The organism is Pseudophaeobacter sp. 1A16562, assembly GCF_041008785.1.
Taxonomy (GTDB): Bacteria; Pseudomonadota; Alphaproteobacteria; order Rhodobacterales; family Rhodobacteraceae; genus Phycobacter; species Phycobacter gallaeciensis_A.
Window position 1 is genome coordinate 1 of record NZ_JAXGFT010000010.1, and the last position, 113,226, is coordinate 113,226.

The 113,226-nt window shown below is 61.5% G+C and carries 110 protein-coding genes (1 of these 110 only partly in view); 57 read left to right on the plus strand and 53 right to left on the minus strand.

Translation table 11 applies throughout. The features are described from left to right. On the minus strand, positions 1-166 hold a 166-nt coding region (locus tag SM764_RS14435; RefSeq protein WP_369002184.1), incomplete at its 3' end, for a transposase. Positions 167-216: 50 nt separating this feature from the next. On the opposite strand from SM764_RS14435, the gene SM764_RS14440 reads away from it, so the two are divergent. From SM764_RS14440 to SM764_RS14465, 6 genes are all read left to right on the plus strand, one after another. Next, positions 217-402, plus strand: a complete 186-nt coding sequence (locus SM764_RS14440) for a hypothetical protein (RefSeq protein WP_369002092.1) — start codon at positions 217-219, stop codon at positions 400-402. Further along, the gene (locus SM764_RS14445; RefSeq protein WP_369002093.1) at positions 402-716 is read left to right on the plus strand and encodes a phage holin family protein; all 315 of its coding nucleotides are present in this window, start codon (positions 402-404) and stop codon (positions 714-716) included. Before SM764_RS14440 ends, SM764_RS14445 begins: the two co-directional genes overlap by 1 nt. A 71-nt stretch (positions 717-787) precedes the next feature. After that, a complete protein-coding gene (locus tag SM764_RS14450) occupies positions 788-1,564 on the plus strand; it encodes a glycoside hydrolase family 19 protein (RefSeq protein ID WP_369002094.1) in 777 nt (258 codons plus the stop codon). 44 nt (positions 1,565-1,608) lie between these two features. Then, a complete protein-coding gene (locus tag SM764_RS14455) occupies positions 1,609-1,947 on the plus strand; it encodes a hypothetical protein (protein WP_369002095.1) in 339 nt (112 codons plus the stop codon). A 1,006-nt stretch (positions 1,948-2,953) separates the two neighbouring features. Then, positions 2,954-5,494: a hypothetical protein gene (locus SM764_RS14460; RefSeq protein WP_369002096.1), complete on the plus strand. Its 2,541-nt coding sequence runs from the start codon at positions 2,954-2,956 to the stop codon at positions 5,492-5,494. Between the two features lie 527 nt (positions 5,495-6,021). Beyond that, the gene (locus tag SM764_RS14465) at positions 6,022-6,654 is read left to right on the plus strand and encodes a hypothetical protein (RefSeq protein WP_369002097.1); all 633 of its coding nucleotides are present in this window, start codon (positions 6,022-6,024) and stop codon (positions 6,652-6,654) included. A gap of 201 nt (positions 6,655-6,855) precedes the next feature. Here the strand turns inward: SM764_RS14465 and SM764_RS14470 are convergent, their stop codons facing one another. Both SM764_RS14470 and SM764_RS14475 read right to left on the minus strand, forming a co-directional pair. Further along, positions 6,856-7,458 carry a hypothetical protein gene (locus tag SM764_RS14470; protein ID WP_369002098.1) on the minus strand — a complete coding sequence of 201 codons (603 nt, stop codon included), beginning with the start codon at positions 7,456-7,458 and terminating at the stop codon, positions 6,856-6,858. 262 nt (positions 7,459-7,720) lie between these two features. Continuing rightward, entirely contained in the window at positions 7,721-8,341 is a 621-nt protein-coding gene (locus SM764_RS14475; protein ID WP_065270444.1) for a glutathione S-transferase family protein, read from the minus strand. 144 nt (positions 8,342-8,485) lie between these two features. Here SM764_RS14475 and SM764_RS14480 point away from each other — a divergent pair, with 144 nt between their 5' ends. Further along, positions 8,486-9,370, plus strand: a complete 885-nt coding sequence (locus SM764_RS14480) for a LysR family transcriptional regulator (RefSeq protein ID WP_368948134.1) — start codon at positions 8,486-8,488, stop codon at positions 9,368-9,370. A gap of 30 nt (positions 9,371-9,400) precedes the next feature. On the opposite strand, the gene gph is transcribed toward SM764_RS14480, so the two are convergent. The 10 genes from gph to SM764_RS14530 form a co-directional block, all read right to left on the minus strand. Continuing rightward, positions 9,401-10,072, minus strand: coding sequence for a phosphoglycolate phosphatase (gene gph, locus SM764_RS14485; protein ID WP_368948135.1), 672 nt, complete (start codon positions 10,070-10,072; stop codon positions 9,401-9,403). Continuing rightward, complete coding sequence (locus tag SM764_RS14490; protein ID WP_369002099.1) at positions 10,069-10,626, minus strand: thioredoxin family protein; 558 nt, start codon at positions 10,624-10,626, stop codon at positions 10,069-10,071. Before SM764_RS14490 ends, gph begins: the two co-directional genes overlap by 4 nt. Before the next feature lie 15 nt (positions 10,627-10,641). Beyond that, the gene (locus SM764_RS14495) at positions 10,642-11,346 is read right to left on the minus strand and encodes an HAD family hydrolase (RefSeq protein ID WP_369002100.1); all 705 of its coding nucleotides are present in this window, start codon (positions 11,344-11,346) and stop codon (positions 10,642-10,644) included. Then, on the minus strand, positions 11,336-12,019 hold the full coding sequence (gene rpe / locus SM764_RS14500; protein WP_369002101.1) for a ribulose-phosphate 3-epimerase: 684 nt from the start codon (positions 12,017-12,019) through the stop codon (positions 11,336-11,338). The genes SM764_RS14495 and rpe overlap by 11 nt, the downstream gene beginning before the upstream one ends. 71 nt (positions 12,020-12,090) lie before the next feature. Further along, on the minus strand, positions 12,091-13,146 hold the full coding sequence (gene fba, locus SM764_RS14505) for a class II fructose-bisphosphate aldolase (protein ID WP_274829167.1): 1,056 nt from the start codon (positions 13,144-13,146) through the stop codon (positions 12,091-12,093). Between the two features lie 9 nt (positions 13,147-13,155). After that, entirely contained in the window at positions 13,156-14,367 is a 1,212-nt protein-coding gene (locus SM764_RS14510) for a phosphoglycerate kinase (protein WP_369002102.1), read from the minus strand. Further along, positions 14,367-15,368, minus strand: coding sequence for a type I glyceraldehyde-3-phosphate dehydrogenase (gene gap / locus SM764_RS14515; protein WP_065270436.1), 1,002 nt, complete (start codon positions 15,366-15,368; stop codon positions 14,367-14,369). Before gap (SM764_RS14515) ends, SM764_RS14510 begins: the two co-directional genes overlap by 1 nt. After that, positions 15,365-17,365, minus strand: coding sequence for a transketolase (gene tkt, locus SM764_RS14520; protein ID WP_369002103.1), 2,001 nt, complete (start codon positions 17,363-17,365; stop codon positions 15,365-15,367). Before tkt ends, gap (SM764_RS14515) begins: the two co-directional genes overlap by 4 nt. 11 nt (positions 17,366-17,376) lie before the next feature. Further along, positions 17,377-18,249, minus strand: a complete 873-nt coding sequence (locus tag SM764_RS14525) for a phosphoribulokinase (RefSeq protein WP_368948142.1) — start codon at positions 18,247-18,249, stop codon at positions 17,377-17,379. 24 nt (positions 18,250-18,273) lie between these two features. Continuing rightward, positions 18,274-19,275, minus strand: coding sequence for a class 1 fructose-bisphosphatase (locus SM764_RS14530; RefSeq protein ID WP_369002104.1), 1,002 nt, complete (start codon positions 19,273-19,275; stop codon positions 18,274-18,276). Between the two features lie 90 nt (positions 19,276-19,365). Between SM764_RS14530 and SM764_RS14535 the strand changes: the two genes are divergently transcribed. Continuing rightward, positions 19,366-20,301, plus strand: a complete 936-nt coding sequence (locus SM764_RS14535) for a LysR family transcriptional regulator (RefSeq protein ID WP_369002105.1) — start codon at positions 19,366-19,368, stop codon at positions 20,299-20,301. A 17-nt stretch (positions 20,302-20,318) separates the two neighbouring features. On the opposite strand, the gene SM764_RS14540 is transcribed toward SM764_RS14535, so the two are convergent. The 4 genes from SM764_RS14540 to SM764_RS14555 form a co-directional block, all read right to left on the minus strand. Continuing rightward, positions 20,319-22,634, minus strand: a complete 2,316-nt coding sequence (locus SM764_RS14540) for a nitric oxide reductase activation protein NorD (protein ID WP_369002106.1) — start codon at positions 22,632-22,634, stop codon at positions 20,319-20,321. Further along, positions 22,600-23,403: a CbbQ/NirQ/NorQ/GpvN family protein gene (locus SM764_RS14545; protein ID WP_369002107.1), complete on the minus strand. Its 804-nt coding sequence runs from the start codon at positions 23,401-23,403 to the stop codon at positions 22,600-22,602. Before SM764_RS14545 ends, SM764_RS14540 begins: the two co-directional genes overlap by 35 nt. Positions 23,404-23,472: 69 nt before the next feature. Further along, on the minus strand, positions 23,473-23,829 hold the full coding sequence (locus SM764_RS14550; protein WP_369002108.1) for a ribulose bisphosphate carboxylase small subunit: 357 nt from the start codon (positions 23,827-23,829) through the stop codon (positions 23,473-23,475). 39 nt (positions 23,830-23,868) lie between these two features. Beyond that, the gene (locus SM764_RS14555) at positions 23,869-25,302 is read right to left on the minus strand and encodes a form I ribulose bisphosphate carboxylase large subunit (protein WP_274829180.1); all 1,434 of its coding nucleotides are present in this window, start codon (positions 25,300-25,302) and stop codon (positions 23,869-23,871) included. Between the two features lie 123 nt (positions 25,303-25,425). Here SM764_RS14555 and SM764_RS14560 point away from each other — a divergent pair, with 123 nt between their 5' ends. From SM764_RS14560 to tig, 4 genes are all read left to right on the plus strand, one after another. Then, a complete protein-coding gene (locus tag SM764_RS14560; protein ID WP_369002109.1) occupies positions 25,426-26,346 on the plus strand; it encodes a LysR family transcriptional regulator in 921 nt (306 codons plus the stop codon). 64 nt (positions 26,347-26,410) lie between these two features. Further along, a complete protein-coding gene (locus SM764_RS14565) occupies positions 26,411-26,998 on the plus strand; it encodes a hypothetical protein (protein ID WP_369002110.1) in 588 nt (195 codons plus the stop codon). Positions 26,999-27,511: 513 nt separating this feature from the next. Then, on the plus strand, positions 27,512-28,630 hold the full coding sequence (locus SM764_RS14570; RefSeq protein ID WP_274834305.1) for a porin: 1,119 nt from the start codon (positions 27,512-27,514) through the stop codon (positions 28,628-28,630). A gap of 219 nt (positions 28,631-28,849) precedes the next feature. Next, a complete protein-coding gene (tig, locus tag SM764_RS14575) occupies positions 28,850-30,181 on the plus strand; it encodes a trigger factor (protein ID WP_065270427.1) in 1,332 nt (443 codons plus the stop codon). A gap of 100 nt (positions 30,182-30,281) precedes the next feature. Here the strand turns inward: tig and SM764_RS14580 are convergent, their stop codons facing one another. From SM764_RS14580 to rpsF, 5 genes are all read right to left on the minus strand, one after another. Then, entirely contained in the window at positions 30,282-30,746 is a 465-nt protein-coding gene (locus SM764_RS14580) for a transglycosylase SLT domain-containing protein (protein WP_369002111.1), read from the minus strand. A gap of 679 nt (positions 30,747-31,425) precedes the next feature. Next, complete coding sequence (locus SM764_RS14585) at positions 31,426-31,788, minus strand: hypothetical protein (protein ID WP_274829187.1); 363 nt, start codon at positions 31,786-31,788, stop codon at positions 31,426-31,428. Between the two features lie 146 nt (positions 31,789-31,934). Beyond that, complete coding sequence (gene rplI / locus SM764_RS14590) at positions 31,935-32,558, minus strand: 50S ribosomal protein L9 (protein ID WP_065270424.1); 624 nt, start codon at positions 32,556-32,558, stop codon at positions 31,935-31,937. An 11-nt stretch (positions 32,559-32,569) separates the two neighbouring features. Beyond that, entirely contained in the window at positions 32,570-32,797 is a 228-nt protein-coding gene (rpsR, locus tag SM764_RS14595; protein ID WP_005982441.1) for a 30S ribosomal protein S18, read from the minus strand. Between the two features lie 28 nt (positions 32,798-32,825). Next, positions 32,826-33,179: a 30S ribosomal protein S6 gene (gene rpsF, locus SM764_RS14600; protein ID WP_065270423.1), complete on the minus strand. Its 354-nt coding sequence runs from the start codon at positions 33,177-33,179 to the stop codon at positions 32,826-32,828. A 321-nt stretch (positions 33,180-33,500) separates the two neighbouring features. Between rpsF and SM764_RS14605 the strand changes: the two genes are divergently transcribed. Continuing rightward, complete coding sequence (locus SM764_RS14605) at positions 33,501-34,028, plus strand: hypothetical protein (protein WP_274834300.1); 528 nt, start codon at positions 33,501-33,503, stop codon at positions 34,026-34,028. A 193-nt stretch (positions 34,029-34,221) separates the two neighbouring features. After that, positions 34,222-34,797: a YceI family protein gene (locus SM764_RS14610; RefSeq protein WP_274839125.1), complete on the plus strand. Its 576-nt coding sequence runs from the start codon at positions 34,222-34,224 to the stop codon at positions 34,795-34,797. A gap of 382 nt (positions 34,798-35,179) precedes the next feature. Here the strand turns inward: SM764_RS14610 and SM764_RS14615 are convergent, their stop codons facing one another. After that, positions 35,180-36,436, minus strand: a complete 1,257-nt coding sequence (locus tag SM764_RS14615) for a cytochrome b/b6 domain-containing protein (RefSeq protein WP_369002112.1) — start codon at positions 36,434-36,436, stop codon at positions 35,180-35,182. Between the two features lie 188 nt (positions 36,437-36,624). Here SM764_RS14615 and fabD point away from each other — a divergent pair, with 188 nt between their 5' ends. From fabD to SM764_RS14745, 26 genes are all read left to right on the plus strand, one after another. Then, on the plus strand, positions 36,625-37,557 hold the full coding sequence (gene fabD / locus SM764_RS14620) for an ACP S-malonyltransferase (protein ID WP_274829199.1): 933 nt from the start codon (positions 36,625-36,627) through the stop codon (positions 37,555-37,557). A 171-nt stretch (positions 37,558-37,728) separates the two neighbouring features. Further along, entirely contained in the window at positions 37,729-38,466 is a 738-nt protein-coding gene (fabG, locus tag SM764_RS14625; protein WP_065270419.1) for a 3-oxoacyl-ACP reductase FabG, read from the plus strand. 421 nt (positions 38,467-38,887) lie between these two features. Continuing rightward, positions 38,888-39,121, plus strand: a complete 234-nt coding sequence (locus SM764_RS14630; protein ID WP_065273474.1) for an acyl carrier protein — start codon at positions 38,888-38,890, stop codon at positions 39,119-39,121. Between the two features lie 170 nt (positions 39,122-39,291). Further along, complete coding sequence (locus SM764_RS14635) at positions 39,292-40,035, plus strand: 1-(5-phosphoribosyl)-5-[(5-phosphoribosylamino)methylideneamino]imidazole-4-carboxamide isomerase (protein WP_369002185.1); 744 nt, start codon at positions 39,292-39,294, stop codon at positions 40,033-40,035. Between the two features lie 274 nt (positions 40,036-40,309). Further along, positions 40,310-41,575 carry a beta-ketoacyl-ACP synthase II gene (gene fabF, locus SM764_RS14640; protein ID WP_274837151.1) on the plus strand — a complete coding sequence of 422 codons (1,266 nt, stop codon included), beginning with the start codon at positions 40,310-40,312 and terminating at the stop codon, positions 41,573-41,575. After that, positions 41,576-42,730: an endolytic transglycosylase MltG gene (gene mltG / locus SM764_RS14645; protein WP_065270417.1), complete on the plus strand. Its 1,155-nt coding sequence runs from the start codon at positions 41,576-41,578 to the stop codon at positions 42,728-42,730. 315 nt (positions 42,731-43,045) lie between these two features. Continuing rightward, positions 43,046-43,393 carry a recombinase gene (locus tag SM764_RS14650; RefSeq protein ID WP_369002113.1) on the plus strand — a complete coding sequence of 116 codons (348 nt, stop codon included), beginning with the start codon at positions 43,046-43,048 and terminating at the stop codon, positions 43,391-43,393. Continuing rightward, positions 43,290-44,663: a DNA-packaging protein gene (locus SM764_RS14655; RefSeq protein ID WP_369002186.1), complete on the plus strand. Its 1,374-nt coding sequence runs from the start codon at positions 43,290-43,292 to the stop codon at positions 44,661-44,663. Before SM764_RS14650 ends, SM764_RS14655 begins: the two co-directional genes overlap by 104 nt. A 121-nt stretch (positions 44,664-44,784) precedes the next feature. Continuing rightward, positions 44,785-45,978 (plus strand): phage portal protein, encoded by a 1,194-nt coding sequence (locus SM764_RS14660; RefSeq protein ID WP_369002114.1) that lies wholly within the window; start codon positions 44,785-44,787, stop codon positions 45,976-45,978. Beyond that, positions 45,971-46,189: a GTA head formation protein, RCAP_rcc01685 family gene (locus SM764_RS14665; RefSeq protein ID WP_065270415.1), complete on the plus strand. Its 219-nt coding sequence runs from the start codon at positions 45,971-45,973 to the stop codon at positions 46,187-46,189. Before SM764_RS14660 ends, SM764_RS14665 begins: the two co-directional genes overlap by 8 nt. A 32-nt stretch (positions 46,190-46,221) precedes the next feature. After that, positions 46,222-46,836 (plus strand): HK97 family phage prohead protease, encoded by a 615-nt coding sequence (locus SM764_RS14670; RefSeq protein WP_369002115.1) that lies wholly within the window; start codon positions 46,222-46,224, stop codon positions 46,834-46,836. Next, a complete protein-coding gene (locus SM764_RS14675; protein WP_369002116.1) occupies positions 46,811-47,992 on the plus strand; it encodes a phage major capsid protein in 1,182 nt (393 codons plus the stop codon). The genes SM764_RS14670 and SM764_RS14675 overlap by 26 nt, the downstream gene beginning before the upstream one ends. A gap of 170 nt (positions 47,993-48,162) precedes the next feature. Then, entirely contained in the window at positions 48,163-48,762 is a 600-nt protein-coding gene (locus tag SM764_RS14680; RefSeq protein WP_369002117.1) for a head-tail connector protein, read from the plus strand. Further along, entirely contained in the window at positions 48,759-49,109 is a 351-nt protein-coding gene (locus SM764_RS14685; RefSeq protein ID WP_369002118.1) for a head-tail adaptor protein, read from the plus strand. The genes SM764_RS14680 and SM764_RS14685 overlap by 4 nt, the downstream gene beginning before the upstream one ends. After that, on the plus strand, positions 49,106-49,513 hold the full coding sequence (locus SM764_RS14690; RefSeq protein ID WP_369002119.1) for a DUF3168 domain-containing protein: 408 nt from the start codon (positions 49,106-49,108) through the stop codon (positions 49,511-49,513). Before SM764_RS14685 ends, SM764_RS14690 begins: the two co-directional genes overlap by 4 nt. Before the next feature lie 47 nt (positions 49,514-49,560). Further along, entirely contained in the window at positions 49,561-49,974 is a 414-nt protein-coding gene (locus tag SM764_RS14695) for a phage major tail protein, TP901-1 family (RefSeq protein ID WP_065270409.1), read from the plus strand. Positions 49,975-49,977: 3 nt separating this feature from the next. Beyond that, positions 49,978-50,301: a gene transfer agent family protein gene (locus SM764_RS14700; RefSeq protein ID WP_369002120.1), complete on the plus strand. Its 324-nt coding sequence runs from the start codon at positions 49,978-49,980 to the stop codon at positions 50,299-50,301. Continuing rightward, positions 50,298-50,513, plus strand: a complete 216-nt coding sequence (locus SM764_RS14705) for a rcc01693 family protein (protein ID WP_369002121.1) — start codon at positions 50,298-50,300, stop codon at positions 50,511-50,513. Before SM764_RS14700 ends, SM764_RS14705 begins: the two co-directional genes overlap by 4 nt. After that, a complete protein-coding gene (locus SM764_RS14710) occupies positions 50,500-51,156 on the plus strand; it encodes a phage tail tape measure protein (protein WP_369002122.1) in 657 nt (218 codons plus the stop codon). The genes SM764_RS14705 and SM764_RS14710 overlap by 14 nt, the downstream gene beginning before the upstream one ends. 51 nt (positions 51,157-51,207) lie before the next feature. Further along, positions 51,208-51,840, plus strand: coding sequence for a phage distal tail protein, Rcc01695 family (locus SM764_RS14715; protein ID WP_369002123.1), 633 nt, complete (start codon positions 51,208-51,210; stop codon positions 51,838-51,840). Further along, a complete protein-coding gene (locus tag SM764_RS14720; protein ID WP_369002124.1) occupies positions 51,840-52,727 on the plus strand; it encodes a DUF2163 domain-containing protein in 888 nt (295 codons plus the stop codon). The genes SM764_RS14715 and SM764_RS14720 overlap by 1 nt, the downstream gene beginning before the upstream one ends. Then, positions 52,724-53,197 carry an NlpC/P60 family protein gene (locus SM764_RS14725; protein ID WP_369002125.1) on the plus strand — a complete coding sequence of 158 codons (474 nt, stop codon included), beginning with the start codon at positions 52,724-52,726 and terminating at the stop codon, positions 53,195-53,197. The genes SM764_RS14720 and SM764_RS14725 overlap by 4 nt, the downstream gene beginning before the upstream one ends. After that, positions 53,197-57,165 (plus strand): baseplate multidomain protein megatron, encoded by a 3,969-nt coding sequence (locus tag SM764_RS14730; RefSeq protein ID WP_369002126.1) that lies wholly within the window; start codon positions 53,197-53,199, stop codon positions 57,163-57,165. The genes SM764_RS14725 and SM764_RS14730 overlap by 1 nt, the downstream gene beginning before the upstream one ends. After that, positions 57,162-57,446: a DUF7742 family protein gene (locus SM764_RS14735; protein ID WP_369002127.1), complete on the plus strand. Its 285-nt coding sequence runs from the start codon at positions 57,162-57,164 to the stop codon at positions 57,444-57,446. The genes SM764_RS14730 and SM764_RS14735 overlap by 4 nt, the downstream gene beginning before the upstream one ends. A gap of 129 nt (positions 57,447-57,575) precedes the next feature. Then, complete coding sequence (gene cysE, locus SM764_RS14740; protein WP_065270400.1) at positions 57,576-58,385, plus strand: serine O-acetyltransferase; 810 nt, start codon at positions 57,576-57,578, stop codon at positions 58,383-58,385. Between the two features lie 40 nt (positions 58,386-58,425). Continuing rightward, entirely contained in the window at positions 58,426-58,869 is a 444-nt protein-coding gene (locus SM764_RS14745; protein ID WP_369002128.1) for a DUF1330 domain-containing protein, read from the plus strand. A gap of 94 nt (positions 58,870-58,963) precedes the next feature. Here SM764_RS14745 and SM764_RS14750 read toward each other — a convergent pair whose 3' ends face one another. The 6 genes from SM764_RS14750 to SM764_RS14775 all read right to left on the minus strand — a co-directional run bounded on the left by SM764_RS14750 (position 58,964) and on the right by SM764_RS14775 (position 66,872). Next, a complete protein-coding gene (locus tag SM764_RS14750) occupies positions 58,964-60,295 on the minus strand; it encodes a pyruvate dehydrogenase complex dihydrolipoamide acetyltransferase (RefSeq protein ID WP_369002129.1) in 1,332 nt (443 codons plus the stop codon). Between the two features lie 12 nt (positions 60,296-60,307). Next, the gene (locus SM764_RS14755) at positions 60,308-61,687 is read right to left on the minus strand and encodes a pyruvate dehydrogenase complex E1 component subunit beta (protein WP_369002130.1); all 1,380 of its coding nucleotides are present in this window, start codon (positions 61,685-61,687) and stop codon (positions 60,308-60,310) included. Positions 61,688-61,703: 16 nt separating this feature from the next. After that, complete coding sequence (gene pdhA, locus SM764_RS14760; RefSeq protein WP_065270396.1) at positions 61,704-62,717, minus strand: pyruvate dehydrogenase (acetyl-transferring) E1 component subunit alpha; 1,014 nt, start codon at positions 62,715-62,717, stop codon at positions 61,704-61,706. 232 nt (positions 62,718-62,949) lie between these two features. Next, positions 62,950-63,249 (minus strand): FtsB family cell division protein, encoded by a 300-nt coding sequence (locus SM764_RS14765; RefSeq protein ID WP_369002187.1) that lies wholly within the window; start codon positions 63,247-63,249, stop codon positions 62,950-62,952. 367 nt (positions 63,250-63,616) lie between these two features. Further along, on the minus strand, positions 63,617-65,455 hold the full coding sequence (locus tag SM764_RS14770) for a methyl-accepting chemotaxis protein (protein WP_369002131.1): 1,839 nt from the start codon (positions 65,453-65,455) through the stop codon (positions 63,617-63,619). 223 nt (positions 65,456-65,678) lie between these two features. Continuing rightward, entirely contained in the window at positions 65,679-66,872 is a 1,194-nt protein-coding gene (locus SM764_RS14775; RefSeq protein WP_369002132.1) for a phosphoglycerate kinase, read from the minus strand. 136 nt (positions 66,873-67,008) lie between these two features. On the opposite strand from SM764_RS14775, the gene SM764_RS14780 reads away from it, so the two are divergent. Both SM764_RS14780 and SM764_RS14785 read left to right on the plus strand, forming a co-directional pair. Beyond that, the gene (locus tag SM764_RS14780) at positions 67,009-67,515 is read left to right on the plus strand and encodes a peptidylprolyl isomerase (RefSeq protein ID WP_065270393.1); all 507 of its coding nucleotides are present in this window, start codon (positions 67,009-67,011) and stop codon (positions 67,513-67,515) included. Beyond that, complete coding sequence (locus SM764_RS14785) at positions 67,508-68,056, plus strand: peptidylprolyl isomerase (protein ID WP_065270392.1); 549 nt, start codon at positions 67,508-67,510, stop codon at positions 68,054-68,056. Before SM764_RS14780 ends, SM764_RS14785 begins: the two co-directional genes overlap by 8 nt. A 104-nt stretch (positions 68,057-68,160) precedes the next feature. Here SM764_RS14785 and SM764_RS14790 read toward each other — a convergent pair whose 3' ends face one another. The 5 genes from SM764_RS14790 to SM764_RS14810 all read right to left on the minus strand — a co-directional run bounded on the left by SM764_RS14790 (position 68,161) and on the right by SM764_RS14810 (position 73,253). After that, a complete protein-coding gene (locus SM764_RS14790; RefSeq protein WP_369002133.1) occupies positions 68,161-69,423 on the minus strand; it encodes a calcium-binding protein in 1,263 nt (420 codons plus the stop codon). Positions 69,424-69,682: 259 nt separating this feature from the next. Then, positions 69,683-70,219, minus strand: a complete 537-nt coding sequence (locus SM764_RS14795; RefSeq protein WP_274866474.1) for a bactofilin family protein — start codon at positions 70,217-70,219, stop codon at positions 69,683-69,685. Then, positions 70,209-71,543 carry a M23 family metallopeptidase gene (locus tag SM764_RS14800; RefSeq protein ID WP_065273469.1) on the minus strand — a complete coding sequence of 445 codons (1,335 nt, stop codon included), beginning with the start codon at positions 71,541-71,543 and terminating at the stop codon, positions 70,209-70,211. The genes SM764_RS14795 and SM764_RS14800 overlap by 11 nt, the downstream gene beginning before the upstream one ends. 215 nt (positions 71,544-71,758) lie before the next feature. Beyond that, complete coding sequence (locus SM764_RS14805; RefSeq protein ID WP_065270388.1) at positions 71,759-72,613, minus strand: ferritin-like domain-containing protein; 855 nt, start codon at positions 72,611-72,613, stop codon at positions 71,759-71,761. 178 nt (positions 72,614-72,791) lie between these two features. Further along, complete coding sequence (locus SM764_RS14810) at positions 72,792-73,253, minus strand: peroxiredoxin (protein ID WP_274829238.1); 462 nt, start codon at positions 73,251-73,253, stop codon at positions 72,792-72,794. Positions 73,254-73,300: 47 nt separating this feature from the next. Here SM764_RS14810 and SM764_RS14815 point away from each other — a divergent pair, with 47 nt between their 5' ends. The 7 genes from SM764_RS14815 to uvrA all read left to right on the plus strand — a co-directional run bounded on the left by SM764_RS14815 (position 73,301) and on the right by uvrA (position 86,193). Then, the gene (locus SM764_RS14815) at positions 73,301-76,816 is read left to right on the plus strand and encodes a YhdP family protein (protein WP_369002134.1); all 3,516 of its coding nucleotides are present in this window, start codon (positions 73,301-73,303) and stop codon (positions 76,814-76,816) included. A gap of 65 nt (positions 76,817-76,881) precedes the next feature. Continuing rightward, positions 76,882-77,952, plus strand: coding sequence for a tRNA preQ1(34) S-adenosylmethionine ribosyltransferase-isomerase QueA (gene queA / locus SM764_RS14820; RefSeq protein WP_368946523.1), 1,071 nt, complete (start codon positions 76,882-76,884; stop codon positions 77,950-77,952). 205 nt (positions 77,953-78,157) lie between these two features. Beyond that, positions 78,158-79,432, plus strand: coding sequence for an MFS transporter (locus SM764_RS14825; protein ID WP_065270385.1), 1,275 nt, complete (start codon positions 78,158-78,160; stop codon positions 79,430-79,432). Between the two features lie 139 nt (positions 79,433-79,571). Next, the gene (locus SM764_RS14830; RefSeq protein WP_369002135.1) at positions 79,572-80,150 is read left to right on the plus strand and encodes a DUF924 family protein; all 579 of its coding nucleotides are present in this window, start codon (positions 79,572-79,574) and stop codon (positions 80,148-80,150) included. 375 nt (positions 80,151-80,525) lie between these two features. Beyond that, the gene (lpdA, locus tag SM764_RS14835) at positions 80,526-81,920 is read left to right on the plus strand and encodes a dihydrolipoyl dehydrogenase (protein WP_274837128.1); all 1,395 of its coding nucleotides are present in this window, start codon (positions 80,526-80,528) and stop codon (positions 81,918-81,920) included. 142 nt (positions 81,921-82,062) lie between these two features. Beyond that, on the plus strand, positions 82,063-83,238 hold the full coding sequence (locus tag SM764_RS14840) for an MFS transporter (RefSeq protein ID WP_369002136.1): 1,176 nt from the start codon (positions 82,063-82,065) through the stop codon (positions 83,236-83,238). Between the two features lie 93 nt (positions 83,239-83,331). Then, entirely contained in the window at positions 83,332-86,193 is a 2,862-nt protein-coding gene (gene uvrA / locus SM764_RS14845) for an excinuclease ABC subunit UvrA (RefSeq protein WP_274829247.1), read from the plus strand. Positions 86,194-86,223: 30 nt separating this feature from the next. Here uvrA and SM764_RS14850 read toward each other — a convergent pair whose 3' ends face one another. The 5 genes from SM764_RS14850 to SM764_RS14870 all read right to left on the minus strand — a co-directional run bounded on the left by SM764_RS14850 (position 86,224) and on the right by SM764_RS14870 (position 90,126). Then, the gene (locus tag SM764_RS14850) at positions 86,224-86,538 is read right to left on the minus strand and encodes an excinuclease ABC subunit A (RefSeq protein WP_369002137.1); all 315 of its coding nucleotides are present in this window, start codon (positions 86,536-86,538) and stop codon (positions 86,224-86,226) included. A gap of 191 nt (positions 86,539-86,729) precedes the next feature. Continuing rightward, the gene (locus SM764_RS14855; protein WP_369002138.1) at positions 86,730-86,921 is read right to left on the minus strand and encodes a YgaP family membrane protein; all 192 of its coding nucleotides are present in this window, start codon (positions 86,919-86,921) and stop codon (positions 86,730-86,732) included. 134 nt (positions 86,922-87,055) lie between these two features. Then, a complete protein-coding gene (gene mmsB, locus SM764_RS14860) occupies positions 87,056-87,928 on the minus strand; it encodes a 3-hydroxyisobutyrate dehydrogenase (RefSeq protein WP_274833716.1) in 873 nt (290 codons plus the stop codon). 3 nt (positions 87,929-87,931) lie between these two features. Beyond that, positions 87,932-88,972 (minus strand): enoyl-CoA hydratase/isomerase family protein, encoded by a 1,041-nt coding sequence (locus SM764_RS14865; RefSeq protein ID WP_369002139.1) that lies wholly within the window; start codon positions 88,970-88,972, stop codon positions 87,932-87,934. Between the two features lie 8 nt (positions 88,973-88,980). Next, on the minus strand, positions 88,981-90,126 hold the full coding sequence (locus SM764_RS14870) for an acyl-CoA dehydrogenase family protein (RefSeq protein ID WP_274834238.1): 1,146 nt from the start codon (positions 90,124-90,126) through the stop codon (positions 88,981-88,983). Positions 90,127-90,362: 236 nt separating this feature from the next. Here SM764_RS14870 and SM764_RS14875 point away from each other — a divergent pair, with 236 nt between their 5' ends. Then, positions 90,363-92,156, plus strand: coding sequence for an O-linked N-acetylglucosamine transferase, SPINDLY family protein (locus SM764_RS14875; protein ID WP_369002140.1), 1,794 nt, complete (start codon positions 90,363-90,365; stop codon positions 92,154-92,156). A 20-nt stretch (positions 92,157-92,176) separates the two neighbouring features. On the opposite strand, the gene SM764_RS14880 is transcribed toward SM764_RS14875, so the two are convergent. Both SM764_RS14880 and SM764_RS14885 read right to left on the minus strand, forming a co-directional pair. Next, the gene (locus SM764_RS14880) at positions 92,177-92,773 is read right to left on the minus strand and encodes a L,D-transpeptidase (protein ID WP_369002141.1); all 597 of its coding nucleotides are present in this window, start codon (positions 92,771-92,773) and stop codon (positions 92,177-92,179) included. A gap of 255 nt (positions 92,774-93,028) precedes the next feature. After that, entirely contained in the window at positions 93,029-94,528 is a 1,500-nt protein-coding gene (locus SM764_RS14885) for a CoA-acylating methylmalonate-semialdehyde dehydrogenase (RefSeq protein ID WP_274833708.1), read from the minus strand. Between the two features lie 148 nt (positions 94,529-94,676). On the opposite strand from SM764_RS14885, the gene SM764_RS14890 reads away from it, so the two are divergent. The 3 genes from SM764_RS14890 to coaD all read left to right on the plus strand — a co-directional run bounded on the left by SM764_RS14890 (position 94,677) and on the right by coaD (position 96,764). Then, positions 94,677-95,573, plus strand: a complete 897-nt coding sequence (locus SM764_RS14890) for a LysR family transcriptional regulator (RefSeq protein ID WP_065270372.1) — start codon at positions 94,677-94,679, stop codon at positions 95,571-95,573. Positions 95,574-95,707: 134 nt separating this feature from the next. Beyond that, positions 95,708-96,142 (plus strand): CBS domain-containing protein, encoded by a 435-nt coding sequence (locus SM764_RS14895; RefSeq protein ID WP_065270371.1) that lies wholly within the window; start codon positions 95,708-95,710, stop codon positions 96,140-96,142. Between the two features lie 127 nt (positions 96,143-96,269). After that, complete coding sequence (gene coaD / locus SM764_RS14900) at positions 96,270-96,764, plus strand: pantetheine-phosphate adenylyltransferase (RefSeq protein ID WP_065270370.1); 495 nt, start codon at positions 96,270-96,272, stop codon at positions 96,762-96,764. 127 nt (positions 96,765-96,891) lie between these two features. On the opposite strand, the gene SM764_RS14905 is transcribed toward coaD, so the two are convergent. Beyond that, entirely contained in the window at positions 96,892-97,035 is a 144-nt protein-coding gene (locus SM764_RS14905; protein ID WP_165832660.1) for a hypothetical protein, read from the minus strand. A gap of 73 nt (positions 97,036-97,108) precedes the next feature. Next, positions 97,109-98,110, minus strand: coding sequence for a type I glyceraldehyde-3-phosphate dehydrogenase (gene gap, locus SM764_RS14910; protein WP_274833704.1), 1,002 nt, complete (start codon positions 98,108-98,110; stop codon positions 97,109-97,111). A gap of 262 nt (positions 98,111-98,372) precedes the next feature. Here gap (SM764_RS14910) and SM764_RS14915 point away from each other — a divergent pair, with 262 nt between their 5' ends. From SM764_RS14915 to SM764_RS14925, 3 genes are read left to right on the plus strand one after another with little or no spacing between them, the layout of a single operon-like run. Then, positions 98,373-99,347 (plus strand): DUF808 domain-containing protein, encoded by a 975-nt coding sequence (locus SM764_RS14915; RefSeq protein WP_369002142.1) that lies wholly within the window; start codon positions 98,373-98,375, stop codon positions 99,345-99,347. A 13-nt stretch (positions 99,348-99,360) separates the two neighbouring features. Beyond that, positions 99,361-100,134 (plus strand): HAD-IIB family hydrolase, encoded by a 774-nt coding sequence (locus tag SM764_RS14920; RefSeq protein WP_369002143.1) that lies wholly within the window; start codon positions 99,361-99,363, stop codon positions 100,132-100,134. A gap of 14 nt (positions 100,135-100,148) precedes the next feature. After that, positions 100,149-101,369: a glycosyltransferase family protein gene (locus SM764_RS14925; protein WP_369002144.1), complete on the plus strand. Its 1,221-nt coding sequence runs from the start codon at positions 100,149-100,151 to the stop codon at positions 101,367-101,369. A 21-nt stretch (positions 101,370-101,390) separates the two neighbouring features. Here SM764_RS14925 and SM764_RS14930 read toward each other — a convergent pair whose 3' ends face one another. The 10 genes from SM764_RS14930 to mtnA form a co-directional block, all read right to left on the minus strand. Beyond that, complete coding sequence (locus tag SM764_RS14930) at positions 101,391-103,139, minus strand: sugar phosphorylase (RefSeq protein WP_065270365.1); 1,749 nt, start codon at positions 103,137-103,139, stop codon at positions 101,391-101,393. 139 nt (positions 103,140-103,278) lie between these two features. Beyond that, positions 103,279-104,064, minus strand: coding sequence for an N-acyl homoserine lactonase family protein (locus tag SM764_RS14935; protein WP_369002145.1), 786 nt, complete (start codon positions 104,062-104,064; stop codon positions 103,279-103,281). A 5-nt stretch (positions 104,065-104,069) separates the two neighbouring features. Next, positions 104,070-104,840 carry an ABC transporter ATP-binding protein gene (locus tag SM764_RS14940; RefSeq protein ID WP_369002146.1) on the minus strand — a complete coding sequence of 257 codons (771 nt, stop codon included), beginning with the start codon at positions 104,838-104,840 and terminating at the stop codon, positions 104,070-104,072. Beyond that, the gene (locus tag SM764_RS14945) at positions 104,837-105,694 is read right to left on the minus strand and encodes an ABC transporter ATP-binding protein (protein WP_274829265.1); all 858 of its coding nucleotides are present in this window, start codon (positions 105,692-105,694) and stop codon (positions 104,837-104,839) included. Before SM764_RS14945 ends, SM764_RS14940 begins: the two co-directional genes overlap by 4 nt. Further along, on the minus strand, positions 105,691-106,608 hold the full coding sequence (locus SM764_RS14950; protein WP_369002147.1) for an ABC transporter permease: 918 nt from the start codon (positions 106,606-106,608) through the stop codon (positions 105,691-105,693). Before SM764_RS14950 ends, SM764_RS14945 begins: the two co-directional genes overlap by 4 nt. Continuing rightward, complete coding sequence (locus SM764_RS14955) at positions 106,605-107,663, minus strand: ABC transporter permease (RefSeq protein ID WP_065270360.1); 1,059 nt, start codon at positions 107,661-107,663, stop codon at positions 106,605-106,607. Before SM764_RS14955 ends, SM764_RS14950 begins: the two co-directional genes overlap by 4 nt. Then, positions 107,664-109,259, minus strand: coding sequence for an ABC transporter substrate-binding protein (locus SM764_RS14960; RefSeq protein ID WP_368946535.1), 1,596 nt, complete (start codon positions 109,257-109,259; stop codon positions 107,664-107,666). A gap of 53 nt (positions 109,260-109,312) precedes the next feature. Next, complete coding sequence (locus SM764_RS14965; protein ID WP_369002148.1) at positions 109,313-110,374, minus strand: dipeptidase; 1,062 nt, start codon at positions 110,372-110,374, stop codon at positions 109,313-109,315. A gap of 109 nt (positions 110,375-110,483) precedes the next feature. After that, on the minus strand, positions 110,484-111,149 hold the full coding sequence (locus SM764_RS14970; protein ID WP_368946537.1) for a class II aldolase/adducin family protein: 666 nt from the start codon (positions 111,147-111,149) through the stop codon (positions 110,484-110,486). Next, positions 111,146-112,255, minus strand: a complete 1,110-nt coding sequence (gene mtnA / locus SM764_RS14975) for an S-methyl-5-thioribose-1-phosphate isomerase (protein ID WP_368946538.1) — start codon at positions 112,253-112,255, stop codon at positions 111,146-111,148. The genes SM764_RS14970 and mtnA overlap by 4 nt, the downstream gene beginning before the upstream one ends. 450 nt (positions 112,256-112,705) lie before the next feature. On the opposite strand from mtnA, the gene SM764_RS14980 reads away from it, so the two are divergent. Then, positions 112,706-113,226 carry the 5' portion of a TAXI family TRAP transporter solute-binding subunit gene (locus SM764_RS14980; protein WP_065270355.1) on the plus strand. It continues 445 nt past the right edge of the window, so 521 of the gene's 966 nt are visible here — the first part of the coding sequence; its start codon is at positions 112,706-112,708; the stop codon falls past the right edge of the window.

Consider the following 113,226-nt stretch of genomic DNA (forward strand, 5'->3'; position numbering starts at 1 on the left):
GCCGTGCGGCCTCCGACACCTCCATGCCGCCATACTTGGACTTCAGCTTGTAAAAGGTCGCCGGGCTCAGGCCGTGCCGACGGCACACCTCCGCCGTCGGCATCCCGGCTTCCTGCTCTTTGATCATCCCGATGATTTGCGCCTCGGTGAAACGGCTCTTACGCATTTGTCTGCTCCTACATAGGTTGGGCAGACTCTACTTCATGGTGAGGGATTTTGCGGGGGGCAGGTCAGGATCAGCTTACCCCTGAACAGCGCACCGCCTATGTGGAGGGGCTTGATTGGATCATGCAGATGCGCGCCGCATGGCCTGCGCTGGCCGCCTCCGGTGCCGATGTCACCGATGATGCAAACTGGCCCGCCGTTCCTGCGGGCGCTGCCGAGCTTGCGGGGAACTTCTGATGGATGAAACCGGCCTGGTGGACTGGCTGTCCAATCTGATCGGAGGCGCGGCAACAACGCTGGTGGGCGCTTCTTTGGGGCGCTTGATGTGGCACTCCGGCGAGGTGCGCAAAGGGCAGCGCCGCTTCTTCGGCCCGGAGCTTCTCTGGGAAGTCCCGGTGGCCTTCGGCATGGCCATCATCGGTGAAGCGATTGCCAGCTACCTTGGCGCCAGTTCCACGGTCAGCACCGGCATTGTGGCACTGGCCGCCTACATCGGCCCGCGCGGCGCCGAGGTGCTGCTGGCCAAATGGCTGACCCGCGCCAAACCCTGACCTGTTCCCCCGACCCCTGAATATGAAACCAGCCCTGCCATTCGGCGGGGCTTTTGCATTGGAGGCTTTCCATGCCTGACATTCTCACCTTTGAAACTCTACAGAAGATCACCGGCCTGATCGCGGCGGGCAGCAACCAGGCGCGCAATGCGCAGTCCTTCCTGCTGGCGCTGAACCGCCACGGATACGATCTGGGCCTGAACCAACCGCACCGGCTGGGCTACCTGCTGGGGCAGGTTGTTCTGGAGTGCGGAGCCTTCCGCTATGACCGGGAAATCTGGGGTCCAACCCCGGCGCAGGATCGCTATGACACCCGCACCGACCTTGGCAACACGCCGGAACAAGATGGCGACGGCTACAGGTTCCGGGGCCGCACGGGCATGCAGATCACCGGGCGGGGGAATTACCGCGCCTTCACTGCCTGGGTGCGCCGCCTCGATCCCACCGCCCCGGATTTTGAGAAGGATCCGGATGCCGCCAACCTCGATCCCTGGGAGGGGCTGGGGCCGCTTTGGTACTGGTCAACTCGCAGGCTGAACCTGCTGGCCGATGAGGGCAATGTCCGCCTGATCACGAAACGGATTAACGGCGGCTATAACCATCTGTCTGAGCGTAAGCGCTGGACCCTGCGCGCGCAGCTGGTGCTGCTGGGATACGGCGCCACGGATCTGCGCGCCTTCCAGCGCGCTGCCGGTCTGGCGGTGGACGGTCTACCCGGCCCGAAATCCCATGCGGCGCTGCATGCGGCCCTGCTGGACCTGCCGCCGATCGCGCCGCCGAAACCCAAACCTGAAACCACCGGGATCCGCGCCTTCCTCGCGCGGTTCTTGCCCTGGCTGGCGGGCTGATCCGCCGACCGCTTCCTTCCCACTCCAAAACAGAGGACTAACCCATGAACTGGAATGACATTCTGCAACAGCTTCAGCCTGCGCTGATCAGTGGCCTGAGCTTGCTTCTTACCGTGCTGATTGGCGGCGCGGCGCAGGTGGCCAAACAACGCTTCGGCCTTGAGATCGAGGCCCGCCACCGCGAGGCCCTGCACAGCGCCCTGATGAGCGGTATCCGCGCCGCGATCGAGGACGGACCCGGCGCCGGAAAGGATGTGCTGGTCGAGCAGGCCGTCACCTATGCCCGCGAGTCGGTGCCCGATGCCATCGCGCGGCTTCGGCCCAGCGAGGCGGTGCTGCGCCGCCTGGTGATGGGCAAGCTGAAGGAGATCGGGGCAAAGTAGACCATTCACAAAGGAGGATCGTAAAACCTGGCGTTCCTCCTTAGTGTTAACGAGGTCTACCGCCCATCGAATTGATTTTGCTCGCGTTTCCCGTTTCAGGACACACGGGAGGTGTATGATGAGGCGTTAACTTGATATGGGAAATCTGCTCATGTATCCACGCGGGCAGATTTCGCGGGTATTTGGGAAACTGAAATATCTTCATTGCCCTCTGAGGCTGAGGCTGAGGCTGAGGGAGAGACCGGAGGGGGGCAACAGTAGCCCGTATTGTGGAGGGCTCAATAGCCTTATTTAGGCCTTTGTTAGGGCACATATCGCATCAGTGGGGAGTGAATCGGTCCTTTGAGCGCGAGCTGGTCTAGGAACAGCTGGAACACTCAAACACTCTTTCGACGAGTTTCGCGTGAGGATGCTCAAAGTTCGTTACGCAGCTAGGTAGTTTCGGCAGTCTGTAAGCCGCCGGATGAGTATATTTTGATAAGTTAGGTAATCAAAGATGTCTGATTTTATTGTTTTCGCCACTTTTTACAGCACTTGGGGTGATTTTTCCGGAAACCCTCAAACATACACTGGCGCGCGAGATGCCATAATTGGGGATGAGAACGGGACGGTCGACGTCAACGCGACCACCGAGTTCACCTACACAGGCATTCCCTCCGGTGCGACAGCGTATAATGGTCCATACTCGATGTATTTAATTACAATGAGTAATGGTGGCCAAGCGGTTTGGATGGCTGGCGTTGGCAACTCAGGTGGCATTGTCGTTCCGCTTGATAGCACTGCCTATAATACATTCCTCAACGGGGTAACATATTCAGTTACGTCGGGCTCGCCGATCACTCAGTACGCTTATTCCAGCTTCTACACACCACCAGTAAACAGTTCACCAACTGGTTCCGTTGTAATTTCAGGTACTGCCAGTGAAGACCAAACCCTGACTGCATCCAATACCATTTCTGACGCCGATGGCCTGGGGTCGATCTCCTATCAATGGCAGCGTGGCGGCGTGGATATCTCCGGTGCGACAGGGTCCACCTACACCCTGACACAGGCCGATGTGGGGAGCGTTATCACCGTTGTGGCCAGCTACACCGACGGAGGTGGCACTTCAGAGAGCGTCACCAGTTCCGGAACCTCTGCCGTGACCAACGTCAACGACACGCCCACCGGGAGCGTCACGATCTCCGGCACCGCTCAGGAAGATGAAACCCTGACCGCGAGCAATACGCTTGCGGATGAGGATGGGCTCGGCGCAATCTCCTACCAATGGCAGCGTGACGGCGTGGACATCTCCGGCGCGACAGGGTCTACCTACACCCTGACACAGGCCGATGTGGATTCCGCTATCACCGTTGTGGCCAGCTACACCGATGGTGAGGGCACCGGGGAGAGCGTTACCAGTGCGGGAACCGCTGCCGTGGCCAACGTCAACGATGCTCCCAGCGGCAGCGTCACGATCTCTGGCACCGCGGCCGAGGATGAGACCCTGACCGCGAGCAATACGCTTGCGGATGAGGACGGCCTGGGCGCCATTTCCTACCAATGGCAGCGTGACGGCGTGGACATCTCCGGCGCGACAGGGGCGACTTACACCCTGACACAGGCCGATGTGGGGAGCGTTATCACCGTTGTGGCCAGCTACACCGATGGTGAGGGCACCGGGGAGAGCGTTACCAGTTCCGGAACCTCAGCCGTGACCAACGTCAACGATGCTCCCAGCGGTAGCGTCACGATCTCTGGCACCGCGGCCGAGGATGAGACCCTGACCGCCAGCAATACGCTTTCGGATGAGGACGGCCTGGGCGCAATCTCCTATCAATGGCAGCGTGGGGGCGTGGATATCTCCGGCGCGACAGGGTCTACCTACACCCTGACACAGGCCGATGTGGGGGCCGTTATCACCGTTGTGGCGAGCTACACCGACGGTGAGGGCACCGGGGAGAGCGTTACCAGTTCCGGAACCTCTGCCGTGACCAACGTGAACGATGCTCCCAGCGGCAGCGTCTCGATCTCCGGCACCGCGGCTGAGGATGAGACCCTGACCGCGAGCAATACGCTTGCGGATGGGGATGGCCTGGGCGCCATTTCCTACCAATGGCAGCGTGGCGGCGTGGATATCTCCGGCGCGACAGGGGCGACTTACACCCTGACACAGGACGATGTGGGCGCCGTTATCACCGTTGTCGCGAGCTATACCGATGGTGAGGGCACCGGGGAGAGCGTCTCGAGCGCCGCAACCTCTGCCGTGACCAACGTCAACGATGCTCCCAGCGGCAGCGTCACGATCTCCGGCACCGCGGCCGAGGATGAGACCCTGACCGCGAGCAATACGCTTGCGGATGGGGATGGCCTGGGCGCCATTTCCTACCAATGGCAGCGTGGCGGCGTGGACATCTCCGGGGCGACAGGGGCGACCTATACCCTGACACAGGACGATGTGGGGACCGTTATCACCGTTGTGGCGAGCTACACCGATGGTGAGGGCTCGTCCGAAAGCGTCTCCAGCGCAGCAACCTCTGCCGTGACCAACGTCAACGATGCTCCCAGCGGCAGCGTCACGGTCTCCGGGATCGCGACCATGGATGAGACCCTGACCGCCAGCAATACGCTTGCGGATGAGGATGGCCTGGGCGCCATTTCCTACCAGTGGCAGCGTGGCGGCGTGGACATCTCCGGGGCGACAGGGGCGACCTATACTCTGACACAGGACGATGTGGGAACCGTTATCACTGTTGTCGCGAGCTACACCGATGGTGAGGGAACGTTGGAAACGCGTTCCAGTTTTGCCACCGAGGCGATTCGCTATGGGGACTTTGACATAGGGGGATCAGAAAATGACGATGTAATCCGCGGTCGCTATGGGGATGATCTCCTGAAAGGCGGTGCCGGCGAAGACAGCGTAATAGGTGGCTGGGGACAAGATTCCATCAAGGGGAATGCTGGCTCTGATATTCTGCGCGGTTGGCGTGGCTCTGACCTGCTGAACGGGGGACGTGATGGGGATACCCTATACGGCGGGAAAGGGTCGGATACTCTTGTCGGTGGCCATGGTGACGATGAGCTTTTCGGCCGCCGCGGAGATGATGTACTGCGGGGCGGTGATGGAAGTGATATTCTCAAAGGCGGTCGCGGCCATGACGAGATTTTTGGAAGACGCGATGACGATGTTCTACGTGGTGGGGCTGGCAACGATACAGTTGTAGGAGGCCACGGTCGTGACATGCTTTTCGGTCGGCGCGGAGATGATGATCTGCACGGTGGCCGCGGGAACGATACGCTTATAGGTGGCTCTGGAGATGATCTGCTCTCGGGCGGGCTTCATGCTGATACGTTCATATTCGGTCGGAATGCTGGCAATGACACGATATCGGATTTCGGCCGCGGGTCCGATGTTGTTGAAATTTCCAGCGGCGCGCGCTCATTGAGCCAGATTGAGTTCACTCAGTCAGGGGGAGATGTTTTGATGGCGTTTGCTGACGTAACCGTGCTGGTCGAAAACATCACGGTCAGTGAACTGAGCATGGCGGATCATTTCATATTCACCTGACGAGTAGGCTGGCGATCAACCAGTGAGGCAGGAAAAGTCTCCTATCCTTAGCGAACTAGAGAGCGGGGGCTTTTCATTGAAGTACGTCTATGCCTTTGGGGTGCTTGCGAAGAGAGGTAGCTTCCAGCGTCTCTCTTCGTTCTCGGTACTTATAAGCGAGTAGAAGCTCGTATGGCTCTGTTTTTATACTGTATCGACATGGTTCAACATCCGTTGCCTATCTGCGCATCTCTCGGGGGATGGGGTTTCCCGAATTCACATTTTGTTCTACTTTTGTCTGGGGAAACTTAGCGCATAAAGTGATGATATATTTAAACCTGCGCTAGATTTAGGTTCTGGCGCCGCAAGGCGTGGGGGTTCAAGTCCCTTCACCCGCACCATTTTGATTTCAAGTAAAAAATCCAAGTCGCTTTTGTCAGGATTCCGCTGGGGGAATTGAGGGCTGCCCCTTTTTGTGCGGCAGTAGCGGTGGCTGGTTGACGTCCTGTTGTTTCGTCCAGGTCCCGACTAACGAACCTGACCCACGTATGCCCACGCGGCCGAAACAGTTCCTGAAAACGTTGCAGGTTCCAAGTTTAAGGAGATTCGGGCAGAAAGTTTGGAAACTCTCGCTGAACCCCATGCATGAAAATGTCGATTTCAAGCGCCAGGCCGACCTCGAAATCGTGGAGGTCGGGGCCGCTCCAGTGGTCATCCTCAAGGCGGTCAAGGAAGCTGCAACGGATCTGCTCGTCCTGTGGCTTCAGGGGGAGGGTCCCGGCGGCACGCAGCAGGTCGATACGCTTATGAACCTCGCACATACCATGAAAAGCCTCCATCATCACACGCATCAGGCGCGGCTCGGTTCGCCAAGTCTGCCCCCCGAATACGTCTTGGATCACGCGGTTACCGGCACCCAGACAATCATAGGCAACGCACCCCTTCAGGCCTTCCTGCGTCAGCTTTTCGTGGATGTTGCAGCGATGCCCCGAGAGATTCCTGCAAGGTTCGCCAGGGTTCTTGTCGAAAGCAAAGTCTTCGCCCTTGTCGAAAGCCAGCACAACACAGCAAAGGGCTGCACATTTCGAGCAATCGGTTTGGAGACGGTCTGTGTGCGGCATTGTTGTTATCGACTTCCGATGGTCGCTCAGTTGGAGGTTCCGGGCTGCCATACCTTTTGAAATTCCTCAAGTCTGGATATGTCGGCGTTTCAGTTGTGCGCCGCGACGCGACACTCCGGCGGTGCATCGACCTTTCACCCTAACCGCGGCATATGGCGGTCGTGTGGGGCGGTATTACTCGTTGGGATTATGGCGCCGCAGAGCAGAGAAACGCTGGGCGGCGCCTGAGCCGAGAGCGGGCGGTTCGCCTCGGGGGCTTCTCTAGGTGGAACCGGGCACACATTCAGCGGCGAGCGTCAAAATAAGGCTGATGACCGCCTCACGCGCTTGATCCTGTGATTTCTTTCCGCGCAGCTTGCGGGCGAGCGCAGAGCCGCGGGTGGCGGCGTCCTGCGCAAGGATCAGCAGCGCAATCTCCAGCAACTGGTGCATAGCCAGATCAGCTAGGTCTAGCCCCAACAGCCTTTCGAACTCTGCTGGCGGTCTGCACTCCGCCAGCATGCCCTTCAGGGTAGGTCCATTCTTTGACGTCTCGGCGCGGGCAAGGCAAATGTCGGTCATACCCGCCATTTCGGAGAGAAAGACGTCAACCGGCATGCGGGCGGTCTTTTGGGAGTAGCCAGCTTGCCGCTCAAGAATGAGCTCCTGCTGCGCCGGGACAAAGGAGACCTGCAACCCATCGATTGCTACATCCGATGCAGCCGAGGGGCCGAGGCGATTGCGCAGGTTGAGCGCTTCGGCGAACAGCACAATTTGCAGAAGGTCGGTCTGTGTCAGATCACAGGAAATACGCTGAATGCCGCTGCGACCGATGTGTTTGTAGTTGAGCACAAACCGGGCGCCGCCGCCTTCTCGCGGCTCCATTGAAAAGATCTTTGCTGACATGCCGCGCGTTATAGGGAAGGTTGCCGGACCTTCAAGCGACCTTCGACCGGTTCGGAAATGCGCGGTAACTGAGTTGTTGAGCGGTACCCTTGCGTCTGGATATCGGCCAATGGACCACTTCGGAGCAGGCAATTTGGGTGACGTAGATGCCGGTTTGCCTGCAGGATATGCCCCGATAGTGAGGCAGGCATATGGAGGGGGCCGTGGCGCCACGCCGAAATAGACGCCACGGCCACACCAATCAGGCTGCGAGGCCGACCTTGGTCACGGGCATGGCTTTGAAGCCTTTCAGACCTTCGATATTGGCCAGCAGGCGACGCAGGTTCGGGTAGGCTTCCAGCGAGATGCCACCTTCGGGTGCATGCGCGCTATAGGAATAGATGGCGATGTCGGCGATGGTCGGCTCGGTGCCCACCAGGAATTCACGGCCTTCCATATGCGCCTCGATCTTGCCAAAGACGGTGGCGGCGGTTGCCGCGCAGAATTCTGCGTCAAAGGGTGCGTTGAAGACGTTGATCAGACGGGCTGCTGCCGGGCCAAAGGCGATTTCGCCAGCTGCCAGGCTGAGGAATTTCTGCACCTCGGCTTCCAGCACCGGATCGGTGGGCAGGAAGGACGGTGCGTATTTGCGCGCCAAGTAGACCAGGATGGCGTTGGAGTCAGCGATCACGGTGTCACCGTCTTCGATTACCGGCACCTGACCGGCGGGGTTCAGCGACAGGAACGGCTCTTCCTTGTGGGCGCCTGCAGCGAGGTCAACGGTGATGACCTCATGTGCGATGCCGGCGAGGTTCGCAAGCAGTTCTACCCGGTGGGAGTGGCCGGAGAGCGGGAAGCCGTGAATACGGATTGAATTGGACATTTGGGGTTTCCTTCCTTTGTCTGATGCCTGTGCGGCTTATGGACAAGGCAAAGGTAAACTCGCCATATTGTGAGGATAACCGGTGAAATTGACGAAGTATAATGTACGGATTGACGACAAAAAATATGCAAGGAACTCCATAGAATGGACACGCTGGATTGTATGCGCACCTTTGCTGCCGTGGCGGCGCAACGCTCTTTTACCGCGGGTGCCCGGCAGGTGGGAATCAGCACCAAACTGGCCAGCAAATATGTGGCCCGGCTTGAGGAAAGACTGGACGCGCAATTGCTGCACCGGACCACGCGCAGCGTCACTCTGACCGACACCGGACAGGCCTATCTGGAACGCTGCATCGCCCTGCTTGATCAGTTCGAAGAGCTGGAGGACGTGGTGCAGCAGCGCCAGCAGCAGCTTGTCGGTCCGATCCGCATCACGGCCCCGACCGGGCTTGGTAGCCGCGAATTGGTGCAGGCGCTACAGCCGTTCCAAACCGAGCATCCGGATGTGCGGATCGAACTTGTGCTCTCTGACCAGCATATTTCGATCCTTGAGGAAGGCGTCGATCTTGCGGTGCGGTTCGGCACGCTGAAGGATTCCTCGCTGGTGGCGCGCAAGCTGACCGACATGCCGGTGGTCGTGGCCGCATCCCCCACCTATCTGGCGGCCCATGGCGAGCCAAAGGAACCCCACGCGCTGTCGACACATAATTGCCTGCTGATGACGGCCTCGTCGCAGCCAGAGGTCTGGACCTTCAGCCAGGGGCGTCGTCAGATCGCGGTCACGGTCACTGGGGATTTCAGGGCGAATTCCCCCCGCGCGGTGGTCAATATGGCAGCGCTGGGGCGGGGCATTGGCCGGGTGCCGGAATACGCGGCACGCCCATTTCTGGAGAGCGGCGAGCTGAAGCAGCTTTTTGCGGATCGGGGCACGGTGAATATTCCGCTTTATGCGGTCTACCCGCCCAACAGGCATCTGACCACGCGCATCAGGGCGCTGATCGATCATCTGGCCGGGGCATTTGGCGGGTGAAGCACCTGCCGGGCGCGGCTGCGGGGCTGGTCAGACCGACCCGGCTTTGACCGTCATGACGCGGTCTGCGATAGCGGGCAGATTCCGGAAGGCGTCGAAGGTGCAGGCCGTGACCAGCTGATCCACCGGGGTTTTCCGGTATCCCTGCGTGAAAAGGGCAAAGTCGATGCCCGCTCGCTGCGCCGTCTCTGCATCGACCTCGCTGTCGCCCACATACATCCGCGAGGTCCCGCCCAGGGTTTCAAAGGCGTGGTGCAAGGGGGCCGGGTCGGGTTTTCGGACGGGCAGAGTATCACCGCCTACGACGATGTCGAAATATTGCATCAGATCCAGCGCTTCGAGGATCTGCAGCGCCGGGGCCCGGAATTTGTTGGTACAGACGCCAAGGCGAATGCCAGCCTCCTGCAGGCGCGTAAGGCAGTCGGTCACGCCTGGGTAGGGCTGCGACAGGTCGGCGGGATGCGCTGCGTAATACGCCATCATCCGGGTGATGGCGAGGTTCTCATCGGCTTCGGGGATGCCGCTGTCGCGCATGACCAGCCGGACAAGGTTCGGTATGCCATTGCCGATAAAGCTGGTCACCCGCGCCAGCGTCAGCGGCGGCTTGCCAAACTCTGCCAGCATTTGGGTCACGGCGGCGTGGATGTCGGCGGCACTGTCCACCAGCGTTCCGTCAAGGTCGAAAACGATTGCGCGGCTCATGCGGGATCCTTCCATTTGATCGAACAGCCCATCGACGGCACTTGATCCGCCGGGCCCTGGCCGGTGTCTGCGACCTGTCGCATGGCCTCAAACAATTCGCGCCGGGCGCCTTCCGGCGCCGGATTGCGCCCCGATGCATCGAGGCGGCCCCGGTACTGCAGCGCGCCTGCGGCGTTGAAGCCAAAGAAATCCGGTGTGCAGGCGGCATTCCAGCTGCGAGCGACGCTTTGATCTGCGTCATGCAGATAGGGAAAGGGAAAGGCTCGGTCACGTGCCAGCGCGGCCATGTTTGCGAAACTGTCCTGTGGATAGGTGACGGGATCGTTGGCGCAGATTGCCGCGACACCGATGCCCCGTGCCTGAAGGTCGCGCGCATCGCGCTCGATCCGGTCCAGAACCGCGATCACATAGGGGCAGTGATTGCAGATGAACATCACCAGCGTGCCCTTGGGGCCTGCGATATCCGTAAGGCTGTAGGTCTTGCCATCGGTGGCGGGCAGGCGGAAATCCGGCGCGCGCCAGCCGAAATCGCAAACGGGAGGGGAGACGGCCATATCTTGATCCTTTTGTCAGACGGTTTGCGGCGTGGGCAGAAGGGGTGCGAGCGCCTCAATGCCGCCGATGTGAGTGACATCAGGGACCACGCATTCGGCGCCGGTGAAATCATCGCCGCTTGTGTAGATCGAGGGGGTGACGATACAGGCCAGCCCGGCGGCGTCGGCGCTGCGCAAACCGTTGCTGCTGTCCTCAAACGCCAGGGCGTTGTCCGGGGCGATGTCCAGACGTTTCAAGGCCAGCTCATAGACATCCGGCGCGGGTTTCTTGGCAGCGACCTCGTCGCCGCAGGCAATGACCGGGAAAATACTGTCGGCAGGCGCGCCGAAACAGGCATGGCAAAGGGCATCGACATTGGGGTGGCTGGTGGTGGTGGCAATGGCCGTGGTCAGCCCTGCATCCTTTGCCTCTGTGATCAGCGCGGCAATGCCGGGGCGCAGGTCTAACCCGCCGTCGCCCATCAGGCGCACATAGCGCTCCGTCTTGGCCCTGTGCAATGCGGCAATGTCGATAGCGTCGGGCGCAAGGCTCAGGTTACGCATGTGGTGGGCTATGCGTTCCTTGCCGCCGGTGGTCTGGAGCAGGCGGCGGTAGTCGTCTTGACACCAGTGCCAGTCGAGGCCTTCTTCGGCGAATGTCTCGTTGAAGGCGCGCCGGTGGAGGTCCTCGGTTTCGGCCAAGGTGCCATCCACGTCGAAGATCAACGCCTCAAGCGGCATTGGCCGCTTCGCGGATGGCGCGGATGTTTTCGCCATAAACGCTGGGGTTGTCGACCGAGCCGCCCTTGAAGACCGCCGATCCGGCGACCAGCACATCTGCACCTGCCGCGCGCACCTTGGGGGCGGTGGTGGGATCAACACCGCCGTCGATCTCGATATGCACGGGGCGGTCTCCGATCATCTGGCGCAGGGCGGTGATCTTGCCGGTCATGTCGATGAATTTCTGCCCGCCAAAGCCGGGGTTCACCGTCATCACGCAGATCAGATCGGTGAGGTCCAGAAGATGCGCCACCGCCTCGGCCGGGGTGCCGGGATTGAGCGCAACGCCTGCCTTCATGCCCGATGCGCGAATGGCTTGCAGGGTGCGGTGGATATGCGGTCCAGCCTCGATATGGGCGGTCAGCACATCGGCGCCCGCATCGGCATAGGCCTCGATATAGGGATCGACCGGCGCGATCATCAGGTGCACGTCCATCACGGTTTTCACATGCGGGCGGAAGGCTTTCACCGCCATCGGTCCGAAGGTGAGGTTCGGGACGAAGTGACCATCCATTACATCCACATGCACCCAGTCTGCGCCTTCGGCCTCGATTGCCTGAATCTCCTGGCCGAAGTTGGCGAAATCGGCAGAGAGGATGGAGGGCGCGATCTTCACGCTGCGGTCAAAGGACATCGGGGGCCTCGTCATATCGGGGAGGGGCAGGGGGCGCGAACGCCCCCCGGATTCGCTTTGCGCGGGAGAGATCAGACCGCCAGCGCACCGCTGCTGTAGCGTTTTGCCATCTCATCGAGATCAATCGGCGTGATCTTCGCGGCATTGCCTGCGGTGCCGAAGCGTTCAAAACGGTCAAGGCAGAGTTTTTCCATCTCTTCCATCGCGGGGATGGTGAACTTGCGCGGGTCGAACTCGGTCGGTTTTTCCTGCGCGACCTTACGGAACTGGCCGGTGATGGCCATGCGGTTATCCGTGTCGATATTGACCTTGCGCACGCCCGACTTGATGCCGCGCTCGATCTCTTCGACCGGCACGCCATAGGTCTGGGGCATCTCGCCGCCGTATTCGTTGATCAGGTCTTGCAGGTACTGCGGCACCGAAGACGATCCGTGCATCACCAGGTGGACATTGGGGATCTTGGCGTGGATCGCCTCGATCTGGCTGATCGCCAGGATATCGCCGGTGGGCTTGCGGCTGAACTTATAGGCGCCGTGGCTGGTGCCGCAGGCGATGGCAAGCGCATCCACTTGGGTTTTCGCCACGAAATCCTTGGCCTGATCGGGATCGGTCAGAAGCTGTTCCTGAGAGAGCTTGCCCACCGCGCCCGATCCGTCCTCTTCGCCTGCCTCGCCGGTTTCCAGCGAGCCAAGCACGCCCAGCTCGCCTTCGACCGAGGCGCCAACCCAATGGGCCATGCGCGAGACGCGCTCGGTGATCTCGACGTTGTAGTCATAGGAGGCGGGCGTCTTCATGTCCGCCTCAAGCGAGCCATCCATCATCACGCTGGTAAAGCCGTGGCGGATCGCCGACAGGCAGGTCTGTTCGTTGTTGCCGTGGTCCTGATGCATGCAGATCGGGATATGGGGATACATTTCCACCAGCGCCTGGATCATGTGCCGCAGCATGATGTCGCCCGCATAAGAGCGCGCGCCGCGGCTGGCCTGCAGGATCACCGGGCTGTCGCATTTCGCGGCGGCCTTCAGGATCGCCAGACCCTGCTCCATGTTGTTGATGTTGAAGGCGGGCACGCCATAGCCGTGTTCGGCGGCATGGTCGAGCAGTTGACGAAGAGTGATAAGTGCCATGAAAACCTCTTAGGCCGCTTCTGCCGCGCCTTGCAGCGCCGCAATGCCGGGGAGCGTCTTACCCTCCAGCCATTCCAGAAAAGCCCCCCCGGCGGAGGAGACATATGTGAAATCGCCAGATACACCGGCCATGTTCAGGGCCGCAACCGTATCCCCGCCACCTGCGACAGAAACAGCCAGCCCTTGCCGGGTCAGATCGGCGGCTGTCTGTGCCAGATGCCGGGTCGCAAGGTCAAAGGGAGAGAGTTCAAACGCCCCCAAGGGCCCGTTCCACAGGATCGTCTTACAGGAGGTCAGCACCAACTGGAACCGTTTCAGCGCGCGCGGTCCCGCATCGAGGATCATCGCGTTCTCGGGGCATGCATCTGCCGGGGTGATGTCATGGGCTGCACCGGCGGCAAAATCATAGGCGGCCACCACATCCTCGGGCAGATGCAGGGTGCAGCCTGCCTTTTGGGCCAGCGCGTGGATTTCCCGCACCGTGTCGATCTGGTCGGCCTCGTGCAGCGAGCGGCCCATGGGCGCGCCATCGGCGAAAAGAAACGTGTTCGCCATGCCGCCGCCGATGATGATGTGATCGACCTTCTGGACCAGGTTCTTCAGCACCGCGATTTTGCTGGAGATCTTGGCACCGCCCACCACCGCCACAGCCGGGCGCTTGGGGCATTCCAGCGCCGCCGACAGGGCCTCGATCTCTTCGATCATCAGCGGGCCTGCCACGGCGGGCAGCAGATGCGCCAAGGCTTCGGTCGAAGCATGGGCACGATGTGCACAGGAGAAGGCATCGTTCATGTAGATATCGCCAAGCTTGGCCAGTTGCGCGGCAAAGGCGAGATCATTGGCGGTTTCCCCGGCATGCAGGCGCAGGTTCTCGCAGAGCATGACCGTGCCATCCGTCAGACCCCGGCTGCGGGCGACTGGCTCTTCTCCGATTAGGTGCGGGCTGAAGCGGACCGGGCGGCCCAGCGCCTGTGCCAGTGCTGGGATCAGGGGTTCGACGGAATGCGGCCCGGCCTCGGCGCCCGGCTCGGGGCGGCCAAAGTGGGTCAGGATTACCAGCCGTGCCCCAGCGGCGAGAAGCGGTTTCATGCCCCCGGCAAAGCGGCGAATGCGGGTGTCATCGCTGACGGCTCCCTCCTCATTCATCGGCACGTTGAGGTCGGCGCGCACCAGAATGCGGCGGCCCTTGACCGAGGTAAGATCGATCTGCGGCAGGTCCATCACTGAAGTCTCCCCATGGCATTGGCCGTATCCGCCATGCGGCAGGAAAAGCCCCATTCGTTGTCATACCAGGCCATCACCCGCACCAGACGCGCGCCCAGAACCTTGGTCTGGTCGGCAGCAAAATTGCAGGAATGGCTGTCGTGGTTGTAATCGATCGAGACCTTGGGCTCGGTCTCGTAGCTGATGATCTGCTGCATGTTTCCTGCCGCGGCCTCGGCCATGATGGCGTTCACCTCGTCCTCGGTCACATCGCGACCCGCCATGAAAGTGAGATCGACGGCTGATACATTCGGGGTGGGCACCCGAATGGCGGATCCATCCAGACGGCCCGAGAGTTCCGGCAGAACCTCCCCAATGGCCTTGGCCGCACCTGTGGAGGTGGGGATCATCGACATCGAGGCCGCACGGGCGCGATAGAGATCCTTGTGGCGCCGATCCAGGGTGGGTTGATCGCCTGTGTAGGAATGCACCGTGGTGACGATGCCGCTGTCGATGCCGATGGCGTCATTCAGCACCTTGGCCAGCGGTGCAAGGCAGTTGGTGGTGCAAGAGCCGTTGGAAACCACCAACTCATCGCTGCGCAGATCGCGGTGATTGACGCCATAGACCACGGTGCGGTCGGCGTTTTTGGCGGGGGCCGAGATCAGCACCTTGCGCGCGCCCTGTTTCAGGTGGACCGAGGATTGTTCCTTGGAATTGAAGACACCGGAACATTCCAGCACCACATCGACACCATCCCAGTCGAGTTCCTCGGGATTGTAGGTGGAGAAGACCTTGATCGGGCCACGGCCCAGATCCAGCGTGTCGTCATTGACCGCAACCGGATGCGGAAATCGCCCGTGTACGCTGTCATAGCGCAGAAGATGCGCGTTGGTTTCAATCGGGCCGGTGGCGTTGATCTTCACCACCTCGATATCGTTGCGACCGCTTTCGATGATATGGGCCAGGGTGCAGCGTCCGATGCGGCCAAAGCCGTTGATGGCGACTTTCGTGGTCATGCCTTCGTCCTTTTCTCGATCTGTCGGCGGGCCGAGGCGGCGATGGCTTCGGCCGTGATGTTGAAGTGGCGGTAAAGCTCCTCGGCGGGGGCGGAGGCGCCAAAGCCACTCATCCCGACAAAGCCGTCGCCACGTTCCAGGAACAGCTCCCAGCCCTGTCGAATGGCGGCCTCGACGCCGACCCGGGGCGCGCTGCCACGCACGGCGGCGCGGTAGTCCGGCGATTGGGCCGCGAAAGCCTCGAAACAGGGGGCAGAGACCACGGCGGCCTTGATCCCGTCTGCTTCCAACAGATCGGCGGCCTCCATGGCAATCTCTACTTCCGATCCGGTGGCAATCAGGGTCACGTCCCGCGCGCCGCCGCCGCGCAGCACATAGGCGCCGCGCGCCGTCAGGTTCTCGGCGCTGTGGTTGCGGCGCAGGGTGGGCAGGCCTTGGCGCGACAGGCATAGGACCGTGGGGGTGGTGTCCGAAGTCGCCGCCATTTCCCAGGCTTCGGCGGTTTCCACCGCATCGGCGGGGCGGATCACGTTCATGTTCGGCATCGCGCGCAGCGAGGCGATGGTTTCCACCGGCTGATGCGTGGGGCCATCTTCGCCAAGGCCGATGGAATCATGGGTCATCACGTATGTGACGGGCACCCCCATCAGGGCCGAGAGCCGCATGGCGGGGCGGCAGTAATCGGCAAAGGCGAGGAAAGTACCGCCATAGGTTCTGAACCCGCCGTGCAGGGCGATGCCATTCATCGCGGCGGCCATGGTGTGTTCGCGGATGCCGTAATGGATGTAATCGCCGCTGAAATCTTGTGCCGTCACCGGGCGCATGGCGCTGCTGCGGGTGTTGTTCGATCCCGTCAGATCCGCCGAGCCGCCCACGCTGTTGGGCAGGGTGGCATTGACCACCTCCAGTGCCATTTCGGAGGCCTTGCGGGTCGCGACCTTTGGCGCATCGGCGCTGAGGCGGGCCTTATAGGCGGTGATCGCGGCGTGTAGCGCCTCTGCGTTCGGCGGGGCCATGGCCGCGTCGAACTCCGCTGCCTTTGGTGAGTGCTCCTTGCGTGCCTGCCAGTCTTTCCGGGTCTTGGCGCCGCGTTTTGCCACGTCTTCCCAGGCGTTGCGCACACCATCGGGGATAACAAACGGCGCATGGGGCCAGTCGAGTGCGGCGCGGGTGGCGGCGATTTCCTCGGCACCCAGGGGGGCGCCATGCACCTTGTGGCTGCCCCCCATGTTGGGGGCGCCCTTGCCGATCACCGTGCGGCAGGCAATCATCGAGGGGCGATCATCGGCGCGTGCGGCGGCGATGGCGGCGGCGATTGCCTCGGGCGCGTGACCATCCACCGCCTGAACATGCCAGCCAGCGGCCTCGAACCGCTGTTTCTGGTTCATCGAGGTCGATAAATCCGTGGGCCCGTCGATGGTGATCCGGTTGTCGTCCCAGAAGACGATCAGCCGCGACAGGCCAAGGTGCCCGGCCAGATCGATGGCCTCGTGGCTGATCCCCTCCATCAGGCAGCCGTCCCCGGCCAGCACATAGGTGTAGTGATCGACCAGATCGTCGCCAAATCGCGCCTGCATCATGCGTTCTGCCAAGGCCATACCGACGGCGGTCGAGATCCCCTGGCCCAGGGGGCCGGTCGTGGTCTCGATCCCTGCGGCATGGCCGTATTCGGGATGCCCCGCCGTGCGCGCCCCCATCTGGCGGAAGTTGCGCAGTTGGTCGGCGTTCATATCCGTATAGCCGAGCAGGTGGTGGATCGCATAGACCAGCATGGAGCCATGTCCCGCGCTCATCACGAAACGGTCGCGGTCGGGCCAGTTGGGGCAGGACGGGTCGATCCTGATGAAGCGGTTGAACAGCACCGTTGCCACATCCGCCAGACCCATCGGCGCACCGGGGTGACCGGAGTTCGCAGCCTGCACCGCATCCATGGTCAGCGCGCGGATGGCATTGGCCATCAGGGTTTCATCGGCTTTCACCGGGGTTTGAACATTCATGAGAAGTCTCCTCAGGCACGTTTGGCTTCGCGGACCAGGCGGATCACCATCGGCGTAAAGATCAGCTGCATCGCCAGATCCATTTTGCCGCCGGGGATCACCAGGCTGTTGGCGCGGGTCATCCAGCTGCCCTCGATCATCGACATCAGATAGGGGAAATCGATACCGCGCGGGTTCTTGAAGCGGATCACCACCAGGCTTTCGTCCGGAGTGGGGATCCAGCGCGCCACAAAGGGGTTGGAGGTATCCACCACGGGCACGCGCTGGAAATTGATATCGGTCTCGGAAAACTGCGGGCAGATGCAATGCACATAGGCCTGCATCCGGCGCAGGATGGTCTCGGTCACGGCCTCGGTGGAATAGCCGCGCGATTCCCGGTCGCGGTGGATCTTCTGGATCCATTCGAGGTTGATCACCGGGACCACGCCGATCTTGAGATCAGCCAGCGCAGCGAGGTTCACATTGTCGTTCACCACCGATCCGTGCAGCCCTTCGTAGAACAGAAGATCGGAATCATCGGGGAAGGGCGCCCAGGCCGTGAATTCCCCCGGGGGGACGCCGGTCCGCTTGGCTTCCTCGGCGTCGTGCACATAGGTGCGGGTGCGCCCTTTGCCAGTCTGGCTGTAGTCGCGAAAGACCCGCTCCAGCTCTCCGAGCTCATTGGCGTCATAGGAGAAATGCGAGAACGTGTGATCGCCGTCGGCCTGTCTGCGTTCCAGCTCGGCCCGCATATCGGCGCGGTTGTAGCGATGAAAGGCGTCGCCTTCGATCGAAACGGAGGTAATGCCTTCGCGGCGGAAGATCTGGTCGAAGGTCTTTTTCACGGTCGAGGTGCCCGCGCCGGAAGACCCCGTGACACTGATGATCGGGTGTTTGGTGCTCATGTCGATGTCCTGAAGGTATGGGGATCAGGCGCGGAACAGTCCGCGCAAGCCAAAGAGAGCGGAAGTCTCCTCGTCCGGCAGATCGTGATAGGTGGCGACCCGTGCCACCTTGTTGGACGAGCCGAAGACAAAGGGGGTGCGCATATGCAGTGTATTGGGGACCGCATCCAGGATCGGGTCCTGCCCGTCGGTGGCCCGGCCGCCCGCCTGTTCGATCAAAAAGGCGATGGGCGCGCATTCGTAGACATAGCGCAGCCGCCCCCGGCCATAGCCCTGCCGACCATCAGCGGGGTACAGAAAGATACCGCCACGGGTCAGGATACGGTGGGTCTCGGCCACCAGGGAGGCGATCCAGCGCATGTTGGAATCGGCGCCGGTCGGCCCTTCGGTCCCTGCAACGCGATCATCGATGTAGGCGCGGATCGGTTTGCTCCAGTGCCGGTAGTTCGAGGTATTGATGGCGTATTCGTTAGAATCCGGCGCGATCTCGGCGACTTGGCCCAGAAGACGGAAAGTGCCGCTCTGCGGATCCAGCACGTATTTCAGCACCCCGTCGCCCAGGGTAACGATCAGCGCGCACTGCGGCCCGAAGATCGCATAGCCTGAGGCCAGAAGAGCCCGGCCGGGCCGCAGAAACGATGCCTCGGGCGTCTCTGCCGCCGGATAGATGCCAAAGATGGTTCCGATGGACACATTGGTGTCGATGTTTGAGGAGCCATCCAGCGGATCGATGGCCACGGCAAACCGGCCCTTGGGGTTCATGGTGACGACAGTGTCCTGCTCTTCCGAGGCATAGTGACGGACATCGCCTTCGCGCAGGGCGGCCATGAAGGCCTCATCGGCGATCACATCCAGCGCTTTTTGCGCATCGCCATCGGTGTTGGTGCCCGCCGCTCCGGCAAGGTTTTCGTCGATGCCGCCGCGCGCAATGCGCTGGGCAAGCTCGGCAGCGACACCGGCCAGCCGGTCCAGTTCTGCAACAAGCGCAGGCTCGGCCCCCTGGGGCACCTGATCAAGAGTTTTCATGTGGTTGTCCTCCCTGACGCGACAAAGCTTGCAAAAAATGAATTTTTAAGGAATTTAAAAAATAGAAAGAACGATTAGGAGTTTTCGAATTTGCGGTTCGACGCCATCACTCTCAAACAATTGCGCGCGCTTCTGGCGGTGGCGGACACAGGCTCCCTGACCATGGCGGCGGATCTTTTGCATCAAACGCCACCGACAATTCACAGCCAAATCAAGAACCTGGAAGGCGCAGTTGGAGAGGCATTGCTACAGAAGGCCAGCGATGGCTCCGGGTTTCAGCCCACCCTTGCCGGGCAGGAGATGCTGGCCGCCGCGCAGCGGATCGAAGCGAATTTGTCGCATGCAGAGCGGCAGATCACTGCTCTGACCCAGGGGCGGCGCGGCCATGTGGTGCTGGGAACGGTATCTACGGCGAAGTATTTCGTGCCGCGTCTGGTGCGGCTGTTGCAGGACCGAATCCCGGATGTGGAAATCTCGCTGCGGGTGGCCAACCGGTCTGAGGTGATGCAGGCGCTGAACCGGGGAGATTACGACCTGGCGATCATGGGGCGGCCACCGCGCGGGGTGATCCACCGGGCGATCCCGCTGGGGCCGCACCCGCATGGCATCGTGCTGCCGCCGGATCATCCGCTGGCGCAGGAAGACGGATATGACCCGCATCGGCTGCTGCAGGAAACCTTCCTTAGCCGCGAGGAAGGGTCAGGCACCCGGATCCTGATGGAGCGGTTCATTGAACGGCTGGCGGAGGGGCATAGTCCCAACAAGGTGGTGATGCCCTCGAACGAGACGATCAAACAGGCGGTTCTGGCGGGGCTGGGGATTGCGTTCCTGTCGCTGCACACCGTGCATGACGAGGTCACATCGGGGCGACTGGCGCTCTTGCGTGGGCGGGATCTGCCGGTGATGCGGCATTGGTATCTGATCACCGGCGCCGCAGAGGCAGATCATGTGTCTCCGGCGACGGAAATGTGCGCGCAGGAAATCGACGCTTTGTCAGGCGTTTACCTGCCAAAGTTCGACTTGTAGCGTTCGGTGCCGTGATCTCAGCGGGTCAGTGCTGCATAAAGCTGCGGCAACCGTTCGGGCAGGCGCTCGACCCGGTCCAGAATCATCGCGCCACGCGGGCCAAAGATGCGCTGCACATAGGCATCGGCGCCGGGATCCAGCGTCAGGCAGAAGGGGGTGATGCCGCTTTGGCTGGCTTCCTCCACCGCGCGGCGGGTGTCGGCGCGCAGGTATTGCGGGTCACGCACGTCGATATCGGCGGGTGCGCCATCGGTCAGCACCAGCATCAGTTTGCGCGTGGCCTTCACCCGCTTCATCTGCGCCGTGGCATGGCGGATCGCCGTGCCCATGCGGGTCGAGAGCCGCCCCTTTGCCCCCATCAGGCGGGCGGTGGCCAGATCCTCCCACGGCTGGTCGAAATCCTTGAACCGTTCATAGTAGACCTGCGCGCGCCCGTCCGAGCAAAAGCCATGGATGGCAAAGGCATCACCGACCCGGTTGATCGCCTCTGACAACAGCACACAGGCCGATTTGGTCAGATCCATCACGGTGGAGCCATCGCCCACGGGGTCATTCGTCGACTCCGACAGATCCAGCAGCACCATGACGGCGGTGTCGCGCGTCTTGTGCACCTGGCGCATCATCACACGCGGGTCGGGCTGGCGGCCCATGCGGATGTCTATGGCGGCGGTGATGGCGGCGCCGATGTCTATGACGTCGCCATCCTCCAGCTTGCGAATGCGCTGCATGCCCTGCGGGCGCATGGCGTCCAGCCGGTGCTTCAGCCGCTCCATCACCGGGCGATGTTCAGCGAGGATCGCCTCCGCCCCGGTCGGGTCGCCCAGACGCGGGCGCCGTTCCAGCACCGTGGCCCAGGCGGGGCGCATCATCTGGATCGTGTGGTCGAACTCATCATACATCACCGGCGGCGCCAGCGGCTCCCGGCCTTCCTTCTCATTGAAGCTTTGACCGTCGTCATCAAAGAACTCCGCCGATTGCACCCAGATCTCCTGCGCGTCCTCGCCTGCGGTTTCGACCTCCACCTCGTTCACCATTTCGCTGACCGAGACGTATTTACGCACCTGTGGCGGCGGGGCGAATTCCGTGTCGAACTCCAGCTCCTCGAACTCCCACAAAAGCCGGTTGTCACAGCGATAGGGGCAGGAGGGATGATCGGTATAAGCAGAATAGGGCTGGCCACGCAGGCGTTCGGCAAGGCGCAGGCCCAGATCGCGGGCGGCCTGCGTATCCGTCAGGTCAAGACCGGCGAATTCGCCCTGAACCCAGGACGCCAAATCGCTTTCGGCGGGCTGATCCGGCAGCAAGAGCGCGCGGGCGATGCGGTCGAATTCTCCGGCGATGCCGGGGGCGGTGTCCTGATGAAACGGCGCCCAAAGATCGCGCAGCCGGGGCAGGCGGGCGATGGCAAGGGCCTCGGCGCGGGCGTCCTCAATGAGACCGATCATGGCCGTCTGTAAGGCGTTCAGTCCTTCGCCCTGAATGGGTTTGCGCAGACAGGCGAGATGCGCTGCCAGATGGGCGGCTTGCGCGCGGTAAAGATCCAGCGCGGCCTCATCCTGCCAGTCATCCAGCGCATCAGGCAGGTGCAGGCTGTACCCCTCATAGTAGGGGCGCAGGCCCGTGCGATCCTCGAAATCGCCCGCCGTTGGCGTCAGCATGAAATCCCGCCCCCAAAGGGCGCGCAGGTACATCATCAACCGCCGCTGCACATCGACCAGCAGGGTGCCCTTGCGCTCACGTTGAATGACGGCGCGGCTTTCCTCGGTCTGAAGCGAGAAATAGGCGAGCAGTTCCTTGAAGTTGGTGCGATGCGCCTCCACGCCCCAATCGGCCCAGCGGCGCAAGCCCCCTAGGGTCAGAACCTCCAGAAGATCGCCAAGGTGATCTAGCATGGGGCGCACGGCACGCGGCGCGCGGGCCAGAAGATGCTCCAGAAAGCGAAGGTAAGCCATGAAAAGCGTGGCATCGCCGAGCCGCATCGCGGCCTGCGGAGATGTCTCCAGCAGCCGGGCAATCACCGCGCCCGAGGTGCGCGAGGCAAACCCCAGAAGCAGCGGCAAGAGATCGCCAAGTACATCCTCACCCAGATCGCGGGCTAGGGCGGGCGCAGCTTCGATCCAGGCGATCACCGGATCCGCGCCCCGGCCCAGTTGCATCAGCGCATCACAGCCGCGCAGCCATGTATCGAGCGCCCGCGGCGACAGTTTGCGCCGCGCATCGGGCAGGGCGGTTAGCAGGACTTCGGCAACCTCACCCGGCAGGCTGTTCAGCAGCTCTGCGCGGTCTTCCGGCAGGGTCTCAGAACCAGGTTGCGACAGCGGCATCGAGAGCATCGCGCATATCCGGATCATCGGTGATGGAGTTGACCAACGCCATGGAGCAGGCGGCGCGCGGCGCGATCCCGCCCTTGATCAGGCGACCGGCGTGGATCAGCATCCGGGTGGACACCCCTTCGTCCAGCCCGTGCCCCTTGAGATTGCGGGAGCGTGCGCCGATCTCGACCAGCTTGCCTGCGGTTTCGGGATCAATACCGGCTTCATGGGCCAGGATCTCGGCCTCGGTCTCCCCTTCGGGCCAGGTAAAGTCCATCGCCGCAAAGCGTTGTTTTGTCGACTGTTTCAGATCCTTCATCAGGGACTGGTAGCCGGGGTTGTAACTGATCACGATCAGGAAGTCGGGGTGCGCCTGCAGAAGCTCCCCTTTCTTTTCCAGGGGCAGAACACGGCGGTCATCGGTCAGCGGGTGAATGGCGACGGTGGTGTCCTGGCGCGCCTCCACCACCTCATCGAGGTAACAGATCGCGCCGTGGCGGGCGGCAAATGTCAGCGGACCATCCTGCCAGCGGGTGCCGTCGGCATCCAAGAGATAGCGCCCGACCAGATCCGAGGCGGTCATATCCTCGTTGCAGGCCACGGTGACCAGCGGGCGGCCCAGCCTCCAGGCCATATGTTCCACGAACCGCGTTTTGCCGCAGCCGGTCGGCCCTTTCAGCATCACCGGGATACGGGCATCCCAGGCGGCGGTGAACAGCTCCACCTCGTCGCCGGTCTGCCGCCAGAAGGGCGCATCGGTGACGCGAAATTCGTCAAGCATGTCTTTCATGGCGGGCTCCTCCTGCTGGGCTTGGGATGTGCTACCCGGCACGAGGGAGCGCCGGGCAGCAAAGGGGCATCAGATCATCTCACCGCGGTAGACGACCATGTTGGCGCCCTGGCTTTGGGTGAAATTGTCATATCCCAGAAGGCGTACGTGGTGCTTGGGGTTGGCGGCGTGGCATTCGTCCAACTCGGCCAGGATCGCGTCCACGTCGGTTTCACCGAACATCGGCAGCTTCCACATGTACCAGTAATAGCCTGTGGCGTTGCTGGGTTCGGTGTGTTCGATCGCCGGGTTCCAGCCGTTGGAAACGATCCATTCCACCTGTTTGCGGATCTGATCCTTGGTCATTTCCGGCAGGTAAGAGAAGGTCTCCATCTTGCGCGAGGCGGGGTCCGACAGGCGGGAGGGGTAGTCCTGAATGGTGCTCATTGGTCTTGGTCCTTTTGATATGTGTTCGAGGGGGCGCGATCAGCGGTGCTGCACGTCCAGCTTGTCGACGGTGTCGAACTCGAACTTGATTTCCTTCCAGGTCTCCATCGCGGATTTCAGCTCGGGCGAATGTTTCGCCGCCGCCATCAGGATGTCCTTGCCTTCCTTCTCCAGCTCGCGGCCCTCGTTGCGGGCCTGAACGCAGGCCTCCAGCGCCACGCGGTTGGCCGCAGCACCCGCCGCATTGCCCCAGGGGTGGCCCAGGGTGCCGCCGCCGAATTGCAGAACGCTATCATTGCCGAAGATCGAGACCAGCGCGGGCATGTGCCAGACATGGATCCCGCCCGAGGCCACCGGGAAGACGCCCGGCATGCTGCCCCAGTCCTGATCGAAGAAGACGCCCATCTCGCGGTCTTCCTTGACGAATTTGTCGCGCATCAGGTTGATCCAGCCCAAGGTCGCGTTGCGGTCGCCTTCCAGCTTGCCGACGACGGTGCCCGAGTGCAGGTGATCCCCGCCCAGAAGGCGCAGAAGCTTGGTCAGAACGCGGAAGTTGATGCCGTGGTTAGGGTTGCGGTCGATCACCGCATGCATGGCGCGGTGGACGTGCAACAGCATGCCATTGTCGCGGCACCACTTCGACAGCGAGTTATGCGCGGCCCAGCCGACGGTCAGATAGTCGGACATGATGATGGGCGTGCCGATCTCCTTGGCAAATTCGGCGCGCTGGAACATCTCTTCCACCGTGGGGGCGGTGACATTCATGTAGTGGCCCTTGCGCTCACCGGTTTCTGCCTGCGCCTTGTCGATGGCCTCCTGACAGAACAGGAAGCGGTCGCGCCAGCGCATGAAGGGCTGGGAGTTGACGTTCTCGTCATCCTTGGAGAAGTCCAGACCGCCGCGTAGAACCTCGTAGACGGCGCGGCCATAGTTCTTGGCCGACAGACCCAGTTTCGGCTTGATGGTGCAGCCCAGAAGGGGGCGACCGTATTTGTCCATCTTGTCGCGCTCGACCTGGATGCCGTGCGGCGGGCCAAAGCAGGTCTTCACGAACCAGATCGGGAAGCGCACGTCCTCAAGGCGCAAGGAGCGCACGGCCTTGAAGCCAAAGACGTTGCCGACGATGGAGGTAAAGACGTTGACGACCGAACCTTCCTCGAACAGATCGGCTGGATAGGCGATGAAGGCGTAAAAGGCCTCGTCCTGTCCGGGCACGTCCTCGATCCGGTAGGCGCGGCCTTTGTAATGGTCAAGATCGGTCAGCAGGTCGGTCCAGACCGTGGTCCAGGTGCCGGTCGAGCTTTCGGCGGCGACGGCTGCGGCTGCCTCTTCGCGCGGCACGCCATCCTGCGGGATCACCTTGAAGACGGCCAGGACATCGGTGTCCTTGGGCGTGTATGCGGGTTCCCAATAGGTGGACCGGTAGTCCTTGACGCCGGCATCGTATTTCTTGGCTGGGGCTTGCATGTTCATGGGCTTGTTTCCTCCTCCTGGCCGCCGACGGGGGCGGGCCACTTCATTGGGATCAGAAGGCCACAAAGGGTAAATATAGTGAAATGAATAGTTTTTAGTTTCAGAATAAAGTATTCTGTATATATGCGGTATTCCCTTCGACAATTGCAGATATTTCAAGAGGTTGCGCAGCACCTCTCTTACACTCGCGCTGCCGAGGCGCTGCATCTGACGCAGCCGGCCGTCTTTGCGCAGGTGCGTCAGCTGGAAGAGCAGACCGGTCACAAGCTGATCGAGCGGATGGGCAAGACCCTGTTCCTGACCGAGGCGGGAGAGGTGGTGTTGTTGTCGGCGCAGCGCATGCTGGGCGAGGCCGAGGATCTGGATATGCGCCTCGCGGAGCTGCGCGGCATGGCACGGGGGCGGTTGCGGCTGGCGGTGGTGTCGACCGCGAAATACGACATCCCCGCCCGCATCGGAGCCTATAACAGCGACTATCCCGGGATCGAGGTTGCCCTGACCGTCTGCAACCGCGAGGAAATCCTAAGCCGTTTCGCCCAGAATGCGGATGACCTTTATATTCTGGGCACGCCGCCGCAGAATATGGCTGCCGAAGTGGAACGCTTTGCCGAAAACCCGCTGATCGTCATTGCGCCGCCTGATCATCCTCTGGCCACCCGGAAGGGGCTGAGCGTGGCGGACCTGTCCGTTTATCCATTCCTGACCCGGGAAAGCGGATCAGGCACCCGGCTGGCGGCCGAGCGCTGTTTCGAAGAGGCAGGGAAAGCCCCCGCCGTGCGGTTGGAGTTGGGCGCCAATGAGGCCGTCAAACAAGGGGTGATTGCGGGCCTCGGTTGGTCTGTGCTCAGCCGGGCTACCGTCGCGCTGGAGCTGCGCCACGGCTATCTGACGGAGCTTGACGTGAAGTCCTTTCCGATCATGCGTCATTGGTACGTGGCTTGGCCAAAGGGAAAGCAGCCCACGATGGCGGCCGAGGCGTTTCTGCAGCAGCTGAGGGAGGGACCTGGGGCGGCTGGCGCGGGTTCCTCTGTGGCGGGACAATAATTTTCTTGGAAAACCGCCGATTATACCCGCGCGCTTTAGGGGGTTTTTACCATATCGGCTGAGTGTGCGGTTCATTGAATGGCAGAAGGTTTTCAATATGAGCTACGCACAGGTTTCAACGATTGCCACCCATGCACCGGCGAGCACAAGGTCTGTCAATGTTCTGGCGGGGCAAGGGGGGGCCAAAGAGGCGAAAACAGAAGATTTTGCCAGCCATGTTGCACCGCAGTCGCCTGACGCAGAGGCGATTGATGCAATCTTCGCTAACTACGACCTGAGCGATATCTCCCCGCAGGAAATTGACCAGATGGCCGATGAATTGGTGGCGGCAGGTTTTGATGACATGAAGTTTATTATGATGCTGACGACCAAAGGCGCGGCCTTCCAGGCCCATCTACAAGAGGACTTCGCGCAGTCCGGATATGAGGTTTCCCGTGGAAACAGCAACGCAAATATGGACCTGATTGAGGTGACCCGCGACCAGCTGAAGATGTCCAAGGCCTTTGGCCAGCCGACCCAAGCTCTGGAAAGCTTTCTTGACGACATAGAGGATATCGCTGCGGAGCAGGCGGCACCGCCACGCGCGCCGATCGCTCTGGTCCGGGGGGGCGATCTCGGCACGCTTGTGTTGTCGCAGGCAGACCGGATCTAGCGCTGGACTTAACCGGGCCCGATCGGGTCAGATGACATGCCGGGGGCGGGGGCTATGGAAATGGCCTCCGCCCCCTTTTTATTTGCGGTCAGGGTTTGCATGGAGCCGACCTGGGGGCACGTCTCATGGCATCTCCCCTTAGACGGTCTGGCGGGGTGAGGCGGGGCTGAATCAGGCCTTGGAGGAGGTTACTTTTTCGTGATATTTTTCAGTGTGATAACGCACATTTGATGTGTCGCGAGGAGCTCTGCTTTTCCATCAAGGCAGGAATGCGCTGAGCGCATGCGATGTGTGATCTTCCTCACATAAACAGACGCGATATCGGCCTAAAGGTGCCGGGCACTGGGCGCGATTGGCAACATTCCGCGCAGTTCATGCCGTGGGTTTCCAGCCGTCAGTCCATCCGGAATTTCAAGGATGCTGCGGCGAAGACGCCCTTGGTAATCAACGTATGAGGTGCAGCCGCCGGGGATGGGGCTGCCGTGCCGCGTCGAAACGTCAGGAGACATCTTTATGACCACCACACTCACAACCAGAGCCATTGCTGCCACCGTGGCTGCGATGCTTGCCGCTCCTGCATTTGCAGGCCCGACTTATGAAAACAGCACCGGCGGGTCGTTCACCTGGTACGGCCAGTTCGACCCGGCGTTCCAGTACTACGATGATGGCGCTGAAACCTACAGCCGCCTCGTGGACAACTCCGGCTCCAACTCCCGCATCGGCTTCCGCCTGAAGCAGGCCTATGGCGAAAACACGCTGACCTTCGCCTTCGAAACCGCATTTGGTCTGCGCTCGTCCTACAGCGTCAACCAAACCTCCAAAGGCGACAACGTCAGCTGGTCCCGCACCAACCTGCGCCACGTGGACTTCCAATTCGATACCGCGCGTTACGGCCGTTTCTCGGCTGGTCAGGGCTCGATGGCGTCTGACGGCATTGCATTCGCCGATGCCTCCGGCACCGGTCTGGCTGCTGGCACAGCGGTTGCCGACCCGGCTGGCGGATATGCGTTCCGCACCGCAGGTGGTGCTCTGAGCACTGTGTCCGTCGGCGACGCCTTCAAGGACTATGACGGCAGCCGTCTTGGCCGTGTGCGCTATGACTCCGTGAACTTCAACGGTTTCACCTTCTCGGCGTCCTACGGTACCGACATCCTGAAAACCAACAACGACCGCGAAACCTATGACGTCGCTGTGCGCTACAGCAACGACGAGCTGGGTGATTTCGGGTTTGACGCAGCTCTGGGCGCAGCCTGGACCGAGGAAACCGGCAAGGCAGACATCCGTGACGTTGCGGGCTCCTTCGGCGTCGAGCACAAGCCGACCGGCCTGTCGCTGACCGTTGCTGCAGGCGAGCGTGACATCGCTGGCAGCTATGCCTACGCCAAACTGGGCTACAGCGCGAACTTGATTTCGGCTGGTTCCACCTCCGTCTCCGTCGACTACTACGATGGTTCGGACATGGTTACTTCGGGCGATTCTGCTGAATCCTGGGGCATCGCAGCCGTTCAGAAAGTCGACAAGTACAACGTCGAAGCTTATCTGGCCTACCGCGATTACTCCTATGCGGACACTTCCGCGACCAACTACCAGGACAGCAACGTGATCCTGGCGGGTGCGCGCTGGAAATTCTAAGTCCCGGGTATCCGGACTGCTAAAAGACGAGAACACGCCCTGCGGGGCGTGTTTTTCATTTCGGGGTCGGTTTCACCCAACGAAACCCTCATAAACCTGCCCAATGTCGCACCGAAGGGGGCAATGCCTCTTGCACCGAAGGCCCCAGACACATAGAAGGCCTCAAATTGTCTGGGGGCGGAGCCTGCGCGCGCGCCCCGAATCTCTATGAGGTATAGGATGCAGGTCACCGAGACGCTGAACGAAGGTCTGAAACGCGGCTACGCCATCACTGTCACAGCCGCCGAGTTGGACGAGAAGGTCAACGAGAAGCTGGCAGAAGCGCAGCCTGAAGTGGAGCTGAAAGGCTTCCGCAAGGGCAAGGTGCCGATGGCCCTGCTGCGCAAGCAGTTTGGTCAGCGTATGCTGGGCGAAGTGATGCAGGAAGCCGTCGATGGCGCCATGAACAAGCACTTCGAAGACAGCGGTGATCGTCCGGCGATGCAGCCCGAAGTCAAGATGACCAACGAAGACTGGAAAGAAGGCGACGACGTCAACGTCGAGATGTCCTACGAGGCACTGCCTGAGATTCCCGAAGTCGACCTCTCCGTCATCTCGGTTGAGAAAATGGTTGTCAAAGCCGAAGACGAAGCCGTCGAGGAAGCGCTGCAGAACCTGGCCGACACCGCCAAGGATTTCGAAGCCCGCGAAGAGGGCGCTGCGTCGGAAGATGGCGATCAGGTCGTGATCGATTTCGTCGGCAAGGTTGACGGCGAAGCCTTCGAAGGCGGTTCCGCCGAAGATTACCCGCTGGCGCTTGGCTCCAACTCCTTCATCCCCGGCTTCGAAGAGCAGCTGGTCGGCGTGAAGGCCGGTGAGGAAAAAGACGTTACCGTCACCTTCCCCGAAGACTACCAGGCCGATCACCTGGCCGGTAAGGAAGCCGTGTTTTCCTGCACCATCAAAGAGGTCAAGGCGCCGAAGGCCGCCGAGATCGACGATGAGCTGGCGAAGAAATTCGGTGCCGAAGATCTGGAAGGCCTGAAGGCTCAGATCCGTGAGCGTCTGGAAGCGGAATACGCAGGTGCAGCCCGCGCCGTGATGAAGCGCGCCACCCTGGACAAGCTGGACGAGCTGGTCTCCTTTGACCTGCCGCCGTCGCTGGTCGAGGCCGAAGCACAGCAGATCGCGCACCAGCTGTGGCACGAGGACAACCCGGACGTCCACGACCACAACCACGGTGAGATCGAAGCGACCGAAGAGCACACCAAACTGGCCGAACGCCGCGTGCGCCTTGGCCTGCTGCTGGCCGAGCTGGGCCAGAAGGCAGAGGTCGAAGTGACCGACGCGGAAATGACCCAGGCGATCATGGCGCAGGCGCGTCAGTACCCGGGTCAGGAGCGCCAGTTCTTTGAATTCATTCAGCAGAACGCTCAGATGCAGCAGCAGCTGCGTGCGCCGATCTTCGAAGACAAGGTCATCGACCACGTCTTTGATCAGGCGACCGTGACCGAGAAAGAAGTCTCGAAAGACGATCTGCAGAAAGCTGTTGAAGAGCTGGACGAGGAGTAATCCTCTCCCTCCAGTGGTTATTGAAAGGGCCGCCCGTCAGGGGCGGCCCTTTTTCATTCTGATACAGGGAATGCGGGCCACATGGACAGCGCAAGCTGGTTCAGGTCCTCAGGCCGGTTTCCTTCAGCATGCCGCGGCGCTTGGCTTCGTAGTAGTAGCCACGCGAGTAATGTTTGACGGCGGTGTCCTCGCTACCATCGGCAAGCAGCCAGGCGCCGCGCAGGTATTTCACCGAGAATTCAAGGTTGGTGTCTGCGTCCAACAGGTCCTGTGGCTTGCCTTTGAAGCCCATCGAACGCGCGGTGGCGGGCAGAATCTGCAACAGGCCGTAGTAGGGCCGGTTGACGGCTGTTGGGCGATGGGTGCTTTCCCGTACCGCCAGCCGGTGCACCAGAGAGCGTGGCACCTCGTAATGGTCGGACCAGTAATTGATCTTCCTGCGCAGGTCCGGGGTTTCATTGGGAAACAGTGGCGGCTCGTTGCGGCTGACGGCCTGAGGGGCAGCGCCGCAGCCCGCGGCAAGCAGCGGCAAGGCCAGCAGAGAGAAGACATGACGTCGGTGCATCGGGGAACTCCGGGCAACAGGAACAGAATGGATCCGTGAAGGGCGCTCCGTCTGGGGAGACGATGGGCACTGGGGGATCCGTCACGGCAGACTAGTCATGCTTGAGAATGGCCACAATCGGGCGGAAGCGCGGCGCTGTTTCATCGGCAAATCTTCACCGATCCATGAAGGGGGCTAGGGCTGCTGAAAGGGGGGTGAGCGCCCGTTACAGGCGCGCTAAAGTCCCGTTATCGAGCCATTCGCACCTACCGTCGACAGCTTTGGCGGGCCTCCGCCGATATCCGGAAAAGTGCAAACAATTCTAATTTATAAGGCTTTGTTAATTTTCGCTGGAAACGCCAAAATACCCATGCGCATTGAGGCAAAAATAATACCTCAGGAAGGGTGCCCTGCTTTCGCCTGTAGCGGTGCCCGTAAACGAGCAGTAAAAAGGGGCCGCGGCCGTTTCCCACTTTCCGCGGTCCCAATAAGCTGAGCGGTCCATAATAACAGCGCAAATGAGTTTCGCATCATTGGCTGAAGCACCGGCTGAATCAAAGCCGAACCCGCCAGAGCAGACGCCGCCCGAGAACTGAAAGGGCGTGCAAGGCCCCCGCGCAGCGCAGCAGGCGCGATTGCCGGGGGCGGGACCCAGCTGGTTCCCGCCGACCTCATCAGCCCATGTGGCGGAAATCCGCGATCAGCCGGTCACCGGATGGCCGCGGTTCTGCATGCAGCGGATCACGTAGTCACGCTGGGCCTGTTTGACCTGGATGTCGCCTACGGCGGCACCAGCCATGGCGCCGGCAATCGCGCCAACTAGCGCCTTGTCGCTATTTTCGGTCGCCCCCACCAAGGCACCGCCTGCACCTCCAAGTGCGGCGCTTGTTCCGATGTGGCCTTGTCCGATCTGACGGGCCGAGGCCTGACATTGTGCCAGATCCGTTTGATAGTTCGGGCCCGGAGTTCCGGCCAGCGACAAGGGTGCGTCAACCGATGGCGTGTCGCATCCGGAAAGGGTCGCGGCGCATAGCCCTGCAATCGCGATGGTTCTCAGCATCATCGGGTTTCTCCTTTGTCCAAATGCATCTTTTGCCCATTCACTGTAGGCAGGAAGGTCCATCATGGCCAGTGTGCTGTCTGGCAAAGGAAAAGGCCGCGCCCATATGGGGCACGGCCTTCGTGTTCTCTCGCTGTGATCCGCTGGGATCAGGCGTTGGTCTCTTCGTCGCCGGTCGCGGCCGGAGCGGCTTCGCCTTCGTCCTCATCGTCGGAGGCAGCGGAACCGATGTCGTCGAACAGCTCGGAGATTTCGAATTCAGCAGCGGCTTCCTCTTCGGCGGCCAGCTCCTGGATCGATTTGCCCGAGGCTTGCAGTTCGGCTTCTTCCGGCGAACGGGCCACGTTCAGCTTGATGGTGACCATGACTTCCGGGTGCAGGTGCACTTCGGCCACGTGCAGACCAAGGGTCTTGATCGGCTCGCGGATGATGACCTGCTTGCGGTCGACCGAGAAGCCTTCCTCGGTGGCAACGTCAGCTGCGTCACGCGGAGTGACCGAGCCGTAGAGGTTGCCGCCATCGGAAGCGGAGCGAATCACGATGAACTGCTGTCCGTCGAACTTTTCACCCAGGGCTTCGGCTTCTTTCTTAGTCTCCAGGTTGCGCGCTTCCAGCTGCGCTTTCTGGGCTTCGAAAGAGGCGATGTTGGCTTCGGAAGCAACTTTGGCCTTGCTCTGCGGCAGCAGGTAGTTACGGGCGTAACCGGGTTTGACGTCTACGACGTCGCCCATCTGACCCAGCTTGGCCACACGTTCAAGAAGGATAACTTGCATGTCAGGTCTCCTTACTTCACGGCGTAGGGCAGCAGGGCGAGAAAGCGGGCGCGCTTGATGGCGCGGGCCAGTTCACGCTGCTTCTTCGCCGAAACGGCGGTGATACGGGAGGGAACGATTTTGCCGCGCTCAGAGATGTAGCGCTGCAGAAGACGGGTGTCTTTGTAATCGATCTTCGGCGCATTGTCGCCCGAGAAGGGGCACACTTTGCGGCGGCGGAAAAACGGTTTGGCTGCCATGGTTGAGCGTCCTTTTCTCAAGCGTTGATCAGCGGCGTTCACGGCGACCTTCACGGTCGTCACGCTTCTGCATCTGGACCGAGGGGCCTTCGTCGTGTTCGTCGACCTTGATGGTCAGAACACGCATGACGTCGTCATGCAGGCGCATCAGGCGTTCCATTTCCTGGATCGCCGCAGACGGTGCGTCGGTCTTCAGGAAGGCATAGTGGCCTTTACGGTTCTTGTTGATCTTGTAGGCCATCGTCTTGACGCCCCAGTACTCCTGGTCGACCAGCTTACCGCCGTTGTCGGACAGAACAGCACCGAAGTGTTCGATGAGGCCTTCAGCTTGCGAGTTGGACAGGTCCTGACGCGCAATCATTACATGCTCATAGAGGGGCATGCGAACTCCTGTTTGTGTCTAGGCGCATTTCATAGACGGGGCGATGTAGCCTTCCGCGGCCCTGTCACGAGAGTCTGCGCGGATCGAATGTCGTGCGGAAGGAAGCCCCGATATACAGGCTTTACCGATAAGAGCAAGGGATAAACGCAGCGCTACGCCTGCAATCACTCGTGGCCCGGCCTAAGGTCATGCTTAAGGCCACTGTGGCGTGCGGGAAACCCCCTTGGTTTGGTCAAAATACTGCCGCATTCATCGGCTTCAACGTGGTTAATCAAGCATTAACGAGCGTCGGTTTGCCCGGCCAGCTACAGTGAGGACCCCATGCGCCTAGCCCAGATCCCGCACCCCGTCATTCCCGGATCCTTTGCCACAGCCCCTGGCGCCATGAGGGGCGGGTCGCTTGTGCTGGGGTTCAAAGCGAATTGGCCGATGCGGAGGATGCTGCTGCAGATGCTGGGCGTGGCTTTATTGCTCTGCGCAGCAGGCCTGTGGATGATGAACGCGGAAATGATGCACCCGGGGGATAAAGTGATCCGGGTGGGCGTTTGCGTGGTCTTTTTCTTTCTGGGGATGGTTCTGCTGACCATACGGCCCCTGCGGCCCGGCACAGAAGTGTGTTTCGATCCGGTGCGGCGGGAATTGCGGGTCCTGAGAACCAATAGCCAAGGCGCGGTCCGGATTATTCTGCGCCGCCGCTACGACAGCCTTGGTGCAGCACGGCTGACCTCGGCCACGGTTCAGTTGTTCGAGGCGGATGGCAGCCTGTTGTTCGAGGTGCCGCTGAGTACTGTGCAGTCCCGCAGCCTGTTGCGCGATCAGCTCAGCGGATCTGTGCCGCTGCTGACCTGAAAACCGCTTGAAAAATGGGCGCAGGATTTTCGCGGTTGCTCGGTAAGGTCTTGCAATCAAACAGACAACTTCCCGGTTCGCGGGTAACTGTTCGGTTAGGAACAGACAATGTGGAAAATTGCCAGTTTCATTTCGTTGCCCGGTGGCACAGGTGTTGGGCATACAAAATTCGTTCCAACGGAGTCCTCTGACGATGAAAAACCTTCTGCTTGCCGCCGCCCTGACCGGCGCCGCCGCCACCGCCGCTGTCGCCGCGCCTGAAAAATACGTGCTGGATTCCAGCCACAGCCAGGTGGTGTTCAACTACAACCACCTCGGCTTTTCGACCACTTGGGGCATGTTCTCGGGGTTTGAAGGCGAGATCATGTTCGACAAGGAAGATCCGGCAGCCTCCAGCGTTTCCGTGTCGATGCCCGTGATGTCGATGCTGACCGGCTGGCAGGCGCGTTTCGATCACTTCATGTCCAATGACTTCTTTGCGGCAACCGAAGATGAAATGGTGACCTTCACCTCCACCGAGATCCACGTGTCCGGCGAGAACACCGCGCACATCACCGGCGATCTGACACTGAACGGTGTGACCAAATCTGTCGTGCTGGATGCCAAGCTGAACCAGTCGGGTGATCACCCGATGGCGGGCAAGCCCTGGGCGGGTTTCAATGCAACCACCACGCTGCTGCGCAGCGACTACGGTCTGGAAAAATTCGCTCCTTACGTCAGCGATGAAGTCCAGGTTCAGATCTCCATCGAAGCGATGAAAGCTGAATAAGCTACTGACTCGATCGTAAGATCCGCCGCCGGTTCCAGTCTGGGACCGGCGGTTTTTTTGTGCGCGCTGGTGTGGTGCGCTCTGGGGTGGCGTCAATAGGCTCTCGGAGCGATGGCCGTAGGAGCCGCGGGCAGGGAGGCATCTCAGCAGGAGCCGTAGGATCCCTGCTGCGTCCCCGTTTATGGCGTGGAGGACAACAGGTACGGGTTTTCATTCCGTTGGCCTCATTGCATCGTGGAGGCTGTACCTGTCGGGGCCGCCCCCATGCGGAGGCTCTGCCGTCCTTTTGTACCCGTATACGATTATCGATGGCCAAAACGAAAACGCGGGCCACTGGTGAGGCCCGCGTAAAGAAGCGCTTTGATCGGGGGAAGCCGAGCCGTCAGTTGCGCGTTGCCTCAAGCTCCACCGAGATCTCCACCGCAAAGGCAAGCGTGCCTTCGTCCTGGGTGCCCTGACCGATATTGAAATCCAGCCGGTTGACGGTGGTCTGTCCGCGCATGCTGGCTTTGTCTCCGTCCAGGGTCAGTTCGAATGGCAAGGTGATGGGCACGCTTTGATCGCGGATGGTGAGCGGTCCAACCGCCTGATAGCCGTCTGCGGTCTTTTCGATCTCACCTTCGAAGGTTGCGGTGGGATAGGTCGCCTGATCGAAGTAATCCGGGCCCATCGCCTGGTCCGTGACCGATCCAAGGGTCAGCGAAGCGATCGAGATGGTGACGGAAACATCGCCAGCCGGTCCCGGCGCAGTAGGCTCTTCGAAATTGATGTCGGCGTTCCAGTCGGCGAACTGACCGGTTACGCTGCTGCCCATCTGCACAACCGAGATGGCAAGGGTGCCGCTCTCGACGCGCCAGCCAGAGGTATCTGCTGTCTCGGTTTCCGCACTCGCGGTGGGCTGCGGTGCAGAGGTTGCGGCCTGCGTGGCTGTGGCGGTTTGGTCGTCGTCGAGACCAAGGAACGCACCGGTACCAAGTACCACTGCAAAGACAACAATGGCGGCAAGGGCAGGAAGGGCGCTGTGGCTTTGCGCTGGGGGCACGGGCATATCACCGGATCCGGGCAGCATACGACGCAAGGTCGAATCCTTGTCGATCACATGATGCTTCAGCGCGCCCGCCACGTGCAGGGCCAGGGCGGCCAGCAGGGTCCAGACCAGAAGACCATGTGCCGCGCCAAATAGGCTGGCAACGCTTTCGGATTTGGCGACAAAGGGCAGGGACTGTCCAAAGGGCCAGAGGATCGGTGCGAAGCCCGTTGTCGCGGCGTGGTGGATCCAGCCGGTCAGCGGCACCGCCACCAGAGAGATATAGAGCATCCAGTGCACGATTTCAGCCGCCAGTGCTTCGGGCTTGTTGTCCGGGTGCAGCAGCCCCGGCTTCTCCTGCGTCACCGCCCAGAGAATCCGGGCCAGGGCCACAAAGAAGACGGCAACGCCGACCGTCTTGTGCAGGGAAAACAACAGCGTGGCGCGGGAAATGGTTTCCTGCGCGCCGTCAAAGCCGGGGCTTTGGATGGTGTGTGCCAGCTCGTTGGCAAAATAGCCAAGCGGGAAGGCGGCAAGGATCAGCAAGGCTGTCAGCCAGTGAAACGTCTTGGCGACACTGCCATAGCTGGAGAATGAATTGCGGCGGGACACGGGGACAAACCCTCCTTGGGTACGGGATACGACGACAGCCTACCGTGCGGGGGCGCGCATGCAATGCGGGCAGCTGTCAACCGGTGCACATGGGAGGTGCGCTGACGCGGCATCGAGCGCAGATCCCTTGTACGCAGGGTCAGCTGCGTCTAAACCGGCTGAAATGGCAAAAAATGATGGGGTCTTTGATGACTGTCGCATTCGTGTTTCCCGGGCAGGGTGCCCAGACAATCGGTATGGGCAAGGAGTTGGCCGAGGCCTATCCCGCCGCAAAAGCGGTGTTTGACGAGGTCGACGCGGCGCTGGGGGAATCCCTCAGCAACCTGATCTGGGAGGGCGATATCGAAACCTTGACCCTGACTCGCAATGCCCAGCCGGCGCTGATGGCGACCTCCATGGCCGCGATGCGCGCACTTGAGGCCGAAGGTATCACCATCAACAAGGCCGCTTTTGTCGCCGGGCATTCGCTGGGTGAGTATTCAGCGCTGGCTGCTGCCGGGGCGATCTCGGTTGCCGATACCGCGCGTCTGTTGCGCACCCGCGGCGCTGCCATGCAGGACGCCGTGCCGGTGGGCGAGGGCGCCATGGCCGCGATCCTGGGGTTGGATCTTGACGCAGTGCGGGCCGTTGCCGAAGAGGCCGCTCAGGGTGAGGTTTGCCAGGCTGCCAATGATAACGACCCGACGCAGGTTGTGGTCTCCGGATCCAAGGCCGCTGTTGAGCGCGCCGCAGTGATTGCCAAGGAAAAGGGCGCCAAGCGCGCCGTGATGCTGCCGGTCAGTGCCCCATTCCACTGCGCGCTGATGCAGCCTGCCGCCGATGTGATGGCCGAGGCCTTGGCTGGTGTTGAGATCAAAGCCCCTGCCGTGCCGCTGATCGCCAATGTGCGCGCTGATGAGGTGACCGATCCCGATACCATCCGCCAGCTGCTGGTCGAGCAGGTCACCGGTTCGGTGCGCTGGCGCGAAAGCGTGCAGGCGATGGCCGCCAAAGGTGTGACCGAGTTCTGGGAAATCGGCGCGGGCAAGGCCCTGTCCGGTATGATCCGCAAGATCGATCGCAGCCTGACTTGCCGTCAGTTCGGCACCGCCGAGGGCGTCAAAGCAGCGGTTGAAGGCTGACGCGCGGCCTGAGCGATATGTCTGCCGGTTGCCCGGCGGGACGTGGTCGCCCTGGTGGGCGCAAACGCGCCCGCCATGGGGCGGGCGGACGCGTCCCGACGCTTGCGCGCCGGGAGAAGACCATAAATAGCGTCTCTGCATGAGGCCGTTCAAAGACTTGAGGAAAAGAACATGTTTGATCTGACTGGCAAGACTGCCCTCATCACCGGCGCATCCGGCGGTATTGGCGGCGATATCGCCCGCGCGCTGCATGCTGCTGGCGCCACTGTTGCCCTTTCCGGCACCCGCGAAGAGCCGTTGAAGGCCCTGGCCGAGGAACTGGGCGAGCGCGCCTTTGTGCTGCCTTGCAACCTTAGCGACGCGGACGCCGTCGAAGCGCTGCCAAAACAGGCGGCCGAGGCAATGGGCTCCGTTGATATCCTCGTGAACAACGCAGGCATCACCAAAGACAACCTGTTCATGCGCATGAAGGACGAGGAATGGCAGAGCGTTCTGGACGTGAACCTCACTTCCACCATGCGCCTGTGCCGGGGCGTGCTCCGCGGCATGATGAAGGCGCGCTGGGGCCGGATCATCAATATTTCCTCAGTGGTCGGTGCGACCGGCAACCCGGGCCAGGCCAACTACGCAGCCTCCAAGGCCGGTATGGTCGGCATGTCCAAATCCCTCGCTTATGAAGTGGCCAACCGGGGCATCACCGTCAATGCGGTTGCCCCCGGTTTCATTGCCACGGCGATGACCGACAAGCTGAACGACAACCAAAAGGACGCGATCCTGACACAAATCCCGGCAGGCCGCATGGGAGATTCGAAAGAGATCGCTGCCGCGGTTCTGTATCTTGCCAGCGCCGAGGCCGCATATGTGACCGGCAGCACCCTGCACGTGAATGGCGGTATGGCGATGCTGTGATTGGCAATAGCCTTGCCGCGCCGGATTGCGGCGTTGCAGAATGATGAAAAAGGGGCCCTCTCGGGCTCCTTTTTTGCGTCTGTCAGAGGTGATCTCCTTCACAAGCATCTGTTAACAAAAACTTTATGGTGAAATCCGCGGCGCGGGGCTTGAGGGCGTTCCCCACAACCTCCATTTGCCAGTGCAGCACGCGTTTTAACCCGTTCTCTGGATCACCCGGAACGGCGCGAAAACGTTTGCCTCTGGGCGCGTCTGTGCTATAGGCGGCCCATATTTCCGCTGACGAAGGGGTTTGACCCCTGTCTCGGTCAGCCCCCGCCCGGCGGGGGCACAACCGCCCGGATCGGGCAAAACCACGCCAGCCCGAGCGGGTAAGGGCAAAACCGGGCAGATTGCCCTGAAGAAAAAACGAGGAATGGATATGAGCGACGTCGCAGACCGCGTGAAAAAGATCGTTGTAGAGCACCTGGGTGTTGAAGAAGCCAAAGTGACCGAGAATGCCTCGTTCATCGACGACCTGGGCGCAGACAGCCTGGACACGGTCGAGCTGGTTATGGCCTTTGAAGAAGAGTTCGGAATCGAAATTCCGGACGATGCAGCCGAAACCATCCAGACCTTCGGCGACGCAGTGAAATTCATCACTGAAGCTTCCTAAGATACGTCATTCACATATCTGTGAATGCCAAGGCGGCGCTTTCCTACCGGGAAGCGCCGTTTTGCGTCATGGAGGGTGGACGGTTTTGTGGCGAGGTGATCATGGACGTCCCCAGTCTGTGGTATGCTGGGGGCGATATCCTGATCCAACCCGCTAGGAGGACCTATGCCATGATGATCTACCCCACGATGGAGCTGATGAACGGCGGTTGCGTAACGCTGGACAAGGGGCGCCTGGAGGAACCGGTTCTTTGGCATGTGGATCCGGTCAAGACGGCCAAGGATTTTGCGGCCGCCGGAGCGGAATGGATGCATCTGACCGACTTCAATGCGGTGCAGGGCGATGATTCCAATGCCGCCCTTGTCGAGGAAATCATCCGCAGCGTCGGCATTCCGGTGCAACTGGGGGGCGGCCTGCGAAGCCGCGAGCAGGTCGAGCACTGGATCGACCTTGGTGCCGGGCGGGTCACCGTCAGCACCCTGGCCGCGCGGGATCCGGCGCTGGTCAGCGAACTGGCCAAGCAACACCCCGATCAGATCGTGCTCGCGGTGGATGTCTGGCAGGGGCAGGTGATGACCGAAGGCTGGCGTCAATCCGGTGCGTTCTCTCCTGAAGCCTATATCGCCGCCTTTGAAAACGCGCCTTTCGCGGCAATCCTGGTCACCGATATCGACAGCGACATGTCCGAGGTCGAGGCGCAGATGGGTCTGATTTCCGGCCTGGCAGCCGAGGCGAAAGCGCCGGTCATCGCCAGCGGCGTGGTGCGCAACGTGGATGACATTTCGCGGTTGAAATACATCCCCAATATTGCCGGTGCCCTGGTCGGGCGGGCGCTGTTCCGCAAGACGCTGACTCTTGAGGAAGCGCTGGAAACCGCGCGTCCGCAACCCGAACCCGTCGCGGAATTTCGCTAAAGCACCGATGACGCGGTCGTTATTTCGGCGCTCTGCGGGCTCCGGCGGCGGATGCTCCGGGCTACCAAGGTGATAGGTCAGTCGCTTAGTCTGCTGAAAAGAAATGAAAACACCCTTCGGCGCAGCAGGCCGTAGGGTGTTTTTCTTTGGTGGCTCTTCGACAATACAGTCCGACCGGCCCATCTGCGCGGACCTGCGTCGGCGCTCTTGCACCTTTTGGTAAATCCAAGGTATCTGGATGGGCGAAAAATGCCGAGGCAGAGGAGAGCATGGAATGCGTCGAGTAGTTGTCACCGGACTTGGCCTGGTTACCCCTTTGGCCAGCGGGGTAGAAGAAACGTGGTCGCGTCTGCTGGAAGGTAAATCCGGCGCCGGGCCGATCACCCTGTTCGATGCCCATGAAAGCGGCGTCGCCACCACCTATGCCTGCGAAGTCCCGCGCGGTGATGGCACCGATGGTACCTTCAACCCCGATGAGTTCCTTGCCCCCAAGGAACAGCGCAAGGTGGATGATTTCATCCTCTATGGCATGGCGGCTGCGGATATGGCCGTCAAGGATGCGGGCTGGACCCCGAGCGATGAGGAAAGCCTGCTGCGCACCGGCGTGATGATCGGCTCCGGCATCGGCGGGCTCAGCTCGATCGCAGACACCGCGGTTCTGATCAAGGAACGCGGTCCGCGTCGGGTCTCTCCCTTCTTCATTCCTGGTTCGCTGATCAACCTTGCCTCCGGTCAGGTGTCGATCCGTTATGGCTTCCGCGGCCCGAACCACTCGGTCGTCACGGCCTGTTCCACCGGCGCGCACGCCATCGGTGATGCCAGCCGTATCATCCGCGCAGGCGACGCCGATGTAATGGTCGCCGGCGGTGCCGAGGCGGCAATCTGCGAGATCGGCATCGCGGGCTTCAACGCCTGCAAGGCGCTCAGCACCAAATACGGCAACGATCCGCAATCCGCGAGCCGCCCCTATGACGAGGACCGCGATGGTTTCGTCATGGGCGAGGGCGCCGGCGTGGTGGTGCTGGAAGAATACGAACACGCCAAGGCGCGCGGCGCCAAGATCTATGCCGAGGTCCTGGGTTACGGCATGTCGGGCGATGCCTATCACATCACCGCCCCGTCGGAATCGGGTGAGGGTGGCGAGCGCGCCATGCGGGCGGCACTGTCCAATGCGGGCCTGAAGCCGACAGACGTGGATTACATCAACGCACATGGCACCTCGACCATGGCCGACACCATCGAGCTGGGCGCGGTTGAGCGGATGCTGGGCGATCACGCGGGCAATGTCACCATGTCTTCGACCAAATCGTCGACAGGTCACCTTCTGGGTGCGGCCGGTGCGATCGAGGCGATCTTCTCGATCCTGGCGATCCGCGATCAGGTGGCCCCGCCCACCATCAACCTGGATAACCCCGCCATCGAAAGCCGGGTGGACTTGGCGCCCAACGCCAAACGCGAACGCAAGATCGACGTGGCCCTGTCCAATTCCTTTGGCTTTGGCGGCACCAATGCTTCGGTGATCTTCGGAAAGCCGAAATAAATGTGGCGCGCACTGGCCTCCAACATGCTGACGGTCCTCATCGTGGCGCTGTTCCTCTTGGGCGGCGTCATCATGTGGGGCCAGTCGCAATACACCTCTGAGGGACCGCTAGAGCAGGCCATCTGCCTGCGCGTCAAAAGCGGCTCCAACATGACCCGCGTGTCCCGCACGCTGGAGGATCAGGGCGCGGTGACCTCCGGGGCCCTGTTCCGGGTTGGTGTGAAATACAGCGACAAGGCATCGCTGCTGAAGGCAGGTAGCTACCTGGTACAGCCCGGCGCCTCGATGGAGGAGATCGTCGATCAGATCACCCGTGGCGGCGCCAGCACCTGCGGCACCGAGATCGTCTATCGCGTCGGCGTCACCCGGGTTCTGGCCGAGGTGCGCGAATTGGATCCGGCCAGCAACCGGTTCGTGGAGCGGGCAGAGTTCAACCCCGCCGAGGATGAAGCGCCCGCCGAATACCTTGAGAAAAAGGCCGAAGCCGACACCCGGTTCCGCATCGCACTGGCCGAAGGTGTGACCAGCTGGCAGGTGACCGAGGCGCTAAAGTCCATGGATATCCTTGAAGGCGATCCCGGTGAGCGCCCGCCCGAGGGCATGCTGGCGCCGGACAGCTATGAGGTCACGCCCGGTGATGAGCGGGCAGCGATCCTTGCAGAAATGCAGGAACGTCAAGTCCTGCGCATCAATGCCGCCTGGGAAGGCCGCTCTGCGGATGCTGCTGTGGAAACGCCCGAAGAGATGCTGATCCTCGCCTCGATCATCGAAAAGGAAACCGGTGTTGCCGAGGAACGCGGGCAAGTGGCCAGCGTCTTTACCAACCGTCTGAAACGCGGCATGCGTTTGCAGACCGACCCGACGGTGATCTACGGTGTCACTCAAGGCGAGGGCGTGCTGGGACGTGGTCTGCGTCAAAGCGAGCTGCGCCGGGTAACGCCTTGGAATACCTATGTCATCGAAGGGTTGCCGCCGACCCCAATTGCCAACCCTGGCTTTGCCAGCCTGGAGGCCGCGGTCAATCCGGATGAAACGGATTACCTGTTCTTCGTCGCCGATGGCACGGGTGGCCATGCCTTTGCCGAAACCCTGGCCGAACACAACCGCAACGTGGTCAAGTGGCGCCAGATCGAGGCAGAGCGTAGCAGCGATTGAGGTGTCCTTTATCTGACGCTGGCACCCAGCGGCGGACGACACATTCACAGTGATACAAAGGGGCGCCTCGGCGCCCTTTTTCTTTGCGTGCGGACCGCGGGATACCCGGTCGCTTTGCATCCGACGGGCCGCAAAGCCTAACAAGGATTGGCGCCGCCGTTCTGCCAACCTGCTGCAGCGCTTGACATGATGGGCAGAAACCCGTATAAGTTGAGCTGCAGTTGGAAGGAAACTTGGCGGCCCCGCAGCGCATGTCGGCGGCCGTCCTTTCTTTCTCTCATCCGGAGCATTTCCGTATGAGGCCCGATGATTCCCATGACAACATCAGACCCCGCCGATGACCATCGGCCTGTCCGCGATCTGTTGCGGTCTTTGCGGGCCACGCTGCTGCGGCTGCGCAACGAGGCGGAGGGCTTGCACGTTTCCCTGATGCAGAACGGTGCAGAGGCGCTGACACAGGGAGAGCGGCAGCAGGTGGCGAAGCTCGAAAGCCTGATCCGGGACAGCCAGAAAGTGGAGAAGTTGATTGCAGAGCGAACCCATGACACCGCCGCAGGGGATGCTGAACTCGACCTTGAAGAGGCCCGGGCTGAAATCTGCCGCCGCCTGGATTGCCTCCGGGCCGCTGCAGTTGCAGAGCCGCCTGCTGGAGGGACTGAGTGATCAGGCCACGCGGGCGCTGCCCTATCTGTTTGAGGTCTGGGCACATCCCCATCAGCTGCCGCCAGAGGGCGATTGGCGTTGCTGGGTGATCCTTGGGGGGCGCGGGGCGGGCAAGACGCGGGCCGGCGCAGAATGGCTGCGGGCGCAGGTCGAGGGGGCGACGCCCCTGGCCGAAGGAAAGTCCCGGCGCGTTGCACTGATTGCCGAGACATACGATCAGGTGCGTGATGTAATGATCCACGGCGACAGCGGGCTGTTGGCTTGCTCTCCCTCGGATCGCCGTCCGATGTGGAAGCCGAGCGAGCGCAAGTTGATCTGGGCCAATGGCGCGATGGCGCAGGCCTTTTCCGCCCACGATCCCGAGGCCCTGCGCGGCCCGCAATTCGATGCGGCCTGGGCGGACGAACTGGCCAAGTGGAAAAAGGGCCGGGATTGCTGGGACATGCTGCAATTTGCCTTGCGGCTTGGCACGCACCCTCAGGTCTGCGTCACCACAACGCCCCGCAACACACGGCTGCTGCGGGATTTGCTGGCGCGGGACAGCACGGTCCAAAGCCACGCCGCGACCGAGGTTAACCGGGCCCATCTGGCGCCCTCTTTCTTGGCAGAGGTCCGCACGCGCTATGCCGGATCGCGGCTGGGGCGGCAGGAACTGGACGGGGTGCTGCTCTCGGATGTGGAGGGGGCGCTTTGGTCGGCGGAACAGTTGGAGAGGGGCCGGGTCGAGACTGCGCCGCGGCTGAGCCGCGTGGTGGTGGCGGTGGACCCTGCCGTCAGCGCCGGAAAATCCTCGGACGCCTGCGGTATCGTGGTGGCCGGTGCCATCACCGACGGGCCGCCACAGGATTGGCGGGCTTTCGTGCTGGCCGACCGCACCCAGGAGGGCGCCCAACCGCTGGCCTGGGCCCAGGCGGCGATCCGCGCGCGCGAGGATTTCGACGCCGACCGGCTGGTGGCCGAGGTCAATCAGGGCGGCGCACTGGTCGAAAGCGTATTGCGGCAAGTGGATCCAATGGTGCCCTTTCGCGCCCTGCACGCCGCGCGCGGCAAGGCGGCGCGGGCGGAACCAGTGGCGGCGCTTTATGAACAGGGACGGGTGGCGCATCTGCCGGGGCTCGCTGCGCTGGAGGATCAGATGTGCCAGATGACGGCGCGCGGATATCTGGGGCAGGGATCGCCGGATCGGCTGGATGCGCTGGTCTGGGCCCTGCATGAGTTGATGATCCGTCCTGCCGCCTCTCTGCGCCTGCCACGGGCGCGCCTGCTCTGATCCGGGGGCCGGGGTGTTGCGCCCCCGGCGGGCGCGACACTTTGTGGATCTTCATATCGCTCAGGCACAACTGTTTCTCAGCAAAGGGCGGAATGGCCCGATCAAGCATGAGGAGTGCAGCATGGTCTTTGACCTCCTGCGGCGCAAGACACGGGCAGCCGAACCCCCGGTGCAGCAGAAAGCGAGCGCGGCGGCCCGCGTGGTGAACTGGCACGGGCTGGGCGGTGTCAACTGGAGCCCGCGCGACGCCGTCTCGCTGACCCGCAGCGGATTTGCAAGCAATCCCGTTGGCTTTCGCGCCGTCAAACTGATCGCCGAGGCAGCCGCCTCTTTGCCGCTGATCTTGCAGGACGCGACGCAACGCTATGACAACCATCCGCTGCTGACCCTGCTCGCACGGCCAAACCCGGCGCAATCCCGCTCGGACCTGATCGAGGCGCTGATCGGGTATACCCTGTTGTCTGGCAATGCCTACGTTGAGGCGGTAGCCGGGGATGAGGGACTACCGGCAGAACTGCACGTGCTGCGCCCGGACCGGATCAGCGTCGTTCCCGGGGGCGATGGCTGGCCGGTGGCCTATGACTATGCGGTGGGCGGGCGCAAGCACCGGTTTGCCGCCACTGGCACCCGCAGCCCGATCTGCCACATCCGCAGTTTCCACCCGCAGGACGACCACTACGGGCTTGCACCCTTGCAGGCCGCCGCGACGGCTGTGGACGTTCACAACGCTGCCTCGCGCTGGTCCAAGGCGCTGCTGGATAACGCTGCCCGTCCATCTGGGGCGCTGGTCTGGTCCGGCAGCGATGGGCAAGGCATGATGCCCGAAGATCAGTTTCGACGGTTAAGCCATGAAATTGAAACGAATTTCCAGGGTGCACGCAATGCTGGCCGCCCGATGGTTCTGGAAGGCGGCCTTGACTGGAAACCGATGGGGTTTTCGCCTTCGGACATGGAGTTCCAGAAAACCAAGGAGGCCGCCGCGCGGGAAATCGCCCTGGCATTCGGGGTGCCACCGATGCTGCTGGGCCTGCCCGGCGATGCTGCCTACGCCAATTATCAAGAGGCAAACCGCGCCTTTTACCGGCTGACCGTGCTGCCGCTTGCGGGTCGCGTGGCAACGGCGCTGTCGGATTGGCTGTCGGGATTCACGGGTGAGGCGCTGGAGTTGAAACCAGACCTTGATCAGGTGACGGCCCTTGCGGCCGAGCGCGAGGCGCAGTGGCGCCGGATCTCCCGCGCCGATTTCCTGAGCCGGGATGAAAAACGCCGCCTGCTGGGCCTGCCGCCGCTAGCAGAGGGAGAGACGGATGTCTGAGATACCCTTGCCTCCGTTTGATTGTTCTCCGGGATTGCGGCTGTCGGCCCATGAACGCGTCACCGAGATTCAGAACCAGGCGATGAACCGCAGGCTGGAGCGGATGGAGCAGATGATGGAACGGTTGGAAAAACGCCTGTGGCTGACTGTTTACGGCGTCGCCGCGGTGATCCTGGCGCAGGCGTTTCAATCCTTTCTGGTTGGTCTTTGATCACAAATTCAAAGTGTTATCGGGAGTATTGCATGCGACCTGAAATGGAATTGGAGCATAAGTTTGCCAAAGGCGGCGGCGGGATTGCCCTTGCGGCGGACAATGTCGTGCGGGGCTACGCCAGCCTGTTTGGCGAGGTCGATCAGGGCGGCGATGTGGTGATGCCCGGGGCCTATGGTGCCTCGTTGCAGGCACTGGCTTCGCGGGACTGCAAGGTCAAGATGCTGTGGCAGCACGATCCTGCGCAGCCCATTGGGGTCTGGGACGAGGTACGCGAAGATGCGCGTGGCCTTTGGGTCAGCGGCCGGGTCCTGACCGATACCCGCCGCGGTGCCGAAGCGGTGTCCCTAATCACGGCCGGGGCCATTGACGGGCTGTCGATTGGCTATCGCACGGTCAAGGCGACCCGGCGGGCCGGGGGCGGACGGCAGCTGACCGAGCTGGATCTCTGGGAGGTTTCGCTGGTGACCTTCCCGATGCTGGCGGCAGCCCGGGTGGCGGCAAAATCGCGGCGCTGCGCAGATGAGGCTCTGCGGACCCTTGCGGCGGAGCTGCGCGGTGCCTGCGCGGATGCCGAGGGGATCCCGGGCGCGCAAGACTTTCACAACACAGGACAGGCAGATGAGCAATCACAACAGTCCGGCTGACACCGGAGAAACGGCGCCTCTGGCGCAGGAAGTCCGGCAGGCGGTTTCCGGCTTTGTCAAAGACTTCAGGGGGTTTCGGGGGGAAGTGCAGGAAAAACTGAAACAGGTGGACGCGCGAATGACAATGCTGGATCGAAAATCTCTAGTGGTGAACCGGCCACAGCTGGCGGCAGGCGAAGACATTGGCGCCCCGCATCAAAAGGCCTTTGGCAGCTATCTGCGCTCGGGGGATGAGAGCGCATTGCGCGGGCTGGATCTTGACGGTAAATCCCTGTCCACCGTGGTCAACAGCGATGGCGGCTACCTGGCGGATCCGCAAACGGCGGACACGGTGAAATCGGTGCTGCAATCGACAGCCTCGATCCGGGCCGTGGCCTCGGTCGTGAATGTCGAAGCGACCTCGTTCGATGTGCTGATCGATCATACGGATGTGGAGGCAGGCTGGGCTAGTGAAACTGATCCCACGGTCGAAACCGGCACGCCCTCGATTGACCGGATCACCATCCCACTGCATGAACTCAGCGCCTTGCCCAAGGCCTCGCAACGGCTGCTGGACGACAGTGCCTTTGACATCGAAGGCTGGCTGGCCGGGCGTATCGCCGACAAATTCGCCCGCTCCGAGGCGGCGGCCTTTCTGAGTGGTGACGGGATCGACAAACCCACCGGGATTCTGACCCATCCGGCGGTCGACAATAGCAGCTGGAGCTGGGGCAGCCTTGGTTATGTGGCAACGGGCACCGATGGCGGCATCGGCACGGGCGATGCGATCGTCGATCTGGTCTATGCGCTGGGGGCGCGCTACCGGGCCAATGCGACCTTCGTGATGAATTCCAAGACCGCCGGGGTAATCCGCAAGCTGAAGGACGCTGACGGCCGTTTCCTGTGGTCCGACGGTCTGGCTGCGGGCGAACCGGCGCGGCTAATGGGCTATCCGGTGCTGGTGGCCGAGGACATGCCCGATGTGGCCTCGGACAGCTACGCGGTGGCCTTTGGCGATTTTGCGGCCGGCTACACAATTGCCGAACGGCCCGACCTCAGGGTGCTGCGCGATCCCTTCAGCGCCAAACCGCATGTGCTGTTTTACGCAACCAAACGCATCGGCGGTGATGTCAGCGATTTTGCGGCCATCAAACTGATGAAATTCGGCCTGAGCTAACCGCCCGGGACCGATGACGGGACCGGCAGCCCGGACCCGTCGGCGGGCGCATGTCAGATACTCCCTGTCGTCCAGCTGCTCCCCCTCCGTCCGAGCGGCAGGGAGGATGTGCGCCCGCTGCAGCCGATGAGACAAAGCCATGAGGACGCCGGGAAGTGCGGAGAAATGTGATGATATTGACCGATGTGGCGCCGCTGCCGGACAGCGCCTTGCCGCTGGAGGCCTTTAAGGCGCACCTGCGGCTGGGCACCGGGTTTTCCGAAGACAGCCTTCAGGATGGTGTTCTGAACGGGTTCTTGCGTGCGGCGCTCTCTGCCATCGAAGCGCGGACTGGCAAGATACTGATAACACGCAGCTTCACCTGGGAGCAGACGCGCTGGCGCAACGCAGAGGCTGAGATCCTGCCCGTCGCGCCGGTGACCTCGGTGACCGAGATTGTGATGCGGGATGCCGAGGGCAGCGAAGTGATCGTGGACCCCGCACTCTACCGGCTGGAGCGCGATACCCATCATCCCAAACTCTGCCCGCAGCGCGGGTTCCTGCCCATCGTGGCCAAGGGCGGTTCGGTGCGGGTCAGTTTCGCGGCTGGGCTGGCGCCGGATTGGGGCGGCTTGCCTGCCGATCTGGCGCAGGCGGTGCTGATGCTGGCGGCGCATTACTACGAATACCGCGAGGATACCGGCCTGCACGGGGGGTGCATGCCATTTGGCGTCACCAGCCTGATCGAACGCTATCGCGCCATACGCCTGTCCGTGGGTGCGGTGCAATGACCGCGGCGTCGCGCCGTCCGCATCTGTCCCGGCAGTTGGTGCTGGAGGACCCGCGGCGTCTGCCCGATGGCGCTGGCGGATATATCGAAAGCTGGAGTGCGCTTGGCACCCTCTGGGCCGAGGTCACGGCGCTCAGCGGGCGCAACGCAGACCTGCATGGCGGCAGCCTGTCGCTGCAACGCTATCGCATCACTGTGCGGGCCGCCCCGGTGGGGGCGACGGCGCGGCCGCGTCCTGATCAACGGCTTCGCGAAGGCACCCGCCGGTTTCGCATCGACGCGGTGAGCGAATCTGATCCCGGTACCCGCTATCTGACCTGTTTCGCGGTAGAGGAGCTGGGCGCATGAGCTATGCCATTTCTGCCGCACTGCAGGCCGCGGTCTATCAGCACCTCTTGGCGGATCCGGCTCTGAGTGCGCTCATCGGTAGTGATCTGTTCGACGCACTGCCGTCGGGTACCCTGCCACAGACCTACGTGGCTCTGGGGCCGGAGGAGGTCGACGATCGCTCGGATGCTACAGGAGCCGGGGCGCGGCACCGGTTCACGGTTAGTGTGTTTTCTGACACCGCCGGATTTGCCCATGCAAAATCTGTGGCGGCGGCGGTTTGTGATGCATTGAGCGATGCGCCGCTGCTGCTCAGCCGGGGGCGACTGGTGGGCCTCTGGTTCGACCGTGCCGCGGCACAGCGGCTCAGTGGCGGCGGGCGCAGCATCGTATTGCGGTTTTCGGCCCGCGTCGAAGACAGCTGAACGCTGCTCTGCCGGTTCTTTAATTCAGACAATAGTGGAGTGACCTCATGGGTGCACAGAATGGCAAGGATCTATTGATCAAGGTGGATATGACCGGCGATGGGCAATTCGATTCCATCGCGGGGCTGCGCGCCACCCGCATCAGTTTCAACGCCGAAAGCGTCGATGTGACCAGCCTTGAAAGCCAGGGCGGCTGGCGCGAGCTACTTTCTGGCGCTGGGGTGCGCTCGGCCAATATCTCGGGCTCTGGGGTGTTTCGCGATGCGGGCACGGATGAGCGGGCGCGGCAGCTGTTCTTTGACGGGATCACCCCGGATTTTCAGGTGGTGATCCCCGATTTCGGGATCATCGAAGGCCCGTTTCAGGTGACCTCGCTGGATTATGCGGGCACCCACAATGGCGAGGCAACCTACGAGCTGGCGCTGGCCAGCGCCGGGATGCTCAGCTTTACTGCGGTGTGATCCATGGCAAATCCCTACAGTGGCGAGGTGGAAATCACCATCGATGGAAAGCCTTACGCGTTGAAGCTGACCCTTGGCGCCTTGGCTGGACTGGAGCAAAGCCTTGCAGAGGGAAGCCTCGTCGATCTGGTGCAACGGTTCGAAGCGGGGCGGTTTTCCGCCCGCGATATCCTTGCCCTGCTGGCGGCGGGTCTTGAGGGCGGCGGCCATTCGTTAAGCGCCGAGGAACTGGCCCAGGCCGATATCGTGGCGGGACCGCTGGGCGCAGCGCGGGTGGCGGCGCAACTGCTGGCGCGCAGTTTCTCCCTTCCCAGGCCAGAAGCATGAGCAGCTTTGACTGGCCCGCGTTGATGCGTGTCGGCCTGGTTGGTCTGCGCCTCAGCCCCGATACCTTCTGGCGCCTGACCCCGGCCGAGTTGCGGTTGATACTGACTCCTGCGGGCGCTGGCGGCGCGCTGGACCGTGCCGGGCTTGAGGATCTGATGGCCGCCTTTCCAGACACTCCGAGAGCAAAGGACCCTGACCATGGCGGAGAGTGAAATCGCCGAATTGGAACTGCGCAGCGAGACATTAGGGGATGCGCTGGGGGATGCCGCCGGCATGGCGGCCAGTTTCGACACGGAATTGCGCCGGGTGCGCCAGGCCTTTGCCGCGACGGGCAAGGATGTGCAAAGCCTTGAACGCGGCATGTCACGCGGGTTGCGCCGCGCCTTTGAAGGCGTGGTGTTTGATGGCAAGAGCCTGTCGGACGCGCTGGATACCGTTGCGCGCTCGATGATCCGAACCAGCTATAACGCCGCTATCCGCCCGGTCACCGATCACGTGGGCGGGCTGCTGGCCAGCGGTGTTGGCAATCTGGTCAGCGACATACTGCCCTTTGCCGATGGCGCAGCCTTTTCGCAGGGGCGGGTGATGCCCTTTGCCCGGGGCGGCGTGGTTAGCGGCGCCACGATGTTTCCCATGCGCGGCGGCACCGGGCTGATGGGCGAAGCGGGGCCAGAGGCGATCCTGCCGCTGCGCCGCACCGCCGACGGATCGCTTGGCGTCACCAGTTCCGGCAGCGGTGCAACGCAGGTGGTGATGAACATTGCCACCCCGGATGTGGCCGGGTTCCGCCGCAGCGAAGGGCAGATCGCCGCGCGCCTGTCCCGCGCCCTGTCGCGTGGCAACCGCAATCGCTGATCTGCGCGCGCCTGATCTACCCAACGACAGATCCCAAAAGGGGGTATTCCGATGAATTTCCACGATGTCCGATTTCCCGCCTCGCTCAGCTTCGGCTCGGTCGGCGGTCCGCAGCGGCGCACTGATATCGTCACGCTCGCCAATGGCCATGAGGAGCGTAACACCCCTTGGGCGCATTCGCGGCGCCGCTATGATGCCGGGCTTGGTCTGCGCTCGCTTGAGGATATCGAGGTTCTGATTGCCTTTTTCGAGGCCCGTCAGGGGCAGATGTACGGCTTTCGCTGGAAGGACTGGTCGGATTACAAATCGGCCCGCGCCAGCGCAGAGGTGGATTTCCGGGACGAGGTGATCGGCACCGGCGATGGGCAAACCACGCGCTTCCAACTGGTGAAGTCCTATCGCTCCGGCACCTCGGTCTACCATCGCCCGATTGCCAAACCGGTGGCGGGAACGGTGCGCGTGGGCGTGAAGCAGGAGGAATTGCGCGAGAGCGTCGATTACGAACTCGACACCGCGACGGGTGAAATCACGCTGGCCTATCCGCCCGAGGCCGGGCTGGAGGTCGTCGCGGGCTTTGAATTCGATGTGCCGGTGCGGTTTGACACCGATCAGATCCTGACCAGCGTCGCCTCCTTTCAGGCGGGCGATGTGCCGGATGTGCCGATTGTGGAGGTGCGGATCTGATGGCCGGGCCGTCGCAACCTTTTCTGGAGCACCTCGCCACTGGGGTGACAACACTGTGCCGGGCCTGGGGACTGACCTGCCGGGATGGCGAATTCTTTGGCTTTACCGATCACGACTGCGATCTGGCATTTGACGGGATGACGTTCAAGGCGGGCAGCGGGCTGACCGCACGAGCGCTGCAACAGGCGACGGGCCTGTCGGTGGACAATACCGAGGCGCTGGGGGCGCTGTCCGATACCACGCTGCGGGCCGAGGATATCGAGGCGGGACGGTTTGACGCGGCGGATGTGTGCTGCTGGCTGGTGAACTGGCAGGACCTGTCGCTGCGCTGGCTGCAGTTTCGCGGATCGATCGGAGAGCTGCGCCGCGCGGGCAGTGCCTTTGAGGCCGAGTTGCGCGGGCTGAGCGAGGCACTGAACCGCCCGCTGGGCCGGGTCTATCAGAAACCTTGCAGCGCGGTTCTGGGCGATGACACCTGCCGCTTCGATCTGGACTTGCCCGGCTATAGCGAGACCCGCGCGATAGAGCGCAGCGAGGAAGGTCGCCTGTTCTATTGGGAGGATCTGGCAGGCTTTGAACCCGATTGGTTTACCCGTGGGCGCCTGACGGTGCTGACGGGCGCGGCTGAGGGGCTGTGGAGCGCGATCAAACAGGACCGCAGCGATGCCACGGGCCGCCTGATCGAACTGTGGGAGCCGCTGCGCGCGCCGGTGGCGCCTGGTGATCTACTGCGGCTTGATGCGGGCTGCGACAAGCGGATGGAGACCTGCCGCTTCAAATTCAACAACCTCATCAACTTTCAGGGCTTTCCCGATATCCCCGGAGAGGGCTGGGTGATGTCGGTGCCGCGCTCGACTGGCGCCAATACCGGCGGCAGCCGCCGATGACGGGCGGAAGGGTGACAGGCGCGGATATTGCCAAGACCGCCCGGGACTGGATCGGTACGCCCTATGTGCATCAGGCCAGTTGCCGGGGTGCGGGCTGCGATTGCCTGGGGCTGATCCGGGGGATCTGGCGGGCACACTGCGCGCAGGAACCGGCGCCGCTGCCGCCCTATACGATGGACTGGTCCGAACCGCAGGCCAAGGAACCCCTCTGGCAGGCGGCCCAGCGTTATCTGCGGGCAAAACCGCTCTCCGCCTGCGAGGTCGGCGATGTCTTGTTGTTTCGCATGCGCGCCGGGGCCGTGGCCAAACACCTTGGCATTCAATCCGCAACGGGCGCGCCAGAGGTGCCACAGGGGCAGCCCCGTTTCATTCATGCCTATAGCCCGCGCGGCGTCGTTGAGAGCGCGCTGACCGGCCCCTGGCAGCGCCGTATCGTGGCGCGTTTTGCATTTCCCGATGAGGTGAGCTGATGGCGACCATTCTTCTTTCTGCGGCGGGCGCCGCAATCGGCGGGGCCGTGGGTGGCACGGTCGCGGGGCTGTCCTCGGTGGCGATTGGCCGGGCGGTGGGCGCGACGCTGGGGCGGGCCATTGATGAACGGTTGCTTGGCGCCGGGTCGGACCCGGTGGAAACCGGCAAGGTCAGCCAGTTCCGCCTGACCCAGGCCAGCGAAGGCCAACCCATCGCGCAGGTTCTGGGCCGCACCCGCATTGGCGGGCAGGTGATCTGGGCCTCAGATTTTCAGGAAAGCACCACCACCACGGGCGGCGGCAAGGGCGGGCCAAGGCAGCCCAGCGTCACGCGCTACAGCTATTCGGTCTCGCTGGCGATTGCGCTGTGTGAAGGGGAGATCGCCTCGGTGCCGCGGATCTGGGCCGATGGGGAGGAAGTCTCGCCGCTGGATCTCAACATGACGGTCTATCGCGGTACCCCGGATCAAGCGCCCGATCCAGTGATGGAGGCCATCGAGGGCGCCGGCAAGGTACCTGCCTATCGCGGCACCGCCTATGTGGTGATGGAAGACATCGCGCTGGATGGCTTTGGCAACCGGGTGCCGCAGTTCTCGTTCGAAGTGATACGCGGTGTGCAGCCGGGTAGCGCGGAATTCGCCCTTGATCCGGCGCAGTTGGTGCGGGGCGTGGCGCTGATGCCGGGGACAGGCGAATACGCGCTGGCCAGCAGCCCGGTGAACTACTCCGGCGGCCCCGGTGATATGCGCGCCGCCAATACCCACTCGCCGTCGGGACAGACAGACCTTTTGACCTCGCTTTCGGCGCTTGAGGACGAACTCCCGGCTTGCGGGGCCGCCTCGCTGATCGTGTCGTGGTTCGGCGATGACCTGCGCTGCGGGGAGTGCCGGATCAAACCCAAGGTGGAGCAGAAACTGGCCGAGGGTGTCGGCATGCCCTGGCAGGTCTCAGGAGCGGATCGCAGCAGTGCCGAGGAGGTGCTGAAGGACGAAGCGGGTAACCCCCTTTATGGTGGCACCCCGGCCGATGGGGCGGTGGTGGAGGCGATCAAGGCGCTGAACGCCGCCGGGCAGCGGGTGATGTTCTATCCCTTCATCCTGATGGATCAGGCCGAAGGCAACGGTCTGCCGGATCCCTGGAGCGATAGCCCGGACCAGCCGCATCTGCCCTGGCGGGGCCGGATCACCCTGTCGGTGGCGCCGGGGCGTGAGGGCAGCCCGGATCAAAGCGCCGCTGCCGATGCCGAAGTCGCCGCCTTTATGGGGCAGGCCTCGGCCAGTGATTTTACCATTGGCAATGGCACGGTCACGTATAGTGGACCCGAGGACTGGGGGCTGAGGCGCTTCATTCTGCACAACGCCGCGCTTTGCGCCGCAGCGGGCGGGGTGGCGGCTTTTTGCATCAGTTCGGAAATGCGGGGGCTGACCCAGATCCGGGGCGTCAGCGGATTTCCGGCTGTGACGGCCCTGCGGGCGTTGGCCGCCGAGGTACGCCAGATCCTGGGGCCAGAGGTCAAGATCGGCTATGCGGCGGATTGGTCGGAATACTGGGGCTACCAAAGCCCGGAAGGCGACCGCTATTTCCACCTGGATCCTCTCTGGGCCGATGCGGAGGTGGATTTCATTGGGATCGACAATTACATGCCGCTGTCCGATTGGCGGCAGGGCACGGACCATCTGGACGCCGCAGCCGGAGTGCCTGCGATTTATGATCTGGATTACCTACGTGGCAATATCGAGGGGGGCGAAGGTTACGATTGGTATTACCACTCGCCCGAGGCCGAAGCCGCCCAGATCCGCACCCCAATCACGGATGGCGCCCATCAGGAACCCTGGATCTGGCGCTACAAGGATCTGCGCAACTGGTGGGGCAACACCCATCACGAACGGATCGGCGGCGTGCGTCAGCCGCTGCCCACGGCATGGGAGCCGCAGAGCAAACCGATCTGGTTCACGGAACTCGGCTGCGCCGCCATCGACAGGGGTACCAATCAGCCAAACAAGTTCCTGGATCCCAAAAGCTCGGAATCGAGATTGCCGAAGTATTCCAATGGCCAGCGCGATGATCTGATCCAGCTGCAATACCTGCGTGCGATGCTTGGCTATTGGAGTGATCCGGCCAACAACCCCATTTCGCCGGAATATGACGCGCCGATGCTGGATATGGACAACGCCTATGTCTGGGCCTGGGACGCGCGGCCCTTTCCGGCCTTTCCAGCCGCGAGCGAGGTCTGGAGCGACGGGGAGAACTACCTGCGGGGGCACTGGCTGAATGGCCGCATTGGTCAGCGCACGCTGTCCTCGGCGGTGACTGAGATCTGCACCCGCTCCGGCGTGAGCGAGACCGATGTCAGCTCGCTTTACGGGATCGTGCATGGCTATAGCCTTGAAGGAACAGAGACTGCCCGCGCCGCGCTGCAACCCCTGATGCTGCGCCATGGCTTTGATGTGATCGAACAGGATGGGCTCCTGCGCTTCCTGCCGCGCACGGGCACCGATGCGTGTCTGCTGGAGCCGCAGCATTTGGTCGACAGCTCCGAGGTGGAAGGAGAGATTGCCCATCAGCGCGCCGCGGAGGCCGAGCTGACGGGCAGGGTACGGTTGCGCTATGCGGAATGGGGCGGCAATTACGATCTCGCCGCGCAAGAGGCCGTTCTGCCCGATCAGGCGACCCATGCGGTAGGCCAGCACGACCTGCCGATGGTACTGACTGGGGCAGAGGCCCGCCAGATCGCCGAACGCTGGCTGATCGAGGCTCGCATCGCCCGCGACAGCGCGCGCTTTGTGCTGCCGCCTTCCCGGCTGGATATTGCGGTGGGGGATGTGATCGCCCTGACACTTGTTGACTCCGGCGCTAAGGAGGAGACCTCGGGGCAGGGCAGTGAGAGCGCCGAGGCCGCGCCCGCCCTTTACCGGGTGGATCGTATCGACATGGCCGAAGCGCAGCTGGTAGAGGCGGTGCGGATCGATCCCGGTGTCTATATCCCATCCCCCAGCACCGAGGAGCTGCCCGGCATCAATGAATTCGCAGCGCCCGTGCCGGTGCTGCCGCTGTTCATGGACCTACCCTTGCTGACGGGCGAGGAAACCCCGCATGCGCCGCACCTGGCCATCACCGCCAAACCTTGGCCAGGCAGTGTCGCGGTCTATGGCGCCCAGGCCGACGAAGGCTACGCGCTGGAAGAGGTGATCGCAGCCCGGTCGGTCGTCGGGATCACCCAGGCGCCCTTGCTGCGCGGGCCGGTCGGGCGCTGGGACCTGGGCGCCGATCTGCAGATCAAGTTGATCTCGGGGGCGTTGGAAAGCCGCGATGTGCTGGCGGTGCTGAACGGGGCCAATGCGGCTGCAATCGGCGATGGCAGCAATGGCAATTGGGAGATTTTCCAGTTCCGCAGTGCCGAACTGGTGGCCCCCGAGACCTATCTGCTGCGCGGGCGTTTGCGCGGCCAGCTGGGCAGCGATGGGCTGATGCCCGATATCTGGCCCGAAGGCTCATTCGTGGTGCTGCTGGATGATACCCTGCGCCAGCTCGACCTGCCGCTGGCGCAGCGGCGAAGGGCGCGTCACTACCGGATCGGACCCGCGCGCCGAGGCTATGACGACCCAAGCTATGTGCACCGGATCGAGGCCTTTGACGGCAACGGCCTGCGCCCCTATGCGCCAGTGCATCTGCGCCTAGAGGGCGCGCTGGGCGGGGCAATACAGGTCAGCTGGATCCGCCGCACCCGGATCGAGGGCGACAGCTGGGATCTGCAGGAGGTACCGCTGGGAGAGGCGCGTGAGGAATATCTGCTGCGCGTCCTGCGTGGGCCCGTGGTTCTGCGGGAAGTGACTCTATCAGCGCCGGGCTGGAGTTACTCGGCGGTGATGCAGGTGGCGGATGAGGCATTGCCCGGGGACCGGATTGAGGTGGCGCAGGTTTCAGACCGGTTCGGCGCCGGGCCTGCTGCCGGGGCGGCGCTGATATGAGGCGGCCGGTCTTGCCGGGCGATATCTCCTCCGCCGCCCGCGCGCTGTTGCATGTCCCCGAGGCAAAGCGCGCCCGCCTTTGTGCCTGCCTGTTTGCGGGTGCCGCGCGGGCTTGTGCCCATATGGAGCAGGGCACGGGGCTGCACCCCAGGTGGGGCGATGGCACGCTCAGCGCGGCAGCACGGCTGTTTCCGCTGGCGGATGAGCCACCGCTCGATGATGTCGAATACCTTGCTTGCACGATCCGGGTCCTGCGCGCCGTGCATGGGCGAATAGGGTAAGCCTGTGCGCCACGCATAGGACGTCTGCCCCGCGATCCATTCATAATGAAAATACTTCTCTTCACAAATTTGCGTTTGGCCAAACTTGCGTTAGATACGTAGTCTGATGTGAGAAAAGGATGCCTCACCATGATCAAGACACGCAAAGCCGTTACTCCGCTGGACCCTGTCTGGGACCGCATCGCAACCGAAGCGCAGGAGGCCGTTGATAAACAGCCCCTGATGGGCGGTCTGATTCACGCCTGCATCCTGCACCATCCAACCATCGAAAAGGCGCTGTCTTATCGCGTGGCGGCCAAGCTGTGCTCGAACGAGATGTCGATGGTGATTCTGCGCGAGATCGTCGATGCAGCCTACGCGTCCGACCCGTCGCTGATTGCAGCGGCGCGGGCCGATTTGATGGCGGTCTATGAACGCGATCCGGCCTGCCACCGGCTTTTGCAGCCGATCCTGTACTTCAAGGGCTACCAGGCCGTTCAGGCCTATCGGGTCGGGCACTGGTTGTGGAAACAGGGCGATTACGATCTGGCCTATTTCTTCCAGATGCGGATTTCGGAGATCTTCGGCGTCGACATTCACCCGGCCGCAAAGATCGGCCAGGGCATCATGATCGACCACGCCCATTCCATCGTGATCGGTGAAACCGCAGTGGTTGGCGACAACGTGTCGATGCTGCATTCGGTGACTCTGGGCGGCACCGGCAAGGAAGAAGAGGACCGTCACCCCAAGATCGAGGATGGCGTGCTGATCGGTGCCGGAGCCAAGGTGCTCGGCAATATCCGCATCGGCCACTGCAGCCGCATTGCTGCCGGTTCTGTCGTTCTGAACGATGTCCCCCCGTGCAAGACGGTGGCAGGCGTCCCGGCCAAGATCGTTGGTGAGGCTGGTTGCGATCAGCCCTCGGTCAGCATGAACCAGGTTCTGGCCAGCGGCGAGTAATTCAGGCTCCGTATGGGGCACGGAGCGGGGCGCCTTCCAAATGGAAGCCGCCCTGTTTTTGTTTTTATGGTCTGCAAGGCCCGGTGTTTCGGCAGGGTATTTCCTCCGCCTGCTTGTCAGGACCGTTTGGTGCAGAGGTGATTTGCCATTAGCCTTTTCGTCCAGTGTTGCTGGTTTGGGAGGTTACAGCATGACAGCGTTTATTATCGGGCAGATGCAAATCCACAGCCGCGACTGGATGGAGGAGTATTTTGCCAAAATCCCCAAAGTGGTTGAGGCGCATAGCGGCGAGTTTCTGGTCCGCGGCGGCGAGCCGGAGATGATGGAAGGCAGCGACCCGCTGCCCGATGCGGCTTTCATCCTTGAGTTTCCCGACCGTGCCCATGCGCAACGGTTCTGGAATTCGGATGAGTTTCAAAGGCTTGCAGTCCTGCGTCGATCCGGATCAACGCTGAATGCCATTCTGGTCGACAAGCTCGCCTAGGCTGTTTTGGGCGCCGGCACCGGGCTGGAGGATGCAAAAGGGCCGGACGTTTCCGCCCGACCCTTGTTTGGTGTGATAGGAACAGCTGCCTGGATCAGGCCAGCATGACCATCGGGTTTTCCAGGTTCTCGACGATGGCTGCGAGCAGGTTTGCCCCAAGCGCGCCATCGATAACGCGGTGATCGACGGACATGGTAACGCTCATCACCGTGGCGACCTTCAGCTCGCCATCGGCACCGACAACCGGTTTTTTCACGCCAGAGCCAACCGCGAGGATGCCTGCATGCGGCGGGTTCACGATGGCGTCGAAATTGTCGATGCCGAACATGCCGAGGTTGGAGATCGCAAAGGAGCCGCCCTGGTATTCATGGGGCGCCAGTTTGCGGTCGCGGGCGCGGGTGGCCAGGTCCTTCATCTCGGTCGACAGGCTGGAGAGCGACTTCATGTCGGCGTCCTGCAGCACAGGCGTGAACAGACCACCTTCGATGGCGACGGCAACCGCCACGTCCGAGGCTTTCATCTGCAGTACCCGGTCACCGGCCCAGACGGCGTTGGCCTCGGGCACCGATTGCAGCGCCAAGGCCACGGCCTTGATGATGAAGTCGTTGACCGACAGCTTCACGCCGCGTCCTTCCAACTGCTTGTTCAGCTCACCGCGGAATTTCAGCAGGGCGTCCAGCTGGATATCCCGGCGCAGGTAGAAATGCGGGATGGTCTGTTTCGCTTCGCTGAGGCGCGCGGCGATGGTCTTGCGCATACCGTCGAGCTTGACCTCTTCGTAGTCGCGGCCTTCGTACATTTTGGCCACGGCATCCGCAGAAGGACCAGCAGGCGCGGCAGCAGCAGCCGGAGCGGCGGTTGCGGGGGCAGCGGCAGGCTGGGCCTCGGCCTTTGGTGTTGCTGTAGCGCCTTCGACGTCGGCTTTGACGATGCGACCGCGCGGGCCGGAGCCGCTGATCGCAGCCAGATCGAGCCCTTTGTCTGCCGCAATGCGCCGCGCCAGAGGCGAAGCAAAGATGCGGCTGCCGTCGGCGGCGGCAGGCGCAGCCGGGGCAGGGGAAGCGGGCGCCGTCGTGGGGGCGGGGGCTTCCTTGGGGCCGCCATTATCGTTTCCAACGCCGGTTTCTGGCGCGGAAACTTCCGGCTTCGCGGCAGGCGCTGCGTCCACGTCATCAGCGCTTTCACCATCGGCGAGCAGAACGGCGATGGCGGTATTGACCTTCACCCCTTCGCTGCCTTCAGGCACCAGGATTTTGCCGATAACGCCTTCGTCGACGGCTTCGAATTCCATCGTGGCCTTGTCGGTTTCAATCTCGGCCAGAAGATCGCCAGAGGCGACGGTGTCGCCTTCCTTGACCAGCCATTTCGCCAGCGTGCCTTCCTCCATGGTGGGAGAGAGGGCGGGCATCAGGATTTCTGTGGGCATCGCTGTCTCTCCTTACCGGTAGGTCACTTGTTTCACGGCGGCGATCACCTCATCCGTAGTGACCAGCGCGTGTTTTTCGAGGTTCGCGGCATAGGGCATCGGCACGTCCTTACCAGTGCAGGTCACGATGGGCGCATCAAGGAAATCAAAGGCCTGCTGCATCACTTCGGAGGCGATGTAGCTGCCGACCGAACCCTGCGGCCAGCCCTCTTCGACGGTGACAAGGCGGTTGGTCTTCATTACCGATTTGATCACCGTGGGCAGGTCCATCGGACGCAGGGTGCGCAGGTCGATCACCTCGGCATTGATGCCCTCTTCGGCCAGCTTATCCGCCGCTTCGAGCGCGTATTGCATGCCTATCCCGAAGGAGACGATGGTGACATCGTCGCCGGTCCGCCAGATGCGCGCCTTGCCGAAGGGTACGGTGTAATCATCCATGTCCGGCACGTCGAAGGAGCGGCCGTAGAGGATCTCGTTCTCAAGGAAGATCACCGGGTTGGGATCGCGGATCGCGGATTTCAGTAGGCCCTTCGCATCAGAGGCGGAATAGGGCATGGCGACCTTCAGGCCCGGGATCTGCATGTACCAGGCGGCATAGTCCTGGCTGTGCTGGGCGCCCACGCGGGCGGCGGCGCCGTTGGGGCCGCGGAACACGATGGGGCAGCCCATCTGACCACCGGACATATAGAGCGTCTTGGCCGCAGAGTTGATGATCTGGTCGATCGCCTGCATGGCAAAGTTGAAGGTCATGAATTCGACGATTGGCTTCAGCCCGCCAAAGGCCGAACCAACGGCGATCCCGGCAAAACCGTGTTCGGTGATCGGCGTGTCGATGACGCGCTTGGCGCCGAATTCATCCAGAAGGCCCTGCGAGATCTTGTAAGCGCCCTGATATTCGGCGACTTCCTCGCCCATCAGGTAGACGTCTTCGCTACCGCGCATTTCCTCGGCCATGGCATCGCGCAGCGCCTCGCGGACGGTCTGCTGCTTGAGCGCGGTGCCTTCGGGCCAATCCGGTGTTTCGTCCACCTGCGGGGCCTCTTGGGGCGCGGCAGCAGCGGCGGCCGGAGCGGGCGCCGCAGGTGCCTCTGCGGCCGGCGCTTCTACCTTGGCGGCAGGCGCTGCGTCGGCGATGTCATCGGCGCTTTCGCCCTCGGCCAGCAGCACGGCGATGGCGGTGTTGACCTTCACACCTTCGCTGCCTTCGGCGATCAGGATCTTGCCGATCACGCCTTCGTCGACGGCTTCGAACTCCATCGTCGCCTTGTCGGTTTCAATCTCGGCGAGGATATCGCCGGAATTCACGGTATCGCCTTCCTTGACCAGCCATTTGGCCAGCGTGCCTTCCTCCATGGTCGGCGACAGGGCGGGCATCAGAATTTCAGTTGCCATAGTCTTGATCTCTCCCTCAGGCGCTCTTCTGCGGAATTTCGTCGGCGTAGATATCGGTCCACAGCTCATCCAGGGCGGGCTCAGGGCTTTCCTTGGAGAAATCGGCAGACTTGTTGACGATGTCCTTGATCTCTTTGTCGATCGCCTTGAGATCGTCTTCGCTGGCGTGCTTGCCGGTCAGCAGCATTTCGCGGACCTGTTCGATCGGGTCGCGTTCGCTGCGCATCTTCTGGACCTCCTCGCGGGTCCGGTACTTGGCCGGGTCCGACATCGAGTGGCCGCGATAACGATAGGTCTTCACCTCAAGGATATAGGGACCTTTACCCGCGCGGCAGTGGGCCACGGCGCGCTCGCCTGCGTCCTTGACGGTCAGCACGTTCATGCCATCCACTGCCTCACCGGGAATGCCAAAGGCCTCGCCGCGGGTGAACAACTCGGGTGTGGAGGTCGACCGGGCCTGGGCGGTGCCCATGGCGTATTGGTTGTTCTCGATGACAAAGACCACCGGCAGCTGCCAAAGGGCGGCCATATTGAAGGTCTCGTAGATCTGGCCCTGGTTGGCGGCGCCATCGCCGAAATAGGCAAACGTTACGCGGCCGTTGCCCTTGTATTTATCGGCAAAGGCAAGCCCGGCACCCAGAGGTACCTGCGCACCGACGATACCGTGGCCACCATAGAAATGCTTCTCTTTCGAGAACATGTGCATGGAGCCGCCTTTGCCTTTGGAGTAGCCGCCTTCGCGGCCGGTCAGCTCGGCCATGACGCCATCCGGGTCCATGCCACAGGCCAGCATATGGCCGTGGTCGCGGTAGGATGTGATGCGCTTGTCGCCTTCCTCCGCGGCGGCCTCCAGACCGACCACGACGGCTTCCTGGCCGATGTAGAGGTGACAGAAGCCCCCGATCAGACCCATGCCATAAAGCTGACCGGCCTTTTCCTCGAATCGGCGGATCAGAAGCATTTCGCGATAGTGGCGGGTCAGGTCTTCGGCGGAAACATTTGGTTTCTTGGTGCTTTTCCTAGCAGCCATGATGGCGGACTCCCCTCAAAGCCAGATAGTTTAGTGTTAAACTAATCCATATTCGATTTTGCTGTGACTGGCGAGTGCTTTTATGACGCGGGGTCACAACAATGCATAAAAATCCCATATTCCGGGCGGTCATATCTTCGTGACGCCATGGTTGCACGGCAAAGAGCCTGCAGCAACAACCGGTTTCATGCACTGGTAAAGGGAGGGTAAGCCTTTTGAGGCAGGTGCTGGATCAGCGAATGACGATTTCGTCAGCGCGCAACATGCCCAGAACGGAACGGGCCTGCTGATCGAGAAGATCCAGATCAAGATAATCATCAGACAGGCGCCGGGTGCGGTTTTCCATCCGATCGATGTCAGCCTGAAGGAAATCGAGATCCTGACGAAGCTCTTCGGCTTCTGCCTGGATCTCGACCCTTCTGAACAACCCGAAATCGCCCTGCACCGCCGCAAAGGTAAAATACGCGCTCAGCGCGAATGCGATGGAGAAGAAGGCGAATGCGCCGAGAGACGGCTTATTGCTTCGGGTCACGTTGAGTTTGCCTGTATGATACTGCTCAAAGTATTGTTTTTGCACCGATTGTTTCGATGTCTGCATCCTGTATGCCACAACCGAATCACTCTGTGAATCCCAAAAATGATTAACGCGGGCAGTTTCTGTTTCGCAGTCCGCGCCTGTGTCATGATCGCAACGGCAGCCAGGGCTTGTGGGGAGTGCTGTGACCCTGGCCGCAGCGAAGGACAGACCGTGCTCCAGTGAGAGGCCCGTCGACAGACTGCGGGCGGCGCTGCGCAATGAAGAACCGGCCGGGACTGTTGTCCCGGCCGGTTTGTATCGACTCTTTGATTTGACTGACGCAGCGCGGTGCGGGACCGGCCGCAATCAGGTGTTTCTGCGTTCAGGCGGCGGAAAGCAGCTCGTCGTTATCGGCCTCATCAAGCCAAGCGGTTTCAGCGAATTCTCCCGCCTCATCAAGCGCACCAGCCACGGCTGCTTCCTCCTGCGCCTGCCCGGTAAAGCTGAGCAGCAGCTCGCTCAGGCGGCTTGCCTCGGCGCGCATCTGGCGGCTGGCGCCATAGCTTTCCTGTACCATCGCCGCATTGTCCTGAGTGACCCGGTCCAACTGGGCGACGCCGGAATTGATCTCCTTGATCCCCTGGGCCTGTTCGCTGGAGGAATTGGCGATCGACGAGACCATGCCGGAGACCCGGGTAACGCTGCTGGCAATCAGGCTGAGGGTGTCGCCAGTGTCCTGCACCAGACGCTCACCTGCGCTCACCTGTTGCGCGGCTTCCGTGACCAGTTCTTTGATCTCGTTCGCCGATTGCGCGGACTTCAACGCGAGGCTGCGGACTTCGGAGGCAACGACGGCAAAGCCACGGCCTGCCTCGCCTGCGCGGGCTGCTTCGACCCCGGCGTTGAGGGCCAGCAGGCTGGTCTGGAACGCGATGTCATCGATAGCGGTGATGATCTGGCTGATCTGCTCGGACGAGTGCGCGATGGCGCTCATCGCTTCGCGGGCGCGATCCATGACCTTGCCGCCCTGTTCCGCGTGCTGGCGGCCTTCCTTGACCTCGCGGTCGGCATCCTGCGCCTGGGCTGCGCTGGATTGGACGCTGGCTGACATTTGTTCCAGCGCCGCAGCGGATTGTTCCAGCGTCGCGGCCTGGGTTTCGGCGCGCTGCGACATCTGGTCTGACATCTGCTCCATTTCGCGGGCATTGCGCTCGACTGCGGCGGAGCTTTGTTTGAGTTCCTCCACCAGTCCGGACAGGCTGCTTGAGAGTGCGTTGAAATCCTCGCATAGGGTGACGTAGGTGTCGCCCAGGTCGGCCCAGTCTTCGGCGTCAATCTGTTGCCCCAGATCTCCGCGCGTCAGGCCGCTCATGGCTGCGCCCATGGTTTGGAACAACGCCACGCGACGGTCGTTTTCGGCGCGGTTTCTTGCGTCGGTTTCCTCTGCCGTGCGCAGGATTTCCTTCAGCTCTTGCAGGTTGCGGGCGATGCTGCCGACTTCGTCCTTTCGGGTGAGGCCCTGGATCTCCTGGTCATAGTCTTTGTCCATAATCTGCTGAACCGCCTGGGCGGCGCCGGTAACTGGCCCGCTGAGCTGGCGGCCAAAGGCAAAGGCGATTCCGGTGGAGATCAGAACGGCCACCAGGCCGACGATCAGCTGCGGCAGCTCGGCAAAGGCCGCAAGGTCGTCGATGCGGGTGCTGACCTCGTCGTGGGTGACGCCCAGCATGTCCTGCATGTCGTTCACCGTGTCGCGGAGTTTCTGAACGGTTGGCAGGACTGTGGCAAAGGCCATGCGCTGGCGCATCTCAAGGCTCGCCGCTTCCAGTTGCTGTACCTGGCCGTGCAGTGTGGTCAATATGCCGGGCAGCGTCATGATGGTCTCATAGACCTCCGGCTGACGGGCGATGGTCAGAGGAATGTCGAGAAACCGGGCCTTCGCCATTGCAACTTCGGTCTCGACCTCTTCGATATTTCCGCGCAGGTCGCCGATACTGGCGCCGCGACCCAGAGCATAGGCAAGCAGGTCTCCGATCCCCTGCTCGATATCTTCTTTCATGTCATCAAGGCTTTTTACCTGAGCGTTGACGTAGCTGGCCTGAGAGATGGCCCCGGTGAGTTTCAGGCTGGTGAGCCAGGCGACAGTGGTGCTGGCAAGCAGCATGACTATGAAGGCGGTTGCGAATAGCAGCACTTGGCTGCGGAGTGAAAAACGGCTCATGGCTGAGTGGTGCTCCTGAGGGTGTGTTCCGTGGCGTTAATACGCGCGGCCAGCCCTAGGAAGGCGGGGGTCTATGAAGTCTTAACGGGGGTCCGAAAGGACGCTCAAGAAAACACAAATTAATGTGAGTAATCAATTGGAAGAGCACGAAAAAGGCCGGGCGATGATGCGCCCGGCCTTGTTGTTTTCAGGTGTTCAACAGTCCCTGCCGCGACGTATGATTTCACTCCTGATCGAGCGCGGCGACGCCGGGCAGGGTCTTGCCTTCCATCCATTCAAGGAAGGCGCCTCCTGCGGTGGAGATATAGGTGAAATCCCGCGCTGCGCCCGAGGCGTTGAGTGCCGCAACGGTATCGCCGCCACCAGCAACCGAGATCAGCTTGCCTGCCCGGGTGAGGGCCGCCGCCTTCAGCGCGGCCGCATTGGTCGCCGCGTCAAAGGGCTCCAGTTCAAAGGCGCCCAGCGGCCCGTTCCAGATCAGGGTCTGGCTCTGCTCGAAGATCTCGTTGATCGTGGCGATGCTGTCAGGACCGGCATCCAGGATCATGCCCTCTGCGGGGCATTGGTCGGCAGGCAGCACCTGATGCGGCGCATGGGAGGCAAAGGCCTCGGCCACCACAACGTCGCTCGGCAGGATGATCTTACAGCCTGCGCTTTCAGCCTCGGCCAAGATTTCGGCTGCGGTGTCTTTCATGATCCGTTCGGCCAGGGATTTGCCGACATCGATGCCCTTGGCGACCAGGAATGTATTGGCCATGCCGCCGCCGATGATCAGGTAATCGACCTTCTTGATCAGGTTGCCGAGCAATTCCAGCTTGGTTGAAACCTTGGCGCCGCCGACAACGGCAGTCACCGGACGTTTCGGCGCGCCAAGCGCGCTTTCCAGTGCAGACAGCTCTGCCTGCATCAACCGGCCCGCGCAGGCGGGCAGGAGGCGGGCAATGCCCTCGGTCGAACTGTGCGCGCGGTGTGCGGCGGAGAAGGCGTCGTTGCAGTAGACATCGCCCAGCCGTGCCATGCCTGCGGCCAGATCGGGGTCGTTCTTGGTTTCCTCGGCGTGGAACCGGGTGTTTTCCAGCAGCAGCACTTCGCCCGGTTGCAGGGCGGCGGCGGCAGCCTCGGCACCGGGGCCAACGCAATCGGCGGCAAACAGCACCTTGGTTTCAAAGGCACGCTCCAGCGTCGGGATCAGCTGGTTCAGCGACAGGTTCTCGCGGCGCTCCCCGCCCGGGCGGCCGAAATGCGCCAGCAGGATCGGTTTGCCACCAGCCGCCAGAATATCGCGCACGGTGGGGGCGATGCGGCGGATCCGGGTGGAGTCGGTTACCACGCCATCCACGATCGGCACGTTGATATCCACGCGTACCAGAACGCGTTTGCCGCTGAGATCCATGTCATCAAGGGTATTCCAGCCCATCCTCAGGCTCCTTCCGGTCATTGGCGAATGTGTTTGGTGCTGTTTCGGGGCTTTTGTGTGCCCAGTCAATGCTCCCTTGGCAATTGCGACCGCTGCCCTTAGGTATCTGGCAAAGCAAACACGACAGGAGAGCCAGATGGCCGAGATCAAGGACCCGGAAAACACCATCATCGTCGAGCTGAAAGACGGCAATGTGGTGATCGAGCTGCTGCCCGATGTGGCGCCCAAGCACAGCGAGCGGATGAAGGAACTGGCCCGTGCCGGTGAATATGACAACGTGGCCTTCCACCGTGTCATCGACGGTTTCATGGCGCAGACCGGCGACGTGCAGCACGGAGACATGGAAGACGGTTTCAACCTGCGTATGGCGGGCACTGGCGGCTCTGACCTGCCGAACGTTCCGGCGGAATTTTCCAAACTGCCGCATGACCGGGGCACCCTGGGCGCTGCGCGCTCTGCCAACCCGGATTCGGCAAACTCGCAGTTTTTCATCAACTTCAAGGACAACCACTTCCTGAACGGCCAGTACACCGTTTATGGCCGGGTCATCGAAGGCATGGAGCACGTTGATGCGATCACCCGTGGTGAGCCGCCTGCGAACCCTGACCGTATGATCAGCGTCAAGGTGGCCGCAGATGCTTAAGCTGGCTGCTGCATTTTCCCTGATCGCGGGCTCTGCCTTTGCCTCTGGCCTTGAAATCCAGATCGAAGGCGAGGGCGCCAATGGTACCGTCAAGATCGACCTCTTCGAGGATGTTGCGCCGAAGCACGTGGAGCAGATCACCGCGCTGGCCGCCGAAGGCAAATACGATGGCGTGGTGTTTCACCGCGTGATCGAAGGCTTCATGGCGCAAACCGGTGACGTCCAGTTCGGCAAGCTTGGCGAGGACATGCGCCGCGCCGGTATGGGCGGCTCCGAACGTCCGGACCTTCCGGCGGAGTTCTCGGACATTGCCTATGACCGCGGTGTGGTCGGCATGGCCCGTTCGCAGAACCCGAACAGTGCCAATTCGCAGTTCTTCATCATGTTCGCGCCGGGTCACTTCCTCAATGGCCAGTATACCGTCGTTGGCAAGGTTACCGAAGGCATGGATGTGGTCGACGCGATCAAGCGCGGCTCGGGGCAGAGCGGTTCGGTCAAGGGCCAGCCCGATGTCATGACCAAGGTCACCGTGACTGAGTAAGCCGACCGGGGCTGCGGCCCTGCCGATCTTTCAAATACGTCAAAGCCCGCGCCAATCCGCGCGGGCTTTGCTGTTCTCGTGCGTCGGGTTGGCCTGCAAATGCCTTAGAACAGGAAATTGTCCGCCTGTGCGATGTCCTGCACCACCGCGTCCTCGATCAGGATGGTGACATTGGCGAAGGAGACCAGCACATCGTCTTGCTGTTGCTCTATGTCCAGTTGTCCAAAACGGGAAGCTCCGCGACCGATTTCGATCCTGTCGGTACCGACAGTGAAGTCCGAAATGGTGTCGTCGCCGTGGCCCTTTTTGAAGACAAAGATATCGGCCCGGCCACCGCCAGTCAGTTTGTCGTCGCCCTTGTGACCGATCAACCGGTCCCGGCCATTGCCACCAATCAACCGATCACCGCCTGCACCGCCGGTGAGGGTGTCATTGCCGCCACCGCCGTTCAGTATGTCGCGGTGATTGCCGCCAGTGATTTCATCCGCGCCCGTGCCGCCAAGGGCCCGATCCCGGCCGCTGCCGCCCTCGATCACATCGTCGCCTGCGGCGCCCACCAGCCGGTCGGAGCCGGTATTCCCGGTCAGATGGTCATCACCGGTTCCACCGAACAGCGTGTCGCGCCCGCTGCCGCCGCTCAGATGGTCATCGTTTGCGTTGCCGTAGAGCAGGTCGTCCTGCAGGCCGCCATCAAGCGTGTCATTGCCAAAGCCGCCGGCCATGACATCACTATTGGTCACGGACTGTACGTCGCCGTGCAGCCGGTCGTTGCCAGCGTTACCAATGGACAGTGCCACGCTGCGGTCGATGAACTTCAGAATTTCGATATTGCTGATCCGGTCGGTTCCCATGGCGCTGCTGACCTGAACCGAAGAGTAGGATGAGAACAGATCGTCCAGCCCCCGTAGCGTGGACTGGCTTGAATGCGTATTCAGAACCAGCGTGTCGGTCCCGGTTCCGGCGTCAATGGTGTCATCGCCGCTCCCAAGTGTAATGGTGTCATCGCCGCCATAGGTGTACCACAGGTTGCCGACAGTGCTGTTTGAGGTGATGGTATCAGTTCCCGCCAGAATACTGCGTTCCAGCGCGGCGCCGCTCATCGTAGCCAGATCGTAAAAGCTCTCACTGAAGCCGGTCATGGAGAAGACCTGGTTACCGTAGCTGTAGATGTAGAGAGCTGTCAGCTGCCAGCTGTAGGGGGAGGAGGCTGAAAAATCACCGTCGAACCGCAGCGACAGCCCGTTTGTACCACTCATGGTGATTGATGTGGTGGATTGCTGGGTAATAACGGGATCCGCAAAATCCGCCGAGTTCAAATCATTGATGGACCAGGTGCCGTTGGAGTCCTGGATGCGTACATTTGCCAATTTCAAAATTCCCTATGAACCAGGCCCGCCCCAGGCTGCGTTTGAAAGGTGCGGCTTCGGAACGGATAATAGGATCAACCATGGCGGTAGAATGATGGAAGGTAAAGGAGCAGTATCCCAGTGGGTTACGTTTTGGCGAGCTGGGAAGGAAGGGGAAGGAGCACAACCTGAACCTTGCCCTGAAATGCGAAACGCCGCAGGGCTCTGCGGCGTTTACGGTCTTCTATTCTGTTCAGCGACCGAGAGGTCCCTGTGACTTTTAGCTGTCGGAGCTGGGGGCCGAGCCTGCCGGTGCGGTAGCAGGGCGCGCCGGAGCGGCGGCAGCCGGAGCGGCTTTCTTGCCGCCGGGATTCAGCGGATCGTCCTGACGCTGCACGGAGCCTTCGAAATGGGCGCCGCTCTCGATGGCGATGGTCTTGTGGATGATATCGCCTTCGACACGGGCGGTGGAGGTCAGGCGGACCTTCAGGCCGCGCACGCGACCCACGATACGGCCATTGATCACCACGTCATCAGCCGTGACTTCACCCTTGATCGTCGCGGTTTCGCCGATGGTCAGCAGATGCGCGCGAATGTCGCCTTCGACGGTGCCTTCAACCTGGATGTCGCCGGTGGTTTTCAGGTTCCCGGTGATATGCAGATCGGAGCTGAGCACGGATGCCGGCGGTTTTGCCTTGGGCGGCGTGGCCTTGTAATCGCTCGCGGGCGCAGAGGGCGGGGCGCTCGGCGTTGCAGCCGCCGGAGTTGCTTCGGCCTGCTTCGGCCCGGGCTCATTGATTTTGCTCTTAGAAAACATTTCTCGCAGCCTTGATGTAGATCATAGGGTTTACGGGTTTTCCGTTGACCCGAACCTCGTAATGAAGGTGGGTCCCGGTGGACCGTCCGGTGTTACCCATATCAGCAATGTGATCCCCGCGCGAGACCCTTTGACCGACCTTCACGCGGAGTTTTGAGTTATGGGCATATTTCGTCTCAATACCAAAGGCATGGCGGATCGTGACCAGCCTGCCATAGCCGGATTGCCAGCCCGCATGGGTCACAACGCCATCAGCAGTGGCGTAGATATCTGTGCCGGTGCGGCCGGCGAAATCCGATCCTTTGTGGAGCCGGCGGCCGCCGGTCTTAGGGTCGCGGCGATAGCCAAAGCCCGAGCTTTGCCGCACGAGGCCAAGGTTCACCGGCGTGGCAAAAGGCGCCTGCTGCGCGGCCATGCGATAAAGGTTCAGCTGGTCCAACTCATTGAGAATGCTGTTGGCCCGACGCTCTTCCGCAGTGGGTTCTTCACCGCGGGTCGATAGGGCTAAAGGGGTGAGGGGACCACCCCCCTGTCCATTATAGCCGCGGCGCACCTGCTCCAGGATCCGATCCGGCGGCATACCGGCGCTGCGGAACATCTTGTCCAGCGGCGCTACGGAAACGGTAACCGCCTCTTCCAACTGCCGGAAGATCTGGTTGTTGCGCTCGTCCATCAGCTTGATTTCCATCTCAAGCGAATCCCGCTGCTCGAGCGCCGATTGTGCGTCTGCCATGACCTGATCCCGCTCGGCGGCGGTCTCTGCCAGCGCGTCGGCGAGGAACTCCATCTGCACCGGGGCAACAGCGGCCATCATCTGGACGGGGCTGTCTTCCTCGGTTTCCTTGCGCAATTCGGCAAGAGCATCGCGCGCCTTGTCCCGCTGGGTCATGGTGTCGCGCAGCGTGGCCTGAATGACTTCGATGCCGGTTTCAAGCTCCCGGCGCCGAGTTTCGGAGGCGAGCAATTCGGACTGCATGTCGGAAATCTGCGCCAGAGCCGCGTTGAACCGCTGCTGCGCTGCCAGCGCCTCTTCGGCGCGGTTGTCCCGCTCCAGCGACAGGGCGTTGAGCCGGGCACGGTAGTTCATCTGATCACGTTTGGCTTGCTCGCGGAAGTTTCCGGCGCCGATCCCGTCCATCAGCACAATGGCTGTTGCCATGATCGACCAGGCGACAAACAGAACGATACCGGCAACGGCAATAAGCTGTGTTTCCGGCCTGAGCCGAATGAATCTGGTGTCGTCATCCGATTTGAGGAAAACGCGCCGTTCGGGGAAGCGCCGTTCGAGAAACGCGTGAATTTTAATAGTCAGACGTGTGCGCACGCGCTGATCCTTGTCCCATCCCAATTGCATGGCGCAGGGCCACTCACATCCCTGTGAGCCCAGGCGCCATGGCCCATTTGAATAGCCAGCCGGGCTTCATTGGGCAAGTCTGTTGACCAATCAGTAAGGAATTTGTGCCTGCAAGGCAGGATATTGGCGGAAATTTGCCGGGTAGCGGCAGGGCGCCGGCGGTCACGCGCCGCCCTGCCGCTTTGTCAGCCTGCGGGCTGTGCGCCGGTGTCGGTCAGCGGCCAGTAGAAATCCGGCGGCAGTCCGGCCTCGGCGCGTTTTTCCTCGTTGAAGGGCGGTTTCAGCGTGCTGTGGAAATAGGTTCGGACCAGATCGTGAAAGACATCCTTGGGATCGAGGTTCTCGCGCCCGCAAAGGAAATGGAACCATTTGGAGCCATAGGCGACATGGCCAACTTCTTCCTTGTAGATCACCTCCAAGGCCTCCACTGCCTGGGTCAGCTTTGCCTGGCGGAAAATCTTGATCATGCCGGGGGTGACATCAAGACCCCGGGCCTCCAGCACCATCGGCACCACAGCAAGACGGCCCATCAGGTCCTCGGCGGTGTCTTCGGCAGCACGCCACATGCCAGCATGGGCCGGAAGGGCGCCGTAGTGGCTGCCAAGGCCTTCAAGGCAATCGCACATCAGGTTGAAATGCTTGGATTCTTCATCCGCCGCCTTGACCCAGTCGTCAAAGAAACCAATGGGCATCGGCACATGGGAAAACCGCGCGATGATATCCCAATGCAGATCGACCGCGTTGAGTTCGATATGGGCCACCGCATGGAGCAGCGCGATACGGCCCGCCTCGGAGCCGGGTTTGCGTTTTGGCACGTCGCGGGGATCAAGGAGTTCCGGCTTTTCGGGCCGGGCCGGGCGCAGTGGCGGGCTGGCGGTGCCGACCGGGATCTCGGGTGCCTCACCGCGACGATAGGCGAACCAGCGGGCCGCGTGCTGGCGGGAAAGGGCGGTTTTCTGGCGGCCGTCGGCAGTGGTCAGAACTTCTGTCGCCATTTCGGCGAGGGAAAGTTCGGCCTCAGAACTGGGGGTGTCGGTCATCTCGCCTCCGTCGGGTTTCGTGCTGCGCCGCGTTCCTGCCCTGTGGCGCGCGCCATGGCAACGGATTTGTCTGTGACGAAGGCCGGGACCTCCCGCCCGTCGTTGGTCACTTGCGAAGTGACCGGCTCCCGTTGGGCCCGGCGCCGCGCGCGGCGCCGGGTGGATCATTCTACAGGCTTCAAAGTGCCTTTGCGGCCTCCAGAACCTCCTCAACATGTCCGTCCACCTTGACCTTGCGCCAGACCCGCGCGATCCGGCCCTCGGCGTCGATCAAAAAGGTGGAGCGTTCGATGCCCCAGTGTTTCTTGCCGTACATGTTCTTTTCCTTCCACACACCGTAATCCTCGCAGGTGGTGCCTTCGGCATCGGAGAGGAGCGGCGTGGTCAGCTCATGTTTGGCAACAAATTTGTCGTGTTTGGCGACGGTGTCCTTGGAAATCCCATAAACCTCGACCCCGGCATCGGCAAAAGCCTGCAAAGCGCCTGAAAATCCAATGGATTCCTTGGTGCAGCCCGGGGTATCATCTCGCGGATAGAAAAACAGGACGACGGCTCTTCCCTTGAGGTCGGCAAGCGAGATTTCACCGCCGCCGTCACGGGGCAGGGTGAACATCGGGGCGAGATCGGATGGTTCGAGCATATGGGGTCTCCGCTTGGTTTTGCATCATTGGGTGCCATAAATAGGCTATGGCGAGCAAAGGAAAAGCACAGATCGCGAGGTCAGCGGATCAGCCGGAGGAAGTCGCGGCACCCGAGGCTGGCGAACAGGCGGTGTCCGGGCAGGAGGCTGTACGGGCCGAGCAGGTCGCTGGTCCCGCTGATGCGGAGGCCGCGGAAGGGCTTGCGGCGCGCCCCAAAGACCGGCGGCGCTGGCAGCGGCTGAAAACCGTGGTGCGCGTTGTGGCCGTGCTATGCTTTCTTGGGGCTGGCGCGGTTTATTTCGGGATCGGCACCCGCATCGATGCGCCGCAATGGCTGCGCCAGAAGGTCGAAACGCGCCTGGAACAAAGCCTTGGTGGTCTTCAGATCGAGTTTGGGGAAATCCATCTGGTGGTGAACAAGGGCTGGCGCCCACGGCTCGGGCTGCGCGATGTATCTCTGGCGCAGGCGGATGGAACGCCGGTGGCCCGGCTGGCGGATGCGCAGGTGTCGCTGGCGATGCGACCCTTGCTGAGTGGGAAGCTTCAGCCCCGCAAGATCTGGCTCAGCGGGCTTTTTGCCTCTTTGCGGCGCGGCGCGGATGGCAAGTTCGAACTCAGCCTTTCCGAGGCGGGATCGCCGTTCCGCGAAGCATCCGACCTGCCGCAATTGATCGAACACTGGGATACTCAATTTGAACGCCCGGTCCTTGCGGCGCTGTCCGAGGTTGAGACCGAAGGTTTGACGCTGCGCTATGAAGACGGCCGACTGAACCGGGTCTGGACACTGGACGGCGGCACCGTGCGGCTGGCGCGTGAGGGCAGATCACTGGCCTTGTCTGGCGGCTTTTCGGTGCTGAGCGGGCGGCAGTATGTCGGCACCATTGAGGCCAACTACAAATCCGACATCGGCGATGCCTCAGCCGAATTCGGATTCCTGATCGAAGAGATCGCGAGCGAGGATATCGCGGTTCAGGCGCCGGCGCTTGGCTGGCTTCAGGCGCTGCGGGCACCGATTTCCGGCTCGCTCCGCGGTGGCCTGGGCAGCGAAGGCGAGCTGCTGACCCTTTCCGCGGGCTTGCAAATCGGGCGTGGCGTGATCCAGCCGTCGGAAGAAACCCGCCCCGTGCCGATCCAAAGCGCGCATAGCTATTTCACCTACTACCCTGATCAGCAGGCCCTGCAGTTCGATGAGCTGAAAGTCGAAAGCGGCTGGGTCTCAGGTACGATGGAGGGGCGCGCCCATCTGAGCGGGATCGAGAACGGGCGGCTCACGGAACTGGTCGGGCAGTTGCAGTTTTCCGACCTCAGCCTCAACCCGCGCGACCTGTACGATCAGCCGCTGGAACTGGCGGGCGTTGGGGTGGATTTTCGGTTGGAGCCGGAACCCTTCAGCCTGACCCTGGGCGAGGTTTTGATCCAGGACGGGGATTCGAACATCCTGCTCGACGGCAAGGTCTCCGCCGAAGAAGCAGGATGGACCTATGCGTTGAACGGTCATGTGGATCAGATGTCGGTGGATCGGATCAAGGAACTGTGGCCAGCAGCGGCGCCGCCGAAACCGCGCGAATGGGTGCGGGATAACCTTTATCAAGGCACTGCCCGCGATGCCTATGTGGCGTTGCGTGGCGCCGGGCTGGAAAAGCCGTTTCTGCATCTGGATACCACCTTTTCCGGGGTCGATGCGCGCTTTCAGAAACATCTGCCGCCGGTGCGGGGCGCTGATGGCCATTTCAGCATCCACGGCACGCGTCTGGTGGTGATCGCCAGCCGGGGCACGGTGACCGCCGATGACGGTGGCGCTGTGGATGTGACGGGCACGTCTTTCATCATTCCCGACACTTCGATCAAAGGCGGCGCGCCGGGGATCGTCCGGGTCAAGGCCTCGGGTGCGGTAACGGCGGGCCTGTCGCTGCTCGAACGTCCGCCGCTCAATATCATGTCCAAGGCGGGGCTGCCGGTGAAGCTGGCAGAGGGCCAGGTGCAGGTTAGCGGAACCTTGTCGCTGCCCCTGCGCGCGGGCGTGCCGCCAGAAGAGATCCTTTATCACTACACGGGCAGCGTGACCGGCGTCAGTAGCGGGGTTCTGGTGCCGGGACATCCGGTCGCCGCAGAGCGGCTGGAACTGTCGGGGGATCAAAGCCACGTGCAGCTCTCTGGTGCTGCGACCCTGTCGGATGTGCCGCTGACGGCAACATGGCGCCAGCCGGTTGGCCCCGGTACCGATCCGACCAGCTATGTCACCGGTAAGGTGGCGCTTTCGAACGCGGTGGTGGAGAGGTTCAATATCGGCTTGCCAACGGGGTCCGTCTTTGGAACCGGTCAGGGCGAATTCGTGCTGCGCCTTGCGCCCGGGGTGCCACCCGAGTTGAACCTGCGCTCGGCGCTCGAAGGGATCGGTCTGCGTATTCCGGCGCTGAGCTGGCGCAAGCCGGAGTCGGATACGGGCCTTCTGGATCTCGTGGTGACGCTGCGGGCGCAGCCTTCGGTGGACCGGCTGCGGGTCGAGGCTGCGGGGTTGAAGGCCGAGGGCACCGTGACCACGCGGGAAGATGGCGGGCTGGACCGAGCGGCCTTTAGCGCGGTGTCGCTGGATGGCTGGCTGCGCGGACCGGTGACATTTGTCGGGCGCGGGGTGGCGGCACCGGAAATCCGTATTGGCGGCGGCGTGATCGATATGCGCCGGGTGCCTTTTACCAGTTCCAGCGGCAGCAGTGGCTCCGGGTCGGGCGGCACCGGACCGATCCTCTTGAGCCTTGATCGGCTGCAGGTGACTGACAGTATCGCCCTCAATGGCTTTCAGGGGCGGTTTTCCACGGCGGGCGGCTTCAATGGCAAGTTCACCGCGCGGCTGAATGGTCAGACCCCGCTGAGCGGTATTGTGGTCCCGGACAAGGGCGGCACGGCGACGCGGATCAAGTCCGAGGATGCCGGCGGGATCTTCCGCTCGGCCGGGGTGCTGCGGCACGGTCAGGGCGGCAGTTTTGACATGACGCTGGTGCCTGCAGCCACGCCGGGTGAATACGATGGCCGCATGACCGTGCGCAACACGCGGGTGAAGGACGCGCCCTCCATGGCAGCGCTGGTCAACGCGATCAGCCTGGTGGGTCTGGTCAATGAACTCGCCGGGCAGGGAATTCAGTTTTCGGAAGTCGAAGCAAAGTTCCGCCTTGGCGCCACCCATCTGATCGTTCACGAAAGCAGTGCAGTGGGTCCGTCGATCGGTCTGTCGATGGACGGGAATTACAATCTCGAGACCACGGCACTGGATATGCGGGGGGTAATTTCTCCGATCTATGTGCTGAACGCCATCGGCAGCGTCCTGACCCGCAAGGGCGAAGGGTTGATCGGCTTTTCCTACCGGCTGCGGGGCACGGCGGATGATCCCAAGGTGCAAGTCAATCCTTTGTCCGGCCTGGCGCCGGGCATCTTCCGCGAGCTGTTCCGGGGCCGGGCGCCGGAGGTGCCGGGGCAGACCCCCGCCGCGCCGCCGCCCACCAGCGGGCCATTGGCGCCCGAAGAGGTGCCAGCCGCCCCGACCGCTCCTCAGGCCGGCGAACGCTGAGTACACAGGCAATCTGGCGCAGATTGCCATAGCCAAGGCATCACAAAGCTCCTATATGCCGCCGCATGAAACTTAGCGATTTTGACTTTGATCTCCCCGAGAATCTGATTGCAACCCGCCCTGCCTCTCCGCGCAGCGCGGCCCGTCTTCTGGTGGCCGAAGGGGAACGGATTACCGATGCGCGGGTTTCAGACCTGCCGGAGTGGTTCCAGCCCGGCGATCGTCTGGTATTGAACGACACCAAGGTTATTCCAGCGCGCCTGTCGGGGCAGCGCCATCGCAGCAGTGCGCAAGGCGATACCTCCGCCCGCATCGAAGTCACCTTGCTGGAGCCGGGCGCAGACGGTACCTGGAATGCCCTGCTGAAACCCCTGAAAAAGGTAAAACCGGGCGAGACGATCCGTTTTGCCGATGGTTTCAGCGCCGTGCTGGAGGGGGTTGCCGACGGGCAGGGCGCCCTGCGGTTCAATCTGGAAGGCGACGAATTCGAGGCGGCCCTGGCCGAGGCAGGCGCCATGCCGCTGCCACCCTATATTGCTGCCAAACGCCCGGCGGATGCGCAGGACAAGACCGATTACCAGACGGTCTGGGCGCGCCACACCGGCGCCGTAGCGGCGCCGACCGCCTCGCTGCACTTTGATGCACCGCTGCTGCAGGCGCTTAAGGATCGCGGGATCGCGTTCAGCTATGTCACCCTGCACGTGGGCGCAGGCACCTTCTTGCCAGTCAAGGTCGAGGATGTGACCACCCACAAGATGCACGCCGAATGGGGGCGGGTCAGCCCCGAAGCTGCCGCCGAGATCGCGGCGACTAAGGCTGCAGGCGGGCGTATCATCCCGGTGGGCACCACAGCGCTGCGTCTGATCGAAAGCGCCGCACGCAGCGGTGCGATCGCGCCATGGGAAGGGGAGACCGATATTTTCATCTACCCGGGCTTTACCTTCCATGTTGCCGATGCGCTGATGACGAATTTCCACCTGCCGCGCTCCACCCTGATGATGTTGGTTTCTGCGCTGATGGGGCAGGAGACCGTGCGGCAGATCTATACCCACGCGGTCGACAGCGGTTACCGGTTCTTCTCCTATGGCGATGCGTCGCTTCTGATACCCTCTGGCGCGGGATCGCGGCAGAGCTGAGCCCCGCCAGATCGCCAGCGCCAGACCTTCAGAAAATGCAGAGAATTCCGCTGTAAACGTGACGGCGGGATGAAATCGTCTCTGCGATCTGCGATAGTTCTTTCCACACACCGCATCCGCAGATAAGGGCGGAAGATGCGAAATGAAACACCGCCTGCCGGATCCAAAACCGGGGGCAGGCGGCGGATGCAAAAGGATACGGGCAATGCTGCAGGTACTCTCAAGCGCATGGGCGCTGCTTCTGGGGATGGGAATGCTGATGATCGGGAACGGTCTTCAGGGCACCATTCTTGGGGTGCGCGGCGACCTTGAAGGGTTCTCGACGTTGCAGATGTCCTTTGTCATGTCCGCCTATTTCGTCGGCTTTCTGGGCGGCTCGCGGATGGCGCCGGAGATGATCCGGCGGGTCGGCCATGTCCGCGTCTTTGCGGCGCTGGCCTCGCTGATTTCTGCCGTGATGATTCTTTATCCCGCGATCACCAACCCCTTTGCCTGGATGGCCGGGCGGGTGCTGATCGGGTTTTGCTTTTCCGGCGTGTATGTCACCGCTGAAAGCTGGCTGAACAATGCGGCAGACAATGCCAACCGCGGCAAGGCGCTGTCGCTTTACATGCTGGTGCAGATGCTGGGCATCGTCTCGGCGCAGGCGCTGATGCTGCTTGGTAACCCGTCGGGCTATGAGACCTTTGTGATCGCCTCGGTTGTGATTTCGGTGTCCTTCGCGCCAATTTTGCTGTCGATTTCGCCTACGCCTGCCTTTGACACCACGAAACCGATGACCCTGCGCCAGCTGATGGATGCATCGCCTCTGGGCTGCGTGGGTATGTTCCTGCTGGGCGGCGTCTTCTCGGCCCAGTTCGGGATGAGCGCAGTCTACGCGGCTTCGGCCGGGCTGACCTTGCCGCAGATTTCGCTGTTCGTCGCGACCTTCTATGTCGGCGCGCTGGTGCTGCAATATCCGCTGGGATGGATTTCCGACCGCATGGACCGGCGCGTGGTGATCCTGTTCGCGGCGGCCTTCAGTGGCGCGGCGGCGGTTCTGGGTATGGCGATGGGCGCGAATTTCTGGATGCTGCTGCTGGCGGCCTTTTTTATCGGCGGGATGACCAACCCGCTTTACTCGCTGCTGATCGCCCATACCAACGACTATCTGGATTACGACGATATGGCGGCGGCCTCGGGCGGTCTGGTCTTCATCAACGGCCTTGGCGCCATTACCGGGCCACTGATCACCGGTTGGCTGATGGGCGAAAGCGTCTTTGGCCCTCCGGGATTCTTCCTGATCATGGCGGTGCTGACCTTTGCGCTGGCGGCATACGCGCTTTATCGGACGACGCAGCGTGCCTCGATCGCAGCCGAGGATTCGGGCACCTTCGCGCCGATGGCGCCGACAGGCTCGCCCGTGGCGGTCGAATTTGCACAGGAATACGTCATCGAAACCGAGATGGAAGAGCAGGAAGCCGCGCATGAGGCCGGGTGATTGCGCTAACCTGCAGGAAACGTGAGCAATATTTCACCAATTGCCGCTCCTGTTGCAATTTGTGACGGTTCTATGACTTGCCATGAGGGGGTAAAATCCTCTGAACTTGGGGGTAGGCAACACATGTGGAGTAAATGGGATGGTTGGCCCCGAAGAAATCCTTGAATTCTGGCTCGACGAGGTCGGAGAAAAGGGCTGGTATGTGCAGGATGATGATCTGGACGCGACCATCCGCAAACGGTTCGGAAAGGCCTGGGAGGAGGCTTGCGAGGGCAAGTTCTCGCTTTGGCTGACCTATCCCAGCGGAACCCTTGCCTATATCATCCTGATGGACCAGTTCCCGCGCAACATGTTCCGCGGCGAAGGTCAGGCCTTTGCCTCGGATGAGATTGCGCTGGCCGTGGCCAAGAACGCGCTGAACAAGAAATGGGATCTGAAGATCGATGAGTCGGCGCGGCAGTTCTTTTATCTGCCGCTGATGCATTCGGAAAACCTGTGCGATCAGGAGCGCTGTGTGCGCCTGCTGAAGGAACGGATGCCGGAATATGGTGCTGCCAATCTGCTGCACGCGCGCGCCCATCGCGACGTGATCCGCAAATTCGGCCGCTTCCCTTATCGCAACGAGGCGCTATTGCGCCATAGCACCGAGCCGGAGCGCGACTATGTCGAAGCCGGCGGTTATGGCGCCACGATCCGAACCTTCCAGCAAGCCAGCTGAACCGAGGGGAGCGACTATCCGGGTGCATCCCTGACACTGACATTCTAAAGGCGCTGTCTGGCCGGTCGGACAGCGCCTTTTCTGTGCCGGGCTTTCGGCGCCAGACAATCCGTTTCCCATCCCTCTATGCGGCCAGCCGTGATCACATCTTCTTGAAACGGTCGTCGCGGGATGACTGCGCTGGAGCGGGATTTTCTGTGGCCTGTAGCCGGGACTGTGCCTATGGTTGTTCTGGCGCGCAGGTTTCTGCGGTGAATGCCGGTTGGTGTAAATGCCAACCACGTTCCCAAAGGCTTTTCTCACTGCGAGATTGCAGCGTGCAAAAAATTGGTTTAACGGTAAACTAGTTTCAGATCCAGTTTGGCGAGGGATATCATGGCCGCACAAACCTATGACGTGATCGTAATCGGCGCAGGCCCCGGCGGCTATGTGGCTGCCATCCGCGCGGCCCAGCTGGGGCTCAAGACCGCGGTCATCGAGCGTGAGAACCTGGGCGGCATCTGCCTCAACTGGGGCTGCATCCCGACCAAGGCGATGCTGCGTTCCTCCGAAGTGTTCCACCTGATGCACCGGGCCAAGGAATTCGGGCTCAGCGCCGATGGCATCGGCTACGATCTGGACGCGGTGGTGAAACGCTCGCGCGGGGTGGCGAAACAGCTGTCTTCGGGCGTCGCGCATCTGCTGAAGAAAAACAAGGTCACCGTGATCATGGGCGAGGCGACGATCCCCGCCAAGGGTAAGGTCTCGGTGAAGACCGACAAGGGCACCGAGGATCTGGCCGCCAAGAACATCATCCTCGCGACTGGCGCCCGCGCGCGGGAGCTGCCGGGGCTGGAGGCAGACGGTGATCTGGTCTGGACCTACCGCCACGCGCTGACCGCACCGCGGATGCCGAAAAAGCTGCTGGTCATCGGATCGGGCGCCATCGGCATCGAATTTGCCAGCTTCTTCAACACGCTGGGCGCCGACACCACCGTGGTCGAGGTGATGGACCGGGTGCTGCCGGTCGAGGATGCCGAGATTTCCGGCATGGCCAAGAAGGCCTTTGAGAAGCAGGGCATGAAGATCATGGAGAAATCCATGGTCAAGCAGTTGGATCGGGCAAAAGGCAAGGTCACCGCTCATATTGAGGCTGGCGGCAAGGTCCAGAAGATGGAATTCGACACGGTGATCTCGGCCGTTGGCATCGTTGGCAATACCGAAGGGCTGGGTCTGGAGGCGCTTGGCGTCAACGTTGACCGCACCCATGTGGTGACCGATGAATTCTGCCGCACCGGCGTCGAGGGGCTTTATGCCATCGGGGATATCGCCGGGGCGCCCTGGCTGGCGCATAAGGCCAGCCACGAAGGCGTCATGGTGGCAGAGCTGATCGCAGGCAAACACGCCCATCCGGTCAAACCCGAAAGCATTGCAGGCTGCACCTATTGCCATCCACAGGTGGCCAGCGTTGGCTACAGCGAGGCGAAGGCCAAGGAGCTGGGGTACGACATCAAGGTTGGTCGTTTCCCCTTTGTCGGCAATGGCAAGGCCATCGCGCTTGGGGAACCCGAAGGGCTGGTCAAAACCATCTTTGACGCCAAGACGGGTGAACTGCTGGGCGCGCATATGATCGGCGCCGAGGTGACGGAGCTCATTCAGGGCTATGTGGTGGGCCGCCAGCTGGAAACCACCGAGGAAGACCTGATGAACACCGTCTTCCCGCATCCGACGCTGAGCGAGATGATGCATGAAAGCGTCCTGAACGCCTTTGACCGCACCATTCACTTCTAAGCGCTGCGACATGTGACACACGCACCGCCCAAGGCCATTCGCGGCTTTGGGCGGTTTTTTATTGAGCGGCTGGTCGCTGCAATTGTTTCGAGGTATTGCGGCGAGGCATATTTATCATGACCTATTCAGACGGGATTTCAGCATGACACCGAGCCAGGACACCCGCTGGAGTGTGATCCTTCTGATCTGGGGCGCTGGCCTTGGCGCTGCAGCGCAATATGGCAAGGTCAGCGTGGTCTTCGACCAGATGGCCGGGCTGTTCCCCGATGCGGGCAGTGCCATCGGATTCACGGTCTCGCTGGTTGGGTTCCTCGGGATCGGACTGGGTGTCATTGCGGGCATGGTGGTGGCCTCTTTCGGCTTCCGTCGCACGCTTGTGGCGGCCCTGGCCAGCGGCGCTGCGATGTCCGCCCTGCAAAGCCTAGATCTTCCTTTCTCGCTGTTTCTGGCCACCCGCGTGATCGAAGGCCTGTCGCATCTGGGCGTGGTGGTGGCGGCACCGACCCTGATTGCCCAGATCAGTTCCAATCGGCACCGGGGCGCGGCGCTGACGCTGTGGAGCACGTTTTTCGCGGTAGCCTTTGCGTTCCTTTCGTGGTTTGGCGTTCCGCTGGCACGGATGGCTGGGGTTCAGGCGCTGTTTGCCACCCACGCCGTGATCATGGCAGCGCTGGCTTTGTTGCTGCTGCGGGTGCTGCGCGATGTGCCGGTGCCGCCGCGCCAGCCGCTACCCCGGTTCGCCGATCTACCGCGTCTGCATCTGGAGATTTTCCGCTCTCCCTGGCTGGCGGCACCTGCGGCGGGCTGGCTGTTCTACACCATCTGTTTCGTTGCGATCCTGACCGTCCTGCCGCCCTATCTGGCGCCGCAGGTGCGTGGCTTTGTGATGGGTGCGATGCCGCTGACCAGCATCGCGGTGTCGATGACGCTGGGGGTGTTCCTGCTGCGGCGGATCCATGCCGTGCCACTGATCCAGGCGGGCTTTGCGCTCAGCGCGCTGGCGCTGGTCTGGATGTGGGCCGATCCCGGCGCGCCGCTGGCCTGTCTGGCGCTGGCCGGGGCGCTGGGGCTGGTGCAGGGACCGAGTTTTGCCTCGGTGGCGCAGCTCAATTCCGGGGCGGTCGATCAGGCCAGCTCCAATGGCGCCCTCGCCATGGCCGGTAATCTTGGCAATACCATCGGCACGCCGCTGATGGTCTGGGTGCTGGGGCTGGCGGGCTATAATGGCATGATCGTGACCGGCGTCATTGTGTTCATCTGCGGATGTTTGGTGCATGGCTGGCTGGCGGCACTGCGCAGAAAATCAAATGTTCGCTGAACGTTCTCGATTTTGGGTTGGAGACTCGGAAAGCTTTGCCTATCTGTAGGGCGGGCGACCGGTGCAGGCCGGGGCGCGGATAACGGGGGTTCCATGGCTGAGCTGAAGTCCATCGAGGTGCGCGGCGCGCGCGAACACAACCTGAAAAACATCGACGTGGACATTCCGCGCGACGAATTGGTGGTGATCACCGGCCTTAGCGGCTCGGGCAAGTCGTCGCTCGCCTTTGATACCATCTATGCCGAAGGGCAGCGCCGCTATGTGGAATCGCTCTCGGCCTATGCGCGCCAATTCCTCGACATGATGGAAAAGCCCGATGTGGATCACATCAGCGGCCTATCTCCGGCGATCTCCATCGAGCAGAAGACCACCTCGAAAAACCCGCGGTCTACCGTCGGCACCGTGACCGAAATCTACGACTACCTGCGCCTGTTGTTCGCGCGGGCAGGGACGCCCTACAGCCCCGCGACCGGCTTGCCGATCGAGGCGCAGCAGGTGCAGGATATGGTCGACCGTGTCATGACGCTGGAGGAGGGCACGCGCGGCTACCTGCTGGCGCCCATCGTGCGGGATCGCAAGGGCGAGTACAAAAAGGAATTCCTTGAACTTCGGAAGCAGGGCTTCCAGCGGGTCAAGGTGGACGGCGAATTCTACGAGCTGGACGAACCGCCCACACTGGACAAGAAGTTTCGCCATGACATCGACGTTGTCGTTGATCGGATCGTTGTGCGCGAAGGGCTGGAAACTCGGCTGGCGGACAGCTTGCGCACCGCGCTGGATCTGGCTGATGGGATTGCCATCCTTGAAACCGCTCCGCGTGAAGGCGATCCCGAACGCATCACCTTCTCGGAAAACTTTGCCTGCCCCGTCAGCGGCTTCACCATCCCCGAGATCGAGCCGCGCCTGTTCTCCTTCAACGCGCCCTTTGGGGCCTGTCCGGAATGTGACGGGCTGGGAATGGAGCTGTTCTTTGACGAACGTCTGGTGGTGCCGGATCAGAGCCTCAAGGTTTATGACGGTGCGCTGGCGCCCTGGCGCAAGGGCAAATCTCCCTATTTCCTGCAGACCATTGAGGCGATTGCCAAGCACTATGAGTTCGACAAGAACACGCCGTGGAAGGATTTGCCTGCCCATGTGAAGCAGGTGTTCCTTTATGGCTCGGGCGATGAGGAAATCCCGTTCCGCTATGACGAAGGCGGCCGGGTTTACAACGTGACCCGCGTTTTCGAAGGCGTCATTCCCAATATGGAACGCCGCTATCGCGAGACGGACAGCAATTGGATCCGCGAAGAATTCGAACGCTACCAGAATAATCGCCCTTGTGGCGCCTGCGGCGGTTATCGCCTGCGCGAAGAGGCGCTGGCGGTGCGGATCGCCGATATCCACGTCGGTCAGGTGGTGCAGAAATCCATCCGCGAGGCACTCGCCTGGATCGAGGAGGTGCCGGATCACCTCAGCACCCAGAAACAGGAAATCGCCCGCGCCATCGTCAAGGAAATCCGCGAACGGCTGGGTTTCCTCAACAACGTCGGCCTGGAATATCTAACGCTCAGCAGGAATTCCGGCACGCTCTCGGGCGGCGAGAGCCAGCGGATCCGACTGGCCAGCCAGATTGGTTCAGGCCTGACCGGAGTCCTGTATGTTCTGGATGAGCCGTCCATCGGCCTGCACCAGCGCGACAACGACCGGCTGATCACCACGCTGAAAAACCTGCGCGATCAGGGCAATACGGTGATCGTGGTTGAGCATGACGAGGATATGATCCGTCAGGCCGATTATGTGTTCGATATCGGCCCCGGCGCCGGGGTGCACGGCGGTCAGGTGGTGAGCCACGGCACGCCGCAGCAGATCGCCGCCGATGCGGCTTCTGTCACCGGGCAGTATCTGTCAGGCGTGCGGGAAATCGAAATTCCCGCCAAACGGCGCAAAGGCAACAAGAAAAAAATCAAGGTGGTCAAGGCGACCGGCAACAACCTGAAAGAGGTCACTGCCGAATTCCCGCTTGGCAAATTTGTCTGCGTATCCGGCGTATCCGGGGGCGGTAAATCCACCCTGACGATCGAAACCCTGTTCAAGACCGCCTCGATGCGCCTCAACGGTGCGCGGCAGACCCCGGCGCCTTGTGAAACCATCAAGGGGCTGGAGCATCTCGACAAGGTGATCGACATCGATCAGCGCCCCATCGGGCGCACACCGCGTTCGAACCCGGCGACCTATACCGGCGCCTTCACTCCGATCCGCGACTGGTTCGCGGGCCTGCCCGAGGCCAAGACGCGCGGCTATAAACCGGGGCGCTTCTCTTTCAACGTCAAGGGCGGCCGCTGCGAGGCCTGCCAGGGGGATGGCGTCATCAAGATCGAGATGCACTTCCTGCCGGACGTCTACGTGGAATGCGAGACCTGCAAGGGCAAACGCTATAACCGCGAAACGCTTGAGGTCACCTTCAAGGGCAAAAGCATCGCGGATGTGCTGGATATGACCGTGGAGGAGGCGCAGCAGTTCTTTGCCGCCGTGCCGTCGATCCGGGACAAGATGGACGCGCTGATGCGGGTTGGCCTTGGCTATATCAAGGTGGGCCAGCAAGCGACCACGCTGTCAGGCGGTGAGGCGCAGCGGGTGAAGCTGTCCAAGGAGCTGTCGAAACGCTCCACGGGCCGGACACTTTACATCTTGGACGAACCCACCACCGGTCTGCATTTCGAAGACGTGAAAAAGCTGCTCGAAGTGCTGCACGAGCTGGTGGATCAGGGGAATTCGGTGGTGGTGATCGAACATAACCTTGATGTCATCAAGACCGCCGATCATATCATCGATATCGGTCCCGAAGGCGGTGATGGTGGCGGGGAAATCGTCGCCACCGGAACGCCGGAACAGGTGGCCGCAGAACCGCGCAGCCATACCGGGCGTTATCTGAAACCGATGTTGGAGCAAGCGGGCAGGGTGGCTGCCGAGTGAGGCAGCCTCTCCCTGTGGGCGCGGCTTTGATTATTCCAGGATGTCCGCAACCGCACCGATCAGGTTCAGAACCTTGCGGGTTTCGGGATCAACCCGATAAAGATAGCCGTCGCTGCGGTAATAGGTGTACCTCGGGTCCAGCCTGTACCGCTTGGGGTCGCGCAGAATGATGTATTTCATCAGCCTGTCGCCGACCGCATGCGGACCGCGGTGCTTGCCCACCTGACCCGGCGGGACGCAGGGAACGGATTTCTTGGCCAGCCCCGGCGGGCAGCCCTTTGGCGCGGCGAAACTGGCGGCGGGGAGGCTGAGGCCGAGAATGACAGCAGTGATGATGAAACGCATGACGTTCCTTTCCTGTGCTTTGTGCCAATCGTTGATTGGCGGTCAGCGCAGAGGATAACGCGCCAAGCCGGTGCCTTCCTTGCGAAACCATCTGGGCGCAGTTGTTCAGCCTGATCTTGCCGATTGGCCGGATCAAAGCGGCAGATTGCAGCCAATTCCGGGCGACCAGTCGGCCAAACCCCCAGCCGTCGCTATTTCTTCATCGGGCAGGTGTTGACGCCAAGGATGGAATACAGCGGGCAGGTTCCGAGCAGACCCGTCGCCAGCGGCACCACACCGATCCACATCCACCAGCCATAGCCCATCAGCGCACCCACGATCAGCAGCGCGCCGACGACGATGCGCAGGATCTTGTCCAGACCCCCAACGTTGTTTGCAAACATGGCATGTCCTTTCCTCGTTATGGGCAGAGAATACCCGGCGTCTGGACGGTCGAACATGATGTGGGTCAATGAAAAGGGGCGGCACCATCCGGTCCGCCCCTGTATTTGATCGGCAACTGATCTGTTGCTGTGCCCTAGTCGCGGCTGCGTTTTTCGAACCGGGGCAGCATGGCCGAGAAATCCATGCCCATGCCGTCCTCGTTCTCGACGAATTGCGCATAAAGCGCCTGTGCGAGCTGGCCCATCGGTGTGTCCGCATCGGCGCTGTCTGCGGCTTGTTGTGACAAGCGCAGGTCTTTCAGCATCAACTCGGCCGCGAAACCGGGCTTGTAATCGTTGTCGGCGGGCGATTGCGGGCCGACGCCCGGCGCCGGGCAATAGGCGTTCATGGTCCAGCTGTAGCCCGACGAGGTGGAGACCACATCGAACATTTTCTGCCGGTCCAGACCCAGCTTGTCGGCAAGGGCAAAAGCTTCGCAGGTGGCGATCATGGTGACGCCAAGGATCATGTTGTTGCAGATCTTGGCTGCCTGACCGGCGCCCGCATCGCCGCAATGCACGGCCTTCTGCCCCATGATGTCAAACAGCGGCTTTGCCTTCTCGAAGGCCTCAGCCGAGCCGCCAGCCATGAAGGTCAGCGTACCGCCCGCGGCGCCGCCGATGCCGCCCGAAACCGGCGCATCCACGGGCAACAGGCCTGCCGCGGCGGCTTGTTCTGCCACAGCGCGGGCGGAATCCACGTCCACGGTAGAGCAGTCCACGAAGGCCGCGCCCGCTTTCATCGCCGGGATGATCTCATCCGCAACGCTGCGCAGGATCTGGCCGTTGGGCAGCATGGTGATGACCACGTCGGCGTCCTTGGCGGCTTCGGCCCCGGACGGCGCCATGGTGACGCCCTCGACCTTGACCTCTGCCATGTCAAAGCCGGTGACATCATGGCCTGCAGCGGCCAGGTTGGCCGCCATCGGGCCACCCATATTGCCAAGGCCGATAAATCCGATCTTCATGGGTTACTCCTCCTCAAATGTCAGTGCGTCTGCGCCCAGCGGCATCAGCATCTGGCTGACGGCAACGGCTGGCACGGAGCGGTCCGCGTATTGCCACTTGGGCTGGCGGTCCTTGTCAATGATCTGGGCCCGGATGCCTTCCAGAAAATCGCCTTTCTCCATCGACCGGTAGGTAAAGCGATACTCCAGATCCAGCGCCTTGCGGATGGTCAGGGTCGCGCCCCGCAGCCGGTGCAGGATTTCCACGGTCGCGGCCATGGACAGCGGCGAATTGCGCATCAGCGGCTTTTGGGCGGTGGTGGCGAACTCCGAGTCGTCCTGTTCAAGGACGGTCAGGATGTCATTGAGGGTTTCCCCGGCAAACAGCCGGTCGATATCACCCTGCATGGACTCCAGTGTGCCATCGGGCGCGGCCTCGGCGGCGTTTGCCAGAATATCGGGGTTGCCGTCCTGCTCCAGCGCGGTGATTAGCCCGGGCCATTTCTCCTGCGGGATATAGTGGTCGGCAAAACCGGCGTAGATCGCGTCGGCGGCCTTCATCCGGCCCGCAGTCAGACCGAGGTATTCGCCTAATCGCCCCGGCGCCAGCGCCAGGATCAGCGTGCCGCCCACGTCGGGGATCAGGCCGATGCCAGTCTCGGGCATGGAGATCTGGCTGCTCTCGCAGACGATCCGATGAGTGCCGTGGCAGCCGATGCCGACGCCCCCGCCCATGGTGAAGCCTTGCAGGAAGCTGACCACAGGTTTCGGGTATTCAAAGATCCGCGCATTCAGGCGGTATTCATCGCGCCAGAAGGTGCGCCCATAGCCGTAATCTCCCGCCTTGCCGGTGGCATAAAGCTCGGCAATGTCACCACCGGCGCAAAAGGCCTTTTCGCCGCTTGCGTCGATGACGACGATTTTGACCGCATCATTGGTTGCCCAGTCCTTCAATGCCGCATCAATGGCCATGCACATGTCATAGGACAGGGCGTTCAGGGCCTTTTCGCGGGTCAGGGTGATCCGGCCCGCTGAGCCGGTCACGCGAATGTCGATATCGCTCATCCCAGACCTCAGCGGTTTTCAGACAGCATGTGGCGGGCCACGATCACGCGCATGATCTCATTGGTGCCCTCAAGGATCTGGTGCACCCGCAGATCACGCACCAGTTTCTCGATCCCGTAATCCGCGAGGTAGCCATAGCCCCCATGCAGCTGCAGACACTGATCGACGATCTTCGATCCCGCTTCGGTGACGAATTTCTTGGCCATAGCGCAGAACTTGGTCGCATCCGGTGCGCCCTGGTCCAGCTTCCAGGCCGCCTGACGCAGGAAGGTGCGCGCGGCCTGCAGTTCAATCTCCATATCCGCAAGGCGGAACTGAAGGCCCTGGAACTGGTCGATCGACTGGCCAAAGGCTTTGCGCTCGCTCATGTATTGCAGGGTCATGTTGAGCGCGGTCTGCGCAGCACCGAGCGAGCAAGACGCAATGTTCAGGCGTCCGCCATCAAGGCCCATCATGGCGTATTTGAAGCCCTTGCCTTCTTCGCCGACAAGGTTGTTCGCGGGGATCTTGCAATCGTCGAACTGAACCTGCGCGGTTGGCTGGCTTTTCCAGCCCATCTTGTCCTCAAGCCCACCAAAGGACAGACCTGGCGTGCCGTCCTCGACATAGACGGTAGAGATCCCCTTGGGACCATCCTCGCCGGTGCGCACCATGCAGACATAGGCGTCGGAATATCCGCCGCCCGAGATGAAGGCCTTCGTGCCATTCAGGGTGTAGCCTTCGTTGGTCTTTTCAGCGCGGGTTTTCAGCGCAGCCGCGTCGGAACCCGAACCGGGTTCCGTCAGGCAGTAGGAGAGCACCGTGTTCAGAGTCAGAACGTCGGGCATCACGCGGGCCTTCATTTCGTCGCTGGCAAAGGTGTCCAGCATCTTGGCGCACATGTTGTGGATCGACAGGAAGGCCGCGACCGAGGGGCAGGCCATAGACAGCGCCTCAAACACCAGCGTGGCGTCAAGACGCGTCAGAGCGGATCCGCCGCCTTCTTCGCTGACGTAAAGCCCACCAAAGCCCAACTCACCGACCTTGGGCCACAGATCCTTGGGAATGGTGCCTTCAGCTTCCCACTGGCGGGCAAAGGGGGCGATGTTGTCCTGACCAAAGGCATGAGCCATGTCAAAAATGGCGGTCTGTTCTTCTGTCAAAGCGAAATCCACGTCGTGTCCTCCCTGGCGCGGTGTGAATTGAACGGTTGTTTATTTACTTATCCGCAGGCGCCTCTCAGAGCAAGCTGTGCAATTGCAAAGCCATGCTGCAGGAATGGCGGCGACACACCTTTAAGGCGAATTTTGATTTCGGAAACCAATTCTTAGGAACCGCGGCCATAGAGTGCAGCCACGCCCATGTGCCGGCGAACGGTATCATAGAACTGTCAGAACTTCGGAAGAGATCCATGTCAAAATTCGATTTCCAATTTCAGAAAAACGCGTCGAATCAGTCGGTAACAGCAGGGTTGGCGATGTTCGAAACGCAAAAGAAGGCTGGAATTCAGCAAGGCAGTCAGGCTGGCACGGTAAAAACTGCGCGGAAGTACATTGACGACGCGATGGATCTGGTGGTCTCGCTCGACTACAACGCCGCACGTGCCATGCTTGACGAGGCTCTGTCGATCTATCCCGAAGACATCGTCCTTCTTCGGCTTTCAGGCGATGTTTACCTGCAGCAGGATGATAAGGATAACGCGCTTTTAACCTACATGACTGCAATGGGTGTCAACCCTCTGGACACTCAAGTGTTGAACTCGATCGGAAGCCTGCTGGGGCTCATGGGGAACTCCCACGATGCCAAAGGTTTTTTCCAGGCAGCACATAATACCGATCCGAGTGATGCCTATTCTGGTTATAACTGGGCTCATAACAGTATGAAGGACAGCGACTGGAGTTTCTTTGACCGGCTGCCGCAGATTTTGCGCTTGGGCGATAGGTGTCCCCTGGATGTGCAGCCATTTACGCTTTTGGGTCTGACGGACGATCCGGCGTTGCACAAGGTGCGCGTCAAAGCGCGGTGTAGAGATTTGATGAAAAGGATTAAGGAAAACAAGCGTTTCTCCCGGACCAGCGTTCACGGACGGAAAATCCGGATCGGTTTCTTTTCCGACGACTTCAGGGATCACGCCACAATGCTCCTGATGGGACGGTTCTTTGATCTAATAGATCGTGAGCGCTTTGAGGTTATCATCTATGACTATGGCAGTTCGGGAAATAGTGCCGTGCGACTGCAAGTGGAAGAGAGCGCGGATATCTATCACAACGTGCGCGATATCAGTGATCATGAAATGGCTGAATTGGCGCGCAAGGATGGCGTCGACATCGCAATCGACATGAAAACCTATACGAAGGGCGCAAGGCTGGCTGCATTTGCAGAGCGGGTGGCGCCGGTTCAGGTTGCTTTCCTCGGTTATCCGGGAACCAGCGGCTTGCCGACGATGGACTATTTCATTGGGGATGAAATTACGGTGCCGCCATCGCTGCGTCAGCACTTCAGTGAAAAAATTCTCTATATGCCCAACTGTTATCAGGTGAATGACAACACAAGGGAGCATTCGCCGGATATGCCTACTCGCGCTGAACTGGGGCTTCCGGAAGATGCTTTTGTGTTTTGCAGCCTTAACAACCCGAACAAGGTCACACCGGCCGAGTTCGATGTCTGGACGAAGCTTCTCCACAATGTGCCGGACAGTGTGCTTTGGCTTTTTGCGCCGACCATCACCATTCAGGAGAACCTGCTACGGGAGGCGAAAGCACGCGGGATCGGACCCGAACGGCTGGTGTTCGCGGCAAGGGTTTCCATGGTAGAACACGTGAGCCGGATGGGGCGGGCAGATCTGTTCCTGGATGCGTTCAACTGTAACGCCCATACCACCGCAAGTGAGGCGGTCTGGTCCGGGCTGCCAATCGTGACCAAGGCTGGCAAACAGTTCGCTGCACGTGTCGCAGCCAGCATCGTCACCGCAATAGGGTGCCCGGATCTGGTGACCGAGACAAAAGAGGAGTACTACGAGCTAGCGTACAAACTAGCGACGGATCGTGAGGCTCTGAACGAGATTAAACAGCGTCTCAAGGACAATCTCTGGACCACTCCGCTGTATGACTCGGAGCAGTATGTTCGCGACTTCGAGAACCTGATGGAAAAGGCAATCCTGCGCTATGAGGAAGGATACAAGCCCAAGCACCTGTCCCTGAACTGACAGAGGCCGCTGTGCGGATCCTAAAGGATCCGCACCTGCGTTCCGATCTCAACCAGTTCGTAGAGCTCCTCGACGTGCTGGTTGTAAAGACCGATACAGCCGGATGAGCTTTGGCGCCCGATCTTGCGGGTGTCATGGGTGCCATGCACCAGATAGGCCGGCCAAGTCAGATACATGGCGCGGGTGCCCAGCGGGTTGCCCGGGCCGCCTTCCATATATCGGGGCAGAGTGGGGTCACGTTCGCGCATATTCGCGGTCGGGGTCCAGCCAGGATTCTTTGCCTTGCGCACGACCTTGGTATAGCCGCGCTTGGTCAGCTCGTCGCTCATCGGCACGGAAGAGGGGAACAAGCGGTAACTTTCGCCGTCTCCGCCCCAGTAATGCACCGCACGCGATGCAACATCCGCCAGCAGGCAGCCCACACCTAGCTCGTCGAAATGATCCTGCCAGTTTTGCTGCGTGAAGGCCGAGATGTTCCTTTTTACCGCTGTCTGATCGCGGATCGGTGCCTCATCGGTGGGGAAGGCATCAGTGGATTGCGCGCGTAGGAGTGTCGGGGTCGCCAAAGCCCCTGCCAGCCCAAGGATTGTGCTCCGGCGGGTGATCCGTTGTGTCATGGTGCCTCCTGTATTCTGTTTCGAAACTGCTCGGTTTCGTTCGGGGTCTGTCCGGGAACATATTCACTTCAGCGAATTTGGCCAGTGGTTTCCGGAGGGTTTTGGTGGCCTCACGAATTTGTGTTCATGCGGTCCGGGGCCTGGCGCAACAATTGCTTGCCGCTGCCCGATATCGCGGCACTCCCATGGAGGAAAGCAAAAAACAAAGCCCCGGCGTTTCGGCCAGGGCTTTGCATGTCGGTATAAGATCCAGGGTCAGTCCATTGGCTTGAAGTTGAACTCGCCGCCTTCGCGAATGCCCGAGGGCCAGCGCGAGGTGATGGTCTTGGTCCGGGTGTAGAACTTGAAGGCGTCCGGGCCGTGCTGGTTCAGGTCGCCGAATGCGGATTTCTTCCAGCCACCAAAGGTGTGATAGGCCAGCGGAACCGGGATCGGCACGTTGATGCCGACCATGCCGATGTTGATCCGGTTGGCAAAATCGCGCGCGGTGTCGCCGTCGCGGGTAAAGATCGCGGTGCCGTTGCCGTACTCGTGGTCCATGGCATAGCCAAGCGCCTCTTCGTAGGTCTTGGCACGCACGGTGGACAGAACCGGGCCAAAGATCTCTTTCTTGTAGATATCCATGTCGGTGGTGACGTTGTCGAACAGGTGCGGGCCGACAAAGAAGCCGTCTTCATAACCCTGCAGGTTGAAGTCACGGCCATCGACCACCAGTTTCGCGCCTTGCTCGACACCGGATTCTACCAGCCGCAGGATGTTTTCCTTGGCGGCGGCGGTGACAACGGGACCATAGTCCACATCGTTGCCTGCGGTGTAGGGGCCGACTTTCAGCTTTTCGATACGCGGAACCAGCTTGTCGATCAGGCGGTCGGCGGTTTCTTCACCGACGGGAACGGCAACCGAGATTGCCATGCAGCGTTCACCAGCAGCACCGTAGCCTGCGCCGATCAGCGCGTCTGCGGCCTGATCCATGTCCGCATCGGGCATAATGATCATGTGGTTCTTGGCGCCGCCAAAGCACTGTACGCGCTTACCTTGCGCACAGCCGGTGCCGTAGATGTATTCGGCAATCGGCGTGGAACCCACGAAACCAACCGACTGGATGGTGTCGTTGTAAAGGATCGCGTCCACGGCTTCCTTGTCGCCGTTGACGACCTGCAGGATACCCTTGGGCAGACCGGCTTCTTCCATCAGTTCGGCCAGCATCAGAGGAACCGACGGGTCACGCTCGGACGGCTTCAGGATAAAGGCGTTGCCGCAGGCGATGGCCGGGGCAAACATCCACATCGGGATCATCGCCGGGAAGTTGAACGGGGTGATGCCCGCGGTGACGCCCAGGGCCTGACGCATGGAGTACATGTCAATGCCGGGGCCGGCGCTGTCGGTGTAGTCACCTTTCAGCAGCTCCGGCGCGCCGATGCAGTATTCGACCACTTCCAGACCACGCTGCACGTCACCAGCCGCATCGGGCAGGGTCTTACCGTGCTCGCGGCTCAGCGCTTCGGCCAGCTTGTCCATGTCGCGGTTCAGCAGGCCGACGAATTTCATCATGACGCGAGCGCGGCGCTGCGGGTTGACGGCGGCCCATGCGGGCTGTGCGGCGGCCGCGATGGCCACGGCCTGTTCCATCTCGTCCTTGGAGGCCAGCGGCACCTTTGCCTGCACTTCACCGGTTGCCGGGTTGAAGACATCTGCAAAACGGCCGGACGTGCCTTTGACGTGTTCGCCGTTGATATAATGGGTGAGTTCTTGCATCGGATTCCTCCCTATACGCTTTGGCGGCAACATAGACTTGCAAAAAACACCGGAAAAGGGGAAAGATTTCAAAAAGGCTTTGCAAGAACGCAAGTATCGATCGCAGGGCAAGAGCATAAGGTACAGGAACGTCGAGGAGGATCCCGGCATGGACCCACAATGGGATGATATGAAAGTGTTTCTCGCGGTCGCGCGCGAGGCCAGCCTGTCCGGTGCCGGGCGGGTGCTCAAGATGGACCCCGCGACCGTCGGGCGGCGTATCGCCCGGTTCGAGGCTGCATTGGACACCCCATTGTTCGTCAAATCCCCGCAGGGTTATGCGCTGAGTGCGGCTGGGGACAGGTTACTGACCCATGCAGAGACCGCCGAACAGGCGATGCGGGCCGGGCAGGAGGCGCTGAGCGGTCCCAGCGACACGCTGTCGGGGCAGATCCGCATCGGGGCGCCGGATGGCAGCGCCAATTATATCCTGCCGCAGGTCTGCGCCGCGATTGGCGCCGAAAACCCCGATCTCGATATCCAGATCGTTGCCTTGCCGCGGGTCATCAACCTGTCGCGCCGCGAGGCGGATATGGCCGTGACCGTCAGCGCGCCCACCGCCGGGCAGCTGCTGGTTCAAAAGATCACGGATTACAAACTGCACCTTGTGGGGTCGCGCCACTATCTGCGTGAGCACCCGCCGCTGGAAAAACTTGAGGATCTGAAGGGGCACCGGATGATCGGCTATATCCCGGACATGATCTTTGACCGGGAGCTGGACTACCTCAGCGATCTGGGGGTGGAGCGGGTGGCGCTGGCCTCCAACTCGGTCTCGGTACAAATCAAACTGGCGGCCGAGGGCACTGCGCTTTGTGTGGCGCATGATTTTTCACTGCCTGCTCATAGGGTCTTGCGCAAGGTGCTGACCGACAAGATCAGCCTGTCGCGCAGTTTCTATCTGGTGCGCCATCAGGGTGATCAGCGCAGCGAGCGTTTGAACCGGTTTGCGCAGGCGCTGTCCAAGGGGATCCGCGACGAGGTCGCGCGGCTGGAGGCACTGACCTGACGCTGGATCTGCTGCGGCTTTCCTGCCAAATTGTCGCAGCTATTTCCAAAACTGACTGGACATGTTCTTGACTTGGATCTGCATTGCGGCAACGCTTGTATTTACGCAAGAAAATTACGAGTGGAGGAGAATTCATGCTGGTTCAATCGATTTTGAAATCCAAGGCAAGCGCCGGGGTGGTAACGATTTCTCCTGAGGCTCCGGTTTCTGACGCGGCCAAGCTGCTGGCGGAGAAAGGCATCGGGACCGTGGTGGTGTCTTCCGACAATGAGACGGCTGAGGGGATCCTGTCCGAGCGCGATATCGTGCGTGAACTGGGCAAAAGTGGGTCTGGCTGCCTGACCTGCAAAGTCAAGGACTACATGACCAGCAAGCTGGTGACCTGCACCAGCGAATCCAACGTCGAAGATATCCTGCAGCAGATGACCGAGGGCCGGTTCCGCCACATGCCTGTGGTCGAAAGCGGTAAAATGGTTGGGCTGATTTCGCTGGGCGATGTGGTCAAGGCCAAGCTGGCCGAAGTCGCGATGGAAAAGGACGCGCTGGAAGGCATGATCATGGGGCATTAGGCCCCGGCGAAATTTTCTTACCAGATGACGTGCCGGAACAGGTGTTTCCGTATTTTCCCCCTCTTGTCAGGACAGGCGCAAATATGTTTGCGTGCGCGCGAGTTCTGAGGAGGCAGGAGGGCCCCCAATGCGTATAGGCTTGTACCCCGGCACATTTGATCCGATCACTTTGGGCCATATCGACATCATCCGCCGCGCCAGCGCATTGGTGGACAAACTGGTGATCGGTGTGGCGATCAACCGGGACAAGGGACCGCTTTTCGATCTGGAAGAGCGTGTTGCCATGATCGAGGCCGAATGTGCCTCCCTGTCAGAGGAAACCGGCACCGAGATCGTCGCGCACCCGTTCGAGAACCTGCTGATCCACTGCGCCCGCGACGTCGGCGCGCAGATCATCGTGCGGGGACTGCGGGCGGTTGCTGACTTTGAGTATGAATTCCAGATGGTTGGCATGAACCGGGCCCTGGACAGCTCGATTGAAACGGTCTTCCTGATGGCCGAGGCGCGTCATCAGGCGATTGCCTCAAAGCTGGTGAAGGAAATCGCCCGGCTGGATGGCGATGTGTCGAAATTCGTAACGCCCCAGGTCAACGACGAACTTCGTAAGCGGCTTTCGAAATAGGCCGGTCTGAAGTTTCCAGATAGGGCACGGGGCATTGCTCCGCCGCGAAATGACAAAGCCGGGCGCCTCGCCCGGCTTTTTCTATTGGGTCAATGGGGCAAATGCTGTGCAGCGGGCGACGCGCGCCTTAGCGCCAGAACGCAACCCAGTCGATTAGTTCGAACAGCTTCTTGCCGAGAAACACCATGTGCTCGCTGCCGAACAGCGCCACGTCGATGGCGATGGCGGCTGTCAGGATAATCCCCATGACAATAGCAATTTGATTGGTCATAGCTGTCCGCCAAAAAGAAACGCCCGGTCAGATATGCCTGACCGGGCGCTAAATCTCAAGTGCGTGACGGGGCTTAGCTAAGGCGGCCCATCGCGGTTGCCACGTCAGCCATACGTACCGAGAAGCCCCATTCGTTGTCGTACCAGCACAGGACGCGCACCATGCGGCCTTCGACCACGCGGGTCTGATCCGGTGCGAAGATTGAGCTTTCGCTGGAGTGGTTGAAGTCGGTGGAGACCAGCGGCGCGGGTTCATAGCCCAGAACACCGGCCATCGCACCCTTGGAGGCTTCGGCGACCAGCGCGTTGATTTCCTCGGCGGTCACTTCCTTGGCAGCGCGGAAGGTCAGGTCCACGGCGGAGACATTCGGCGTGGGCACGCGGATGGCGGAACCGTCCAGGCGGCCTTTGAGGTTGGGGAGAACCTCACCCAGAGCCTTGGCTGCACCGGTGGAGGTGGGGATCATCGACATGGCTGCCGCGCGGGCGCGGTACAGATCCTTGTGGCGGCGGTCCAGCGTCGGCTGGTCGCCTGTATAGGCGTGGATCGTGGTCATGATGCCGCTTTCGATGCCGACACCTTCATCCAGAACCTTGGCGATCGGGGCCAGGCAGTTGGTGGTGCAGGAACCGTTCGACACCATGCGGTCCTCGGCGGTCAGCTGGTCGCTGTTGACGCCATAGACAATGGTCTTGTCAACGTTTTTGCCGGGGGCGGAGAGCAGCACCTTGCCTGCGCCGCGCTCCAGGTGCGCCTTGGCTTTTTCACCGTCGTTGAATTTACCGGTGCATTCCAGAACCACATCGCAGCCGTCCCAGTCCAGTTCATTCATGTCGTAGGTCGAGAACATCTGCATGTCGCCGCGGCCAAGGTTCATGGTGCCGTCGCCGATGCTGACCTCGCCGGGGAAACGGCCATGCACGGAGTCGTATTTGATCAGATGCGCTGCGGTTTCCAGTGGACCGGTCGCGTTGACCTTGATCACTTCGATGTCGTCACGGCCCGAGGCTGCGATATGTGACAGGGTGCAGCGGCCGATGCGGCCAAAACCGTTGATCCCGACTTTGATGGTCATTCCTGTGTCTCCTGGCGAGCAAAACTTGCGCCGGATATAGACCCGTTATGTAAATCCCTAAAGGGGCAAAAAGGCCGAAATGACAGCATGTTAGCGCAAAACTAGACCGGTGGCGTTAACGGTTTTCGACCGGTGGCGATAACGATTTGGACAGGCCGCCATGCGCCGGGAATCCCCGGGCTGTCGTACCCGGGCTTCGGCTTGCCTGTGCTGGTGGATCGGATAGGGTGCAAATAAAGGTAGGTTTACGAGGGGATGTTCGATGAGCGGTTTGCTGGCGCTGCTGGATGATGTGGCAGGCATTGCCAAGGTGGCGGCTGCCTCGGTCGACGATGTTGCGGCGCAGGCAGCCAAGGCGGGCGCCAAGGCAGCCGGGGCGGTGATCGACGATGCTGCGGTGACGCCGAAATACGTGCATGGCTTTGCCGCCGAACGCGAATTGCCGATCATCTGGAGGATCGCCAAGGGCTCGGTCAAGAACAAGCTGGTGATCCTGTTGCCCATCGGCCTGCTGCTGGCCAATCTGGCGCCCTGGTTGATTTCGCCACTGTTGATGCTTGGCGGTGCCTATCTTTGTTTTGAAGGCGCCGAGAAGATCTATCATGCCCTTGTGCCCCATGACGAAACCCATGTCTTCCCCGAGGATAAGCCGGGCGATCCGGCGCATCTCGAAGAAGAAAAGGCCGCTGGTGCAATCAAGACCGATTTCATCCTCTCGGCTGAGATCATGACCATCGCCCTTTCGGCCATTCCGGAGGGAACGATCTGGATGGAGGCGGCGACGCTGGCGCTGGTGGGGCTTGGTATTACCGTGGCCGTCTATGGCTCGGTCGCGCTGATCGTGAAGGCCGACGATGTGGGGCTTTACATGGCGCAGAATGGGCGTCTGGGCCTGACGCAGGCGCTGGGGCGCGGTCTGGTCCACGCTATGCCCGGCTTCATGAAGCTGCTGACTATCGTGGGGACCGCTGCAATGCTCTGGGTGGGCGGTTCAATCGTTATTCACGGGCTGGAAGAGCTTAGCTTTGGCGGGTTGGGGCATCTGATCCACGACTGGGCCTATGCCATTGGTCACGCGGTGCCTGCAGGCTGGACCGGGGCAGTGGAATGGTCGGCAAAGGCCGCGATGGATGGGGTCTTTGGCGTGGCTCTGGGCATGGTGCTGATCCCTGTGGCGACCAAGGTGATTGCGCCGTTGTTGGCGGCTGTGACCGGCAAATCGTCTGCCGGACATTAGGATATTGGAGCCGATGCAAGAGCCGCTGCCTTTGGTTGTCTTTTCCGATCTGGATGGAACCCTGCTGGATCATGACAGCTATTCCTGGCAGGCCGCTGTGCCTGCGCTTAATCGGCTGGCAGATATAGGCGCAGGCGTGGTTCTGGCCAGCAGTAAGACCGCATCGGAAATAACCGTTCTGCAACGGGAAATGGGTCTTTTGAACTGGCCCGCAATCGTTGAAAACGGTGCCGGGTTGCTGGGGCAAAGCGTTACGCCAACTTATCCGGATCTGCGCGCTGCGCTGGAGCGGGTTCCGTCGGGTCTGCGCCAGATGTTCCGGGGTTTTGGCGACATGTCCGTAAAGGAGATCGCAGAGATCACCGGCCTGCCGCAGGCAGATGCCGCCCGCGCATCCGAGCGGATGTTTTCCGAACCGGGGCTCTGGAGTGGCACCGAAACGAAGCGGGCAGAGTTTGAAACGGCGCTGGCGGATCTCGGTGTTTCGGCGCGATACGGCGGGCGGTTCCTGACCCTGTCCTTTGGCGGCACCAAGGCGGACCAGATGGCCGAGGTCCTGTCACGCTATCCTGCCCGGCACACGGTGGCGTTGGGGGATGCGCCAAACGACGTCGAGATGCTGGAAGCCGCAGAATTTGGCATCATCATCGCCAATCCGCATCGTGCGGCATTGCCGCCCTTGGCCGCAGAGCGCACAGGCCGCATAATTCGTACAAAAGAGGCTGGGCCTTCGGGCTGGAACAGGGCCATGATGGACCTGTTGGACCGGCTAGAAACCAAGGCATAGGAACGGACATCCGCATGGTAGATTTTCATCAGAACGGGAATATCACGACGCTGCACAATCTGCGGACCCGATCTCTGGAGGAAATGAACTATGAGTTGGAAACCTTTGCCCAATCACGCAAAATTTCCCTAATCCTGCCCTGTCTCTATTCCGAGCTGGAAACTGAGGCTATGCCCAATATCGTGGCCGAGCTGTCCAAGGTCCGTTACCTGCACCGCATCGTGGTGGGGCTGGACCGGGCCGATGAGGCGCAGTTTCGCCATGCCCAGAAGTTCTTCAAGGATCTGAACCAGAACCACGTGGTGATCTGGAACGACAGCCCCCGGATGAAGGCGCTTGGCGCGCGGCTGGAGGCGATGGGTCTAGCCCCGACCGAGCAGGGCAAGGGCAAGAACGTCTGGTCCTCGCTCGGCTATCTGATGAGCTGTGAAGACAGCGCCGTGATGGCGATCCATGACTGTGATATCCTGACATATACAAACGAGCTGTTGGCGCGGCTGGTCTATCCGGTGGCGAACCCCAATTTTCCCTATCAGGTGGCCAAAGGGTTTTATGCCCGCGTCGGGCAGGACCGGCTAAATGGGCGGGTGACGCGGCTTCTGGTCAGCCCGCTGCTGATCGCGCTGAAACGGGTGATCGGGGATCGCGATTATATCGATTACCTGCGCAGCTTCCGCTATCCCTTGTCGGGCGAATTTGCGATGCGCACCAGCATCCTGCCGGATCTGCGGATCCCGTCGGACTGGGGGCTTGAGATCGGGGTGCTGTCAGAGGCCTGGCGGAACCTGGCGCCCAAGGCGGTCTGTCAGGTGGAAATCGCCGATGCCTATGATCACAAGCATCAGGAACTGAGCCCAGAGGATGCCGAGGCCGGGCTGAACCGTATGTCCGTGGATATCTGCAAATCTATCTTCCGCAAACTGGCGGCGGATGGCACGGTCTTTACCACCAATGTCTTCCGCACCCTGAAAGCCACCTATTACCGCAGCGCGCTTGACCTGCTGGAGGCCTATTACGCCGATGCCAAGATGAACGGTCTCAGCATCGACCGGCACAGCGAGGAACGCTCGATCGAGCTCTTTGCCGAGAACATCATGCGGGCCGGGCAGTTCTTTCTCGATAATCCGCATGAGACGCCCTTCATCCCGACATGGAGCCGCGTGCATGCCGCAGACCCGGCCTTCCTGCGGGACATGCATGCCGCAGCTGCGCAGGACACGGCGGAATTTCAGTGATAATGCCGTCGTTGCAGGGCGTTAGTTGACGTTTGTAATCCAGCGGCACTGATAGGGCGCAAGGGTGATGGTGCCATCCATCATTGCCAGATGCTCGCCTGTCAGAATGTCGACCCAGGTGTCATCCTCGATCAGGTTCAGATGGTGGGATGGCAGTGCGATTTCATCCTTGCTGACGTTGTGCAAGGCAAACATGGACTGCCCGCGATCCAGGCTCTGCCGCCACAGGGTAAAGACCCGGTCATCCCCGGAATTGAGCGTGAATTGCGTGGCATTGGGATGAAAGGCGGACTGCATCTTGCGCAGTTCCAGCCGCGCGCGCAATTCACGCATCACGCGGGCCTGCAGGCTGGTTTCATCGTCCAGAAGGCCGCGCAGCTCGGTGTAATCCCAGCGGTGCCGATTGATCGCCCGGTTCATGCCCCGTTTCTCCACCGCCTCGTGATCGTTTGGCGTCGCCAGCAGGGAGTGAATATAGAAGGCGGGAATACCCTCCAGCGACATCACGATGGTCTGAGAGCAGATAAACCGTTCAAAATGAAAGGCATCCGGCCCGTCAAAGGTTTCTGTGAGCGCCTCGTAGAATGTGGTGTTCAGCTCATAAGGGGACTCACCGCCGCAAGGCAGCGCCCGCATCGACACAAGGCCCCCCGCATGGCGGACCGTTTCGATCATCCGCTCCTGTTCCTCGTGGCTCAGCAATCCTTCGGCGGGGCGCATGCCGATGCCATCGTGGCTGGCGGTAAAGTTGAAATAGGCACAGCCCAGCGGCGCTGGTGGCATCGCCTTTTGCCACTGCACCAGATGGGTGGCATCTCCGGCCATCATCGCATGCAGGATCAGCGGCGGTAGCGGGAAGTTGTAGATCATATGCGCCTCATCACGGGCGCCGAAATAGCTGAGGTTCTCCGCCTTAGGCACGTTGGTTTCGGTGATCAGAACCACCTTTTCCGCAGTGTTGTCGCACAAAAGCCGGATCAGTTTGATGATCTCATGAGTCTGGGGCAGGTGGATAGAGGGGGTGCCGACCTCCTTCCACAGGAAGGCCACTGCGTCGAGCCGGATCATCCGCACGCCATTGTCCAGATGCAGGCGAATGATACGCAGGAATTCCAGCAGAACCTCCGGGTTACGGAAATCCAGATCGATCTGGTCGTGTGAGAAGGTGCACCAGACGTGACGCGTCCCGTTGCTTGTCTCGACCTCCTGCAGCAGCGGCGTGGTGCGTGGGCGGACTACGGCGCTCAGATCATCCTCTGGACTGGCCTCGAAAAAGAATTTGTCATAGGGCGCCTGTCCTTGCCGGTAGGCATTGAACCACGCGCCCTGGCTGGAGACATGGTTGAGCACCAGATCCGACATCAGGGTGAACTCATCCGCGATCCGGTTGATATCACTCCAGTCGCCCAGCTGCGGATTGACGCTGCAGAAATCGGATACGGCAAACCCATCGTCCGAGGTATAGGGAAAGAACGGCAGGATATGCACGCTGTTGAGCCAGCCATCACAATAGCGGCGCAGGAAATCATTCAGCAGATCCAGCGGCTTGTGCTGCCCGTCCACGATGGAATTGCCATAGGTGATGACCAGCGCGTCCGCTTCGCTCCACATCCGGTTGCCCGGGGTGCGGGCGCGTTTGCGGCGTTTGAACGGATCCGGCCAGAAGGCCTGGTTGATCTGCGTGGCAAGATTATCCGCGTTGAGACCGGGATAGATCCGCGCGATGCGGCTGCTGATCGCGCGATGTAGGGATCGGGTGGGTTCTGTCATGACAGGCAGTCAAACATGTTGCAGCCTGCAAGGCCAAGCCTATCCAGATTGGCGGGCCCGGAAAACAGGCGCGCCCTGCGCGGGATGTTCAATTTTTCAGCAGCCCGTGTGCGATGTTTCGCGTGCGTGAAAATCGGCGTCAGGCAAAGTAATCCGGCGCCTTTTTCAGGCCGGGCCATTGGGTCGGGCAATGACCATAAATCACCATCGCATCGCGCGCTGTGGCAAGGTCCAGCAGGCGACGGGCGCTTTGCCTGGCCCGCTGCGGATCGGGTGCGGTATCAAAGCCTTCATCAACCTCGGCCGGGCGGGATATCGCATCCGAAGTCAGCAGGACGTCGCCGCTCTCCGGCAGGGACAGAAGCGCCGCGATTTGCCCCGGTGCATGGCCGGGCGCCATCAGCAGCTCAAAGCCCGGTCCGACCTCGGTATCTTCGGTCAGCGTAAGGTAGCGACGGTCCGGCCAGTCCAACGGGCGTTGGTTTCCCCAGTAAAGCGGTTGTGGCAGATCCCGTTCCCGTTTCGAAATCACCATCGGCGCCTGCGGGAAATCGGCGATGCCGCCGATATGGTCGATATGAGTGTGGGTCAGCACGAAGAGGTCAATGTCCTTGGGCTGCACGTCGGCGAGGGCCAGCTGCGCGGCGGGCAGGTGGTGCGGCTGGCAATCAAGCACCTCGCCGAACTCATAAAGCCGATCCTCCTCGCTCGCCTGCGCAGGATCCGTGGCGTATTTGGCGGGAAACCCGGAATCGATCAGCACGTTCTCGCCCGCATCTGTCTGGATCAGATAGCCACAGATGCCGATCTTGCGCCCGTTTGAATGGACCCGGAACAGCCCAAAATCGAGCACATACAGCCGCACAGGGCGGCCTTTCAGCAGGCCGCCCTGTGCGATGGGTTCAACGGTTCCGACATCCGCCACGGTCGTCAGGCCACCCGGTTGGCTGAGGCCGCCAGCAAGTGGCGCGTATAGTCGTGACTGGAGCGGTCGTTGCGCATGTCGTCGATGCTGAGGATCTCGACGATCTCGCCGTTTTGCATCACCGCGGCCCTGTCACACATATGAGCCACCACCGCCAGATCATGAGAGACCATGATGTAGGTTAGGTGATGTTCCTTGCGCAAGTCACTCAGAAGGTTCAGGATTTCGGCCTGAACCGACACATCCAGCGCCGAGGTCGGCTCGTCCAGAAGCAGGATCTGCGGCTCTGGCGCCAGGGCGCGGGCAATGGCCACACGCTGGCGCTGACCACCGGACAACTGGTGCGGATAGCGAAAGCGGAAGGCCGGGCCAAGACCCACATCCCGCAGCAATTGATCCACCCGGTCGTCGATATCCGTGAACCCGTGCAGGTGGAGCGTTTCTGACAGAACCTGATCCACCGACTGGCGCGGATGCAAAGAGGCATAGGGGTCTTGAAACACCATCTGCACGGTCCGATAGAAGGTCCGGTCGCGTTTGCGGCCCAGATCCTGCCCGGCGACATGCATATGTCCTTCCCACTGCGGAGCAAGACCGGTCAGCGCCTTCAGGATGGTCGATTTGCCCGACCCGCTTTCGCCGACAAGACCGAAACTGGCGCCCTTTTCAACGGTGAAACTGGCAGATTTGACCGCCTGGAACAGGTCGTGGTGGTCGCCGAAATAGACGCTCAGGTCCTCAACTTTCAGCGCAATGTCTTTGGAAGAGGTGCTCATGTGCGGGCCTCCACGCTGGGGGCATCGCGCCAAGCGGGATCCCGTTGCAGCACATCCAGCCGCGCGCGCGGAGCATCGAACCGGGGCAGGGAGCCGAGCAGACCCCGGGTATAGGGGTGCTGCGCCTCGTGCAGCTTGTCAGCTTCGCAGACCTCGACAATGCGCCCGGCATACATGATCAGCACCCGGTCGCAGAATTGCGACACAAGGTTCAGATCGTGGCTGATGAAGATCAACCCCATGCCGCGGTCCTTCACCAGCTTGTCCATGATCGACAGGACCTGCCCCTGAACCGAGACGTCGAGCGCCGAGGTCGGTTCATCCGCGATCAGGATTTCTGGGTTCGGGATCAGCATCATGGCGATCATGATGCGCTGCCCCATGCCGCCGGACATCTCGTGCGGGTAGGCTTTCATCACCCGTTCGGGATCGCGGATCGACACCGCCTCCAGCATCTCGATGGCCTTCTTGCGCGCCTCGCTGCGCGAGGATTTCGCGTGCAGACGGTGGGCCTCGATGATCTGATCGCCAATGGTCATCACCGGGTTCAGCGAGAACTTGGGGTCCTGCATCACCATCGAGATTTTCTGACCACGCACGGCGCGCATCTTGCTTTCGCTCAGATCCATAAGATTCTGACCATGAAGGGAAATATGGTCAGCCTCGATCACCCCAGGCGGGCGGATCAGGCGCAGGATGGCGCGGCCCGTCATGGACTTGCCAGAGCCGCTTTCGCCAACGATGCCAAGCCGTTCCTTGCCTAGCGAGAAGGAGATACCGCGCACCGCTTCGACCACGCCGTTGCGGGTGGGGAATTTCACCCAGAGGTTCTTTACGTCCAGAAGCGTGCTCATGAGGCGCTGTCCTTTGGGTCGAGTACATCGCGCAGACCATCACCCAAGAGGTTGAAGGCAAGCGAGACGGTGAAAATGGCAAGGCCCGGCATGGTGGCAACCCACCAGTGATCCAGAATGAACCGGCGCCCTTCTGAGATCATCGCGCCCCATTCCGGGCTGGGCGGCTGCGCGCCAAGGCCAAGAAAGCCAAGGCCGGCAGCGGCCAGGATGATCCCGGCCATATCCAGTGTCACCCGCACGATCAGCGAAGAAATACACAGCGGCCAGATGTGTTTGATGATGATCCGCAAGGGGCCTGCGCCTTGCAGACGAATGGCGCTGATATAATCCGAGGAGCGGATCGTCAGCGTCTCGGCGCGCGCCATGCGTGCATAGGGCGGCCAGGCGGTGAGGCTGATGGCGAGCACGGCGTTTTCGATGCCCGCACCCAGCGCAGCGACAAAGGCCAGCGCCAGAACCAGACGGGGAAAGGCGAGGAAGATATCGGTGATCCGCATCAGGATCACATCGACCCAGCCGCCGGCATAGCCCGACACGGTGCCCACCAGAAGGCCGGCGATGGGCGCGATCAGCGCCACCAGCGCAACGATATATAGGGTGATCCGGGCGCCCCAGATCAACCGGCTGAGGATATCGCGGCCAAGGGAATCCGTCCCCAGAAGGTGCCCCTCGCTGCCCAGCGGTTGCAGGCGGTTGCCAAGATCCTGAACGAAAGGATCATGCGGGGCAATGAGCGGCGCAAAGATCGCCAGCGCGATCAGGGCCACGATAATGGCAAGGCCCGCGATGGCCATATGGTTGGATTTCAGCGTCAGCCAGCCCTTGTATACGGCGGCCCAGCGGGCCTGCCGACGCGAGGTTGGCGTATCTGACAGAAGCCAGTCGCGCAGCGTTCCGGTTTGACTGCTCATTTGGACCTCGGATCAAAGACTTTGTAGAGAAGGTCGGAAAACACGTTCAAGCAGATGAACACGAGGCCCACCACGACGGTTCCGCCCAGAACAGCGTTCATATCCGCAGACAGCAGCGCGGTGGTGATATAACTGCCAATGCCCGGCCAGGAGAAGATGATCTCGGTCAGCACCGACCCTTCAAGAAGGTTGGCATAGCTCAGCGCGATCACCGTGATCAACTGCACCCGGATGTTGCGGAAGGCGTGGTGCCAGACCACGGCCCATTCGCTCATGCCTTTGACGCGGGCGGTGGTGACATATTCGGCCGATAGCTGCTCCAGCATGAAAGAGCGCGTCATGCGGCTGATATAGGCGAGGCTGTAATAACCCAGGATCGAGGCAGGCAGAACGATATGGGAAAAGGCATCCCAGAAAGCGCCCCAGTCCCCGGCAAGAACAGAATCCAAGAGGATCATGCCCGTGACGACGGGGATCATGTCCTCGTAGAAGATGCCCTGACGCCCGGGTCCGCCGACCCAACCCAGAATGCCGTAGAACAGCAACAGGCCCATCAGGCCCAGCCAGAAGATCGGCATCGAATAGCCCACAAGCGCCACAACCCGGGCGATCTGGTCGATCCAGCTGCCGCGCTTCACCGCGGCTACGACGCCCAGCGGCACGCCCAGAAGGCAGCCGAAGAGAATGCCGATGGTGGCGAGTTCAAAGGTCGCCGGAAAGACGCGGACGATATCATCGGCAACCGGCCGTGCGGTCAGCAGCGAGGTGCCGAAATCGCCGCGCAGTACATCGGAGACATAGTAGAAAAACTGTACGATCAGGGGCTTATCCAGCCCAAGTTCAATAAAGACGGCATCGTATTGCGCCTCGGTGGCGCGTTCGCCGACCACCGCAAGAACCGGATCGATGGGCATCACGCGACCAATAACAAAGGTCACGAACAACAGCCCGAGCATGGTGATGGAAATGGACAGAAGGGTGACCAGCACGCCCCGCAGCCATGCCGGAAGAGGCAGCCGTGGCTGCCTCTTCACATAGGTGTTCGACGTGGTCATTTACTTGGTCACGGACCAGTAGGACACCGCGGTGATGGCGCCGCCAAGGCTGAGACCTTCGACGTTCTCGGCCACACCGGCTTGCTCCACCTTCTGGAACATCACCGCAAAGGGCGACTTGTCGCGGAACTCGGCTTGGATCTCGTGATACATTTCGGCGCGTTTCTCGGTATCGCCTTCGACCACGGCGGCAGCCGTTTTCTCGGTTAGACCAGCGGTATCCCAGGCGTTACGCCAGGCCAGAAGACCGGTGGCGTTTGCCTCATCCGAATTGTCCGGGTTGTAGGCAAAGGTGCCTGCATTGGTATGGGGGTCGGGATAGTCCGGGCCCCATGCGCCCAGGTAGATGTCCAGCTCGCGCGCGCGGTACTTGCCCAGCACCTGCTTGCCGGTGCCGACTTCGAGGTTCAGCGTGATCCCGGCCTGAGCAAAGGTGTTCTGCAGCGATTGGCCGATTTCCAGACGTTCCTGCGCTTCGCGCACGCCCACGGTCAGCTCCATGCCATCAACGCCTGCCTCGGCCAGCAGGGCCTTGGCCTTGTCGAGATCCAGTGAGAAGGGGTTTTCGTTGACCGAGCCAAGATAGGTTTTCGGCAGGAAGTTCTGATGCACCACATAGGCGCCCTTCAGGAAGCTGCTTTCCATGCCTTTATAGTCGATCAGGTATTTCAGCGCCTGACGGACTTCGGGTTTGGACAGCTCCGGGTGCTTCTGGTTCATCGAGATATACATCAGACGACCGCGCATCTCTTCGAGGATTTCAACACCATCCGCGGCGCGTACGCCTTCGACATCAGAGGGGTTCAGGTTGCGGGCCACGTCGATGTCACCGCGTTCCAGCATCAGGCGCTGGGTGGCGCTTTCCTGCACGTGGCGGACGATCACCCGCTTCATGGCCGGTTCGCCGCCGTAAAAATCGGGGTTCGCGGTCAGGGTGACGCTTTCCTTCGGTTTCCAGCTGGTCAGGGTGTAGGGGCCGGAACCGGCAGAGTTGGTCGCCAGCCAGGTGTTGCCCATATCGCCGTCGACCTCGTTGGCCATGACGGTTTTCTCGTCAACGATGGCGCCGATGGTTGCGGTCAGACAGTTCAGCACAAAGGAGGTCGCGTAGCGCTTGTCAGTGGTGATGGAGACGGTGTTGCCGTCCACCTTGATCGTTTCGTCGATATTCTCCGGGGTGAAACCGAACTGGGTGATGATGAAGGACGGGGTCTTGTCCAAGAGGACGACGCGCTTCAGCGAAAAGGCAACATCTTCGGCGCGGACCGGGTTGCCAGACTGAAATTTCACACCTTCGCGCATGGTGAAGGTGATGGTGCGGCCATCCTCGGAAACGGTCCAGCTTTCGGCCAGATCGGGCTGATATCCTGCATCCAGGTTCTCGGGGTCGAAGTTCACCAGCTTGCCATAGACATTGCGCAGCACATCGGAGCCCGCGAATTCAAAGCTTTGCGCCGGGTCCAGCGTGGTGATGTCGTCGATCCGGTTGGCGATCACCAGCATATTGTCGGGTGTTGCTGCCATGGCGGGCAGGGTGGTCAGACCCAAAGCCAGGCCAAGCGCGGCCGTGCCCATCAGACGTGTCATAATTGTCATTTGTAAACTCCCTGTTTTTATTAGGTTTTTTGTTTTGCCTTGCGGCGGCCCAGTCAGGCGGCGCTAGTGTGGCCCCAGGTCTTGTCGAGGACCCGCATCCAGTTGCCGTGACAGAGTTTCGTTATCAGCTCCGCATCATAGCCCCGCGCCTGCATGGCGCTGCGCAGATGCGGCAGACCGGCGATCGTGCTGATCTTGGCCGGAACAGTGGCGCCGTCAAAGTCAGACCCAAGCCCGACCCGATCTTCGCCCAGCTGTTCCATCAGATAGTCAAGTTGTTTGATCATCTGGTCAATAGGTGTGTTTTCATCCATCCGCCCGTCTTCACGCAGGAAGGCGACGGCGAAATTGAGCCCCACGATACCATCGCTGTCGCGGATCGCGTGCAGCTGCCGGTCGGTCAGGTTGCGGCTGTGCGGGCTGATGGCATGGGCATTGGAATGGGTGGCAACCAGCGGTGCATCGCTGTGTTTTGCGACGTCCCAGAACCCCGCCTCGTTCAGGTGGGAAAGATCAACAAGGACCCGCAAGTCATTGCATTTCTTGATCAAGCGGATGCCGTCCGCCGTCAGTCCCGGCCCGGTGTCCCCGGTTGACGGGTATCGGAACGGCACCCCGTGGCCAAAGATGGTTTCCCGGCTCCACACCGGCCCAAGCGAGCGGAGACCCGAGGCATAAAGAACGTCCAGCATGTGGAAATCGGGATCAATCGCCTCGGCGCCTTCCATGTGCATGATGGCCGCCAGTTTTCCTTCTGCCATGGTGGCGCGGATCTCATCGGTGCTGCGGCAGATGGCCAGTGCGCCAGCACGTTCAAGCTTGATCAGGATTGAGGCCTGCGACAAGGCAACCCGGCTGGCCGTGGGCCAATCGACCATTTCTGGCAGGGGCAGATCATAGGCGGGTTTGTCCATCTCGGTTTCATCTAGCGATGTGTTCTCGTTTGGAACATAGATGGCAAAGAAACCGCCGCCGAAACCGCCCGCCCGGGCCTTTTCCATATCGATCTGGTTTCCGCCACCGCCCAGAAACCCATCAGGACCGGCGGAGACTGCTCCGCTATGAATGCGCAGCAGAAGATCGTTGTGGCCGTCAAAGATGAGGGGGGCAGTCATGAAGGGTCCTTCGGGTCGGTGAATATTGGATTCAATAACCGGCAGCCTTCCGCCACGCGTCGCAAATGTCCAGAGGAAAAGCCGACTGCGACGGCTTTGGGATCACCTCTCAGATATCTTTGAGACCATAATCAGCAAAGGCCTCCATGACCTTGGCCATTTCATCGCCGTTCAGAATATGGGGCTGTCCAACCGACAGGCTGGTGACATAGCCCTTGGCCAGTGTTTCCAGCTCCACCATGCGCCATAGCGCCCGATTTAACGTGTCTGCGATGACAACCGCACCATGATTGGCCATTAGGCAGGCTGCCCGATTTTTCAGCGAATTCAGAACATTATCAGACAGCTCTGCAGTGCCGAACAGGGCGTAATCTGCCACCGGAACCGTATCACCACCAAAGGCGCCGATCATGTAGTGGCAGGCCGGAATCTCGGTCCGGTTCATCGCCAGCGCGGTGCAATTGACCGGATGCGCATGGACCACGGCGTTAACGGCAGGCTTGTCGCGCAGAATATCGCGGTGGAACCGCCATTCCGAGGAAGGCTTCATTTGTCCGGGCGCCGGGGCGCTGTCGTCCAGCGGCATCGCGACGATCATCTCCGGCGTCATCCGGGCGTAATCCACGCCCGAAGGGGTGATCAGCATCTGGTCCCCAATCCGCACCGAGATATTGCCCGAGGTGCCCTGATTGATCTGCTGGCGCTCCATCGACAGGCAGGCGTCGATGATTGCCTGCCGCAGTTCGGGCGTGTCGGCGTAGGGCGCCGCGCTCATGCCGGATCGCCAGAGGCTGCAAACTCCGGGAATAGCCCGGCAAGCCCCTCGGCGCTGGCATCGCAGACACCGCGTTCGGTGATCAGCCCGGTGACCAGACGGCTGGGGGTCACGTCAAAGGCGGGGTTGCCGACGCCGCTGCCTTTCGGCGTGACCTCGACCGTGCCGATCATGCCATCCGGAAGGGCGCCCTGAACATGGCTGACCTCCCGGCCTGCGCGTTCCTCGATCGGGATCTCACGCACGCCGTCGGAAACCGTCCAGTCGATGGTCGGCGAGGGCAGTGCCACGTAGAAGGGCACGTTGTTGTCCCGTGCCGCCAGCGCCTTCAGATAGGTACCGATCTTGTTGCAGACATCGCCGTTGCGGGTGGTTCGGTCAGTGCCGGTGATCACCATGTCCACCTGCCCGTGCTGCATCAGATGGCCGCCGGCATTGTCGGTGATATAGCTGTGGGAGATACCGTGGCTGCCGAGCTCCCAAGCGGTGAGCGCACCTTGATTTCGGGGACGGGTTTCATCGACCCAGACATGGATATCCAGACCGGCATCATGGGCCTGATACATCGGGCTGGTGGCGGTGCCCCAATCCACGGTTGCGATCCACCCGGCATTGCAATGGGTCAGCAGACGGACAGGCTCGCCCGTCGGTTTTTTCGCGGCAATCTCTTTAATGATTTCAAGGCCATGTTGGCCGATTCTGCGGTTGATCTCGACATCCTCATCCGCAATGTCATGGGCCAGTTGCAGGGCCGCCGTGGCGCGCTCTGCCTCGGCCAACGGGCGCAGGGCGCTCAGGCAGCGGTCCAGCGCCCAGCGCAGGTTGATCGCCGTCGGGCGTGTCGCGTTCAGCGCCGCCCATGCGGCGTCCAGATTGCCATCCGAAGGGTCCAGACGCGCAGCCAGCGCCATGCCGTAGGCTGCGGTGGCGCCGATCAGCGGCGCGCCGCGTACATGCATGCCGGTGATCGCCTCGCAGTACTCTGCCAGAGTCTCAAGCTGTTCGATCCGGAAATCATAGGGCAGCCAGCGCTGGTCGATGATCTGCAAAGCCTGTGCATTCTCTTCCCACCACAGGGACCGGTACGGGGTTCCGTTGACCTTCACGAGAGCCTCTTTCTGCCAGGACGGCTGGATTGGTGTGTTGGAACTTTTTCGCGGAAAATTCTGACCCGTGCAAGAGCGCGCCTATGGAGCCGCTCAACTGTGCCGGAAGTGGAAACCTGACGCAGGAAGAGGTCTTGCATTTCGGTGCGGCATTCTGCCACAGTTGTGCGAATCCGGGTGGGTCTGGCTGAGAGCGGGGAAAATCCAACGCAGGGCGTCACATATGCGGGAAGATCGGTTTTTCAACCCTTTCGCCAAACGGCAGAGTTGACAGGCGCCGATGTGCGCCGGAAGCTGAGCTTTATCTATTGCATATGCAGACTTTAGCAAAAGAGTTGGGCGTTCCTGCCTGCTGAGCCAGACTGTTCAGTCTCCGGATTTTGATTGAGAGCTGACAGTCGCACAGAGGTGCAGAGTGTCACCAAGAATGAAAAAGGGAGTATAGAAACGATGAAACACGCAAAACTGTCCATCGGTGCGCTTGTGACCGCGGCCTTCATGGCTCCGGCAGCGCAGGCGCAGGAATTTATCACCATCGGCACCGGCGGTGTGACCGGCGTTTATTACCCGACGGGCGGCGCGATCTGCCGTCTGGTCAACAAGAACCGCAAGGAGCACGGCTTCAAATGCGCCGTCGAATCCACCGGCGGTTCGGTCTACAACATCAACACCATCCGCGAAGGTGAGCTGCAGTTCGGCGTTGCCCAGTCCGACTGGCAGTACCATGCCTATAACGGCACCTCCAAATTCGAAGAGCAGGGCGCCTTCGAAGGTCTGCGCGCGGTATTCTCGGTCCACCCGGAACCCTTTACCGTTGTGGCGCGTGCCGATGCAGGCATCACCAACTTTGACGATCTGAAAGGCAAGCGGGTCAACATCGGCAACCCCGGTTCCGGTCAGCGCGGCACCATGGAAGTGCTGATGGAAGCCAAAGGCTGGGGCATGGAAGATTTCGCCCTGGCGACCGAGCT

Excerpts from the sequence above, each read along its gene's own strand:
- SM764_RS14445 (WP_369002093.1), top strand. The coding sequence starts at position 402 with ATGGATGAAACCGGCCTGGTGGACTGGCTGTCCAATCTGATCGGAGGC.
- SM764_RS14450 (WP_369002094.1), top strand. The coding sequence starts at position 788 with ATGCCTGACATTCTCACCTTTGAAACTCTACAGAAGATCACCGGCCTG.
- SM764_RS14455 (WP_369002095.1), top strand. The coding sequence starts at position 1,609 with ATGAACTGGAATGACATTCTGCAACAGCTTCAGCCTGCGCTGATCAGT.
- SM764_RS14465 (WP_369002097.1), top strand. The coding sequence starts at position 6,022 with ATGCCCACGCGGCCGAAACAGTTCCTGAAAACGTTGCAGGTTCCAAGT.
- SM764_RS14470 (WP_369002098.1), bottom strand. The coding sequence starts at position 7,458 with ATGGAGCCGCGAGAAGGCGGCGGCGCCCGGTTTGTGCTCAACTACAAA.
- SM764_RS14475 (WP_065270444.1), bottom strand. The coding sequence starts at position 8,341 with ATGTCCAATTCAATCCGTATTCACGGCTTCCCGCTCTCCGGCCACTCC.
- SM764_RS14480 (WP_368948134.1), top strand. The coding sequence starts at position 8,486 with ATGGACACGCTGGATTGTATGCGCACCTTTGCTGCCGTGGCGGCGCAA.
- gph (WP_368948135.1), bottom strand. The coding sequence starts at position 10,072 with ATGAGCCGCGCAATCGTTTTCGACCTTGACGGAACGCTGGTGGACAGT.
- SM764_RS14490 (WP_369002099.1), bottom strand. The coding sequence starts at position 10,626 with ATGGCCGTCTCCCCTCCCGTTTGCGATTTCGGCTGGCGCGCGCCGGAT.
- SM764_RS14495 (WP_369002100.1), bottom strand. The coding sequence starts at position 11,346 with ATGCCGCTTGAGGCGTTGATCTTCGACGTGGATGGCACCTTGGCCGAA.
- rpe (WP_369002101.1), bottom strand. The coding sequence starts at position 12,019 with ATGTCCTTTGACCGCAGCGTGAAGATCGCGCCCTCCATCCTCTCTGCC.
- fba (WP_274829167.1), bottom strand. The coding sequence starts at position 13,146 with ATGGCACTTATCACTCTTCGTCAACTGCTCGACCATGCCGCCGAACAC.
- SM764_RS14510 (WP_369002102.1), bottom strand. The coding sequence starts at position 14,367 with ATGGACCTGCCGCAGATCGATCTTACCTCGGTCAAGGGCCGCCGCATT.
- gap (WP_065270436.1), bottom strand. The coding sequence starts at position 15,368 with ATGACCACGAAAGTCGCCATCAACGGCTTTGGCCGCATCGGACGCTGC.
- tkt (WP_369002103.1), bottom strand. The coding sequence starts at position 17,365 with ATGAATGTTCAAACCCCGGTGAAAGCCGATGAAACCCTGATGGCCAAT.
- SM764_RS14525 (WP_368948142.1), bottom strand. The coding sequence starts at position 18,249 with ATGAGCACCAAACACCCGATCATCAGTGTCACGGGGTCTTCCGGCGCG.
- SM764_RS14530 (WP_369002104.1), bottom strand. The coding sequence starts at position 19,275 with ATGAAAACTCTTGATCAGGTGCCCCAGGGGGCCGAGCCTGCGCTTGTT.
- SM764_RS14540 (WP_369002106.1), bottom strand. The coding sequence starts at position 22,634 with ATGCTCTCGATGCCGCTGTCGCAACCTGGTTCTGAGACCCTGCCGGAA.
- SM764_RS14545 (WP_369002107.1), bottom strand. The coding sequence starts at position 23,403 with ATGAAAGACATGCTTGACGAATTTCGCGTCACCGATGCGCCCTTCTGG.
- SM764_RS14550 (WP_369002108.1), bottom strand. The coding sequence starts at position 23,829 with ATGAGCACCATTCAGGACTACCCCTCCCGCCTGTCGGACCCCGCCTCG.
- SM764_RS14555 (WP_274829180.1), bottom strand. The coding sequence starts at position 25,302 with ATGAACATGCAAGCCCCAGCCAAGAAATACGATGCCGGCGTCAAGGAC.
- SM764_RS14560 (WP_369002109.1), top strand. The coding sequence starts at position 25,426 with ATGCGGTATTCCCTTCGACAATTGCAGATATTTCAAGAGGTTGCGCAG.
- SM764_RS14570 (WP_274834305.1), top strand. The coding sequence starts at position 27,512 with ATGACCACCACACTCACAACCAGAGCCATTGCTGCCACCGTGGCTGCG.
- tig (WP_065270427.1), top strand. The coding sequence starts at position 28,850 with ATGCAGGTCACCGAGACGCTGAACGAAGGTCTGAAACGCGGCTACGCC.
- SM764_RS14580 (WP_369002111.1), bottom strand. The coding sequence starts at position 30,746 with ATGCACCGACGTCATGTCTTCTCTCTGCTGGCCTTGCCGCTGCTTGCC.
- SM764_RS14585 (WP_274829187.1), bottom strand. The coding sequence starts at position 31,788 with ATGATGCTGAGAACCATCGCGATTGCAGGGCTATGCGCCGCGACCCTT.
- rplI (WP_065270424.1), bottom strand. The coding sequence starts at position 32,558 with ATGCAAGTTATCCTTCTTGAACGTGTGGCCAAGCTGGGTCAGATGGGC.
- rpsR (WP_005982441.1), bottom strand. The coding sequence starts at position 32,797 with ATGGCAGCCAAACCGTTTTTCCGCCGCCGCAAAGTGTGCCCCTTCTCG.
- rpsF (WP_065270423.1), bottom strand. The coding sequence starts at position 33,179 with ATGCCCCTCTATGAGCATGTAATGATTGCGCGTCAGGACCTGTCCAAC.
- SM764_RS14605 (WP_274834300.1), top strand. The coding sequence starts at position 33,501 with ATGCGCCTAGCCCAGATCCCGCACCCCGTCATTCCCGGATCCTTTGCC.
- SM764_RS14610 (WP_274839125.1), top strand. The coding sequence starts at position 34,222 with ATGAAAAACCTTCTGCTTGCCGCCGCCCTGACCGGCGCCGCCGCCACC.
- fabD (WP_274829199.1), top strand. The coding sequence starts at position 36,625 with ATGACTGTCGCATTCGTGTTTCCCGGGCAGGGTGCCCAGACAATCGGT.
- fabG (WP_065270419.1), top strand. The coding sequence starts at position 37,729 with ATGTTTGATCTGACTGGCAAGACTGCCCTCATCACCGGCGCATCCGGC.
- SM764_RS14630 (WP_065273474.1), top strand. The coding sequence starts at position 38,888 with ATGAGCGACGTCGCAGACCGCGTGAAAAAGATCGTTGTAGAGCACCTG.
- SM764_RS14635 (WP_369002185.1), top strand. The coding sequence starts at position 39,292 with ATGATGATCTACCCCACGATGGAGCTGATGAACGGCGGTTGCGTAACG.
- fabF (WP_274837151.1), top strand. The coding sequence starts at position 40,310 with ATGCGTCGAGTAGTTGTCACCGGACTTGGCCTGGTTACCCCTTTGGCC.
- mltG (WP_065270417.1), top strand. The coding sequence starts at position 41,576 with ATGTGGCGCGCACTGGCCTCCAACATGCTGACGGTCCTCATCGTGGCG.
- SM764_RS14650 (WP_369002113.1), top strand. The coding sequence starts at position 43,046 with ATGACAACATCAGACCCCGCCGATGACCATCGGCCTGTCCGCGATCTG.
- SM764_RS14655 (WP_369002186.1), top strand. The coding sequence starts at position 43,290 with ATGCTGAACTCGACCTTGAAGAGGCCCGGGCTGAAATCTGCCGCCGCC.
- SM764_RS14660 (WP_369002114.1), top strand. The coding sequence starts at position 44,785 with ATGGTCTTTGACCTCCTGCGGCGCAAGACACGGGCAGCCGAACCCCCG.
- SM764_RS14665 (WP_065270415.1), top strand. The coding sequence starts at position 45,971 with ATGTCTGAGATACCCTTGCCTCCGTTTGATTGTTCTCCGGGATTGCGG.
- SM764_RS14670 (WP_369002115.1), top strand. The coding sequence starts at position 46,222 with ATGCGACCTGAAATGGAATTGGAGCATAAGTTTGCCAAAGGCGGCGGC.
- SM764_RS14675 (WP_369002116.1), top strand. The coding sequence starts at position 46,811 with ATGAGCAATCACAACAGTCCGGCTGACACCGGAGAAACGGCGCCTCTG.
- SM764_RS14680 (WP_369002117.1), top strand. The coding sequence starts at position 48,163 with ATGATATTGACCGATGTGGCGCCGCTGCCGGACAGCGCCTTGCCGCTG.
- SM764_RS14685 (WP_369002118.1), top strand. The coding sequence starts at position 48,759 with ATGACCGCGGCGTCGCGCCGTCCGCATCTGTCCCGGCAGTTGGTGCTG.
- SM764_RS14690 (WP_369002119.1), top strand. The coding sequence starts at position 49,106 with ATGAGCTATGCCATTTCTGCCGCACTGCAGGCCGCGGTCTATCAGCAC.
- SM764_RS14695 (WP_065270409.1), top strand. The coding sequence starts at position 49,561 with ATGGGTGCACAGAATGGCAAGGATCTATTGATCAAGGTGGATATGACC.
- SM764_RS14700 (WP_369002120.1), top strand. The coding sequence starts at position 49,978 with ATGGCAAATCCCTACAGTGGCGAGGTGGAAATCACCATCGATGGAAAG.
- SM764_RS14705 (WP_369002121.1), top strand. The coding sequence starts at position 50,298 with ATGAGCAGCTTTGACTGGCCCGCGTTGATGCGTGTCGGCCTGGTTGGT.
- SM764_RS14710 (WP_369002122.1), top strand. The coding sequence starts at position 50,500 with ATGGCGGAGAGTGAAATCGCCGAATTGGAACTGCGCAGCGAGACATTA.
- SM764_RS14715 (WP_369002123.1), top strand. The coding sequence starts at position 51,208 with ATGAATTTCCACGATGTCCGATTTCCCGCCTCGCTCAGCTTCGGCTCG.
- SM764_RS14720 (WP_369002124.1), top strand. The coding sequence starts at position 51,840 with ATGGCCGGGCCGTCGCAACCTTTTCTGGAGCACCTCGCCACTGGGGTG.
- SM764_RS14725 (WP_369002125.1), top strand. The coding sequence starts at position 52,724 with ATGACGGGCGGAAGGGTGACAGGCGCGGATATTGCCAAGACCGCCCGG.
- SM764_RS14730 (WP_369002126.1), top strand. The coding sequence starts at position 53,197 with ATGGCGACCATTCTTCTTTCTGCGGCGGGCGCCGCAATCGGCGGGGCC.
- SM764_RS14735 (WP_369002127.1), top strand. The coding sequence starts at position 57,162 with ATGAGGCGGCCGGTCTTGCCGGGCGATATCTCCTCCGCCGCCCGCGCG.
- cysE (WP_065270400.1), top strand. The coding sequence starts at position 57,576 with ATGATCAAGACACGCAAAGCCGTTACTCCGCTGGACCCTGTCTGGGAC.
- SM764_RS14745 (WP_369002128.1), top strand. The coding sequence starts at position 58,426 with ATGGAAGCCGCCCTGTTTTTGTTTTTATGGTCTGCAAGGCCCGGTGTT.
- SM764_RS14750 (WP_369002129.1), bottom strand. The coding sequence starts at position 60,295 with ATGCCCACAGAAATCCTGATGCCCGCCCTCTCTCCCACCATGGAGGAA.
- SM764_RS14755 (WP_369002130.1), bottom strand. The coding sequence starts at position 61,687 with ATGGCAACTGAAATTCTGATGCCCGCCCTGTCGCCGACCATGGAGGAA.
- pdhA (WP_065270396.1), bottom strand. The coding sequence starts at position 62,717 with ATGGCTGCTAGGAAAAGCACCAAGAAACCAAATGTTTCCGCCGAAGAC.
- SM764_RS14770 (WP_369002131.1), bottom strand. The coding sequence starts at position 65,455 with ATGAGCCGTTTTTCACTCCGCAGCCAAGTGCTGCTATTCGCAACCGCC.
- SM764_RS14775 (WP_369002132.1), bottom strand. The coding sequence starts at position 66,872 with ATGGGCTGGAATACCCTTGATGACATGGATCTCAGCGGCAAACGCGTT.
- SM764_RS14780 (WP_065270393.1), top strand. The coding sequence starts at position 67,009 with ATGGCCGAGATCAAGGACCCGGAAAACACCATCATCGTCGAGCTGAAA.
- SM764_RS14785 (WP_065270392.1), top strand. The coding sequence starts at position 67,508 with ATGCTTAAGCTGGCTGCTGCATTTTCCCTGATCGCGGGCTCTGCCTTT.
- SM764_RS14795 (WP_274866474.1), bottom strand. The coding sequence starts at position 70,219 with ATGTTTTCTAAGAGCAAAATCAATGAGCCCGGGCCGAAGCAGGCCGAA.
- SM764_RS14805 (WP_065270388.1), bottom strand. The coding sequence starts at position 72,613 with ATGACCGACACCCCCAGTTCTGAGGCCGAACTTTCCCTCGCCGAAATG.
- SM764_RS14810 (WP_274829238.1), bottom strand. The coding sequence starts at position 73,253 with ATGCTCGAACCATCCGATCTCGCCCCGATGTTCACCCTGCCCCGTGAC.
- SM764_RS14815 (WP_369002134.1), top strand. The coding sequence starts at position 73,301 with ATGGCGAGCAAAGGAAAAGCACAGATCGCGAGGTCAGCGGATCAGCCG.
- queA (WP_368946523.1), top strand. The coding sequence starts at position 76,882 with ATGAAACTTAGCGATTTTGACTTTGATCTCCCCGAGAATCTGATTGCA.
- SM764_RS14825 (WP_065270385.1), top strand. The coding sequence starts at position 78,158 with ATGCTGCAGGTACTCTCAAGCGCATGGGCGCTGCTTCTGGGGATGGGA.
- SM764_RS14830 (WP_369002135.1), top strand. The coding sequence starts at position 79,572 with ATGGTTGGCCCCGAAGAAATCCTTGAATTCTGGCTCGACGAGGTCGGA.
- lpdA (WP_274837128.1), top strand. The coding sequence starts at position 80,526 with ATGGCCGCACAAACCTATGACGTGATCGTAATCGGCGCAGGCCCCGGC.
- SM764_RS14840 (WP_369002136.1), top strand. The coding sequence starts at position 82,063 with ATGACACCGAGCCAGGACACCCGCTGGAGTGTGATCCTTCTGATCTGG.
- uvrA (WP_274829247.1), top strand. The coding sequence starts at position 83,332 with ATGGCTGAGCTGAAGTCCATCGAGGTGCGCGGCGCGCGCGAACACAAC.
- SM764_RS14850 (WP_369002137.1), bottom strand. The coding sequence starts at position 86,538 with ATGCGTTTCATCATCACTGCTGTCATTCTCGGCCTCAGCCTCCCCGCC.
- SM764_RS14855 (WP_369002138.1), bottom strand. The coding sequence starts at position 86,921 with ATGTTTGCAAACAACGTTGGGGGTCTGGACAAGATCCTGCGCATCGTC.
- mmsB (WP_274833716.1), bottom strand. The coding sequence starts at position 87,928 with ATGAAGATCGGATTTATCGGCCTTGGCAATATGGGTGGCCCGATGGCG.
- SM764_RS14865 (WP_369002139.1), bottom strand. The coding sequence starts at position 88,972 with ATGAGCGATATCGACATTCGCGTGACCGGCTCAGCGGGCCGGATCACC.
- SM764_RS14875 (WP_369002140.1), top strand. The coding sequence starts at position 90,363 with ATGTCAAAATTCGATTTCCAATTTCAGAAAAACGCGTCGAATCAGTCG.
- SM764_RS14880 (WP_369002141.1), bottom strand. The coding sequence starts at position 92,773 with ATGACACAACGGATCACCCGCCGGAGCACAATCCTTGGGCTGGCAGGG.
- SM764_RS14885 (WP_274833708.1), bottom strand. The coding sequence starts at position 94,528 with ATGCAAGAACTCACCCATTATATCAACGGCGAACACGTCAAAGGCACG.
- SM764_RS14890 (WP_065270372.1), top strand. The coding sequence starts at position 94,677 with ATGGACCCACAATGGGATGATATGAAAGTGTTTCTCGCGGTCGCGCGC.
- SM764_RS14895 (WP_065270371.1), top strand. The coding sequence starts at position 95,708 with ATGCTGGTTCAATCGATTTTGAAATCCAAGGCAAGCGCCGGGGTGGTA.
- coaD (WP_065270370.1), top strand. The coding sequence starts at position 96,270 with ATGCGTATAGGCTTGTACCCCGGCACATTTGATCCGATCACTTTGGGC.
- SM764_RS14905 (WP_165832660.1), bottom strand. The coding sequence starts at position 97,035 with ATGACCAATCAAATTGCTATTGTCATGGGGATTATCCTGACAGCCGCC.
- gap (WP_274833704.1), bottom strand. The coding sequence starts at position 98,110 with ATGACCATCAAAGTCGGGATCAACGGTTTTGGCCGCATCGGCCGCTGC.
- SM764_RS14915 (WP_369002142.1), top strand. The coding sequence starts at position 98,373 with ATGAGCGGTTTGCTGGCGCTGCTGGATGATGTGGCAGGCATTGCCAAG.
- SM764_RS14920 (WP_369002143.1), top strand. The coding sequence starts at position 99,361 with ATGCAAGAGCCGCTGCCTTTGGTTGTCTTTTCCGATCTGGATGGAACC.
- SM764_RS14925 (WP_369002144.1), top strand. The coding sequence starts at position 100,149 with ATGGTAGATTTTCATCAGAACGGGAATATCACGACGCTGCACAATCTG.
- SM764_RS14930 (WP_065270365.1), bottom strand. The coding sequence starts at position 103,139 with ATGACAGAACCCACCCGATCCCTACATCGCGCGATCAGCAGCCGCATC.
- SM764_RS14940 (WP_369002146.1), bottom strand. The coding sequence starts at position 104,840 with ATGAGCACCTCTTCCAAAGACATTGCGCTGAAAGTTGAGGACCTGAGC.
- SM764_RS14945 (WP_274829265.1), bottom strand. The coding sequence starts at position 105,694 with ATGAGCACGCTTCTGGACGTAAAGAACCTCTGGGTGAAATTCCCCACC.
- SM764_RS14950 (WP_369002147.1), bottom strand. The coding sequence starts at position 106,608 with ATGAGCAGTCAAACCGGAACGCTGCGCGACTGGCTTCTGTCAGATACG.
- SM764_RS14955 (WP_065270360.1), bottom strand. The coding sequence starts at position 107,663 with ATGACCACGTCGAACACCTATGTGAAGAGGCAGCCACGGCTGCCTCTT.
- SM764_RS14960 (WP_368946535.1), bottom strand. The coding sequence starts at position 109,259 with ATGACAATTATGACACGTCTGATGGGCACGGCCGCGCTTGGCCTGGCT.
- SM764_RS14965 (WP_369002148.1), bottom strand. The coding sequence starts at position 110,374 with ATGACTGCCCCCCTCATCTTTGACGGCCACAACGATCTTCTGCTGCGC.
- SM764_RS14970 (WP_368946537.1), bottom strand. The coding sequence starts at position 111,149 with ATGAGCGCGGCGCCCTACGCCGACACGCCCGAACTGCGGCAGGCAATC.